The sequence below is a fragment of the Tolypothrix campylonemoides VB511288_2 genome (assembly GCF_045999855.1).
In the GTDB taxonomy this organism is placed as follows: domain Bacteria; phylum Cyanobacteriota; class Cyanobacteriia; order Cyanobacteriales; family Nostocaceae; genus Scytonema; species Scytonema bouteillei_A.
Map to the genome: position 1 here is coordinate 576,714 of NZ_JBFPMW010000001.1, position 115,343 is coordinate 692,056.

At 44.4% G+C, this 115,343-nt stretch carries 97 protein-coding genes, 9 pseudogenes and 2 CRISPR repeat arrays (2 of these 108 cut by a window edge); of the genes and pseudogenes, 64 read left to right on the forward strand and 42 right to left on the reverse strand.

Annotated features, from left to right (window positions below):
• Window positions 1-1,238: direct repeats of the CRISPR family, unit length 37 nt; unit sequence GTTTCAATCCCTAATAGGGATTCGTATAAATTGCCAC (it extends 106 nt beyond the left edge of the window).
• A 581-nt stretch (window positions 1,239-1,819) separates the two neighbouring features.
• Window positions 1,820-2,614, forward strand: a complete 795-nt coding sequence (locus AB0756_RS02485; RefSeq protein WP_038081778.1) for a peroxiredoxin-like family protein — start codon at window positions 1,820-1,822, stop codon at window positions 2,612-2,614.
• Window positions 2,615-2,715: 101 nt separating this feature from the next.
• Here AB0756_RS02485 and AB0756_RS02490 read toward each other — a convergent pair whose 3' ends face one another.
• The 4 genes from AB0756_RS02490 to AB0756_RS02505 form a co-directional block, all read right to left on the reverse strand.
• Window positions 2,716-3,231, reverse strand: a complete 516-nt coding sequence (locus tag AB0756_RS02490) for a hypothetical protein (protein WP_038081775.1) — start codon at window positions 3,229-3,231, stop codon at window positions 2,716-2,718.
• A 99-nt stretch (window positions 3,232-3,330) separates the two neighbouring features.
• Window positions 3,331-3,807 (reverse strand): lectin OAA family protein, encoded by a 477-nt coding sequence (locus tag AB0756_RS02495; protein WP_162002196.1) that lies wholly within the window; start codon window positions 3,805-3,807, stop codon window positions 3,331-3,333.
• Window positions 3,788-4,594 (reverse strand): effector-associated domain EAD1-containing protein, encoded by an 807-nt coding sequence (locus tag AB0756_RS02500; protein WP_082051847.1) that lies wholly within the window; start codon window positions 4,592-4,594, stop codon window positions 3,788-3,790. The genes AB0756_RS02495 and AB0756_RS02500 overlap by 20 nt, the downstream gene beginning before the upstream one ends.
• 67 nt (window positions 4,595-4,661) lie before the next feature.
• Window positions 4,662-4,829, reverse strand: coding sequence for a plasmid partition protein ParG (locus AB0756_RS02505; protein ID WP_137986535.1), 168 nt, complete (start codon window positions 4,827-4,829; stop codon window positions 4,662-4,664).
• A gap of 273 nt (window positions 4,830-5,102) precedes the next feature.
• Between AB0756_RS02505 and AB0756_RS02510 the strand changes: the two genes are divergently transcribed.
• Together AB0756_RS02510 and AB0756_RS02515 are read left to right on the forward strand one after the other, a co-directional pair.
• Complete coding sequence (locus tag AB0756_RS02510) at window positions 5,103-5,234, forward strand: hypothetical protein (protein WP_272900096.1); 132 nt, start codon at window positions 5,103-5,105, stop codon at window positions 5,232-5,234.
• A 209-nt stretch (window positions 5,235-5,443) separates the two neighbouring features.
• Window positions 5,444-5,818, forward strand: coding sequence for a hypothetical protein (locus AB0756_RS02515; RefSeq protein ID WP_038081773.1), 375 nt, complete (start codon window positions 5,444-5,446; stop codon window positions 5,816-5,818).
• Between the two features lie 113 nt (window positions 5,819-5,931).
• Here AB0756_RS02515 and AB0756_RS02520 read toward each other — a convergent pair.
• The 8 genes and pseudogenes from AB0756_RS02520 to AB0756_RS02555 all read right to left on the reverse strand — a co-directional run.
• Window positions 5,932-6,354, reverse strand: a pseudogene (locus AB0756_RS02520) (4-Cys prefix domain-containing protein); the annotation flags it as partial.
• 1,111 nt (window positions 6,355-7,465) lie between these two features.
• A complete protein-coding gene (locus AB0756_RS02525; protein WP_038081770.1) occupies window positions 7,466-8,272 on the reverse strand; it encodes a class I SAM-dependent methyltransferase in 807 nt (268 codons plus the stop codon).
• A gap of 481 nt (window positions 8,273-8,753) precedes the next feature.
• A pseudogene (locus AB0756_RS02530) lies at window positions 8,754-9,442 on the reverse strand (alcohol dehydrogenase catalytic domain-containing protein).
• Window positions 9,443-9,592: 150 nt separating this feature from the next.
• Window positions 9,593-10,195, reverse strand: coding sequence for a TrkA C-terminal domain-containing protein (locus AB0756_RS02535; protein ID WP_237266017.1), 603 nt, complete (start codon window positions 10,193-10,195; stop codon window positions 9,593-9,595).
• 195 nt (window positions 10,196-10,390) lie between these two features.
• Complete coding sequence (locus AB0756_RS02540) at window positions 10,391-10,651, reverse strand: UBP-type zinc finger domain-containing protein (RefSeq protein WP_071589172.1); 261 nt, start codon at window positions 10,649-10,651, stop codon at window positions 10,391-10,393.
• Between the two features lie 36 nt (window positions 10,652-10,687).
• On the reverse strand, window positions 10,688-12,325 hold the full coding sequence (locus AB0756_RS02545) for a cyclic nucleotide-binding domain-containing thioredoxin-disulfide reductase (RefSeq protein ID WP_038081766.1): 1,638 nt from the start codon (window positions 12,323-12,325) through the stop codon (window positions 10,688-10,690).
• A 112-nt stretch (window positions 12,326-12,437) separates the two neighbouring features.
• The gene (locus AB0756_RS02550; RefSeq protein WP_237266016.1) at window positions 12,438-13,367 is read right to left on the reverse strand and encodes an alcohol dehydrogenase catalytic domain-containing protein; all 930 of its coding nucleotides are present in this window, start codon (window positions 13,365-13,367) and stop codon (window positions 12,438-12,440) included.
• Window positions 13,368-13,445: 78 nt separating this feature from the next.
• Window positions 13,446-14,036 carry a helix-turn-helix domain-containing protein gene (locus AB0756_RS02555; RefSeq protein ID WP_050046480.1) on the reverse strand — a complete coding sequence of 197 codons (591 nt, stop codon included), beginning with the start codon at window positions 14,034-14,036 and terminating at the stop codon, window positions 13,446-13,448.
• Window positions 14,037-14,400: 364 nt separating this feature from the next.
• On the opposite strand from AB0756_RS02555, the gene AB0756_RS02560 reads away from it, so the two are divergent.
• On the forward strand, window positions 14,401-14,829 hold the full coding sequence (locus AB0756_RS02560) for a response regulator (RefSeq protein WP_137986537.1): 429 nt from the start codon (window positions 14,401-14,403) through the stop codon (window positions 14,827-14,829).
• Between the two features lie 200 nt (window positions 14,830-15,029).
• On the opposite strand, the pseudogene AB0756_RS02565 reads toward AB0756_RS02560, so the two are convergent.
• Window positions 15,030-15,602: pseudogene (locus tag AB0756_RS02565) on the reverse strand (zinc-binding dehydrogenase); the annotation flags it as partial.
• A gap of 12 nt (window positions 15,603-15,614) precedes the next feature.
• Between AB0756_RS02565 and AB0756_RS02570 the strand changes: the two are divergent.
• Window positions 15,615-16,292 (forward strand): annotated as a pseudogene (locus tag AB0756_RS02570) (IS701 family transposase); the annotation flags it as partial.
• 57 nt (window positions 16,293-16,349) lie between these two features.
• Here the strand turns inward: AB0756_RS02570 and AB0756_RS02575 are convergent.
• Window positions 16,350-17,249 (reverse strand): hypothetical protein, encoded by a 900-nt coding sequence (locus AB0756_RS02575; RefSeq protein ID WP_038081762.1) that lies wholly within the window; start codon window positions 17,247-17,249, stop codon window positions 16,350-16,352.
• Between the two features lie 296 nt (window positions 17,250-17,545).
• Between AB0756_RS02575 and AB0756_RS02580 the strand changes: the two genes are divergently transcribed.
• The 23 genes and pseudogenes from AB0756_RS02580 to AB0756_RS02690 all read left to right on the forward strand — a co-directional run bounded on the left by AB0756_RS02580 (window position 17,546) and on the right by AB0756_RS02690 (window position 40,790).
• Window positions 17,546-18,037 (forward strand): hypothetical protein, encoded by a 492-nt coding sequence (locus AB0756_RS02580; protein WP_038081761.1) that lies wholly within the window; start codon window positions 17,546-17,548, stop codon window positions 18,035-18,037.
• A 14-nt stretch (window positions 18,038-18,051) separates the two neighbouring features.
• Complete coding sequence (locus tag AB0756_RS02585; protein ID WP_408103977.1) at window positions 18,052-18,354, forward strand: NAD(P)-binding domain-containing protein; 303 nt, start codon at window positions 18,052-18,054, stop codon at window positions 18,352-18,354.
• A 2-nt stretch (window positions 18,355-18,356) separates the two neighbouring features.
• Entirely contained in the window at window positions 18,357-19,139 is a 783-nt protein-coding gene (gnd, locus tag AB0756_RS02590; RefSeq protein WP_237266014.1) for a phosphogluconate dehydrogenase (NAD(+)-dependent, decarboxylating), read from the forward strand.
• A 112-nt stretch (window positions 19,140-19,251) separates the two neighbouring features.
• Window positions 19,252-20,628 carry a glucose-6-phosphate dehydrogenase gene (gene zwf / locus AB0756_RS02595; RefSeq protein ID WP_050046481.1) on the forward strand — a complete coding sequence of 459 codons (1,377 nt, stop codon included), beginning with the start codon at window positions 19,252-19,254 and terminating at the stop codon, window positions 20,626-20,628.
• Window positions 20,629-21,001: 373 nt separating this feature from the next.
• Window positions 21,002-21,472: an Hsp20/alpha crystallin family protein gene (locus AB0756_RS02600; RefSeq protein ID WP_038092487.1), complete on the forward strand. Its 471-nt coding sequence runs from the start codon at window positions 21,002-21,004 to the stop codon at window positions 21,470-21,472.
• A gap of 45 nt (window positions 21,473-21,517) precedes the next feature.
• Complete coding sequence (locus tag AB0756_RS02605) at window positions 21,518-22,084, forward strand: DsbA family protein (protein ID WP_038092484.1); 567 nt, start codon at window positions 21,518-21,520, stop codon at window positions 22,082-22,084.
• 243 nt (window positions 22,085-22,327) lie between these two features.
• Window positions 22,328-24,217, forward strand: coding sequence for a molecular chaperone DnaK (dnaK, locus tag AB0756_RS02610; RefSeq protein WP_038092481.1), 1,890 nt, complete (start codon window positions 22,328-22,330; stop codon window positions 24,215-24,217).
• 185 nt (window positions 24,218-24,402) lie between these two features.
• Window positions 24,403-25,176 (forward strand): ChaB family protein, encoded by a 774-nt coding sequence (locus tag AB0756_RS02615; RefSeq protein WP_038092479.1) that lies wholly within the window; start codon window positions 24,403-24,405, stop codon window positions 25,174-25,176.
• A gap of 277 nt (window positions 25,177-25,453) precedes the next feature.
• Window positions 25,454-26,653, forward strand: a complete 1,200-nt coding sequence (locus tag AB0756_RS02620) for an alcohol dehydrogenase catalytic domain-containing protein (protein ID WP_038092476.1) — start codon at window positions 25,454-25,456, stop codon at window positions 26,651-26,653.
• 74 nt (window positions 26,654-26,727) lie between these two features.
• Window positions 26,728-27,399: a BON domain-containing protein gene (locus AB0756_RS02625; protein ID WP_038092468.1), complete on the forward strand. Its 672-nt coding sequence runs from the start codon at window positions 26,728-26,730 to the stop codon at window positions 27,397-27,399.
• A gap of 149 nt (window positions 27,400-27,548) precedes the next feature.
• The gene (locus AB0756_RS02630) at window positions 27,549-27,896 is read left to right on the forward strand and encodes an aldo/keto reductase (protein ID WP_038092461.1); all 348 of its coding nucleotides are present in this window, start codon (window positions 27,549-27,551) and stop codon (window positions 27,894-27,896) included.
• Window positions 27,857-27,973: pseudogene (locus AB0756_RS02635) on the forward strand (YbhB/YbcL family Raf kinase inhibitor-like protein); the annotation flags it as partial. The gene AB0756_RS02630 and the pseudogene AB0756_RS02635, both read left to right, overlap by 40 nt.
• 39 nt (window positions 27,974-28,012) lie before the next feature.
• Window positions 28,013-29,521: an aldehyde dehydrogenase family protein gene (locus tag AB0756_RS02640; protein ID WP_038092458.1), complete on the forward strand. Its 1,509-nt coding sequence runs from the start codon at window positions 28,013-28,015 to the stop codon at window positions 29,519-29,521.
• A 10-nt stretch (window positions 29,522-29,531) separates the two neighbouring features.
• A complete protein-coding gene (locus AB0756_RS02645) occupies window positions 29,532-30,422 on the forward strand; it encodes an NAD(P)-dependent oxidoreductase (RefSeq protein ID WP_038092455.1) in 891 nt (296 codons plus the stop codon).
• Between the two features lie 71 nt (window positions 30,423-30,493).
• Window positions 30,494-31,567: an NAD(P)-dependent alcohol dehydrogenase gene (locus AB0756_RS02650; RefSeq protein ID WP_038092450.1), complete on the forward strand. Its 1,074-nt coding sequence runs from the start codon at window positions 30,494-30,496 to the stop codon at window positions 31,565-31,567.
• 233 nt (window positions 31,568-31,800) lie between these two features.
• Window positions 31,801-32,604: an SDR family NAD(P)-dependent oxidoreductase gene (locus tag AB0756_RS02655; RefSeq protein ID WP_038092448.1), complete on the forward strand. Its 804-nt coding sequence runs from the start codon at window positions 31,801-31,803 to the stop codon at window positions 32,602-32,604.
• Window positions 32,605-32,826: 222 nt separating this feature from the next.
• Entirely contained in the window at window positions 32,827-33,666 is an 840-nt protein-coding gene (locus tag AB0756_RS02660) for an aldo/keto reductase (RefSeq protein WP_038092503.1), read from the forward strand.
• Window positions 33,667-33,854: 188 nt separating this feature from the next.
• Window positions 33,855-34,760 carry a YfdX family protein gene (locus tag AB0756_RS02665; RefSeq protein ID WP_038092445.1) on the forward strand — a complete coding sequence of 302 codons (906 nt, stop codon included), beginning with the start codon at window positions 33,855-33,857 and terminating at the stop codon, window positions 34,758-34,760.
• A gap of 277 nt (window positions 34,761-35,037) precedes the next feature.
• Window positions 35,038-36,012: a YfdX family protein gene (locus tag AB0756_RS02670; RefSeq protein WP_038092500.1), complete on the forward strand. Its 975-nt coding sequence runs from the start codon at window positions 35,038-35,040 to the stop codon at window positions 36,010-36,012.
• Window positions 36,013-36,136: 124 nt separating this feature from the next.
• A complete protein-coding gene (locus AB0756_RS02675) occupies window positions 36,137-37,144 on the forward strand; it encodes a DnaJ C-terminal domain-containing protein (protein WP_038092436.1) in 1,008 nt (335 codons plus the stop codon).
• Window positions 37,141-37,458: a chaperone modulator CbpM gene (locus AB0756_RS02680; protein WP_038092429.1), complete on the forward strand. Its 318-nt coding sequence runs from the start codon at window positions 37,141-37,143 to the stop codon at window positions 37,456-37,458. Before AB0756_RS02675 ends, AB0756_RS02680 begins: the two co-directional genes overlap by 4 nt.
• 44 nt (window positions 37,459-37,502) lie before the next feature.
• A complete protein-coding gene (clpB, locus tag AB0756_RS02685; protein WP_038092426.1) occupies window positions 37,503-40,124 on the forward strand; it encodes an ATP-dependent chaperone ClpB in 2,622 nt (873 codons plus the stop codon).
• Between the two features lie 105 nt (window positions 40,125-40,229).
• The gene (locus AB0756_RS02690; protein WP_038092423.1) at window positions 40,230-40,790 is read left to right on the forward strand and encodes an HdeD family acid-resistance protein; all 561 of its coding nucleotides are present in this window, start codon (window positions 40,230-40,232) and stop codon (window positions 40,788-40,790) included.
• 519 nt (window positions 40,791-41,309) lie between these two features.
• On the opposite strand, the gene AB0756_RS02695 is transcribed toward AB0756_RS02690, so the two are convergent.
• Window positions 41,310-41,549 carry an AI-2E family transporter gene (locus AB0756_RS02695; RefSeq protein WP_050046483.1) on the reverse strand — a complete coding sequence of 80 codons (240 nt, stop codon included), beginning with the start codon at window positions 41,547-41,549 and terminating at the stop codon, window positions 41,310-41,312.
• A 461-nt stretch (window positions 41,550-42,010) separates the two neighbouring features.
• Here AB0756_RS02695 and AB0756_RS02700 point away from each other — a divergent pair, with 461 nt between their 5' ends.
• From AB0756_RS02700 to AB0756_RS02720, 5 genes and pseudogenes are all read left to right on the forward strand, one after another.
• Window positions 42,011-44,068, forward strand: coding sequence for a response regulator (locus AB0756_RS02700; RefSeq protein ID WP_050046484.1), 2,058 nt, complete (start codon window positions 42,011-42,013; stop codon window positions 44,066-44,068).
• Window positions 44,065-49,104, forward strand: a complete 5,040-nt coding sequence (locus AB0756_RS02705; RefSeq protein ID WP_408019769.1) for a PAS domain S-box protein — start codon at window positions 44,065-44,067, stop codon at window positions 49,102-49,104. The genes AB0756_RS02700 and AB0756_RS02705 overlap by 4 nt, the downstream gene beginning before the upstream one ends.
• Window positions 49,105-49,153: 49 nt before the next feature.
• Window positions 49,154-49,537, forward strand: coding sequence for a response regulator (locus tag AB0756_RS02710; protein ID WP_038114552.1), 384 nt, complete (start codon window positions 49,154-49,156; stop codon window positions 49,535-49,537).
• Between the two features lie 363 nt (window positions 49,538-49,900).
• Window positions 49,901-50,044, forward strand: a pseudogene (locus AB0756_RS02715) (transposase family protein); the annotation flags it as partial.
• Window positions 50,045-50,748: 704 nt separating this feature from the next.
• A CRISPR array of direct repeats spans window positions 50,749-51,726; the repeat unit is 37 nt; unit sequence GTTGCAATTGATACGAATCCCTATTAGGGATTGAAAC.
• Window positions 51,727-51,981: 255 nt separating this feature from the next.
• Window positions 51,982-52,455 carry an MFS transporter gene (locus AB0756_RS02720; RefSeq protein ID WP_038092817.1) on the forward strand — a complete coding sequence of 158 codons (474 nt, stop codon included), beginning with the start codon at window positions 51,982-51,984 and terminating at the stop codon, window positions 52,453-52,455.
• 75 nt (window positions 52,456-52,530) lie between these two features.
• Here AB0756_RS02720 and AB0756_RS02725 read toward each other — a convergent pair whose 3' ends face one another.
• Window positions 52,531-53,778 (reverse strand): PP2C family protein-serine/threonine phosphatase, encoded by a 1,248-nt coding sequence (locus AB0756_RS02725; protein ID WP_038092815.1) that lies wholly within the window; start codon window positions 53,776-53,778, stop codon window positions 52,531-52,533.
• Window positions 53,779-53,914: 136 nt separating this feature from the next.
• Between AB0756_RS02725 and AB0756_RS02730 the strand changes: the two genes are divergently transcribed.
• A complete protein-coding gene (locus tag AB0756_RS02730) occupies window positions 53,915-54,331 on the forward strand; it encodes an ATP-binding protein (RefSeq protein ID WP_038092812.1) in 417 nt (138 codons plus the stop codon).
• A gap of 11 nt (window positions 54,332-54,342) precedes the next feature.
• Here the strand turns inward: AB0756_RS02730 and AB0756_RS02735 are convergent, their stop codons facing one another.
• Window positions 54,343-58,467: a response regulator gene (locus AB0756_RS02735; protein ID WP_038092810.1), complete on the reverse strand. Its 4,125-nt coding sequence runs from the start codon at window positions 58,465-58,467 to the stop codon at window positions 54,343-54,345.
• 605 nt (window positions 58,468-59,072) lie between these two features.
• Between AB0756_RS02735 and AB0756_RS02740 the strand changes: the two genes are divergently transcribed.
• From AB0756_RS02740 to AB0756_RS02780, 9 genes are all read left to right on the forward strand, one after another.
• Window positions 59,073-60,224, forward strand: coding sequence for a hypothetical protein (locus tag AB0756_RS02740; RefSeq protein WP_038092808.1), 1,152 nt, complete (start codon window positions 59,073-59,075; stop codon window positions 60,222-60,224).
• Between the two features lie 198 nt (window positions 60,225-60,422).
• Entirely contained in the window at window positions 60,423-61,892 is a 1,470-nt protein-coding gene (locus tag AB0756_RS02745) for a DUF3131 domain-containing protein (protein ID WP_202048687.1), read from the forward strand.
• Window positions 61,893-61,899: 7 nt separating this feature from the next.
• Window positions 61,900-64,701 (forward strand): DUF3131 domain-containing protein, encoded by a 2,802-nt coding sequence (locus AB0756_RS02750; RefSeq protein WP_038092806.1) that lies wholly within the window; start codon window positions 61,900-61,902, stop codon window positions 64,699-64,701.
• Between the two features lie 110 nt (window positions 64,702-64,811).
• Window positions 64,812-66,383 (forward strand): DUF3131 domain-containing protein, encoded by a 1,572-nt coding sequence (locus AB0756_RS02755; RefSeq protein ID WP_202048686.1) that lies wholly within the window; start codon window positions 64,812-64,814, stop codon window positions 66,381-66,383.
• A gap of 19 nt (window positions 66,384-66,402) precedes the next feature.
• Window positions 66,403-68,400 (forward strand): glycosyltransferase family 2 protein, encoded by a 1,998-nt coding sequence (locus AB0756_RS02760; RefSeq protein ID WP_038092804.1) that lies wholly within the window; start codon window positions 66,403-66,405, stop codon window positions 68,398-68,400.
• Between the two features lie 107 nt (window positions 68,401-68,507).
• Window positions 68,508-68,831 (forward strand): STAS domain-containing protein, encoded by a 324-nt coding sequence (locus AB0756_RS02765; protein ID WP_038092821.1) that lies wholly within the window; start codon window positions 68,508-68,510, stop codon window positions 68,829-68,831.
• Window positions 68,779-69,366 (forward strand): hypothetical protein, encoded by a 588-nt coding sequence (locus tag AB0756_RS02770; protein WP_202048685.1) that lies wholly within the window; start codon window positions 68,779-68,781, stop codon window positions 69,364-69,366. Before AB0756_RS02765 ends, AB0756_RS02770 begins: the two co-directional genes overlap by 53 nt.
• A 426-nt stretch (window positions 69,367-69,792) precedes the next feature.
• Window positions 69,793-70,260 (forward strand): VOC family protein, encoded by a 468-nt coding sequence (locus AB0756_RS02775; protein WP_038090993.1) that lies wholly within the window; start codon window positions 69,793-69,795, stop codon window positions 70,258-70,260.
• Window positions 70,261-70,504: 244 nt separating this feature from the next.
• Entirely contained in the window at window positions 70,505-70,705 is a 201-nt protein-coding gene (locus tag AB0756_RS02780) for a hypothetical protein (RefSeq protein ID WP_038092799.1), read from the forward strand.
• A 72-nt stretch (window positions 70,706-70,777) separates the two neighbouring features.
• Here AB0756_RS02780 and AB0756_RS02785 read toward each other — a convergent pair.
• The 10 genes and pseudogenes from AB0756_RS02785 to AB0756_RS02830 form a co-directional block, all read right to left on the reverse strand.
• Window positions 70,778-70,999: pseudogene (locus tag AB0756_RS02785) on the reverse strand (hypothetical protein); the annotation flags it as partial.
• 18 nt (window positions 71,000-71,017) lie between these two features.
• Entirely contained in the window at window positions 71,018-71,440 is a 423-nt protein-coding gene (locus AB0756_RS02790; protein ID WP_038092793.1) for a pepsin/retropepsin-like aspartic protease family protein, read from the reverse strand.
• Window positions 71,433-71,651, reverse strand: a complete 219-nt coding sequence (locus tag AB0756_RS02795) for a hypothetical protein (protein WP_038092790.1) — start codon at window positions 71,649-71,651, stop codon at window positions 71,433-71,435. The genes AB0756_RS02790 and AB0756_RS02795 overlap by 8 nt, the downstream gene beginning before the upstream one ends.
• 241 nt (window positions 71,652-71,892) lie before the next feature.
• Window positions 71,893-72,093, reverse strand: coding sequence for a hypothetical protein (locus tag AB0756_RS02800; RefSeq protein ID WP_038092787.1), 201 nt, complete (start codon window positions 72,091-72,093; stop codon window positions 71,893-71,895).
• Between the two features lie 12 nt (window positions 72,094-72,105).
• On the reverse strand, window positions 72,106-73,752 hold the full coding sequence (gene ltrA, locus AB0756_RS02805; protein ID WP_038082281.1) for a group II intron reverse transcriptase/maturase: 1,647 nt from the start codon (window positions 73,750-73,752) through the stop codon (window positions 72,106-72,108).
• 685 nt (window positions 73,753-74,437) lie between these two features.
• The gene (locus tag AB0756_RS02810) at window positions 74,438-75,184 is read right to left on the reverse strand and encodes a tetratricopeptide repeat protein (RefSeq protein WP_167844820.1); all 747 of its coding nucleotides are present in this window, start codon (window positions 75,182-75,184) and stop codon (window positions 74,438-74,440) included.
• A gap of 33 nt (window positions 75,185-75,217) precedes the next feature.
• Window positions 75,218-75,385, reverse strand: a pseudogene (locus AB0756_RS02815) (hypothetical protein); the annotation flags it as partial.
• A gap of 16 nt (window positions 75,386-75,401) precedes the next feature.
• A complete protein-coding gene (locus AB0756_RS02820; protein WP_038093302.1) occupies window positions 75,402-75,872 on the reverse strand; it encodes a DUF1643 domain-containing protein in 471 nt (156 codons plus the stop codon).
• Window positions 75,850-77,217 (reverse strand): cytochrome P450, encoded by a 1,368-nt coding sequence (locus tag AB0756_RS02825; protein WP_038093305.1) that lies wholly within the window; start codon window positions 77,215-77,217, stop codon window positions 75,850-75,852. The genes AB0756_RS02820 and AB0756_RS02825 overlap by 23 nt, the downstream gene beginning before the upstream one ends.
• Before the next feature lie 231 nt (window positions 77,218-77,448).
• Window positions 77,449-77,613, reverse strand: coding sequence for a hypothetical protein (locus AB0756_RS02830; RefSeq protein ID WP_167844819.1), 165 nt, complete (start codon window positions 77,611-77,613; stop codon window positions 77,449-77,451).
• Window positions 77,614-77,673: 60 nt separating this feature from the next.
• On the opposite strand from AB0756_RS02830, the gene AB0756_RS02835 reads away from it, so the two are divergent.
• On the forward strand, window positions 77,674-78,057 hold the full coding sequence (locus AB0756_RS02835) for a nuclear transport factor 2 family protein (protein WP_038093308.1): 384 nt from the start codon (window positions 77,674-77,676) through the stop codon (window positions 78,055-78,057).
• 37 nt (window positions 78,058-78,094) lie between these two features.
• Here the strand turns inward: AB0756_RS02835 and AB0756_RS02840 are convergent, their stop codons facing one another.
• A complete protein-coding gene (locus tag AB0756_RS02840; RefSeq protein WP_167844818.1) occupies window positions 78,095-78,238 on the reverse strand; it encodes a hypothetical protein in 144 nt (47 codons plus the stop codon).
• A gap of 314 nt (window positions 78,239-78,552) precedes the next feature.
• On the opposite strand from AB0756_RS02840, the gene AB0756_RS02845 reads away from it, so the two are divergent.
• Window positions 78,553-78,987, forward strand: coding sequence for an ester cyclase (locus AB0756_RS02845; RefSeq protein WP_038093311.1), 435 nt, complete (start codon window positions 78,553-78,555; stop codon window positions 78,985-78,987).
• Window positions 78,988-79,352: 365 nt separating this feature from the next.
• Complete coding sequence (locus AB0756_RS02850) at window positions 79,353-79,652, forward strand: hypothetical protein (protein ID WP_038093314.1); 300 nt, start codon at window positions 79,353-79,355, stop codon at window positions 79,650-79,652.
• Window positions 79,653-79,726: 74 nt separating this feature from the next.
• On the opposite strand, the gene AB0756_RS02855 is transcribed toward AB0756_RS02850, so the two are convergent.
• Window positions 79,727-80,137, reverse strand: a complete 411-nt coding sequence (locus AB0756_RS02855) for a nuclear transport factor 2 family protein (protein WP_038093317.1) — start codon at window positions 80,135-80,137, stop codon at window positions 79,727-79,729.
• 171 nt (window positions 80,138-80,308) lie between these two features.
• On the opposite strand from AB0756_RS02855, the gene AB0756_RS02860 reads away from it, so the two are divergent.
• The gene (locus AB0756_RS02860; protein ID WP_038093319.1) at window positions 80,309-81,106 is read left to right on the forward strand and encodes a DUF3891 family protein; all 798 of its coding nucleotides are present in this window, start codon (window positions 80,309-80,311) and stop codon (window positions 81,104-81,106) included.
• 132 nt (window positions 81,107-81,238) lie between these two features.
• Here AB0756_RS02860 and AB0756_RS02865 read toward each other — a convergent pair whose 3' ends face one another.
• Both AB0756_RS02865 and AB0756_RS02870 read right to left on the reverse strand, forming a co-directional pair.
• A complete protein-coding gene (locus AB0756_RS02865; protein ID WP_153021411.1) occupies window positions 81,239-81,415 on the reverse strand; it encodes a hypothetical protein in 177 nt (58 codons plus the stop codon).
• 474 nt (window positions 81,416-81,889) lie between these two features.
• Window positions 81,890-82,339 carry a winged helix-turn-helix transcriptional regulator gene (locus AB0756_RS02870; protein ID WP_038093325.1) on the reverse strand — a complete coding sequence of 150 codons (450 nt, stop codon included), beginning with the start codon at window positions 82,337-82,339 and terminating at the stop codon, window positions 81,890-81,892.
• A gap of 98 nt (window positions 82,340-82,437) precedes the next feature.
• On the opposite strand from AB0756_RS02870, the gene AB0756_RS02875 reads away from it, so the two are divergent.
• From AB0756_RS02875 to AB0756_RS02910, 8 genes are all read left to right on the forward strand, one after another.
• A complete protein-coding gene (locus tag AB0756_RS02875) occupies window positions 82,438-83,427 on the forward strand; it encodes a zinc-dependent alcohol dehydrogenase family protein (protein WP_038093372.1) in 990 nt (329 codons plus the stop codon).
• Window positions 83,428-83,758: 331 nt separating this feature from the next.
• Window positions 83,759-84,988 carry an RNA-guided endonuclease InsQ/TnpB family protein gene (locus AB0756_RS02880; RefSeq protein WP_038093328.1) on the forward strand — a complete coding sequence of 410 codons (1,230 nt, stop codon included), beginning with the start codon at window positions 83,759-83,761 and terminating at the stop codon, window positions 84,986-84,988.
• A gap of 47 nt (window positions 84,989-85,035) precedes the next feature.
• Window positions 85,036-85,353, forward strand: a complete 318-nt coding sequence (locus AB0756_RS02885; RefSeq protein WP_202048684.1) for a hypothetical protein — start codon at window positions 85,036-85,038, stop codon at window positions 85,351-85,353.
• A 145-nt stretch (window positions 85,354-85,498) separates the two neighbouring features.
• Window positions 85,499-85,900, forward strand: coding sequence for an energy transducer TonB (locus tag AB0756_RS02890; protein WP_038082880.1), 402 nt, complete (start codon window positions 85,499-85,501; stop codon window positions 85,898-85,900).
• A 346-nt stretch (window positions 85,901-86,246) separates the two neighbouring features.
• Window positions 86,247-87,272 carry an ABC transporter ATP-binding protein gene (locus AB0756_RS02895; RefSeq protein ID WP_038082881.1) on the forward strand — a complete coding sequence of 342 codons (1,026 nt, stop codon included), beginning with the start codon at window positions 86,247-86,249 and terminating at the stop codon, window positions 87,270-87,272.
• On the forward strand, window positions 87,273-88,085 hold the full coding sequence (locus AB0756_RS02900) for an ABC transporter permease (protein WP_038082882.1): 813 nt from the start codon (window positions 87,273-87,275) through the stop codon (window positions 88,083-88,085).
• A 99-nt stretch (window positions 88,086-88,184) separates the two neighbouring features.
• Window positions 88,185-90,077: a Gldg family protein gene (locus tag AB0756_RS02905; RefSeq protein ID WP_050046491.1), complete on the forward strand. Its 1,893-nt coding sequence runs from the start codon at window positions 88,185-88,187 to the stop codon at window positions 90,075-90,077.
• A gap of 136 nt (window positions 90,078-90,213) precedes the next feature.
• The gene (locus AB0756_RS02910) at window positions 90,214-90,837 is read left to right on the forward strand and encodes a DUF4340 domain-containing protein (protein ID WP_038080459.1); all 624 of its coding nucleotides are present in this window, start codon (window positions 90,214-90,216) and stop codon (window positions 90,835-90,837) included.
• A 161-nt stretch (window positions 90,838-90,998) separates the two neighbouring features.
• Here the strand turns inward: AB0756_RS02910 and AB0756_RS02915 are convergent.
• Both AB0756_RS02915 and AB0756_RS02920 read right to left on the reverse strand, forming a co-directional pair.
• Window positions 90,999-91,160: pseudogene (locus AB0756_RS02915) on the reverse strand (IS630 family transposase); the annotation flags it as partial.
• 260 nt (window positions 91,161-91,420) lie between these two features.
• Complete coding sequence (locus tag AB0756_RS02920) at window positions 91,421-91,552, reverse strand: hypothetical protein (protein WP_408019768.1); 132 nt, start codon at window positions 91,550-91,552, stop codon at window positions 91,421-91,423.
• Here AB0756_RS02920 and AB0756_RS02925 point away from each other — a divergent pair.
• Together AB0756_RS02925 and AB0756_RS02930 are read left to right on the forward strand one after the other, a co-directional pair.
• The gene (locus AB0756_RS02925) at window positions 91,538-94,051 is read left to right on the forward strand and encodes a two-partner secretion domain-containing protein (RefSeq protein WP_050046492.1); all 2,514 of its coding nucleotides are present in this window, start codon (window positions 91,538-91,540) and stop codon (window positions 94,049-94,051) included. The genes AB0756_RS02920 and AB0756_RS02925 overlap by 15 nt on opposite strands.
• 70 nt (window positions 94,052-94,121) lie before the next feature.
• Entirely contained in the window at window positions 94,122-94,292 is a 171-nt protein-coding gene (locus tag AB0756_RS02930) for a hypothetical protein (RefSeq protein ID WP_153021412.1), read from the forward strand.
• Here the strand turns inward: AB0756_RS02930 and AB0756_RS02935 are convergent.
• Genes AB0756_RS02935 through kdpA form a run of 5 tightly spaced genes read right to left on the reverse strand, consistent with a single transcriptional unit; the run spans window position 94,287 to window position 99,416 of the window.
• A complete protein-coding gene (locus tag AB0756_RS02935; RefSeq protein WP_050046493.1) occupies window positions 94,287-94,499 on the reverse strand; it encodes a glycine-rich domain-containing protein in 213 nt (70 codons plus the stop codon). The genes AB0756_RS02930 and AB0756_RS02935 overlap by 6 nt on opposite strands.
• A gap of 15 nt (window positions 94,500-94,514) precedes the next feature.
• A complete protein-coding gene (gene kdpC, locus AB0756_RS02940) occupies window positions 94,515-95,159 on the reverse strand; it encodes a K(+)-transporting ATPase subunit C (RefSeq protein ID WP_038080458.1) in 645 nt (214 codons plus the stop codon).
• A gap of 2 nt (window positions 95,160-95,161) precedes the next feature.
• Window positions 95,162-95,443, reverse strand: coding sequence for a potassium-transporting ATPase subunit F (locus AB0756_RS02945; RefSeq protein WP_038080457.1), 282 nt, complete (start codon window positions 95,441-95,443; stop codon window positions 95,162-95,164).
• Between the two features lie 22 nt (window positions 95,444-95,465).
• Window positions 95,466-97,619: a potassium-transporting ATPase subunit KdpB gene (kdpB, locus tag AB0756_RS02950; RefSeq protein WP_202048683.1), complete on the reverse strand. Its 2,154-nt coding sequence runs from the start codon at window positions 97,617-97,619 to the stop codon at window positions 95,466-95,468.
• Window positions 97,620-97,670: 51 nt separating this feature from the next.
• Window positions 97,671-99,416 (reverse strand): potassium-transporting ATPase subunit KdpA, encoded by a 1,746-nt coding sequence (gene kdpA, locus AB0756_RS02955; protein ID WP_038082577.1) that lies wholly within the window; start codon window positions 99,414-99,416, stop codon window positions 97,671-97,673.
• Between the two features lie 600 nt (window positions 99,417-100,016).
• Here kdpA and AB0756_RS02960 point away from each other — a divergent pair.
• The 5 genes from AB0756_RS02960 to AB0756_RS02980 all read left to right on the forward strand — a co-directional run bounded on the left by AB0756_RS02960 (window position 100,017) and on the right by AB0756_RS02980 (window position 106,290).
• Window positions 100,017-101,117 carry a sensor histidine kinase gene (locus tag AB0756_RS02960; RefSeq protein WP_038082578.1) on the forward strand — a complete coding sequence of 367 codons (1,101 nt, stop codon included), beginning with the start codon at window positions 100,017-100,019 and terminating at the stop codon, window positions 101,115-101,117.
• A gap of 1 nt (window position 101,118) precedes the next feature.
• Entirely contained in the window at window positions 101,119-101,790 is a 672-nt protein-coding gene (locus tag AB0756_RS02965) for a response regulator transcription factor (RefSeq protein ID WP_038082579.1), read from the forward strand.
• A 221-nt stretch (window positions 101,791-102,011) separates the two neighbouring features.
• Window positions 102,012-103,739, forward strand: coding sequence for a diflavin flavoprotein (locus AB0756_RS02970; protein WP_038082580.1), 1,728 nt, complete (start codon window positions 102,012-102,014; stop codon window positions 103,737-103,739).
• Between the two features lie 86 nt (window positions 103,740-103,825).
• Complete coding sequence (locus AB0756_RS02975; RefSeq protein WP_038082581.1) at window positions 103,826-105,538, forward strand: diflavin flavoprotein; 1,713 nt, start codon at window positions 103,826-103,828, stop codon at window positions 105,536-105,538.
• 245 nt (window positions 105,539-105,783) lie between these two features.
• The gene (locus tag AB0756_RS02980; protein WP_050046494.1) at window positions 105,784-106,290 is read left to right on the forward strand and encodes a phosphate-starvation-inducible PsiE family protein; all 507 of its coding nucleotides are present in this window, start codon (window positions 105,784-105,786) and stop codon (window positions 106,288-106,290) included.
• A gap of 133 nt (window positions 106,291-106,423) precedes the next feature.
• Here AB0756_RS02980 and AB0756_RS02985 read toward each other — a convergent pair whose 3' ends face one another.
• The 3 genes from AB0756_RS02985 to AB0756_RS02995 form a co-directional block, all read right to left on the reverse strand.
• Window positions 106,424-107,791, reverse strand: coding sequence for a pentapeptide repeat-containing protein (locus AB0756_RS02985; RefSeq protein ID WP_050046495.1), 1,368 nt, complete (start codon window positions 107,789-107,791; stop codon window positions 106,424-106,426).
• A gap of 103 nt (window positions 107,792-107,894) precedes the next feature.
• Window positions 107,895-109,208 (reverse strand): fumarylacetoacetase, encoded by a 1,314-nt coding sequence (gene fahA / locus AB0756_RS02990; RefSeq protein ID WP_038082582.1) that lies wholly within the window; start codon window positions 109,206-109,208, stop codon window positions 107,895-107,897.
• A gap of 60 nt (window positions 109,209-109,268) precedes the next feature.
• A complete protein-coding gene (locus AB0756_RS02995) occupies window positions 109,269-110,042 on the reverse strand; it encodes a phytochelatin synthase family protein (RefSeq protein WP_237266012.1) in 774 nt (257 codons plus the stop codon).
• Window positions 110,043-111,107: 1,065 nt separating this feature from the next.
• Here AB0756_RS02995 and AB0756_RS03000 point away from each other — a divergent pair.
• Together AB0756_RS03000 and AB0756_RS03005 are read left to right on the forward strand one after the other, a co-directional pair.
• Complete coding sequence (locus AB0756_RS03000; protein ID WP_167844580.1) at window positions 111,108-111,260, forward strand: hypothetical protein; 153 nt, start codon at window positions 111,108-111,110, stop codon at window positions 111,258-111,260.
• 502 nt (window positions 111,261-111,762) lie between these two features.
• On the forward strand, window positions 111,763-112,005 hold the full coding sequence (locus AB0756_RS03005) for an effector-associated domain EAD1-containing protein (RefSeq protein ID WP_038082583.1): 243 nt from the start codon (window positions 111,763-111,765) through the stop codon (window positions 112,003-112,005).
• 308 nt (window positions 112,006-112,313) lie between these two features.
• On the opposite strand, the gene AB0756_RS03010 is transcribed toward AB0756_RS03005, so the two are convergent.
• Window positions 112,314-115,343, reverse strand: partial view of an Hsp70 family protein gene (locus AB0756_RS03010; protein ID WP_038082607.1) — the 3' portion only. It continues 1,644 nt past the right edge of the window; only the last 3,030 of its 4,674 coding nucleotides appear in the window; the start codon falls outside the window, past its right edge; its stop codon occupies window positions 112,314-112,316.

Sequence of the window (115,343 nt, forward strand, 5' to 3'; positions counted from 1 at the left end):
CACACAATGATGTGGGGAATGAACAAAAGAAGAATCTGTGAGTTTCAATCCCTAATAGGGATTCGTATAAATTGCCACCTTCACGCAATTATCTGATTCCCACAACTTACTTTTTGTTTCAATCCCTAATAGGGATTCGTATAAATTGCCACTTGTCTTGCCCAGCGCAAATTTTATTCCTGAGTCAGTTTCAATCCCTAATAGGGATTCGTATAAATTGCCACTAATGAGGTTAAGGAGGAAGAACGCCAATCTTCAAGTTTCAATCCCTAATAGGGATTCGTATAAATTGCCACCCAGCACACGGTCAGTTGTATGCGATCGCTCGTTTCAATCCCTAATAGGGATTCGTATAAATTGCCACTTCGGGCAACCCTACACCAAAACTTTCATTATCACTGGTTTCAATCCCTAATAGGGATTCGTATAAATTGCCACACTAGTTTATAAAAGTTTAATTGACACAAGCAACGTTTCAATCCCTAATAGGGATTCGTATAAATTGCCACCCCTCCCGCCAATGGAATCAATACCAATGGAAGCCTGTTTCAATCCCTAATAGGGATTCGTATAAATTGCCACTACACCGCTTCATTCACACTCTTTTGCGTGTAAACCCGTTTCAATCCCTAATAGGGATTCGTATAAATTGCCACTGCGTTGATTGATGATTGGGTCAACAACTTTTCTGTTTCAATCCCTAATAGGGATTCGTATAAATTGCCACTAGACATCGATCTAGACATAAAAGAAGTTCCTTATGTTTCAATCCCTAATAGGGATTCGTATAAATTGCCACAACTAGTTAAAGTTATAATGCGATCTGATGTCCCGTTTCAATCCCTAATAGGGATTCGTATAAATTGCCACACGCGCTCGTTACACCCTGTGCGTTGAAGTAGTCGGTTTCAATCCCTAATAGGGATTCGTATAAATTGCCACATCCTGAGATGCTTGGGGTTGGGTTGGTTTGTCGTTTAAGTTTCAATCCCTAATAGGGATTCGTATAAATTGCCACGAGTATCTAGCACATCTTGCACCAACGCTTCTACAGGTTTCAATCCCTAATAGGGATTCGTATAAATTGCCACTTGGGGTTCTACTCGCAAGCTTGATGGTTCGCCATTTAGTTTCAATCCCTAATAGGGATTCGTATAAATTGCCACTCTTCTTTCTCAGAGAAACTGCCTTGGTAAGTGCGGTTTCAATCCCTAATAGGGATTCGTATAAATTGCCACTGCTGGCTTTTGAAAGGGTTTTTCTATTTATTTTTCAAGGTGCGGTAGCGCGGATGGGTTTATCGTAACACGATTGAGACTGGTAGTGTCAAGAGAAAATGGCTGAAACCTATACCTAGTAGGGAGCGCGGATGGTTGGAAAGAAAAATTTAGCTGAAACCCTGACGTACTCTGGCATGGAAGGTCTTTTTTGAGTTAAGCGTTTTTGAACACCTACCCATCCGCGCTTTATAAAACATATGTACTATATGCTTTATCTTACTTTTTCAGTTTACTCAACACCAAAGGATGATGAACGCTGTTTTTCTTGACCTTGGTGTATTCCACACTTTATCTCATTAGCTTTTCAAGCTAAGTTTATCCCCTTATTTCGTAAGTCAGTCCTTCTAGTGTCTAACGGTAAGTGCAATCTTTTGCATTAGAAAGACAAATCAACTTATGCACTATGTATTTAGGGCCGATCGCATTCTTGGTATAGGAGTACGGCATAACCAAAGGGTGCGATGCTCAAACTACCTTGCAAGCGCGATTTGCCTTTACAAAGATTTACGATAAATGTAGAGTTAACCTCTTAGTAGCTGATGAGTACATATAGCATTTTGAGCCAAACCCAACGCCAACGAGTGAGTGATGGAGCAATTGTATCTATCTTGAGTGGTTGCGAATCCTCACTTTTGCAGCTGGTGCTAATATTACCACAATTAGGAGATTTCGACAGCCTTGAGTACGCCTGGTGGTTGCGACGAGAAGCCAAACGCCTTCAAGATCGAGGGATAGCCATCCGAGCCGTGGGAATTGGCGATCGCACTTCCGGTGAGCGATTCTGTAGTTATACTGGATTTCCAGCAGATTGTTTGTTTGTCGATCCCACTGCCCAACTACATCAAGCACTCAATCTGTATGAAGGTCTATCCCTCAAAATACCTGGCTTATCACCAGGAGTGAATGCTTGGCTCAACCTAATGTTGATGTGTGCTGGAATTGGTAGCCCCGGTACTCTGGCAGAAGTATTTCGCGGATATAAGGGCGATGCAAGAGCACCTCAGTTAATTGGCGACTTTGAAACCGTTCAAGCTCCCCCATTGCCCCCATTAAAAGGTTCATTCTTCAAATGGGCAGGTGGCAAAGGTTTTCAACGCCCGTTTGAGTTAGCAACTTTACGATTGCGGAATATGGGAGAAGTGCTGTCTAACTGGAAGAAATATGTTCCCAATTCTGCCTATCTTACCCAACGGGGAGCAACTTTTCTGTTTAATGCTCGAGGAGAATTGCTTTACGAACACCGAGACCGCGCTATCCTGGGTTTTGCTGCTGATATGAGCCATCCCCTCTCTTTTCTCCAGAGTCTGCCGGTGAAAGCTGAAGAAAAACTGTAGCAAAAGATTGGTATATTGAGCCAATTTTCCAGTGCGATCGCTCAATGAGTTTTCAAGATGCACTGCGTATTCTGGAAGTCTTGTGAGCGTACTGCTAAAAACTAAAACGGTTGGAGTGCATATTCCTTCAATTTCTCCCACCCCAACCTTTCAGCGGTAGAAAGGGACATGGTTTTTCCATTGCGGAATAATATGTATTCAAATCCAGTCTCATCTGAATTTACATCCGCAATCATTTGATTCCTCAAATCGGCTCCCCAATTTTTCTTTGCTGACTCCCAAAAAAGTTCGCAAGGGCTTTTAAAGTTAGGATTGTTCAAGTACTCATCTTTCCAGTAACGAGAATCCCACCGCTCGCGTATTGCTTGAATAATGCAAGCGTTAGGGTAAAAAGGTTTTTTGTTTTCTTCTAGCCAATGCCAATAGGCAATTGTGGCACGAAGAGCATCCTCAAAACCATCAACACAAGTAAGCAAGGCTTCTTGAACTTCTTCTTGAGAAAAATCCACGCCAATATGTGCCAAAGCATACTTATACTTACTGAAGATTTCGTCTAGAGCTTCGAGTTCAAGAGCATCAAATTTATCAGATCCATCAAATGACTTCAAGCAGATCATTTATACACAGATAGGCACGCGCATATGTAATTATACACCTTTTGGGGCACTTCAAACCTAGTTGAGTGCGCTCAAGGGATTGACTTGACATTACAACCGCTAGATACGCTCCCTCTGACCCTTAAAACTAATTGGTCCCTCACCAGAGTAAGTTATAGTGCCATTAAGAGTTTGTCCGCCATCGTTAGACTGGACATCAATCGCGACGACGTGCTGGTCGGTACGGGAACCAATTACCCATGTACCCCCATCATTCCAAGGAGCTGCATCTCCTCCCCACTGGGTTTCGACTTTATAATCATTATTACTACCAAACTGGGTAGCCCAAAAGCCAATCGGTCCCTCACCAGAGTAAGTTATGGTGCCATTGAGGGTTTGTCCGCCATCGTTAGACTTGATATCAATCGCGACGACGTGCTGGTCAGTACGGGAACCAATCACCCATGTACCCCCATCTTGCCACGGGGCAAACGAACCACCCCATTGATGTGTCACTTGATACCGATTCCCATTGCTCAAGTGAAATACTTGGCTTACAGGTTGAGCAGGCGGATCGTTAGGCGGGTTGAAATACATCTCTATCGCTTGAAATTTTATAACCCAGTCCATCATAAAAACCTTTAGCAAACTCAATCGCTGCACCGTCTTGAATTGGGTTATTCATCCCAATCGCATAATCAATGTATTGGCTGATAGCAACAGCAGGTTTTTCTGAATGACAAGCGTTTAGCAGCACGCATTTCACATAATCCGAGTGCAATTTAAATAAAGATGCCAAACCAGATGGTGCAACTGGCTTATCATTACCCCCATCATCCTCTAAAAGCAAACTGCCATCTTCCAAGCCATGTCCGCAAAAATACACGATAGATGGCTCCTCTTCTGCGATCGCACGGCGAATATCGGCTGCGCGTACAGCTGTTCTTATCTTAATTTCAAATAAATCTCGATTGGTGGCTCGTCGTATCGCTTCTTCTATTGAGCGAATCTCTTCATCCAAACGCAAGCCGTGGGGAATTGCTGCTAGGATTAAGATTTTTTGTGGCTGATGACTTGCTTTTTGGGGAATGTTAGGAAGTGCTTCTATAGGGCGATTTGGAAGTCCTTCAGCAATAGCCCTCAATCTTTCGTTTCCTGGATTTGAATTACGTGCAGCGTGAATTAAATGTTCAACCCAGCCCTGAGCATTTGCTGCTTGTATTAATTTAAAGACAATATTTTGTAAACTTCCTTCCCCTGCAATGGCTCTAAGATTTTTACCATTTAATTCATATGCCAACATTTGCTCTAAAGATGCTGTATCGGGAAAAGCATCAATTAAAGCGTCTTGTAATTCTCTACGTTGTGGACCGGATAAAGCCATATTTATGAATTCCTTATATTTTTTTGTTTAAAGTCCAATAATTCATAGTTGTACTTTTAATTACGAATTACCGAGTGCCTTTATCTGTTTTCATGGATTCACCAAATTCAGGTACATTGTTGGTTTTTAACCATTGCTCGATTAACTCCACTACAACTTGGCTCATTTTCAACCCACGAATTGCACAGGCTGCATGGAATTGTTTCTTGATGTTATCTGGAATACTAATGTGCATAAGCGTCACATGATAATGAATATAAATATTATTGGACAAAATGACAAATGTACAAACCTATATTCTCATAGGTGCAAGCAGAACCAGCTTATGCACTTGACGTATAGTAAGTACTTATCCAATCCTACAAATGTACAAACAATTATTCAAGATAAGTGTTATCAATTCCATGACGATTGCTGTGTAACGCCGCACGGGTGATCGGAACGAGTGTCATCGAGGGCAAGGCAAGACGCTCCTCAACCGCATTGAACGACAAAAGCGAGGTACATCATGCAAAACTCCTTGCTTGTTCTACAGAAGAAAGATGATACCGAGAGCCATCGCAAATATACGATCGTAGGAGGCATGGGAGTGCTCATCTCTCATCTTTGCGATCGCGAATGTGGAATCCGAGTTGACTGATGCAGGAATGAAATTAACGAGTTAGTAAGAACAAAGCGTGTTTTTATGTCAGATCTCTTGGAAAGTTGGGCAATTCACAACAAAGTTCACTACTTGTGTGTTTCTACTACAGCTGCACATCCGCAACTAAATAGATAATAAAAGAGTCAAGATTTCTGAAATTTTTGAAGAGTTAGCGGTGAAAACCCGATACAACCCACAATCGTAAAATGCAGAAAAAATTGTTTTACACGCTCATCTTCCTGGGAATGGGAGCTAACGGTTTTTGTTACCTAGCTTGGTTTTTGTCACCCCCCAATCCCGATAGGATAGGATACTGGTTTTTCATCTATTTCTTAATATTTCCTTATCTTGGCATTTTGGGAATTGCTGCTTTAGTGTTAAAAGACGTACTTAATATCCCTTTAGGTATTGGTATTGCATTGCTGTTATACGTCTCAATTCTCACGATTGTCGCGAATTTTTTTCCGTTAGGGTTAAGCTGGGTGCTGGCTTGGTTGCCCGGTGGGAGCTATGAATTTCTGCACTTCATTCTATTTGCCTTGGTATCGATCTGGTTGATTATCCTTATGCAACAGCAGTAACTGAGAAGAAAAGTAAATTTTCGCACAAAGATTTATAGTATTTTTTGATACAGTTTATGGAGTAACAACTCAAATAGCGATACGATTGTACTCTACGCTCGGCGAGCTTCAGCTTGCTGTTCTGTATAAGTGCCGTTGAGCGTCACTTCCTCTGCTAAATTTTGCCCGTCAATAAACTCTTGCACCAAATACTGTTGATTATCTTGAGTGAAATAAGCTAGCAGTTCTGGAATTTGAGGATGGTCGTGACCTAATTCATCCAAACGCTCTGCTTCGAGTTTAAATAACTCAAATGCTTTGCTAAGAGTCTTAATCCCTTGTGCTTGAGGGCACAATTGCTTAATAACGCACCGCGATCGAGAAGGTTTGTATTCATCGACAGCCAAAAAAGTTTTGCCAAATCCACCTTGCCCAAAGGGTTTGATAGCTCGATATCGTTCTGCCAACAAAAGTTTAGAACCGCAAGTTACGCAAAAGTTAATGTCAGAACGGTTTTTGGTTGGGTCAGGGCAAGTAGGGTTGAGGCAGTAACTCATATGATGTAAATAATGCGATTACTTGTGGTAAAAGTGACTGGAAGCTTGCAAGGCAGTACTCTATAGATAAAATGTATGCACTCATTTTATGAATTCTCAACTCTAAATGCCTAGACCGTATTTGTAACTATTTAGATAGCCTTTTTGATACATATTAAATTCTATGATGGTGCGCCCGCAACTTAATGTGATGGCTGATGGTAAGAGAAGCGATAAGCGAAGCTTAACGACTTAAGCCGTATCGCCTTTACAGGTTAAGCATAAAAAAGCTAGGAATTTTCTGAAGTGTTGGATGATACTCATTATAGGTAAGCAGGAGAAGCAGTATGGATGCATATCTGTAGTTAGCGATAAGCACTCTTTCGGCTTGCGCCTTCATGCGCTCGCATCATTCTCCCAATACTGCCTCAGTATTATGTGCGATCGAAGGAGCTTGAGGTAGATGCAGTATGAAGAGCGATCGCAACAGCAATACCCCAATGGTGCTGTTGCCCGAGAAAGCGTTTGACGATTTTTGGAGCGATCGCTTGAACTGGTTCCGTGCAGGTGTTTGAGTCGAAAGGTTAAAAATGCACTGCCTGCCAAAAGAGCGGAACTAACCTAGCTTTCTCCAAATGCTTCCAACTTCTAGTCTTTTGCGAAGTTCATCGTTTGTGTACGTCACATCAACACCACTTTGAGTTTGGAACGTCCAAACTCCAATGTCATATTTCATAGCGGTTGCTTGTTAAAAAAACAATATGTCAAACAATGACACCCTTAATCACGGACATTAACATGATGTCATTTCTGCATTTCTACAAAGAAAATTAATGAGTTGTTTGCAGCAATGACAAAGCATTTTTATTCTCTCTTATATAGAAAAACAAATCGCACCCCATTTCCCGCAGTTGTCTGCGGTATGCGTATCTGTTTGGCTTCGATTCTGGTATACCGTGCAATTGCAATCAGAATGCAACTGCAATAATTAAGAAGATGCACGCAGATCGATTGCCCTTAGTGCGGTTCTGCGTCTTTTGCGATCGTCAAGATTAATTTTCTGCAAAAGGTTTGTTAACTGATGATGCTGGGACTCACCAAAACGTTTTTATTTGGTGTTATTCAGTAAATATTAATTTTTCTTAACAGCCTTTACAAAGAAGATATGGGGGGCATCAGGAAGATTCCGTAAGGGAAATTGATAAGTAAATCTTCCAAAAGAAGCCCCCTCTTCTCCTGGTTGGATGGCTGATGCATTCCAGCCATAAGCAGCAAAAAAAGATTCAGGATTGTCACAACTAGATAGCCAATATTTAGCCCAATCATCAGAGCCATTGCAAATAGCTGTATTGATGACATCAACACCTAAATAACTTCCAGCTACAGATAAATTTTGGATGTTTGTTAGGAGATTTTCCACTTCTGTTGGGTTGAGATAATAAAGAAACCCTTCTAATACCCAGATAGACGGTTCTGAAGGTCGATAGCCTTCCTCAAGCAGCATTTGTACCCAAAGTGACTCCTTTAAATCAGCGCAAATTGAGTGGCGATTGCAATTAGGAATAATCCCGCTTAAAACCGATTCTTTATAGAGCAGTACATCTGGTTTATCGATTTCATAGACATGAGTTTCGCTTTGCCAATTCAAACGAAATGCTCTTGTATCCATTCCCGCACCCAAAAAAACGATTTGTTGGATATGTTTCGAGTAGTTATTCAGAAAATCATCAAAAAAACGAGTCCGAACTGACGTAAATGGTCTCCCTTGTTTTTCATATTCTTCTAAGCGGGGAATGGCAGCTTCAATGGCTTCTTGACCTGCTAACTGTGCAGCTATTGGGTCGATAAATAAAGCATCGGGTCTTTGGCTTTCGATCGCCCGACCTGCAGCGATGACTTTAGCGGTAAAACTTACGTTCCCAACTGTTTCTTCAGACATTTTATTTCTAAGACTGGTTAGTTTTCTCAGGCATTCTAGCGTATTTGCGGTCAGCCAGTACGATTTGTGTTAAATACATTGACGTTAAAAAACGTAAAATTTAGTTCTTGTGATTGCAATGAACCTTTAGCACCCAAGCGAATCGCTCATTACCTCAAGGAGCGCTCCTGAGGTGCGGCTTCGTGCCAAAGCGAGCGAAGACTCTCTCCCAACAAAAATCCCCTAGCAGTAGTAGGACTAGGGGAATCATCATACTTGTCTATCTGACCTATTTTAAAGCTCTTGGCAGATTTTGGTGATGTATTGAAGGTTAAGCCCTTTAAGGCAGAGGACATTTATGAGGGAGAAGGAAGAAGGTATATAAAAACCCTGCGTTGTAAATCCTGGGTATGTGGAACCCAACTACGTAACCAATCTGGTGCGACAGTGGTGACCGCGTTTAATGCAGCACGTAAGATTTCGGCTACGTTTTCAAGGCGATTCAAATTCCGAAATGATAATCAAGTGGGAGGGGGAGAGGCAAGCGATGCGTCAACACAGCCGAGGGGTCAACATCGCCGTTCAAAATATGCTCCACCAACTTGGGAATATACTTTAGACCAAACATCTGACCCATCCTGAAGGTCAAGGCTTTGTTCATGGCTGCGCCCATCGGCAATTTATCCACAAAGCCGCCATAAACTCCCATGATGGCTAAGGTAACACCTTTGCGACACGCCATCATTTGCCTTAGTGCATGCGGGCGATCGGTTTCTAACCGTACAACTTGTTTCGCTTTGTCATAAAATCCCTCTAGACCCAAACCGTGAGATTCCATGCCCACGGCATCCATGACTGAATCGGGACCGCGTCCGCCCGTCATTTCTTTGAGGGCTTCACCCACATTGACTTTTTCAAAGTTGAGCGTTTCTGCCCCACCCTTTTCTGCCATCTCCAGGCGATCGGGAATGGATTGACGACGCGATCGCCCACCTTAATCCCCTTGACTTCACTACCGACTTCAACAACTTCTCCCATAAACTCATGTCTGAGAATGTCGCCCTGCTCCATTGTGGGAATGAATCCATCATAGAGGTGTAAATCAGAGCCACAAATTGCGGTTGACGTAATTTTGATCGCGGCATCGCGTGGGTTAATAATTTTGGGATCGGGGGCTGTGTCAACTCCCACTTTATTAGCCCCTTACCAGCAAACTGCTCTCACAGTTTTTTCCTCTCTTGCTTAATTTGCCTATGTTCTATGGCACTTTATTGAAACTCTAGAGGGAAAATCTAAGGATTTTCTGAGGAAATCATGGCGAATTTGCGAAAGTTACGTTCCTTACTTGGCTGCATCTTGGCGAGCGCGTTCTAAAAGGAGTTGTTGATGATCGGCGATCGCATCCTGGTGAGCCTGTTCACCTGTACTTCCCGCCTGACGCGAATCCAATTCACTGAAGGCATCCAGGCGACCATACAAGAGCACCACATCGTTGGGACGGATAAAGGTTGTTCCTCTCGGTGCGCCAAGGTATGCTCCATCAGGGCGGAGAATCCCCAACACTATAATCCCCTCTTGACGGAGGTTGGTTTCCCGCAGCGGTCTGTCAGCAATCCAATCTCCTGCATCCACTTGCAGTTCCATCACCGCATAGCCATCCGATAGGTGCAGCAGGCTGGCATAATCTCGCACATCCAGGCGAGTCCAGCGGCGCAACGCCCATTGCATCCAATGGGAGAGGAAATGCTTGATCCAACGGTTAATTGCTACGATCCAAAGAATTGCTATTCCTAGCACCAGCAGCACGAGACGAGGCAGCCAATTGCTGAGCTTAGCTGCGCTGATGAATGTAAGGACTAAGGAGGAAATCACCGTAATCAATCCGGCATTCGCCAGCAACATCAACCACATGAGGATACGTCGCCGCACGGGATGGGTAACCACCTGTTCTGATTCGCTGGTGGTAAAGCCCGAACCCGTAATCGCTGAATGTGCCTGAAATTCAGCCGTCTCACGAGATAGCCCAGTCAGGATCAGGGCTTCGGCAGCAATACGCATGATTAACAACGACAGGGTAACGGCAAGTAGAAGTGACACAAGTGCTTTCAACCCTAATACCTCCGATTTCGGTTAACGCTGTTAGTCCATGAACACCTCATCGACATAGCACCACATCCAATCCTCCCCTGGTTCAAACGACTGAATGATGGGATGATGCGTCGCAAGAAAATGCCGTGTGGCATGTTTGTTCTTAGATTCATCGCAGCAACCAACATGACCACAGGTTAAGCACACACGCAGGTGTACCCAAGGGTCTCCCAGCATCAGACACTCTCTACACCCTCTTGTGCTGGGTGTCACTCTCCGAATTTGATTGAGATGTGTGCATTGTATTACCATGTCATCCTCCTATCGATTCTGTAATCCCCAGTTCATTTAACTGGAAGCCAGGTACTCATGAACGAACTGCACTGCCATTGCCCCTTCTCCGACGGCAGAAGCCACCCGCTTGATGGAACCCAGCCGCACGTCTCCCGCTGCAAAAATGCCGGGAAGACTGGTCTCCAGCAGAAAGGGTTGGCGACGCAGCGTCCACTCGCCTGACTCCATCACTCGCAGACCTGTCTTGACAAACCCGTTGCGATCGCACTGAATGGCTTCTGGCAACCATTTCGTATGCGGCACAGCACCGATAAAGACAAAGATTGCCAAACATTTAATCGTGTCAGCTTGTCCGGTTTGACTGCAAAACACCTCAACGGCTTCGAGCCACTTGTTGCCGTACATTTTGCAGATTTCGGTGTAGCATTGCACTTCGATGTTGGGCGTTTGCTCAATCCGCTGCACCAGGTAATGAGACATGGTTTTTCCCAGATCACCGCCCCGAATTAGCAAAAAGACTTTTTGAGTCTGTTCGGAGAGGAAAACTGCCGCCTGACCCGCAGAATTGCCGCCACCCACGACGACCACCTGGGCATCCTGGCACAGCAGAGCTTCCACCGTTGTCGCTGCGTAGTAAATGCCGGAGCCTTCAAAGCGATCGTAGCCCTCAACGGCAAGTTTGCGATAGGACGCACCCGCGCAGATTAGAATGCATTTAGCAGAGATTTCTTCGCCGCTCTCTAGTCGCAGCGCGTAGTACCCAGTTTCACGGCTCAGTTGAACTACTTCCGCTGGTGCCGTTAATATAGCCCCAAATTTCTCAGCCTGGATCGCGGCTCGATTTGCCAGATCGCTACCGGAAAGACCCGTTGGAAAGCCCATGTAATTCTCGATTTTGGAACTGCTGCCCGCCTGCCCACCCGGACCCATTTTGTCCAATACGAGGGTTTTCAAGCCCTCCGATGCGCCGTAAATCGCTGCCGCCAACCCCGCCGGACCCGCGCCCACGACTACCAAATCATAGATGGTGTGTTCGATCGGTTTTTTAATGCCGAGGCAGTCAGCCAACTCAGCCATCGAAGGATTTTTCAGTAGCTTATCGTTGCCGCAAATCACAACTGGGGTTTCATCTTCACTGATCCTGAACTGTGTCAGCAGTGTGTCAACTTGAGGATCGTTTTCCAGATCGATCCAGGTAAAGGGAACCTTATTTTTCGCCAGAAACTCGCGAATTCGATGAGTTTCAGGGGAATAGCGTGAACCGACCACCCTGACGGCTACAAAGCCGGATTCCTCAAGCAACTGACAGCGCATCAGAAATGCCCGGAGTAAGACATCACTCAGTCGTGGCATTTCATTCAAAATCCGTCGTAGATCGTCTGCTGCAATCTCATACACCTTACAGTTGGAGTGGGCGATCGCCCTAACAACAGCCGGTCTACCTGTCAAAATATCCACATCCCCCGTAAACTCCCCCGGCTCGTGGATTGTGACGATCCGATCGTGACCAGAGGAACGATCGACGATCGCAACTTCACCACGCTTGATCGCGAAGAATTGGTAATTTGGTGTGCCTTCCGCAAACAGTGTCTCGCCTGCCTGAAATGCTTTAAGTTTGGCGAATTTGCCCAATGCCACGATCTGTTCATCGTCGAGTTTGGGAAACGCGATCGGGTGATGCTCTAATGCCATGATTGAAATCCTCGTTCTTGATCGCGATACAATTGACGACACCTTTCCCCACTTGCCGCCAAACACAAACTTCCGCTGCGGCTTACGCTGTCTTGGTGTCAGATCTTGCTCTCTAAGCGACTCCGGCAACTGAGTTGCATCTCCCAAATACCCAATCGCCAGCGCGAGTGACTTCCATCATGGTGTTTAATACGATCGCGGGTACACCTTTCTTCGGATCATAGTCTTTGCCGTGCCCGTGCGCCTCAAAGCCGACGCAATCGACTGCACAATCGACCTCCGGCACACCGAGAATTTGTTCGATTTGTTCGACGATCAAGGCATCTTTGGAGATATCAACCGTTTCACAGCCGATACTTCTAGCATGAGCTAAGCGAGCTGGGTTGCCTGCTCCAACAATCACGACAGCCGCTCCCAATAGCTGTGCTGATGCGGCGGCTGCCAGACCAACCGGACCTGCACCAGCAATGTATACCGTTGAGCCACTTGTGACTCCTGCGGTCACACAACCGTGATAACCCGTGGGCAAGATGTCAGTCAGGCAGGTCAGATCCGGGATCTTTTCCATTGCTTGAGCCTTGTTTGGGAATTTCAGGAGATTGAAATCGGCGTAGGGAACCATGACATACTCTGCTTGACCGCCAATCCATCTACCCATATTAACATATCCATAGGCACCACCGGGGCGATCCGGGTTCACGTTCAGGCACACATCGGTATGACGTTCCTCGCAGTTGCGGCAGCGTCCACACGCCACGTTAAATGGCACAGAAACTAGATCCCCGTGCTGAATAAATTGAACATCGCTCCCACATTCGATCACCTCACCCGTGATCTCATGACCCAGCACCATGCCAATCGGCGCTGTAGTACGTCCTCTTACCATATGCTGGTCGCTGCCACAAATATTGGTGGAAACAATCTTGAGAATGACGCCGTGATTGCATTTGTTGCCGCGCGGATCAACGAGTTTGGGAAAGTCGATAGTTTGCACCTCGACCTTCCCAGAACCCATATAAACCACTCCACGATTGCTTGACATGATTTGTTTCTCCTGATTTCAGACAATGCAAAATTAAAAATGGGAACCCCAGGCTGGCAGCCACTTTTAATTTTTAATTCATTCTTGTTTGTTAGTGGACAAGACCCGCACGCAGTGCTCGAATTGCTGCCGAGTGCGGTTATGAACGCAGAGTTTCTTCAAAATATTGCGAACATGACTTTTCACCGTACCCGTAGTAATGTGAAGCTTCTGGGCGATCGCCAGGTTGTTGAGACCGTCAATAATCAGTTGCAACACCTCTCGCTCCCGTTCAGTTAACGGCTCAACGTTAATGATTTGCTTGTACTCTGGCTCGATCGCTCGAATGGCGATCGTCTTAGCAGAATGGTTGATGATGCCCTCACAATGAAAGGGTTGAGATTGCTGAAGTAGCCTAGCAACTTCTTGAGCAACATCAATGAACGCACCGTTCAAAGCAAAGTTGCAGTCTGATTGAGGCAGTCTAGAAAACGACCGATCGTGACGTTTATATTTTGTTGTGTTGTTCAGGAGATGTTTTTCATCGGTGGTTTCAAGCAACCTATCTGGTTGGTTTTGCAATGCAATTGCAACGACCTTCCAGATGAAGAGAGAGCCAAAATCAATTGGAGCCGCAGATTTTAACTGCTCGAAATCATCTTGTTGGCTTAATAATAAAGGTAATGTCATAGAAGTATCCTCAGTGATGATTGACACCCTAGAGGGAAAATCTAAGGGCTTTCTGAGGAAATTATAGTGAATTCGCAGGAGTTGTTGAGTCGCGATCGCATCTTAATGAGCCTGTTCAACTACACTCCTCATCTATCTCACAAAAAATTCCGAGTTTATTTAAAATGAAAGCCGTGTAGCTTTCGCATTTTGGATTTTATAAGCACTTAACCAGACACGATATTGGTAGTAACCTATCTTTAGAACCAAGAGTAGAACAGAGTTGTAGCCTGGTGATGCTAATCGCTCAGAATCGCCTCACAATTTCCTTAAATTATTGATCTTTTATAGGTAGTTACTTCAATGGTTTATAGTCTTTTCTTTTATGAGAGGCGGTACAGTGCTGTTACAGACGATGATGGTGACCTCTGCATCAAAGCGCATCTTGTTAATTGACGACGAACCTGATGTGCAATGGGTAGTGCAAACCTGCTTGGAAAAAATAGCCCAATGGACTGTCATTACCGCGACATCGGCAGAAGAAGCGTTACTCAAGGCGAGCGCTGAACAACCAGATGCGATCCTGCTGGACATTATGATGCCAAAAATGGATGGCTATATGTTTCTGGATGCACTGTGGGCTAAGCCGGAAATGCAGTTTATACCTGTGGTGTTTTTGACTGCACAGGCTGGATTACTCGAACCCCATCATTATGAAACACTAGGAGTTAAAGGAATCATAGCCAAACCCTTTGACCCGCTGACATTGCACCGGGCGATCGCATCTGCTTTGAATTGGGAGCTAGACACCTAGTAAATAGGGTTGTGTCACAAGTACGACACAACCCCCATTGTTTATTCTTAACACCAGTTCGATCGCCCAGCTTTCTGTGGGCGAAGGACAGGGAAAACTGAGCTATTAAGGACGCTGTGCGTCGCGCGGCACCCCTTTATCGAATTCACGTATTCTTAAGTGAGATGAGCCTAGTCCGGCTGCAACATCACTTTGATGCATTAGTCTTTCTTGTGCTTGAACATCTCAAAGCCCTGTTTTGTTTCAGTTAGAGGCAAGCGATGCGTCAACACAGCCGAGGGGTCAACATCGCCGTTCAAAATATGCTCCACCAACTTGGGAATATACTTTAGACCAAACATCTGACCCATCCTGAAGGTCAAGGCTTTGTTCATGGCTGCGCCCATCGGCAATTTATCCACAAAGCCGCCATAAACTCCCATGATGGCTAAGGTAACACCTTTGCGACACGCCATCATTTGCCTTAGCACATGTGGGCGATCGGTTTCTAAACATATGGCTTGTTTGGCTTTGTCATACAGCCCCTCTGGACCTTTGCCGTGGGCTTCCATGCCGACTGCATCAATACAGGCATCCGGACCTATTCCTCCCGTCATTTCCTTGAGCGCTTCGAGGACATCCACTTCTTCGTAGTTGACGATCTCGGCTTTGGCGAAGTCCTTTGCCAGTTGCAGGCGTTCCGGGAAGCGAGCGATACCAATGACACGCTCTGCGCCCAGTAGGTAGGCACTTTTCATTGCAAATTGTCCCACTGGACCACAGCCCCAAACCGCGTACTTGTATGAGATGAACTGGGGCTAAATTATTTAGTAGCAATACGCTCAAACCGTTCTGTAGACTTGCTCAAAGGGCAGTACACCCAATATTTAAAGTGGCAAAGATTTCAAAGAGTATTCTCTGACTTATGCAGTGAAAATCGGTTTATTCGTGAAATCATATATAGGAAACGTAAAGAACACAGGTATTAGCAAATTACCACAGACTGTGAAAATTTACCTGGTAACTCTACTTGGTATGTTATGAGTAAATACCCAGACATTACTCCCAGAGAAGTTGGGAATTTTTACGGTTTAAGAACCTGGGTGGAATATGGCTTAAAGCAAAGTAAAAATGAATTAGGTTGGGCAGATTATCGTTTTACTCGCTATGAAGATATTGAACGATGGTGGGAGATTGTATGTAGTGCCTACCTGATGGTTAGTCTTCATTCAGAACAAATGCGTCCTTCTCCCCCAGAACCTCAATCAGAGTTCGCTTCTCATCCTGGGTGGGATAATGGTAAAGGTTGGAAGAATATTCTCAATAATCTCCGTCTCATCCTTCAACCTTTTACCCTATTTAATTTAATTCAGCCTTGGCTTTCAGTTTTTCCTATTCCTCATTTATCTTTAGGATTTGCTAAACTACAATCCATCGTTTATAGACTAACTTCTCCAGTTTTTATATTTCTATCTCACCCTTAATTCTATTTTTCCTCCGCCTAAAGTGACATAACAGGGTTAAGGATGGGAAACTTTCCTTTAACTTGAGGTAGGAGCCAGCCAGAGGGCTAAGTTTCGCACATAGGCTTTAATATGTTCAAGGGCTTGTGGGTTTTGCTTCATCCCATCTCCAGGGGGTTCGGTTACAAAGCTAGGTGCGCCCATATCAACATCCCAATTGTAGTCGGCGAAATGGTGGAAGCTTGATTCAGCGATCGCACGTCCTAAAATATTTCCTTGTTCATCCTGGGTACTTTCAAAAGCAATTACTAAGTTAAAGTCCCGACCGGAGACTGAGCTTGTACCCAAGGCAATTACTCGTGCATTCTTCTCGTTTGCAGGCACACCTACGGCTCCTTCATGGGGATGAGCCGGAAAGAATTCAATCTCCTCAGAAGGTGATGTAGGATTCTTGAGTAAGTCATGAATAGGTTCTATAGGAGTAATTTTCTCGTAGTCACCATTTAACCCAGAATGGAAGTTGGGCCAGGAAATATACTGAGTGTAGCTGTCATCAGGGTAGTGGTGCGAGGGATCGGGATCGGGATTCTTACTGTGAAAGTAATGCGCTGCGCCGACACCACCAAGATTGCAAACCGAACAACCTACATCCTGATGGTCACGGCTGACCAATAAACCGCCGCCGCGCTGACGGAAGGCACTAATGCTCTGACACTCCTGTGGAGTTATGCCATCCCCTACATCCACAGCAAACAGCCACAGTTCATCAAAATCTGAATTATCTAGCGTACTTAAAACTGGATCGTTTTTTTCAGCAGTATTTTCTCGATCCCTTGCTGTTACTTGGTACAGGGGTTCCCCAGTGTCACTTTTTAACGAAGCTAAATAGTCCTTTAGCAAAGAGAATCGCCCAATATACCAATCATCTTCATTGGTGGGAATTGTTGTCTGTAACAGAATTTGAATCGGTTTAGTCATGATCTCACTCTCCAGGGTTCTTCTTGCAGCATGAGCTAATTACTAGATCAACGTGGGAATTGTAGCGAGATAATCTAAGCAAAAAATGAGGACATTTAAAGAGCAATGCTTTTGTGAAAGCAGAGATAAGTGTTTCTAAACATAATTTAGTATCAGTATCTGCTCAGATTTTCCTTAGATTTGCCAACTAACGTTAGGGCAGATTCGTTAAGAAGATAAGGAAATGGGAAAAATTGGACAAATCCTAGATTCAGGCTTGATTAACTGATTCGTCTTTGTAGAAAGGTATAAGACCTATGGTTAACAAAATTGTAACTACATTTGAACAAGACCATAACCGACCAGAAACAAAAGATTTTTATTGGAAATATTTTTTCTATAGTCTAGTTTGGCTGACGGTGCTAATGCTGGGATATGGAGGATTGGGATGGACTCTCTGGCTCAATCGCCATTTTTCGACGATTGCAATACCAATGTTCATTTTGGCAATTGCCGCAGTCCGTGCATGCATACTCACTGGCTTTCCCGTCTGGGCGGGATTGTTATCTCTCACATTCGGTTCTGCATGGATTCTAACTGGAGCATCGATATCAAGCGGATTCCTCGGCTGGGCAATAGCGATCGCTCTATCCTGGATTGGCATTTTTACCCTGGATATGGCATTAGACCAGTCCGTCGAAAATTTGCTGGAAATAGAGTTTAGCCGAACTGAGGTTTTCCTGATTCTAACAGCTATCTGCGCTATTGGTGCTATTGCGGGATGGATACTCCCAATTTTTCTCACTTGAATACAGGGGATGTTATGGAACTGGGAATGATAGGACTAGGACGAATGGGAGCTAACATGGCACACCGTCTAACCCAGGCTGGACATACCATCATTGGCTACACTCGTCAGCCACAAAAAGCAGAGGTGCTGGTTCAGGAAGGAGCGATCGCCCGTGGTGTAACATTATTCGTTGAACTCATCGAAGCACTCACGCCACCCCGCACCGTCTGGCTGATGCTACCCGCCGCGACAGTAGATGCTACCCTACAGACTCTCATGCCGTTTCTAGACGCTGACGACATTATCATCGGGGATGGCATACCTGAGACTTACTAAAAATGGAAACTCTCATGCCGTTTCTAGACGCTGACGACATTATCATTGATGGTGGCAATTCTCACTACATTGATGACATTCGTCGTGCAGATCAATTAAAAGTCAAAGGAATTGAATACATTGATTGTGGAACTAGCGGTGGCATTTGGGGGGCAGAACGCGGCTACTGTCTCATGATTGGTGGTGCATTGGCGGTGGTGAAATATCTTGACCCCATTTTTGCAGCGCTAGCTCCTAGTGTATCAGCTGCACCGCACACCCCTGGTCGTGAGTTAATGGGGGGAACGGCTGAACAGGGCTATTTGCATTGTGGCTCTCACGGTGCAGGGCACTTTGTCAAAATGGTTCACAACGGCATTGAATACGGCATCATGGCAGCTTATGCCGAAGGGTTGAACATTCTTCACCATGCTAATATTGGGAAACAATTGCATCAAGTCGATGCAGAAACGGCTCCCTTGCGAAATCCGGAATTCTACCAATACGACTTTAATCTCGCAGATATAGCAGAGGTGTGGCGCAGGGGGAGCGTGATTAGTTCTTGGTTACTTGATTTAATCGCGATCGCCCTTCTCAAAGACCCCGACTTAGCCAATTTCGAGGGGCGCGTACCTGACTCTGGAGAAGGTCGATGGACACTAATGGCAGCCATTGAAGAAGGAGTTCCTGTTCCCGTCCTTAGTACAGCCCTCTACACACGATTTAGCTCTCGCGGTCAATCAGACTTTGCCAATAAACTCATTTCTGCGTTGCGCTACGAGTTCGGTGGGCATCTGGAACAATGACGCGGGGATTTTAATCAGCTTTCTTCCCCTCTGCTCCCCTTTCCCCCCTATCCCCAGAGGGGGCCCCGAGTCCCCCCTGCTTCCCCTCTCCGCGTCGATATGGAGGTTAATCATGGCAGCTTTACTCTCCGATGCCCTGGTATTTTTTGGGATCACAAGTGATTTAGCCTACAAAAAAATCTTTCCTGCCTTACAGGCGATGATTCAGCGCGGTCATTTTGACATTCCAATTATTGGAGTGGGTAGGCGAGATTGGAGCATCGAACAATTACAATCTTATGTGCGTAAGAGCCTAGAGGAACAGGCCAGAGTTGATGAGGTAGCTTTCCAGAAACTATGTTCATTACTTTACTATATTTGTGGTGATTATAGCGATCGCGCCACCTATGATAAATTATGCCAGGTACTCCAAATAGCTGAAGCTCCTCTGTATTACTTAGCCATTCCTCCCAGTTTGTTTGCGACGGTTGTCGAAGGGTTAGGTCAATCAAGTTGTGTAAAGAATGGTCGTGTTATGGTAGAAAAACCCTTTGGACGCGATCTAAAATCGGCTAAAATACTGAACTGCATTCTGCACTCTATCTTTCCCGAAAGTCATATTTTTCGGATTGACCATTACTTGGGAAAAGAACCAGTCCAAAACCTTCTCTACACTCGCTTCGCCAATTCATTACTCGAACCGATTTGGCATCGCGTCAGTATTGCCAGCATCCAAATCACGATGGCTGAAAAATTTGGCATCGATGGACGGGGACAGTTTTATGAAGAGACAGGCGCTATTCGGGATGTGGTGCAAAATCATCTACTTCAGGTGACGGCGTGTTTAATGATTGATCCGCCCATCAACGAGCAGCATGAAGCCATCCGAGATGAAAGAGCGCGATTGCTCAAATCCATAGATCCAATCGAACCCTCAAATGTAGTGCGCGGGCAGTACAAGGGCTATCGCCAGGAACCTGGTGTAGCTCCTGATTCCAAGGTCGAAACCTTCGCAGCGGTTAAGCTCAACATTGATACTTGGCGCTGGGCTAGCGTTCCGATTTATATTCGTGCAGGCAAATGTTTACCGAGTACAACTACTGAAGTTGTGGTCAGGCTCAAGCGTCCGCCGCAGGATGTTTTTGGCGAGCGTGCCTTTGGATTAGCAAATTATTTTTACTTTCGTCTTAGTCCAAATGTGCTGACTGCGATCGGCATTCGCTCTAAAACCCCAGGCGACGGAATGGTGGGTAGCGAAGTCGGACTAGTCGCTCAAGTCGAGCATGGCAATGAAATGAATCCCTACGAGCGGCTTTTTGAAGATGCCATGAAAGGCGACTCCATGTTGTTTGCTCGCCAAGATGAGGTAGAAGCACAGTGGCAAATTGTCGCTCCTATTCTAGATCAAGCAACCCCTGTTTACGAATACGCACCCCATAGCTGGGGGCCTCCTTTGGCGGATCATATGATTCCCCCAGATGGCGGTTGGCATAATCTTAATGAGACGTGATACCATTGTACCGCGTTTTACTGTACGACGATGGTTTAATCGGAAATATCCAAGAGAGCCAACCAAATCTTATTAGCTATGTCGAGTAAACTTCCTCACCAAGTGGGGCAACTTCGGAGGGTTTCCCCCGTTGAGCGAACTGGCGTAACTGAGAAAGGTTAAAGGGAAGTTATTTGTTTTTCCCCTTACAATTTTGCCTTGTCCCAATCCCCAATCATCATAATTTCCTCAGAAAGTTCTTAGATTTCTTCTTTATAGTGTGAACAGAATTCAGCACTGGCAATGATAGCAACGCTGTTTCAGCGACTGACAAAACCCAGTCTAATGCAAAATTCTAAACACCCAAGTATAGATCATCAGGAGACTTAAAATTATGACACTCGTTCGTTGGGAACCTTTCCGAGAAGTTGAAAGTTTGCAGCGGCAGTTAAACCGCTTGTTTGATGAGATAGCACCGACAGGTCGTAGAGAAGAAGAAGGCATTGCCTTTATTCCCTCTGCAGAGATTCAAGAAACCCCCGATGCGGTTCATCTCAAGGTAGAAATTCCCGGTGTAGACCCCAAAGACCTAGATGTGCAGGTATCGCCAGAGGCAGTGTCTATTTCCGGTGAGCGGAAATCAGAAATCAAAACGGAAGAAAGAGGCATCACCCGCACCGAATTCCGCTATGGCAGGTTTCAGCGCGTAATTCCGTTGCCTACCCGTGTCCAGCACGATCGGGTGCAAGCAGAATACAAAGATGGCATTCTCAAGCTGAGGCTGCCCAAGGCTGAAGAAGATAGGAACAAGGTTGTGAAAGTAAACTTAGGTGACGGGCACAGAGGCAACGGGCAAGGGCAGTGACGCAATGTTTTCCAAAGCACTCCCTTAAGAGCAGGAGGTGACAACATGATTACAACAGCAACAGGCGAACTTAGCCTCCCAGTTAGCGATGCCTTCGGCACACCTGAAGGTGAACGCGACCATATCCGAGGGCCAAAAAACGCACCCGTCACCCTCGTGGAATACGGCGACTATGAGTGCCCCTATTGCGGTCGTGCCCATTTCATCGTCAAAGAACTCCAGCAGTTGACCGGGGATCTCATGCGCTTTGTCTACCGACACTTCCCGTTAACTAGCATACATCCCCACGCCGAGCAGGCAGCAGAAGCAGCAGAGGCAGCTGGGGCGCAAGGTAAGTTCTGGGAGATGCACAACCATCTCTTTGAACATCAACAGGCGCTCGATCGCAAACATCTAATAGAATATGCCGCTAACCTCGGTCTTGATGTGCCTCGGTTGAGTCACGAACTCGCCGAGCACGCCCACGTAGCCAAGATACGCGAAGACTTACTCAGCGGAATCCAGAGCGGGGTCAACGGCACGCCGACTTTTTTCATCAACGGTGTGCGCCACGATGGCTCTTACGACCTCCGCGCATTGTTAGCCGCAATTGAAAACGCAGCTGAATCCTGAGTGCTAAGGAGCCAGAGAGCAGAAGGTTCAAGGATAGATTCTTCCCTCTGACAAAAGGTCACAAGCCCACGCCAGTTTGCTCAAGTCGGGAAATCCTTACTTTCAGAAGCCGTTGTTAAATCCCCTAAATTTATTTATGGGGTTTCCCCTTCTGCCCTCTGCCTTCTTAATACCATTTATTCAACTTGTCCTAAATCCAGACTCTTAATTTTTTATCTTAATCTTTGAAGGAGGTTGCTGACGATGGCAAAAATCGTTGGTATTGATTTAGGAACTACCAACTCCTGTATAGCTGTAATAGAGGGCGGACAACCCGTCGTTATTCCGAACACAGAAGGTGGTCGCACAACTCCGTCTGTGGTTGCCTACACCAAGAAGGGCGAAAAACTTGTCGGGCAAATTGCCAAGCGCCAGGGTGTAATGAACCCAGAAAACACTTTTTATTCTGTGAAGCGGTTCATCGGGCGCAGGTATGATGAAGTCACCCAAGAGGCAAAACAAGTTACTTACAAAGTAGTACGTGACAGTAATGGCAATGTCAAGCTACACTGTCCCGCTCTGAACAAGGAATTTTCACCCGAAGAAATCGCGGCTGAGGTAGTCCGCAAGCTAATAGATGATGCCAGCACATATCTGGGGGAACCAGTGAGGCAAGCGGTAATTACCACCCCTGCCTATTTCAATGACTCTCAACGGCAGGCTACCAAAGATGCCGGTAGAATTGCCGGGATTGAAGTTCTGCGAATTATCAACGAGCCAACGGCGGCTGCCCTCGCCTACGGACTTGACAAAAAAACCAATGAAACCATCCTAGTCTTTGACTTAGGTGGTGGAACGTTTGACGTGTCTATCCTAGAAGTGGGTGATGGTGTGTTTGAAGTGAAAGCTACCAGTGGCGACACCCACTTGGGCGGTGATGACTTTGATAAGAGAATTGTAGACTGGCTAGCAACCGAATTCCAGCGTAACGAAGGCATCGACCTCCGTAAAGACAAACAAGCCCTGCAACGCCTCACCGAAGCAGCAGAAAAAGCCAAAATTGAACTGTCAGGCGCAACACAGACGAACATTAACTTACCTTTTATTACCGCAACCCCGGAAGGCCCGAAACATCTAGATATGACCTTAACGCGGGTACAGTTCGAGCAAATGTGCGCCGACTTGTTCGATCGCAGCCGCATTCCTGTCGAACAAGCTCTGCGCGATGCTAAACTGAGTCCCGCAAATATTGACGAAGTCATCCTAGTGGGTGGTGCAACTCGAATGCCAGCTGTCCAGCAACTGGTACGGCAGATAATAGGCAAAGACCCACACCAGGGTGTCAACCCGGATGAAGTCGTAGCAGTGGGTGCAGCAATTCAGGCGGGTGTGCTTGGGGGTGAGGTAAAAGACGTACTGCTCCTAGATGTCACGCCGTTGTCGCTGGGTGTTGAAACTCTAGGTGGTGTGACGACCAAGATTATTCCGCGCAATACCACTGTCCCAGTGAAGAAGTCTGAGGTGTTCTCAACGGCGGCTGACGCACAAACAAACGTAGAAATCCATGTTCTGCAAGGTGAACGCGAAATGGCATCCGACAACAAGAGCCTGGGAACCTTCCGACTAGATGGGATTCCTCCAGCTCCCAGAGGTATGCCACAGATCGAAGTTACTTTTGACATTGATGCTAACGGGATTCTGTCAGCAACTGCCAGAGAAAAAGCCACAGGTAAAGAACAGTCTATTAGCATCACAGGTGCGTCCACCCTGGACAAATCTGAAGTAGAACGGATGGTGAAAGAAGCCGAGCGCAATGCGGAAGAAGACCGTAGGCGGCGCGAACAAATTGATACCAAAAACATGGCAGATTCTGTTGCCTATCAAGCCGAGAAACAACTTCAGGATTTGGGCGACAAAGTGCCACCAGCAGACAAGTCCCGCGTGGAAGGCTTAATTCGAGACTTGCGTCAGGCAATTGAGCAGAACAACATCGATCGCATGAAGTCTCTCACCAACGAAATTCAACAAGCCCTGATGCAAATCGGCACTGCGGTTTACTCACAAGCAGGTGCATCTCCAAACGGTGGTACTTCTACAGACCGTCAAGGCGGCGGTGAAGATGTCATCGATGCAGACTTTGTGGAACAAAAGTAACAAGACGCAGCGAGCAGTCCGTTGCTTTGGTTCCCAGAGTTAAAGGAACTGCTTTAACGAGCCTGCGTGCGTCACCCAGAGGGTGACGCAGTGAAATTATCAAATACTCTCTTCCTATCCCCGCTTCCTTAAATCTGCGTCACATTTCGTGATATTATCTAGCTTTTTAATTTGGAGTAATTTTTATGATTTCTACATCTGAAAAAACCGCCCTCAAAAGTGTCTCTGCTATCATCAAAGATGAGAAGAAGATGCAAGAAGTGGTTGAGCGTCTAATCGATCGCAGCGTTCCCAAAGATAACATTTCGATTATTGGTCGCGACTTCCACACCGAAACTCGTATCTCCGGATTTGTGACTAAACAAGATGTGATCTTGGATGGACTCGCCACCGGAGCGATTTTTGGATCGCTATTTGGTTCTATCTTGGCTTTACTTACGGGTGTGGGCGTGTTGTTCATTCCCTTTTTAGGAACCGTAGTAGCAGCAGGCCCTTTGGGAGCAGCATTATTAGGAGCGGCAGGCGGTGCTTTATATGGTTCCTTGGGAGCAGGCATTGGATCTGCCTTAATCGCAATGGGTATGCCGGAGGACAAAGCTGCTGTTTACGAAACACGCCTGAAAACAGGTGAGTTTTTACTGGTCGCGGAAGTGCCACAAGAACAAGCAGACGAAGTTGTCTCACTGTTAGAAAGTGCGGGTGCGGAAGAAGTCGCTATCACTGACATGAAGATTCCCCGTCAACCAGAAGGTGAACTGGCAGATAATGAGCAGATTTCACCAGAAATTAGAGCAAATCTGTCGGACGACGCGCAAAAAACTTTTGTTGATACCTACAATCGGTCGTTCCGAGAAGCCAATGGAAAAGATAATGTCTTGACGAAGGCTTGGGATCGGGTCAAACAGGTGTTCGATCGCGACGAACAAGGCACTTATTCCAAGTCTAAAGTCATATCGTAAATTTCCAGAGTTGCGATCACCTACGGTGGGGCGTAGCCCATCGCGATGAACAAGGCACTTATTCCAGTCACAAAACAACTTAAAAAACTAGAAGAACCATCATGAACTGAGATCGCTGACTCCTTAAAGGGCTGCAAGTTTTGATCGTGGGCTTTCTTTTTTCCTCCCTTGAGTACTTGTGGCAGCCAATGCGATGTTGTTGCGCCCCGTGAAACTAGCTGAGGGAACCTGAAATGAAATTTAGTAGTTCAAATCATAAAAAGAGGATGAACAAGCTATGGTAAGCAATCGTGGAGTAGTCTATATGGGTCCTTGGAAAGTCGAGGTTAAAAATCTTGATTTCCCAAAACTCATCGATCCTCGTGGCAACAAAGCCGATCACGGAGCGATTCTCAAGATCGTAACAACAAACATCTGCGGCAGCGATCAGCACATCTATCACGGTCGGTTTGCGGCTCCTGTAGGAATGCAATTGGGACATGAGATGACTGGCGAGGTGATCGAAGTGGGTCGGGACGTGCAGTTTATTCATGTTGGCGATCTTTGTTCTGTTCCATTTAACGTCTCCTGTGGACGCTGCCGCAACTGCAAGGAGCGTCACACCGACGTCTGCATGAACGTCAACCCCGAAGTAGACTGCGGAGCTTACGGCTTCAACCTCGGCGACTGGCAGGGCGGGCAATCCGAATACCTCATGGTTCCCTACGCCGACTGGAACCTCTTAAAGTTCCCCGACAAAGACCAAGCAATGTCAAAGATCAGGGATCTGACGCTGCTCTCAGACATCTTGCCGACCGGCTTTCACGGCTGCATAGAAGCAAGGGTCGGGTCGGGATCGACGGTCTACATCGCTGGCGCAGGTCCAGTGGGTCGCTGTGCCGCTGCCAGTGCTCGCTTCTTGGGCGCGTCCTGCATCATTGTGGGCGACAGAAACCAGGAGCGGTTAGACCTGGTGAAAAAAGCGGGCTACGAAACCGTAGACACGAGGAAAGATACGCCAGTTGCCGACCAGATTGAAGCAATCTTGGGAGAGAGGGAAGTCGATTCCGGAGTGGACTGCGTGGGTCTTGAGGCGCATGGCTACGGACGGGAAGACGGAGAAGAGCATTCAGAAGCGATACTTAACACCCTGTTTGAAGTGGTCCGGGCGGGGGGCGCGATGGGCATCCCCGGCATCTACACCGATGCCGATCCTGGAGCCAAGACCGACATGGCCAAGCAAGGTCTGCTCCCCCTTACCTTCAGCAAGGCGTGGATCAAGTCGCCGTCGCTGACGGCAGGACAAGCTCCGATCATGAAATACAACCGCCAACTGATGATGGCGATCCTGTGGGACCGGATGCCTTACTTGAGCGAAGTCGTGAACACCGAGATCATCTCGCTCGACCAAGCACCGGAGGCTTACCGGATATTTAGCGATGGCTCGCCGAAGAAGTTCGTCATCGACCCGCACGGCAGCACGAAGAAAGCCGCATAGAGCAGGATGAGGCGTAACCAAAGAAGCAGTCACCGCAGCCATTCAATGAAATTTGACCGTAAGGAGAAACAACCATGACAACTGCAACCGCAACCCAAACTGACGAGGAAATCCAAAAGGATGTGCTGAATGAGTTGAAGTGGGATTCCCGCGTCCAGTCTACCGAAATCGGCGTGGCCGTCAAAGACGGTGTTGTTACGCTCACAGGCTGGGTCGATTCCTTTTACAAGCGCTGGGCTGCCGAAGAAGCTGCCCACCGCGTCCGTGGCGTACTGGCCGTGGCCAACGACATCGAGGTTCGGCTGCCGGTCTCTGCCGAGCGCACTGACGCCGACATTGCCGCAGCCGCCATTCATGCGCTGGAGTGGGATGCCGGCGTGTCCATCGATAATCTCGACGTCACGGTCTCCAAGGGCTGGGTCACGCTCAGGGGTGTGGTCGAGTGGGAGTACCAGAAGCACGATGCCGAGCGAGTTGTCCGCCGCCTGAAAGGCGTCAAGGGGGTGACCAACTTGCTCACCATCAAGCCCCGCGTGTCGCCGTCGGAACTCAAGCAGAAAATTGAGCAGGCGCTGGTGCGCAGCGCGGAGACCGACGCGCTGCGGATCGCGGTCGAGGTGGAGGGGAGCAAGGTCATCCTGAGGGGGGCGGTGCGCTCTTGGGCTGAGAGGCAAGAGGCGGAGCGGGCAGCGTGGTCGGCACCAGGAATCACCTCGGTGGAAAACCGGATCGCGATCTCGCCCTAAGCCTGACCGACATCAGGAACGAGCCTGAGGATGGAGAGTGAGGATCGCATCGACGCGTTCGCGCAGCGTACACAGAGTGTAATCGCGCAGTGTACACGAAGTGTAATTGCTAACTTGCAAAAGAAAAGAATCTAATCAGGAGAACAAGCATGGAACAGCGTCGGTTTGGTTCCACAAAGCGTGAGGTGGCAGCGATCGGTCAAGGGACTTGGTACATTGATCGCTGCGCTCGCGCCTCCGCAATCGCCGCTTTGCGCCAAGGACTCGATCTCGGCATGACCCACATCGACACGGCACAGATGTACGGCAGCGCCGAGGAGGTGGTCGCCGAGGCGATCGCATTGCAAAAGCGAGTGGTAGCAAGTTCACAGAAGGCATCAAGAGTACGAATTAGCCTGGATACACGGAACTTTCCCCACCTCCGAGACACGGGTTACACCACTACTATTTCTGGCTTTATGCCCTGGATACCACCCTCGATCTCAAGCCGAATCTGAATCGCGAACAACTATTAGCTGCGATCGAAACCCACGTCATCGAGCAAACGCGGCTCGTGGGCGTGTATGAGCGATAGTCGCAACGATCAAGACCTCATTCTCAAGGAGATTTTCTCATGACAGCAATCGCTCCTAGAAAAACGCCTCAGTCTCCTGACAGCCCACCTGCTTATGCAGGACTCGATCGCTTATTCATTGGCGGAAGATGGGTGCAAGGTCATTCTGAGCACAAAATTACATCTGTTGATCCTTACCATCAAGCTCCGATTGCAGAATATCAAGCAGCGAGTGAGCAAGACATTGATGAGGCTTATCAAACGGCTAAGAAAGCTCAGATCGAATGGGCAAAAGCTCTGCCGAGTGAGCGATCGCAGGTGATGCAGCGGGCGGCTGAAATCATGAACGCTCGTCAAGAAGAAATTGTGTCCTGGCTGATTCGGGAAGCAGGCAGTCCACGGAGTAAAGCGATGTTGGAATGGCAGTCTGCCTATGCACTGATGCAACAAGTGATAGCGGCTCCCTATCAGGCGGACAGTCAGATCCTGCCTTCTGATCTACCTGGAAAAGAAAGCCGAGTGTATCGCCAACCTGTCGGAGTGGTAGGAGTGGTGAGCCCCTGGGATTTTGCGCTACATCTTGCTAATCGCTCGATCGCGCCTGCGTTGGCAGTTGGCAATGCCGTGGTACAAAAAACACCGTCCATGACCCCGATCTCTGGTGGCTTCATTCTTGCCAAAATCTATGAGGAAGCTGGACTTCCTGAAGGTGTGTTTAGTGTGATTGCTGGAAAAGCCAGTGAGATTGGCGACGCATTTATCGCGCACCCCATTCCGCGTGTGATTACCTTTACCGGATCAACAAAAGCAGGGCGACATATCGGACAACTTGCCATGAGTAGCCCCTTGATGAAACGAGTCTCACTCGAACTCGGTGGCAGTAGTCCATTTGTGGTGCTCGATGATGCGGATTTGGAGCTTGCCGTCAATGCTGCGGTGTTTGGCAAGTTCTTGAATGCGGGTCAGATTTGTATGAGCATCAATCGTTTCATTATCGATCAGCGGGTGCATGATGAATTTGTCGATCGCTTTGTCGATCGCGTTCGCCAACTCAAAGTAGGCGACCCCAATGATCCCGATACCGCCATTGGTCCAATCATTGATCAAGCGCAGTTAGATTCTCTGATGAAGCATATCCAATCCGCCCATCAAGAAGGTGCGCGTCAACTGTTGGGCGGCGATCCAGAGGGATTAGTGCTACCTCCTCATGTGTTTGTTGGTGTGACCAATCAAATGACGGTTGCGCGGGAGGAGTTGTTTGGACCTGTTGCTCCACTGATTAAAGTTCGAGATGAAGCCGAGGCATTACAGGTAGCTAACAGTACAGAGTACGGATTGTCGAGCGCTGTCTTTACCCGCGATGAGCAACGGGGATTGCAGTTCGCGCTGCAAGTCGAAGCAGGCATGACTCATATTAACGATCAGACCGTGAACGATCTGCCCAACGCTCCGTTTGGTGGCGAGAAGAACAGTGGAATTGGGCGATTTGGGGGAAGTTGGGCGATCGAAGAATTTACCACTGACCATTGGATCACGGTGCAGCGGACTCCGCGTGTTTATCCTTTCTAAGCAAATCACTATGGCAACCGACAAACCTAAGATCGGCTTTATTGGACTCGGCAGCTTGGGGAGTTGTATGGCGCTGCAACTGCTCAAAGCGAACTATCTCTTGACGGTCTACGATCGCAGTTCTGAAAAAACTCAGTCTTTCACTCAACAAGGGGCAGCGATCGCAGATTCACCGAAAACGCTGGCATCTCGTTGTGATGTCATTATCTCTTGTGTTGCGAATGATGCCGCCGTTGAGGCAGTGATGCTCGGCGAAAATGGTGCAATTTCGGGAGCGAACGCCAATACCATTCTGATTGATATGAGTACGGTTGCGCCCCAAACGTCCCAACGAATTCACCAAGCGGCCCAACAGAGAAATCTAGCCATGATTGATGCCGCCGTATCCGGCAGTGTCCCACAAGCCAAAGAAGGGAGTTTATTGATTTTAGTGGGCGGAGATGAAGCGATTTATCAGCAGTGCAAACCGATTTTTGAGGTGTTGGGAAAGGCGAGCTTCCACATGGGAGCGGTCGGCATGGGAGCAACAATGAAGCTTGTGGTGAATACGTTACTAGGTGTAGGAATGCAAGCACTGGCAGAAGCGATTGTGTTAGGAGAAAAGAGCGGATTAGAACGATCAAAGCTGCTAGATGTCCTTGAACAGATGGCAGTGGTAGCTCCAGCCCACAGAGGCAAGCTTGAAAATGCTAAACAAAACGAGTATCCGGTCAATTTTGCGCTGCGATTGATGGTCAAGGATTTTGATCTCGTTCGACAGCAGGCAGCCCAATGTTCGGTGCCCATGCCTGCAACTGCGGTTGCTCAACAAGTGTATGCGATCGCCCAAGCCAAAAACATCGAGGAAGATTTTTCCGCAGTGATTCGATTGATGGAAAACCTTGCATCCGCGAATTTGTAGCCAGAAGCTCTTACCACTTTTTTGCACTGGGATTGAAGCTTAAGCTGTTTTATTCTCAAGGAAGGACATTTATGCTCAAGAGCATTGGATACGCGGCTCAGAACGAGAAAACTCCCCTTGCTCCCCTCGCATTCGAGCGCCAAGAACCAGAGGAAAAGGACGTACAGATCGAAATTTTGTACTGTGGTGTTTGTCATTCTGATGTGCATCAGGTTCGCAATGAATGGCAGAACACAGTTTATCCTTGTCTCCCTGGACATGAAATTGTTGGGAGAGTGGTCAAAGTGGGATCAGCGGTGACTAAATTCAAAGCAGGCGATTTGGCAGGCGTGGGGTGCATGATCGACTCATGTCAGTCTTGTACCCCGTGTAAAGAGGGATTAGAACAATACTGCGAAGGACCGAAAGGCTGGACAGCGACTTACAATGGACCGCAAAAACCAGACGGCACGAACACCTTCGGTGGTTACTCCAACAACCTTGTTGTAACTGAAAAATTCGTTCTAAAAGTGCCTGAGAATCTAGACTTAAAAGCTGTTGCACCATTACTATGTGCAGGCGTTACTACCTATTCTCCTCTACGCCACTGGAAGGTTAGTTCTGGTCAAAAAGTCGGGATTGTTGGGCTAGGGGGACTGGGACACATAGCAATTAAGCTAGCAAAAGCAATGGGTGCCAATGTCACGGTGTTTACTACTTCGCCAGAAAAAGAAGTGGATGCTCGTCGCTTAGGTGCAGATGATGTCGTACTCTCGACCGATCGAGACGCAATGAGTCAACACCAACTCAGTTTTGACTACATTCTCAGTACGATTCCGACCTCGCACGACATCAATCCTTACATCAATCTGCTCAAGCGCGATGCTACGCTCACTCTAGTCGGCGCACTAGAACCATTAGAGCCAGGATTGAACAATAGCCAAGTCGCGTTTCACCGTCGCAGCGTGGCTGGATCATTGATTGGTGGTATTGCTGAAACTCAGGAAGTCCTCGATTTTTGTCGAGAACATGGCATTGTCTCGGATGTTGAAGTTATTCCGATTCAGCAAATTAATGAAGCCTATGAGCGAATGTTGAAAGGAGATGTTCGATACCGCTTTGTGATTGATATAGCTTTGCTTCAGCAGGAGTTCGATCGCGGCTGATCGTAGCTTCATCGGGTCATATCGACGTGTACCACCACTAAAAGCTAGACCTTCAGCCCCAAGAATCTAGCTCAGCAAGTTTATTCAATCTCGGAAGGCCTGAAAACTAAATTTGCCAACCTAAAGGCGGCGATTAGGGCAATTGTTTGGGGTCAACTGATTCCGCTCAGCATTCTAATTTGTATCAACTTCATCGATCTCGTTTTGCACGTTTGATTATCCAGGAGAACTGAATGGAACTGGGACTTAAAGATAAAGTTGCGATCGTGACCGGGGCGAGCCAAGGATTAGGCAAAGCAGTTGCGATCGCGCTTGCTCAAGAAGGGTGTCGGGTTGTACTCAGCGCTAGAAGTGAAGCTCACCTTGAGCAAGTTGCTGACTCGATTCGTCAGAGGGGCGGAATTGCGGAATCGATCGCCGAAGATGCCACGCAGTCTCAAGCAATGCAATCACTTGTCGATCGCACGATTGACAAATTTAGCGTAGTTCACATCCTAGTAAATATCACCGGAACCCTGGGTCAAACGCAGGTGTTTGAGCAAATTTCTGACGAGGAGTGGCTTGAGGTCTTCAAAATTAACTTATTCTCGACCGTACAACTCATTCGTGCTGCCTTACCGCACATGCAGCAGCAGAAATGGGGACGGATTATTAACTTAGCCTCAGAGTCTGGAATTCAACCTGATCCGACTATGCCTCACTACAACGCCTCGAAAGCCGCTTTGATTAATTTGACGAAAAGCTTGTCAAAGGCTTATGCCAAAGATGGGATTTTAGTGAATGCTGTTTCGCCTGCGTTTATCGAAACCCCAATGGTTGACAAAATGCTGGAACAACAAGCTAAAAGTAAAGGCATTTCCCAACAACAAGCAGAAGTCGAGTTTTTACACCAAAATCGACCGAATCTGGTGCTTGAACGTGCGGGAAAACCCGAAGAGGTTGCGGCAGTTGTGGTTTTTCTAGCGTCTGAAGCGACTTCTTTTGTGACTGGATCAAACTATCGAGTAGATGGCGGCTCAGTCGCCAGCATCAACTAATTTAACACTAAGAAGAACCGTGATATGAATCCAATTCTTCGGACTGCGGCAGCAGGTTTGTTTCAAAATCACGCTTGTGCAGAAGCAGCACTACAGCAGCTTAGGCGAACTGGCTTTCCCATGAATCGAGTTTCGCTAATTACGCAGCACAAAAGTCAAGCCGATCGCTCAGAAGACCCTCGTCAACTTGTAAAAGCAACGAATTTAGCCAGGAGGACAAATATGGAACAGCGTCGATTCGGTTCCATTCAGCGCGCGGTCGCAGCGATCGGTCAAGGAACCTGGTACATCGACAATGGTGACCGCGCCTCTGCGATCGCCGCTTTGCGCCAAGGACTCGATCTCGGCATGACCCACATCGACACGGCACAGATGTACGGCAGCGCCGAGGAGGTGGTCGCCGAGGCGATCGCTGGACGACGCGATCGGGTTTTCCTGGTTTCCAAGGTTCTTCCTGGAAATGCTTCTCGCAGAGGGACGATCGTAGCTTGCGAGAAATCGCTCGCTCGACTTCATACCGATCGGCTGGACTCTTATCTGTTGCACTGGCGCGGTCAACACCCACTGGAGGAGACGATCGCTGCCTTCGAGCAGCTTCAGCACGAGGGGAAGATTCTCTCCTGGGGAGTGAGCAACTTCGATCTGCCCGACCTTGAAGATGCCCGGGCGATCGCTGGCGAGGGTCGTTTCGTCTGCAACCAGGTTCTTTACCATTTGAAAGAGCGCGCGATCGAGCATGCCGTGATTCCTTGGTGTGAGAAGCATGGCGTCGCCGTGGTCGCCTACAGCCCGTTCGGTCACGGGCACTTCCCAGATCCGCACACGACCGGAGGCCGCGTGCTGCAGGAAATCGCCGCCGCACACAACGCGACCCCTCGCCAGGTTGCGCTTCGGTTCCTAGTGCGGCGGCCCTTGCTCTTTGCAATCCCCAAGGCCTCTAGCCCCGAGCACGCAGCCGAAAACGCCGGGGCTGGGGATCTCCAGTTGACCGAAGCCGAGCTCGATCGGATCGATAAAGCTTTCCCGCCCGGTCCCCGTCCCCACGTGCTTCCAATGCTGTAGCTCGCCTGCAACCAACAAAGGGGCAAGGGAGCAGTCCGAGTGGAGCAGGGGAGAAGCCTCTGGTACAAGACCAAAGGAAAAACTAATGGGCTAGTGAAGGCTTAGAAGTAGATCGAACAATTGTTCGATCGCGATGAAAAAAACACCTATTCTAAACCCAAAACAAATTAACAAACAAGGAGAAGATTATGAACTCTACGACATTGAATCAGCCCAATCCTCAATCTCAGCAGGAGATTGAACAGGAGAGGCAAAAGGCAACGAATGAGGCTCAAAGTTCCTTAGATCGGGACGCAATCGCCGCGCTCGAAGAAACTCGCAATGCAATCAACGCCATCGATCGGGAAAACACTCAGGAAACCATTCAAGCTCTGGAACGGGCAACTGGAAAACTTGATATTCTCCTAGCACGCTACTCTGAACTGGCTCTGGTTCCTGTGTCAACTCAGATAACCATTATCGATCTTGCCCCTCGGGATTTTGATTTGATTGAGCCAATTCGCGATGAAGCTAAGATGGCTGTGAATGAGGAAGATTTTCCGACTGGGCGTGCATTGTTGCACAACCTAGTGAGTGAGATTCGCACATCAACCGTCAATCTGCCACTTGAGACGTATCCTGATGCCATGAAGGAGGCCGCCCGATTGTTGCATCAAGGGAGAACCGATGAAGCCAGAGCGGTAATGCAACTGGCACTCTCAACTCTGGTGGTGACAGAACAATCTCGACCCATTCCACTGATTAATGCCCTTACTGAACTAGCTGCTGCAATGGCTTTAGCTGCTCAGGGACAGGACCAGCAAAATCAGGACCAGCAAAATCGGGACCAAGTACTGCGGTTGCTGGAAGATGCTCGCACCCAACTCAAGCTGGCGAGAGAACTGGGCTATGCTAGACGCGATCCCGAGTACAAAGAACTTGACCGGGCAATCAGAGACATTGAGCGGCAAATCAGGGCAAAGGAGAAAACAGAAAGTCCATTTGCCAAACTCCGGGAAAAGTTCTTTAGTTTCTTCAACCGGGTGTCCAGAGTCAACAGACCATCTCATGAAAGTCAGCAAACCCAAAGTCAGCTCTCTACAGCACGCTTGTGACCAAAGAAAGGGTATAAGGGTATGGGGGTGTGGGGGAGCCACTGCGGTGGTGAGGCAGTCCGTTCTTGGGGGTTTCTCCCAGAAGGAACTGCCGAAAGGGTTTCCCGGCATAAAGCACTTAGCGTCGGGTTAAGCGCGTTGTAGCGACTGGCGTCAAGTGGCGTTGTAGCGGAAAACCTGAATAATCCTTAGACCCAAAAAGGTACAGATGTTCGATCGCGGCGAAAAAGGTATCTATCCCAGGCGCAAAGCAAGTTTACAAATCAGGAGAATAATCATGAACCGATATCACAGATTCTTTAGAAGGCTGCAAGTCCTGTTAGTGGGTATTCTTTTCTCCTCGCTTTTATTCATCGCTCCCGTTCATGCAGTTAGCTCTGCTGCGGTATCTCCTGAAACATTAAATCAGCTTGATACTAGTCTTCAGCAGGAGCTTGAAAAGGAGAGGCAACAGGCAACAGCTGAGGCTGAAAGTAAACTGGATCGAGAAGCGATCGCCGCAATCGAAGAAACTAAAAAAGCGATCGCTGCCATTGAGCGGGGAAAGACTCAAGAAGCAATTGCTGCCCTAGAACGAGCAACTGGAAAAATTGACATACTGGTGGCACAATACCCTAAACTAGCTCTAATTCCGGTGGCGGCTGAGGTAGCGATCCTCGATTTTGCCCCTCAGGATTTTAATTTGGTTGACCGAATTCGCAAACAAGTTAAGTCTGCTGTAAATGCAGAAGATTTTCCGGCGGCTCGCGAACTGTTGAACAACTTGATGAGCGAGATTCGCACAGCAATCGTCAATCTGCCATTAGAGAGATATCCAGATGCTACCAAGCAGGCAGCTCGGTTGTTGAACGAAGGCAAAATTGATGAAGCCAAAGGCGTGCTGCAACTTGCGCTCTCAACTTTAGTGGTCACAGAACAAGCTCGACCCCTGCCGCTAGTCAAAGCCCATACCGATCTAGTGACTGCGGTTACTTTAGCAGAGAAGGATCGCGACGCAGCACAGAGGTTGCTAGAAGATGCTCGTGCCCAACTTAAGTTAGCTCAAGAACTAGGATATGCCAGAGGCGATCGCGAGTATGCAGAATTTGACAAAGCAATTAGAAATCTAGAGCGGCAAGTTAAGGCACGTGAGAACACAACAGTTGCATTTGCCAAGCTTCAGGAACAATTCTTTAGTTTCTTCAACCGAGTATCCGAAGTCGTTAAACCAGATGATTCCTCGAAAAGGGCAGAAGCCAGGAGACGCGATTAATCGCGTCTGTACAAGAATTAGAAGTAGAGACGCGATGAACCCTTGCCTGTATAAGAGTGAGGAATTTTATCTCCCTCTGCTCCTCTGCCCACCCGTCCCATCGCGTTAATCTCAAGAGGTGCTGATGGTTGCAGCAACTGATTTCAAAGATTATTACGAAATTCTGGGTGTCAGTAAGAACGCCACTCCGGAGGATATCAAAAAAGCCTACCGGAAATTGGCACGGAAATATCACCCGGACTTAAATCCTAACGATAAGCAAGCCGAAGCGCGGTTCAAAGAAATTAACGAAGCTAATGAAGTGCTGTCCGACCCGGAAAAACGCCAGAAGTATGACCAGTATGGTCAGTACTGGCAACAGGCTGCGGCGGGTGCACCTCCACCCAGAGGGGCGGGTACACAAGGTTATGACTTTAGCCAGTATGGCAACTTTAATGATTTCATTGATGAATTGCTGGGAGGGTTAGGTCGCAGTGGCGGTCGTACAAAACAGCGCACAGCTAATTATCGCACTACAAGAAGACCAGAAGGATTCCGGGAATACGCCGACTTTGGCTATGGAGAAGACCCTTTCGGCCGCTTCACTGATGTTCCCGCACAGGATACAGAAGCGGCGATCGCTCTCACTTTTTCTGAAGCGTTTCACGGTACACAGAAGCGGCTACAAATTGATGGAGAAACCATCACTGTTCGTATTCCGCCCGGTGTGAAACCGGGAAGCCGCATTCGGGTAAAAGGCAAAGGACAGATAAGTCCTTTTAACCAGCAACGCGGCGATCTTTATCTGTCGATTGAATTATTGCCTCATCCTTTCTTCAAATTTGAGGGCGACAATCTTGCCTGTGAAGTACCTGTCAGCCCAGAAGAAGCAGTGCTTGGCGCACAAATAGATGTTCCTACGCCTGATGGCAAGGTAACGATGACGATTCCAGCCGGTGTGGATTCCGGCCAAGCACTCCGGCTACGTGGCAAGGGCTGGCGCGATCCAAAAGGTAATCGTACCGCTTTGATCGTGCGTTTAAAAATTGTGACACCCAAAGATTTGAGTCCTAAGGAAAGAGAGTGCTATGAAAAATTGCGGCAGGTCAGTAGTTTTAATTCCCGTCAGGGCTTAACGGAGGTGCAGTTATGAGTTCTAACCTGAGTTTGTCTTGCTTGGTGTGGACAGAAGCAGGCGATCGCCTCTATAGTTTCGAGCAAGCCGCCTACCTCACCCAAACCTCGGTTTTATTGCTAGAACGATTTGCCCGCCTGGGATTAATTGAACCTGTAGGAATCATGCTGCGCCGACAGGATATATTTCGCGTTGTGCAGATTCAAAGGTTGCACCGCGATCTGAACTTGAATTGGGTCGGAGCAGCAATGGTGCTAGATATGGTAACTGAAATTGCCCAACTCAAGGCGCAACTGCGCGCCTACCGTGCTGAATTACAAATTCGTAATTAAGAGCGTTAACAAAATAATTTATTTCTCAGCTAAGGGGCACGATTATGCAACCAACCAATCCCGAGCAATTTACCGAAAAAGCCTGGGAAGCCCTTGTTCGGACTCCCGAAATTGCCAAGCAGTTTCAGCATCAGCAGATTGAGAGCGAACATTTGATGCCAGCGCTATTAAAACAGGAAGGACTCGCCAGTTCTATTTTCAACAAAGCCGGGGTAAATGTTCAAAAACTACACGAGCGCACTATCGACTTCATCAACCGTCAGCCCAAAGTATCGGGGGCTAGCAGTGGTTCGGTATACATCGGACACAGTTTAGAGACGCTGCTCGATCGCGCTGAACAATACCGCAAAGAGTTTGGTGATGAATATATTTCTATTGAACATTTAATACTAGCTTTTGCCAAAGACGATCGCTTTGGTAAAGGGTTGTTTCAAGAATTTGGACTGGATGAAAAAAAACTCCGCAACATCATTCAACAGATTCGAGGGAGTCAAAAAGTGACAGATCAAAACCCGGAAGTTAAATATGAAGCGCTAGAAAAATACGGACGCGATTTAACCCAATTGGCACATGAGGGCATACTCGACCCAGTGATTGGACGAGATGAAGAAATTCGTCGCACGATTCAAATCCTTTCTCGTCGGACTAAAAATAACCCCGTGCTGATTGGTGAACCTGGTGTCGGTAAAACGGCAATTGTAGAAGGATTAGCGCAGCGCATTGTCAGTGGTGATGTCCCGGAATCATTGCGCGATCGCAAACTAATAGCTTTAGACATGGGTGCGTTAATTGCCGGAGCCAAATACCGGGGAGAATTTGAAGAACGCCTGAAAGCTGTCTTAAAAGAAATCCAAGAAGCACAGGGACAAATCGTCTTGTTCATTGACGAAATTCACACTGTAGTTGGTGCGGGTGCAACGCAAGGATCGATGGATGCTAGCAACTTGCTCAAGCCAATGCTTGCTCGCGGCGAACTGCGCTGTATTGGTGCCACCACGCTAGATGAATACCGCAAGTATATTGAAAAAGATGCGGCTTTGGAACGTCGTTTTCAGCAGGTGTATGTCGATCAGCCCAGTGTGGAAGATACCATCTCAATTCTGCGCGGTTTGAAAGAGCGCTACGAGTTACACCATGGCGTGAAGGTTTCTGATAGTGCGTTAGTTGCGGCAGCTACTCTGTCTGCGAGATATATTAGCGATCGCTTCCTACCCGACAAAGCTATTGATTTGGTGGATGAAGCTGCGGCTAAACTAAAAATGGAAATTACTTCCAAACCAGAAGAATTAGACGAAATCGATCGCAAAATTCTGCAACTGGAAATGGAGCGGCTGTCACTGCAAAAAGAAACAGACAGTGCTTCCAGAGAGCGGTTAGAACGGCTGGAGAGAGAACTTGCAGAGTTAAAAGAACGCCAAGATGCCCTCAATGCTCAATGGCAAGCAGAGAAGCAAATCATCGATCGCATTCGCCAAATTAGACAAGAGATTGAGCGTGTCAATGTAGAAATTCAGCAAGCCGAACGCGATTACGACCTCAACCGGGCAGCAGAACTGAAATACAGCAAACTCACTGAGCTGCAACGACAACTAAAAGAAGCCGAAGCGCGACTAGCTCAAATCCAGACTAGCGGTAAATCTCTGTTGCGCGAAGAAGTCACCGAAGCTGACATTGCCGAAATTATCTCCAAATGGACGGGTATTCTGGTAAGCAGACTGGTTGAATCGGAAATGCAAAAACTCTTGCATCTGGAAGAAGAGCTACATAAACGTGTGATTGGTCAGGACGAAGCTGTAAGAGCTGTTGCTGATGCAATTCAACGTTCCCGTGCTGGGTTAGCAGACCCGAATCGTCCCATTGCTAGCTTTATTTTCTTAGGCCCGACCGGGGTGGGAAAAACAGAACTGGCAAAAGCTTTAGCGGAATATCTGTTTGATACTGAAGATGCACTGGTGCGGATCGATATGTCCGAATACATGGAGAAACACGCTGTTGCCCGTCTCATCGGTGCACCTCCAGGTTACGTGGGCTATGAAGAAGGTGGACAACTCACCGAAGCGATTCGCCGCCGACCTTATTCTGTAATTCTGTTTGACGAAATTGAGAAAGCTCATCCTGATGTATTCAACGTCCTGCTGCAAATCCTGGATGATGGTCGCCTAACTGATTCTCAGGGACGCACAGTAGATTTTAAAAATACGATCGCGATTATGACAAGCAATATTGGTTCAATATACATTTTGGATGTGGCAGGAGATGATAGCAAGTACGAACAAATGCGCGATCGCGTCATGGAAGCAGTTCGAGAAAGTTTCCGCCCCGAATTCCTCAACCGCATTGATGAAATCATTATCTTCCATAGCTTGCGGAAGGACGAGTTGCGCGAAATTGTCAAACTACAAGTGCAGCATTTAGAGGAGCGACTGCGCGAGCGTAAACTCTTGCTTAAAATCTCCGACGAGGCTCTCGATTGGATTGTTCAGGTCGGTTATGACCCAGTTTACGGTGCTCGTCCCCTGAAGCGGGCGATTCAGCGAGAACTAGAAACTCCGATTGCCAAAGCGATTCTACGCGGCGAGTTCCACGAAGGCGACACAATCTACGTCCATGTGGAACATGAACGACTGGTGTTGAAGTGCTTATCACCTGAACTGGTCAACGCTTAGAGAGGGCAGAGGAGCACAAGGGAGAGATAACTCTTGTACAGACAAGGGTTAATCGCGTCTCTCTTTCAAGATTTAACAACATATCAAAACATTTTTTGAAAAGCTATGACTTCTGAAGATTTTAGAGAAACCAGAAAAAATTCAGCATTGGCAATTGTCTTAGGTGTTTTGATGATTCTGCTGGGAATTGCAGCGATCGCAGAACCATTTATTGCCACTATTGCCATCACAATCGTATTCTCCTGGACTTTAATTATTGCTGGCATCGTCCGAATTGTTCATGCATTTCAATCACGTCACAAACGAGGCTTCTGGACAACACTAGTAGTTGGTATTCTATACGTAATTGGTGGAATTTTGTTGATTAGCAACATCTTTGGTGCTGCGCTCTCTCTCACTTTAGCTTTTGGATTTATCATTTTTATGGAGGGTGTATTGGAGGTGATTGCAGCATTTCAAATGCGTCGAGATCCAAACTGGGGTTGGGTACTATTTAGCGGTATCATGGCTATTATTCTAGGGATTTTGATTCTGTATCAATGGCCGATCAGCACAGTTTGGGTATTGGGAGTATTTGTAGGGATTAATTTTTTGTTGACGGGCCTTTGGATGATCCTGCTTTCATTAGCTTCTCGTAGTCTTCTTGACCATAGGGCAAGAGTTTAAAGCAGTTATCAGTTATCAAAGTTTGAGTTGGGGTCTAAATCTCCAACTCAAACGTAGCACGCAATAGTGGTGGGGAACTTTGACTCCCAACTGAAAACAGTTTACTGTTAACTATTGACTAATTTGTTGAAATAACTTTCGGTTTTATTGGTGAGCTAGAACACCGATTCAGTAACAGGCGATCGTAAGGTAAGTCAATAAGCCCGGTCAAAAAAGTTGGTAAGTAATAGTTATATCCCCCATTCCGCACCCTAACTGTCACAAACGGGAATTACTCAATGAAATCTCTAAAATAAGAATAAAATTATACTTTTTTTCTCTAAAAAAACGATAAGAAAGCGTCAAAACTCGGATCTAAGACATCTTCGCTATTCTCAATTATTAGCAATAAGATGGGAACAGATTTTTTGTCATAATTGATAGATCAAGTTCTATAAATACTTGAATTAAGTTATGATTTTACTAATATATCAGTCTCACAAACAAAATTTTAGACATAATAATTTAACCCATCAGGATCTATAAGGTAAGGAGAAAGACGACAACCGCTGCAATACTGTGTCTGTTACCATGCTGCTGAAGAAATTGAACGGGATAGTTCAGGATGAATGCTAGAAGTGCTGCCAGAATCACGATCGCCACCAGAGGTTGAAAGTACTGGAGCGTTTCGATCGCTAACCATGTATCCAAAATGAGGATGGGAAATATCAGCACCATCAACCATCCTGGGCTGATGTGTTTTTGTAGGGTGTTAAACACGGGTTTGGAAACTGGTTTTGCTGCGATCGTTCATTCACCCATCTACTCCCTTTAACCTAGAATTTTATTTGTACGCTGTTCCCTTATGTGTTAGATGCAACAGTTATTTGTTACATCTAAAGAAGTTATCTAAAGAAGTTGTTTGTTACATCTAAAAAAGAAGGATATTGTTACTTAGCATCCACCAAGTAGCTCGATGAGTTGCTGAAACAATTCCACACTGCTTGAAGATGGATGCTTCTACACCTTAAAAAGAGAACATAAGGGCTTTCTGAGGAAATCATAGTCATTTGCTAATGAAATTATTTATAAAAATTTACATATTTTGAGCCTTTGGGAGGATAAGGAATTGATAGCAACCAGATTAAGATGGCAGGTGCCTCAGTTCACTCTGAAATCTCTAACCTGGCGTATTCCTTCAGCTTAGGGATTTGCAAGATGCAATCTGCAAGGTTCGTTGTATGAGACTTCTGATTGTTGAAGATGATCGAGATACAGTAGCCGCCCTCGTCAGCTTTTTGTCAGCCCAACTGTTTACGATCGATGCGGCTCATAATGCCAAATCAGCACTGGCATTAGTTGAGACGAGCCAGTATGACCTGATTGTGCTGGATGTAATGCTGCCAGGATTGGATGGCATTAGCTTCTGTCGGCAACTGAGAACGCAGAATCAGCGTGTCCCCATTTTGCTACTGACCGCGAAGGATGATCCGGCAGACCGCGTGGCAGGCTTTGAGGCAGGAGCCGATGATTATGTCACCAAACCCTACGAGCGATGGGAGCTACTTGCCCGAATTCGCGCGTTGTTACGACGAGGCGACACTGAGTTAACGGAGGTACTCTGCTGGGGCGAGTTGCAGCTTGACCCAAATCATTGTCAGGTAACTTGCCAGAGTAAACCTCTGCACCTCACGCCCAAGGAATACAAACTGTTGGAGTTATTCTTACGGCACCCACGTCGAATTTTCGATCGACAAACGCTGCTCGATCGCATTTGGTCGATTGATGAATGTCCGGGCGAAGAGGCAGTCACCACCCAGATTCGTGGATTGCGGCGAAAGCTCCAAATGGCAGGGCTAACGTCTAATCCGATCGAAACCTTATATGGTTTGGGATATCGATTGAGATCATTGCCTGAGGAGCGGCAGGACGATGAAGAGATGAGAAAAGAAGGGAATGGCACTCTTCATTCCCAGTCTGACCATTCCCAGTGTGATAGTACTAGCGGTATGGATGCTGACTATACCGCTGCAGTAGCAACGATTCAGCAGATGTGGCAAGGGTTTCAGGAGCGATTGCAGGAACAACTCGCAACGCTGGAGCAGGCGATCGCCCACCTTACAACAAACTCTCTCGACCCCAACCAGCGGCAGCATGCCCAAACCATTGCTCATCGGCTCATTGGCTCTTTGGGAGCATTTGGCATTCCACACGCAGCAGAGCTTGCCCGTCAGATCGAACGTGTTTTAAACTCCTCAACGGCTGTGTTGCAATCCGAGTCAGCGGTTCAACTCGAAACGGTGCTTCAGCAACTCCGGTGCATTACCCAACGATCGCCTATGTTTGCTGTGCCAAGTAGCGAAGGCGCGGGGACACGGAGACACGGAGATATGGAGATAGAAGAGGACACGGAGACACGGGGGTACGGGGATACGGGGAATCGAGAAGTACTCGCCGCGTCCTCTATAGTCTTTACGATCGGCGACGACCCAACCATGCTTGAGCCAATGCAGGCAGAGGCTCCTAACTGGGCTGTTCATCTGGAAACGGCTAGCGACCCGATCGGTGCCCGTGAGCGGCTACAATCCTGTATGCCGAATGCGATCGTGCTGGATCTTACCTTTTCTAACACCACGGAAAGCGGGTTAACCCTACTGGCACAGCTTAAGCGTCAGTTCCCGACGATTCCGGTAGTGGTGCTGAGCGGGCAGGGTGATTTGAGCAAGCGCGTGGAAGTGGCTCGTCTGGGAGCGAATGCCTTTTTGCAAAAACCCGCGATGCCCTCTGAAGTGTTCCAGGTTGTCACTCAGCTTCTCAACCCGATGGAGGCGATCGCTGCTAAACTGCTGATTGTGGATGACGATTCAGTCTTATTAACACGGCTGCAAGCCAACCTGGAACCGAGAGGGTTTCAAGTAACGGCTTTAGCAGACCCAACTCTGTTCTGGCAATTCCTGGAAGTGACCTGCCCGGATCTACTGCTGCTGGATGTCTCGATGCCAGGATTCAATGGTATTGAATTATGCCAGGTGGTCAAGAGCGATCCGCACTGGAGCCAGTTACCTGTGTTGTTCCTTTCCGCGCATTCCGATGCTAATACCCTACATCAGGCATTAGCCGTAGGAGCAGATGATTATGTCTTGAAGCCAATTGTAGAAGCCGATTTGATTCAGCGCATTTTGAAACGACTGGGACAACTAGACAATTATCTGATTCATTCACCGTTGAAAAGATCTGACCCTGAGGAGAAAACAAGTGAACTGAGAAGGGCTGTATTCACAATAGGAGCCATGCCATGACCAATGAACAGGCTGTGTTAGACCAACTGTTTGCAGGTGGCGGTGAAATGGGTGCGCTGATGCGAGCACGCTTCGCGTGTACCGAAGGTAATGCCGACTGGTTGCAAACCTCGTTAGGTTTACCAGAGCATTGGTCACAAAGCTTAAAGACCGCTCTTCGCATTGTGCTGACATCGCGCCAACCTATGTTTATCTGGTGGGGCGAAGACTTGATTAACCTCTACAATGACGCCTACAGTTTTTTCCTCCAAAACAAACATCCGGCAGCCCTGGGGCTTCCCGCTTCCCGCGTCTGGCATGAGGTTTGGGATCAACTTGAACCTCGGATAGAATCGGCGATCCGCAAAAATGAGGGAACGTTTGACGAAGCGTCGTTGTTCATCATGTTGCGGAAAGGCTATCTAGAGGAAACCTATGTGACGTTCTCCTACAGCCCCATCCCCGACGATCGTGGCGGCACAGGCGGTATCTTTTGCGCCTGTACGGACGATACCCAGCGCATTGTCGGTGAGCGTCAGTTAGCGCTGTTGCAGGAACTGGCAGCCAGAACGGCAGATGCCCGTACTTTCGATGAAGTCTGCACTCTCAGTGCAAGCTGCCTGGAAACTAATCCTTACGATCTTCCCTTTGCGATGATTTATCTCATCGAGCCGGAGCAACAACAGATTGTTCTGGCAGGGACATCTAGTATTGATCGAGACCACCCTGCCGTTCCTCAAGCCGTTGCGTTTGACGATGATTTGGTTTGGCAGCTTGCAGAGGTTGTCAGAACCCCAAAAGCCTGCTTGATTACAGATTTGGAAGCATCGTTTGACAACTTACCCACGGGTGCCTGGCAGCAAATACCGCATCAAGCAGTTTCCATACCCATTGCTGCATCAGGTCAGACCGGAAAAGCGGGCATTTTGGTGGTTGGGTTAAATCCGTTCAGGCTGTTTGACGGCAACTATCGAGGATTCATCGATTTGGTGGCAGGGCAAATCTCAGCCAGTATTGCCAATGCGGAGGCTTACGAAGCAGAACGGAAACGGGCAGAAGCATTGGCGGAGCTAGACCGCGCTAAAACCGTTTTCTTCAGTAATGTCAGTCATGAATTTCGCACACCCCTGACACTCATGCTCGGTCCCTTGGAAGATGCACTGGCGAGTTTAGAGGAGCAGGGGAGTGGGGCAGGGGAGGAGCAGGGGAGTGGGAGGATAGATGAGACTCCATCGCTCTACCTACCCGCCGACTCACCAACTCTAAAACACCAACTCCAGGTTGCCCATCGTAACGCCCAACGCTTGCTGAAACTGGTCAATACACTGCTAGATTTCGCGCGGATTGAGGCAGGGCGGATTGAAGCAGTATACGAGCCAACAGACCTGGCGATGTTAACAACCGATTTGGCAGGGGTATTCCGCTCTGCGATCGAGCGTGCAGATTTACGGTTACGGGTAAACTGTCCCCCACTGCCTCAGCTTGTGTATGTCGATCGCGAAATGTGGGAAAAGATTGTCCTCAACTTGCTTTCCAACGCCTTCAAATTCACCTTTGAGGGTGAAATTGTCGTCAGTCTGCAATGGGAAGAGAGGAGAATGCTTCAAACGTCGAGTCATGTCATTCTAGAAGTGCGAGATACGGGTACGGGCATTCCCGCTGAAGAACTGCCTCATATCTTTCAGCGATTCCATCGGGTAAAAGGGGCAGCAGGACGGAGCTATGAAGGGTCAGGAATTGGATTGTCCTTAGTGCAGGAGTTGGTGAAGCTGCATGGTGGCAGCATTTGGGTCAGTAGCGTGGTGGGTCAGGGAACCTGTTTCACGATATCAATTCCCACGGGATACAGTCATTTGCCAGGCGATCGTCTACAGTTACAACACGGCGAAGCCCAACTTATTAATGCAGAGCGTTCATTTGCCTCAATAGAAACAAGAGCTACCCCTTATATCGCGGAAGTGTTGCGCTGGCTACCAGACGAAAGGAGTGAACGGGTAGATGAGTGGATGAGTGAAGCAGAACACCACCCATCTTCCACCCACTCACCCGCCCTCCCTGCTCGCATCCTCCTCGCTGACGATAATGCCGATATGCGCCACTATATGAGGCGTTTATTGAATCAACAGTATGAGGTAGAAGTCGTGTCTGATGGAGTCGCCGCATTAGCCGCCATTCGGCAGCAGATGCCCGATTTGGTCTTAACCGATGTGATGATGCCTCGCCTCGATGGCTTTGGATTGTTACAAGCGCTCCGGGCGAACCCAGACACTCAACAAATTCCAATCATTCTGCTGTCTGCCCGAGCTGGAGAAGAATCGCGGATTGAAGGACTGGCAGCCGGAGCGGATGATTACCTAATCAAGCCCTTTTCGGCGCGGGAACTGTCGGCGCGAGTTGAGACAACGCTCAAGATGGCTCGGATGCGTCAAGAAGCGGCGCAGAAAGAGCGGGAACTGCGGCTGATGAGTGAGGCGGCTCAACAGCAGGCTGAGGATGCCTACAACCGCATTAATCGGTTGCTGGAAAGCATGACGGATGCGTTTACTGCTTTAGATCGCGACTGGCGAATTATCCACCAAAACGCGGCAGCGCAACGAATCAACAGCAAACCACTTACAGAAGTGCTGGGAAAAACACACTGGGAGGAATGGCCCGCATCCGTCGGTAGCCAACTAGAGCATCAGTACCGACGGGCAATGGCGGAGCAGATTCCGGTTCACTTTGAGCATCACTACTACTTGCCGCCCAGCTTTGATATCTGGCTGGAGATTCACGCCTACCCTTCTGAGGAGGGGCTTGGCATTTTCTATCGAGATATCACGGCTCGCAAGCAGTCTGAGGAGGCACTGCGTGTCGCTCACCAATGCCTGACGTATCACGTCATGAACTCTCCACTCGCTGTGATGGAGTTTGATTCTGAATCGCGTGTCGTGCAATGGTCACCGCAGGCGGAAAACGTTTTTGGGTGGAAAAGCCAGGAGGTGCTTGGCAAACGCCCGATCGATATGGGATTTGTCTATGCTGAAGATGAAGCAACCGCTCGCCGAGAGGTCATTGAACCCCTGGTGAATGGGGATAAACAATCCAAAACGATGTACAACCGCAACTATACCAAAGATGGCTCAATTGTTTACTGCGAGTGGTATAACTCCGTCTTGAGGAATGAGGCAGGTGAGTTAATATCTATCCTGTCACTTGCCTTGGATGTCACCGATCGCAAAAAAGCAGAGGAAGCACTGTGCGAGAGCGAAGAGCGGTTCCGTGCGATCGTCAATCAGGCAACCGCAGGCATTGCCCAATGCAATATGTCGGGTCAATTCATCCTGGTCAACCAGAAATATTGCGAGATCGCTGGATATTCCAGGGAAGAGCTATTACACAAGCGGATACAGAATATTACCCATCCTGATGATTTACCCCACAACCTTGATTTATACCAGCGTCTTGTCACCCAGAAAACTGACTTTGCCGTCGAAAAGCGTTACATCCGCAGTGATGGCTCTGAAGTTTGGGTCAACAACAGTGTGTCACCCGTTCGTGATGCCTTCGGACACATTCAATCCATAGTTGCGATTGTGCTGGATATTAGCGATCGCAAACGAGCGGAAATTGCCCTCCAGGAAAGCGAAGCCAAATTCCGAGCTGTTTTCGACCAAATGTACCAGTTTCTCGGCTTGCTCACTCCCGATGGAATGTTGCTGGAAACCAATCAAAATCCACTCACCTTCGCGGACGTTGAGCATGAGGCTGTCATTGGTAAACCGTTTTGGGAATTCCCCTCCTGGAATGCCACCGCCGAACTTCAGGAAATTGCCAAAACGTTAGTCGATCAGGCTGCCGCCGGACAGCTTTTCCATCAAGAAGTCAACCTTTTCGATGCCAGTAACAACCTCCACACCTTTGATGTATCCGCAAAACCCATCTACACGATCGAGACCCATCAAATCCTCTGGGTGATCGTTGAGGGGCGTGACATTTCTGCCCAGGTGCGGTTGCAAAATGCCCTGCGCCAAGAACAGGAGCGATCGCTCCAGCTAATCACCAGCAGCGTAGACGGCATTGTTGCCTTTGATGCTGACGGCTGTTGCACCCTCTGGAACCCCGCAATGGAACAGATGACCGGACTGCGGCAGGAAGACGTTATGGGCAGACGTGGAGTAGACGTGTTTGCTGTTCTCCTGGACGCTAAAATATTGCAAGGCTTTCATCCCGGCATAGAAAAAACCGTCACGACCTTCGACTTTCACTTTACCCACTCTAAAACCAGACAGCGCCAGTGGATCGAAGCCCGCTATTCGCCGCTCCACGGCGGCAGTGAGACGCATAACGGCGGGCTGCTGATAGTGCGGGATGTCACTCAACAGCGTGAGCTAGAACGGATGAAGCGTGAATTTATTTCCATCATCAGCCACGAAATTCGCACACCGCTTTCCTCAATCCGGGGGGCGCTGGGACTCGTGGCAACCGGAGTTTTGGATGACGATCCCCAAACGGCGAAAGAGATGCTGGGCATTGCCAACAACAATATCGAGCGATTGGTGCGACTGGTTAATGATGTTCTAGCACTGAGCCGACTGGAGTCAGGACAGGTGGAACTGAAAAAGCAATGGTGTGAGGCGGCGACTCTCGTGCAACAGACATTCTCCAGTGTGCAAAACCTGGCAGAAGCGAATCAGGTTGATTTGCGATCGTCCACTGGAAACATTCAAATTTGGGCAGACCCGGATTGGCTAGTGCAAGTACTGGTGAATTTAATTAACAATGCCGTCAAATTTTCTCCTGCTGAAACCACCGTCTCCGTTAATGTAGAACCACAACCTCAACAGGTTTTATTTCAAGTGACCGACCAGGGACGGGGCATTCCAAGTCAGAAGCTAGAAACCATCTTTGGGCAGTTTCAACAGGTTAATATGTCTGATTCTCGCCAAAAGGGGGGGACAGGATTAGGGCTGTCAATCTGTCGTCTGATTGTGCAACTGCATGGCGGACGCATCTGGGCAGAGAGTGAATTAGAGAGGGGCAGCAAATTTTACTTCACGCTGCCAATACCAGACTAAATTTCCATGATAAAACGTGTTCCAACTAGATGGAGTAACCCTAAATATAATGCCCTCTTCTTATGGCGATCGATGCATTCTTGTTGTTGACGACGAACCTGAACTAAGCCGCATTGTTAAAGTTACGCTAGAACGACTAAAGGGTTGGACGGTTCTAACATCTGAGTCTGTAGAAGCGGGACTAGAGCAAGCAAAAGGGCAGCATCCTGACGTGATTTTGCTGGATCTCAATCTGGATGGGGAGGGGCTGGCTCTGCTGCAAACTTTAAAGACCAACCCAATCACGCAGTCGATCCCAGTGATTTTGTTCACTGCAACCGACCTATCAGACGATCGGCTAGAATTGTGCCCTTTCAACATTGCTGGAGTCATCTTCAAGCCGTTCAATGTTTTGTATCTTGCCGATGAAATCATTAAGCAGTTGGGGTGGTAATTCCCTTATTTAAAGAGGAATTAAGCTGGTAGCCTTCAAGGTTTGTAAAATAAGTAGCAGGGTAAACGCACTTTATTTTGTATAAATTGTACTTGACAAAAAGACATAAAAAAGGGGAAAAAGTGTGGCTCTCCCAGACTTCGGTTGATAAATTAACACTAAAAAACAGCTAAAACAGTTGATATAACAAGGTTTTCTTCAAATTAAATCTTTGATTTAATAAAAATATGCTTTGTTCCTCTTGAATCCCTTACTAGGTAAGGATTTAACCCGATATCAACTATTAATTTTTTATACCTAGTCTAGGAGAGCCAAAAGTGTTTCTGCCAACACAAGAGCGGTATTGACCTAATAATTAATGTTATGAAACTAAAACCTAAGATGACAATAGCTGAACATTTTAGCAGCATTGATGATCCCAGAATAGAACGAAGAAAATTGCATAAATTGATTGATATAATCACAATTTCTATCTGTGCTGTTATTTGTACAGTGGATTTTTACATGATATTACCCTACGCGATCGCGTTCAATAACTGCTTAATTTTCAAAAAAACAGTACCAAAATCAATTTTTTATTAATTAGCACAGTTGGGAAAATAGAATGATATATCAATTATTTGCTATTTTTTTTGAGAGTTGTGCAACAAATACTGTTTGCTCTAGTACAACGCGACAGAAATAATCCATCAGTAGAGATGTTACACATAACGCCTCTACAGGTATCCAAAACTGTCGAAAAACTTTCGTCGTGTAGTATACTAGTGTTTTAGAGATTCTTTGAAGATGTACCGCCGCAGAGCTAACGAAGTGTTCAAATTTGAAGACTTCGTCGCTGAAGTGCGATCGCTCTTAGCGCAAGCTGAAAGAGCGCTTATCGCATGAAGGCGCAAGCCTTAGATGTGCTTATCGCGGTCGCGCCCATCTAATGTTGAGTACAATTGAGAAGTCAGATGAATTTATGATAGTACAAATGTTTTAAAAAACGCGGGTGGGTAGGTGTTCAAAAACGCTTAACTCAAAAAAGACCTTCCATGCCAGAGTACGTCAGGGTTACAGCCAAATTTTTCTGACTACCCATCCGCGCTCTCCACTAGGTAAAGGTTACAGCCATTTTCTCTTGACACTACCAGTCTCAATCGTGTTACCATAAACACATCCGCGCTACCGTACCTTGAAAACCAAATACACAAACCCTTTCAAAAGCCAGCGTTGCAATTGATACGAATCCCTATTAGGGATTGAAACTTTTCCCTGAGCTTTGAACTTTCTGCGGCAAGCATGTTGCAATTGATACGAATCCCTATTAGGGATTGAAACGGGCAGGTGCTATTTTGATTAAACCCAACTCTTCAATGTTGCAATTGATACGAATCCCTATTAGGGATTGAAACGCCATGTAAAGGATGCCAAAGTTTACTCGCTTGGCATGTTGCAATTGATACGAATCCCTATTAGGGATTGAAACCTCACTGCCTAACTCAATTCAATCCCAAGCACAACAGGTTGCAATTGATACGAATCCCTATTAGGGATTGAAACAAATTGAAGCCTGCGAGGACATGGATTGATGCAAGTTGCAATTGATACGAATCCCTATTAGGGATTGAAACTCTTCTTCCTCTACCTGACAATCCCATAGATTCCGTTGCAATTGATACGAATCCCTATTAGGGATTGAAACTTCTTTTTAGAGCTTAGAGTGCGATCACAATCCGCGTTGCAATTGATACGAATCCCTATTAGGGATTGAAACCTCAGCCCCAGCAAAGGCGCAAAATTAATAAGTGGTGGTTGCAATTGATACGAATCCCTATTAGGGATTGAAACTTATTGCAGTTATCACGACAAACAGAAAGGTTTGAGTTGCAATTGATACGAATCCCTATTAGGGATTGAAACATATTTCCCCTTCCCAATAGCGATAAAATAATTCAAGGTTGCAATTGATACGAATCCCTATTAGGGATTGAAACTGTTCAACCACTTCATAAACTTTGAACGCTCGAAGGTTGCAATTGATACGAATCCCTATTAGGGATTGAAACGAACTAGCAAGATGGAACGAGAGAGAAGTGCAAAGGTTGCAATTGATACGAATCCCTATTAGGGATTGAAACATGGGCAAATCTAAGTATCCGCTAACAAATATGTTGCAATTGATACGAATCCTTATTAGGGATTGAAACGTCACTGGGATATACCAAGACATCATTTGTATGTCCATAATTGAAATCAGAAGGCTCATGATGATGAAACTGGGGATTTTTTAAAAGACGGACGTGCCAGGGTTTGCATACCCTACGTTAATTATCTGGGTTGAGTACATTGACACAAATAGTACTTTTATACTAAAGTACGGTAAATTGATTGGCTTTTAGTAAAATTCCAGATATTAAAGTTTGACAAAAAATCGGTATCAACATGAGAGGCAGCTAGTCAACATGAGCGTGACCCAGAGTTTGCAATCTTTTAAGTCTAGAAATTACCGTCTATTTTTTAGTGGTCATAGTTTATCTATGATTGGTAGTTTTATAACAGAAACTACCTGTGCATGGCTAGTTTATTCTCAGACAGAATCAGTAGCTTTACTAGGCTTAATTCGTTTTCTAAGTCAGGTTCCTAATTTAATAGTTAGCCCTTTAGCTGGTATTTGGATAGAGCAGTTTCATCGACGTAATATTCTTATTACTGCACAATTTCTCATGATGATTCTCTCATTAACTTTAGCAATTCTTACTTTAACAGGAACAATCAGTATTTGGCTCCTAATTTGTGCAAGTGTATTGCAAGGTTTACTCAATAGTATTGAGACACCTACTCGTTATGCCTTCATGATGGACATAATTGAAAAAAAAGAAGGCTATATACATTACACAACCTGTTGCATATTTTTACAGCCATTTTCAGGTAAATAGACAACAGCTGTAGGGGCGCAGCAGCCTTGCTCCCTTACAAGGGATGTAGTTCATTTAGGTGAAAACTGTTGTAAATCAAAAATTAACTTTTAATAAAGATAAATCATCATCCAAGGTTGACTTGGTATTGACAGACATAATTTCTGCCAAGATTTGCTTGAGATGGTGAGTGTTTGTTTGAGTACAGTTCATTAAGACATCAATGAAAGCATTTAAACCCCAAATTTTTTCGTTTGCTTGTAGAATTTCATAGGCACCATCACTAAATAAATATAAAGTACTATTTTTCGGAATTTCTATAGTGATATCTTCATAGTCTGCATCTGATAAAAAACCTATGGGGAATCCAAAAGCATCTAGCTTTCTCACCTGAATGTCTGTTCCAGATAACAATATTGCAGGTGGATGTCCTGCATTCGCATAAACAAGTTGACGTTGAGAGCGGTTGTATACTCCGTACCAAATTGTAAAGTACTTCTCACTGTGGTTGCTCATTTGAAAAGCTTGATTGAGTGTACTCAGAACTTGACTGGGTTGAAACAAATTCGTTTTTGGTAGGGACTGTGATGTGCTTAAATGAAAAGCAGATTCACTACACAAGGTAACTGATTTTAGTGTTGGAGTATATATGGAAGAACGTATGACATTGAGCACTGACACAGATAACAGGGCTGAACCTACACCATGTCCCGACACGTCCAGTAAATAAATGGCAAGGTTCTCATCGTCAATCCAATAATAGTCAAAGCAATCACCACCTAGCTGTACTGAAGGCAGAAACAGCGATTCTATAGAAACTTTACCAACAAGAGGGGAAGGAAGAAGCGATCGCACATAATCAGCCGCTTGCGCCAGCTCTGTTTCTAAAATTTGCTTTTGGGTATGCAAATTTTGATTGAGTATCTCTAAAGCTTTCTTTTGGTTGTGTAAATCTTGATAGAGTTGGTGTATCCTCAGTCCTGCGCGTACCCGTGCTTTTAATTCATTCATCTCAATGGGTTTAGACACAAACTCGTCTGCACCAGCATCCAGTCCCTGCACTCGATCGCTCTCTTCGCCCGGAGAAGCTCCCTTTGCAGTCAATAGAATAAAAAAAGTTGTTGTCAGTTCTGGATTTGCTTTAATTTGACGACAAACTTCCAATCCATCCAGTCCTGACATTATCCAATCACAAATAATCAATGCGGGAAGTTCTTGTTGTGCTAGTACAATGCCTTCCTTTCCACTGCTAGCTACAGTCACATCATAACCTTGATTGTAGAGTGCTTTTTTCAGCACCATCCGTACAATAGGGTCATCATCTATTATGAGTATTTTAAACATAGTTTTTTCAAAAAATTATCAATATTCAGTATTTTTTCTGATGACAATTCAAAGTTTTTATTAGTTAGACACAAGAAGAATATCCATATTATTTTAGAAATTTTGATATATTTAAGGATATTTTATTGGTAAAAGTGTGAATAGTAAATTTTTTCTAAAAACTTATACAGGTATAACCGATTACGCCCAAGTCTTATCATGGTTTGATACGATAAACCAACCATCTTTTCTCGATACCCGAATCTGGTGGCAGTGCCAAACTCTTTTGATAGAGGGATTGATTAATATTGTGGAGCACGCCCATAAAAATTTATCCCCGGAAACTCCCATTGAGATAGAGGTTGTGCGCTCAGAAAAAAATATTGAGATTCGTATTGTGTCATATGGTCAACCTTTTGATTTGGAGCAGAAATTGCAAGAAACAACCGAATTAGAAGAAAATGACGAAGAACGCGGACGAGGTTTAAGAATTATGGCAGCGCTGGCAGATGAATTAAGATATGAACCTACAGCAGATAATCGTTACTGTTTATTAATGCGTAAGTATTATTAAGTTTTCTCTGTTCACTGATTTAAAAACTCTTGAATAAGGCAAACACACTTTTCTAATTCATCAACTACCTGGCTCGCTTCTGCAAACTCTTGAAAACGGGCACATTCCTCTAATTTCTCTGCGGCTTGCTGCATAGCGAGCGCACCCACATTGCCACTACCACCTTTTAAATGATGGGCTTCTCTAGCAATTTGTTGACAATCACGATCTGCAATAGCTACTTTAGTAGTCTCTAAATGAGTTCGGCTATCTTCAATAAACATCTGTAATAGTTCTAATTCAAACTCTGGGTCATTTTCCGATAACTGATGTAAGTGTTTCCAATCAATCAATTGGTTATGTAAATCTCTATCTGTAGTAGCAGCTTTATCTTCAGATGTAATGATTTTTTGTGTGTGTATAATTTCATGCCATTTATGTAACATAGCTGCCAATTGTTCTTTTTTCACTGGTTTGCTTAAATAGTCATCCATACCTGCATCAAGACACATTTTTTGGTCTTCTTTCATAGCATTCGCTGTCATAGCAATCACGACAGGGCGACGACCATTTGTAAATATACTTTCTTGCCATCTATGAATTTCTCTTGTAGCTTCCAAACCATCAAGAACTGGCATTTGGCAATCCATAAGAATTAAATCATAAGGAATAGTTCTCAATAGCTCTAAAACTTCTTGTCCATTTGCGGCTACATCGGCAATATAACCTAAGTTCTTGAGTTGTGTCAGGGCTACTTTTTGATTGACTAGATTATCCTCTGCAAGGAGAATTCTTAAATCGAATTTTTGAGCGCAAGCGATATGTTGAAGGTTTTGAGAAACAGGTGGATTTTTAATATCATTTGTGATTGAACAATTTAGCTCAGTCGTGGTTCCTAGAATGGTCATCATAGTATCAAGCAATCGGGAAGACTTAACAGGTTTCACCAGATAAGCAGCAAAACCTATTTTGAGCGCCCGTTGTACCTCTTCCCGTTGATTTGTAGAAGTCAGCATAATCAAAGGTATATCAGCGATCGCAGAATCTGCTTTAATTTGTTTACCCAAAGACATCCCGTCTATTTCGGGCATTTGCATATCAATAAAAGCAATATCATAGGATTTGTTTTCCAAAGAAGCTTTCCGTAAAGCTTTAAGGGCATCAGTTGCACAAGCCGCTTCATCAACCTGCATTCCCCAACGAAGGGCTTGATGGTGGATAATTTTGCGATTGGTTGCGTTGTCATCCACCACTAAGGCGCGACGATAAGTTAAAACGTTGTAATCTTGTTTGGAACAAACAGGTTGGATTTGCTTGACAAAAGGAATCTTAAACCAAAACTTAGACCCTACTCCTAGTTGGCTTTCTACCCCAATTTCTCCTCCCATCAAATCAACCAACTGCTTGCATATGGCTAGTCCCAAACCCGTACCACCATATTTGCGAGTCGTGGAAGCATCTACTTGAGAAAATGGTGCAAACAATCTGTGTTGGTCTTCTGGTAAAATTCCAATACCAGTATCTCTGATGCTAAATAAAAGAGTTGCTGTAGTTGAAGATTCAGCTTGCAATTCAGCTTGCACTACAACTTCCCCAATACTAGTAAACTTGATAGCGTTTCCTATCAAATTCATGAGAATTTGGCGCAAACGACTGGCGTCTCCTTGAAGAAAAGTGGGGACATTGCGATAAATTAACGCTGCAATTTCTAATCCCTTATGATGTGCTTGAGGGGCAAGTAATTCCAACACTTCTTCTATACAAGTAGATAAATCGAAGTTTAGAGTTTCTAAAGTCATCTCCCCTGCCTCTAGTTTTGATAAATCCAAAATCTCGTTAATTAACGTTAATAATGCGTCTCCACTGATACGAATTGTTTCAACAAAATCCTGTTGTTCTCTGGTCAAAGGTGTTTCTAACAGTAATCCGGTCATTCCCAGCACAGCATTCATGGGAGTGCGGATTTCATGACTCATGTTTGCTAAAAAAGAACTTTTGGCAAGAGATGCTAACTCGGCTTGATGACGGGCAATTTCAAGTTCTTGTCGCTGGTGAGTTTCTGCTTCTAGCAATTGGGCTTGAGCTAAAGCTATACCAACTTGGTCAGCTATTTCACGCAGCAGTCGGGTTTCAAAGCTTGACCACTGGCGGGAACTCGTACATTGATGGACAATGAGTAATCCACTAAGTTCTTCTTTGACAAGAATAGGAACAACAAAATTTGCTTTAACCCCAAACTGTTGCAGTAATTCTATATGACTTTGTTGGTGTTCAAGCAATTCTACATTTGGAATAGTAGAAATTCTGCTATGACGGTATTGCTGTAGGCAATACTGTAGTTGGTATTCCACTTGAAAATAAATTTCCGCAACTTTTTGCCCTTTGATTGGCAAACAGCTAGAAACTAATGCTTCGGTAACTGAGTGTTCCAGTGAATCGACAAAAGGTTGGTAGATGAGGACGCGATCGCTATTCAGGATTTTTTGCACCTCACAAACTGTGGTTTTGAGAATGTCTTCGATTTGTAGGGATTGGCGAATTTTAAGAGTGATTTCGGTAAATAGTTGCGATCGCAAGTTCTGGCGTTTGAGCTTTTCTTCAGCTTGCTTGCGATCGGTGATATCAATACCAGTGGCAATAATATATTCTATCTCACCCTGTTTGTCTTTCAGTACAGTGTTAGCCCAAGAAATTAGCCGTTTTTCACCAGTTTTAGTTATCCAATGATTTTCGCAATTTGTAACACCTTGACCGGATAGGAGATGTTTAATATATTCTTGTATTCTTTCTTCCTCTTCAGGAAGAATAAATAGATTTTGGAAATATCTACCTCTAACTTCACTAAAAGAATAACCTGTAATTTGTTCGCATGCTTGGTTGAAGCGAATAATTCGACCTTGGATGTCTAAAACTAAGACTAAAGCACTGGCTGTATCTAGGACTGCGGAGATAAAATTCCGTTCTGTATGCAATGATTCTTCTGTCCTCTTTCTCTCCATTATCTCGCAGTAGATATGGTAGTAAAGCACCGCAAGAATGATAACAGTCAAACTAATAGCAAGCGTCAGTGTTAGAAGTGTTCTGTGTGCAGTGTGTCTCACTACTTCTGACTGTTGTTCAAGCTGCTTCTTTTTCTCATTTTTTATCTCTAGGACAACTTTACGGAGTTCATCCATAAGATTTTTGCCTATATCTGTCCGAACAATCTGTAATGCTGAGTCAACCCCCTTTTGTTGCCGCAAGTCAATTGTTTGCTGTAATTCGGCTAGTTTTGCTGATATCAAAGATTCAAGTATTTTTAACTGCTTCTGTTGCTGGGGATTTTCTAAACTGGAATTTTTCAACTTCTCTATTTTTTCATTGACTGTTCCTAATGCTGATTCATAAGGTTTTAAATAAGTTGTTTTTCCCGTCAGAAGATAACCCCGTTGTCCAGTTTCAGCATCCTTGAGTGCAGAAAATAATTCTTCCAAGATATTAATTTTGTCTTGAATCTTGATAACCTGATGACTAGTTTTAATAAAGATTTGCGTTTCTTGATATGAGACTACGCCAATCAGGACTAAAATGACTGAAGCTAACCCAAACCCTCCTGCAATCCTTTTGAAAAATTGTCGGCGTCCCTTCTGTTCCTTATTGTGTTCGCGAGTAGCAAGTGCTAAGCTAGTCAAATTGCGGCGCAGTTCCAGTAACTTAATAACGTGGCGACCTAAAATTCTGAGTGCTTCTATTTGTTCAGGAGAAAGGTTCCTTGGGACTCGGTCAATCACACACAATGTTCCTAGCGCTTGTCTTTCAGGATTAATGAGAGAAACACCAGCATAAAAGCGAATATTAGGATCAGAGGTAACCAATGGGTTGTCAGCGAAGCGTTGGTCAAGTGTAGCATCAGGAACAACAAAAACATCAGGTTGTAAAATGCTGTGACCGCAGAATGCAATGTCACGGGGTGTTTGTAGTGCTTCTAGACCAACTTTTGATTTAAACCATTGACGGTTAGTGTCAATTAAGCTGATTAAGGCAATAGGAGTTCCACAGATATAGGACGCCAAATTAGTAAGGTCATCAAAAGCAGCTTCAGCTGGAGTATCAAGGATTTTATACTGTAAAAGTGCCTCAATTCTTTGTGCCTCGTTGTCAGGTAATGGTGCTTTCATCTTCAATCTTTGTCCTTAGTTACAGTTTTACTAAATAGTTAGAGGATGTTTGAAAAGTCCTTTCATCAGTAGCAATCATATTCAATATTTCCCTAAATCCCCCTTAAAAAGGGTGGTTTTGGTTGAATTAAGTAATCATTATTTGTTTGTAGTTGCGCTTTAGCGCTAAAGCGCAATTACGAACGGAATCTAATACTGTTTGGTTAAGCGATGCAAGAGAAACCCGGTATCTTGGAGATACCGGGTTTATGGCACCTCGACTATTATTAATCGATAAGTATTGAAACGGAATCTAGATGTTTTACATCTTTTATTTTTACCTACTATCAATATTTAGATAAATTTAATTTATGGCATTTTTACTATAAATTGTTAGCGTATTTTTACGGTTAAAATCGAGAATCAAATCTGGTTCGATCTTGTAATACCGTAAATATACGTTTGAATAATTATGCGTTTTTGAAAAATCCGATTTTTTTAAGAAACTAGGTTTTTTACAAGCCCTATTTTTCATTTCATTATATTCTTCTAGATACTTATGCCAATATGTTGGGCATTATAAGACAAAGTACCTTATATCTTGCACCTAGTAGTACTTATAACTAATGAAAAGAACTATAAAACGTAATATTGCTATTTTTTCACATGATTTGTTTGTTAGGGTCACTGTCGGATGTTTGCAACTTCAATTGCTAGCTATTGGGAGTGTAGGTATTTTGACTTTATGCAGTAGTTCTAGAGTACTAGCTGCACCTGAAAATTTTAATCCTGGTTTGCAATTACCACCTCCACCTCCACCACCTATACCCAAACCCCCAAAGAGAACAAGCCCACCAGCAACATCTACACAACCCACCAAACCAATTGCTGTTTTAAAAAGCATCCAAACCGACTTTCGTCGTCATACCGATAACTTTGGTCAAGAAAACTTATTTATCGAACCAACAGCACAATTTCAATTGCGTGATGGAAATAAAATATGGTTTAAGACAGGTATTAATTACTTTGAAAATGCCAAAGTAGAATCAATTACTAATGTTCCCTTCCAAATTGGATGGGAGGGAAAAGTTGGAGATTTAACACTCCAAACAGCAGCAGGTGTAGATTGGTTTAACCGTTTATCCCTAGCTCCAAATTTTAAGGCTAAAGTGGAGGCTCCCATTGGGATGAAAGTCTCTTCTTCAGGCAAACTGCTATCCGGTGTGTCCATTTCTGGTGATGTAGAATATGCTCCTTATAAGTTTAACGCCATAACGTTAGATAATCATATTACTGCTTTACGTTTCGGTCCCAGCATATATTGGCAAATTAACCGTAACACCAGTTTTTTCTCTACATTGCATTTAGGAACCTACAATGATAACAACTTTGAAGTACAGTCTTTTAGTAGGCTAGAACGCAAAATTGGCCAATTCTCTGTTGCTGCTAACTTGTTCACTTGGAATTACACAAACGATTTAGAAAGCACAAGTGGTTACTTTTCTCCTCCAGATTTTTTAGTGTACAACGCTGAGGTCGCTTGGGAAGGAGATATTTTTGAATTCCTGCGCTGTCGGCTGGCTGCGAGTTTAGGACAACAAAGACTGAAAGGAGAGTTTGACATCGCTAATAATTATCAAGCTCGTTGTACAGCAAAACTATCGAAAAATATAGAGGCTGACCTAGGTTATGACTTTAGCAATGTCCGAAGTCGAGATACGGGGGAAAATTCCTACAGTGGTAACTCCTTGACAGGACAGGTGCGGTTTAAATTTTAAGTAGGTCGGCACAAATAAAGTTAACTTATAGCGATCGTCCTTTGTCAATTGTCCTTTGTCATTGGTAAAGGTCTGAGAAACCGGGTTTTTAATCTTCGCTTATCCGAGTAGTATTGCCCACTTACTTAGTGTTAGTTTCATTCTAAATTTGGGAAGAATATTTATAACAAAAATATATATGATGAGACTTGACTATATATGAACTCTGATTTTGAACCGCCACCAAAGGGTTGGTCAATGCTATCTTTAGTGGGTGGAGTTGTCACGGCTGTTATTGCGATCGCTGGGCTCAATGCTTTGTCTAAACATTTTTCTACAACTGCTTCCATACAGCAACCTGAAAGCCTAACATCTAAAACAACGTCCCCCACGAATCGGGCTGTAACAGTCGCCGAACTAGATGCAAAGTCGGTAGTTTTGCCCGGTCAAGCTATTAGTTCTAACCAATTAATAACGAACAAAATATATGTGGCTTCTAGCGGTGGAAAATTGACTCAGGAAGAGGAGGTCATTGCCCGTCAAGCTTGGGTGTACTTTCAGCGCAACTGGAATGAGAAAACTGGTTTGGTAAATTCCGTCGATAGCTTTCCTTCAGTTACCATGTGGGATCAAGCTGCAGCAATAGCGGCTGTGGTTAGTGCTAGAGAGCTTAACATTATCTCTACAAAAGAATTTGAAGCCAAGATGAGCACAATGTTAAAAACTCTAGCAACGATGCCTTTGTATAATAAAGAATTTCCTAATAAAGTTTATAACGCAAAAACACTTATACCCGTTAATTACGGTCAACTGGAAAAACGGGAAGAAATTGGTTGGTCAGCCCTAGACTTGGGGCGGATGGCAATATGGCTTAAGATTGTTGGGACAAAATATCCACAATTGCGATCGCAAACAGAAGCTGTCTGGAGGTATTGGCAAGTCAAACGCCTCACTAAAAACGGTCAAATGTACGGCACTTCGATTCTTCAAGGTAAAGAGCAATACAACCAAGAAGGTCGTTTGGGCTACGAGAATTATGCAGCTTACGGTCTAAAATTATGGGGCTTAAATGTCAAAAAAGCTTTGGATTATCAGTCCCATACTGCCTTTGTTAATCTTTACGGACAAGGAGTTCCCTACGACCAACGGGACTATAAAACCTCAGGCGCGAATAACTACGTTCTTAGCGAACCATATATATTAGATGGTATTGAAACCGGATTTCAAGCTTTGCCAAAAGCCTATGCTGACAGAATTTTAGCTGCTCAAGAAGCTCGCTATCAAGCTACAAAACAGCTAACTGCTGTTACAGAAGACAATTTGGATCGTCCTCCCTACTTTGTTTATAGTGGTTTGTTTGTCAACGGAGAACCTTGGGCGACTATCACAGATACCCGGCAAAAGCACAACGATTTGCGCTTCCTTAGTACTAAAGCAGCTATAGGCTGGCACATACTTTACAACACTACTTATACACAACAGTTATTTGATTTTGTTCAAGCAAATCTCAAGTCCAAAGATGGTTGGTACAACGGTTTTTATGAGTCTCTAAATCAACCGAATAAAGCCCTAACTGCTAATAATAATGGTGTAATTCTTGAAAGCTTACTTTATAAAAAAGTAGGGCAGCCATTGACTGTTTGGGCTGGAGTAGAACCGCTGCATTTATCTTCCAATTCAACCCCTTAATTGCACAATGTTACTCAATATATTTAGCAAGTTTCACAAACAAAAACTGTTGAGATGGATTGCGCTATTCCTGATTGGAGTTTTGACGCAATGTTGGTTCTATTTCCCGACTCCAACTTTTAGCCAAAATCCAATGGTTCCTGGGAATTCCAACAGCTGTAGCATCATAACAGCACCTCTTACACCAGAAGAACAAACCTACGCTCGTGCTGCTTGGCAATATTTTGTCACCAACTACCAGCCAACAACAGGATTTACCAATTCGACTGGCGGTTATCCCTCAGGTACACTTTGGGATATAGGGAATTACTTAATGGCGCTTAATGCGGCACGATGGTTAAATTTAACTGACCAAAAAGACTTTGACACCCGCTTGAATAAGTTTTTAACCACCATCGGCAATTTAAAGCTATTTGACGATGCTTTACCAAATAAAGTCTATAACGTAGCTACTGGACAGTTGGTTGATTATGGCAACAATCCTATTGAAAGGGGTATTGGTTGGTCAGCGTTAGATATTGGTCGCATACTGGCAGCATTTGATGTGATTCGCACTTGTCACCCTCAATATGGAGATTGGATCGAGGGAATTTTAGCTAAGTGGCAATTAGGAAAAGCAATCAAAGACGAACGAATGCAGGGAGCCTTAGTGCTTCCCGATAATAGTACACTTTTAGTACAAGAGGGAAGATTGGGCTATGAGGAGTATGCTGCTAGAGGTTTTGAACTATGGGGCTTTAAAGTACCTAAGGCGATCGATTTAAAACCTTTTAAGTTAGTAGAAATTAACGGTATCCAAATTCCAGTTGATACTCGTGACTTTCAGACTACTAACGCTAATAATTACATTGTTAGTGAGTCATATATATTAGATGGAATTGAGTTTGGCTTACAAGGAGAGTTAGCTGATTATGCGGCTAGGGTGTTAGAGGTGCAAAAGCGGCGCTATGAAGCCATCGGTCAGCTGACGGCTGTGACAGAAGACAATATTGACCGGGAGCCTTATTTTCTCTATAACACGGTTTATGCCAATGGTGTATCTTGGGCAACTATTACAGATACAAATCAACCGTATCCTCAATTACGCAGCATTAGCACCAAGGCGGCTTTCGGTTGGCGCTATCTTTTCCCAGATAATGCCTATGCTCAAAAAGTTTTTGATGCTCTAAAAGACCTCCGCAGTCCAGATAACAATGGTTACTATGCAGGTATTTATGAAGAAACAAAGCAACCAAATAAAGCTTTGACTGGTAATACTAATGGGCTTATTTTGGAAATTTTGTACTACAAAGCCAGGGGAAACCGTCCTTTAATTGGTTCTAGTTCTACTAACGTAGCAGCTCCACAGCCCAGTGGTAATACTTCCTCTGTTACTAGCGCCCCATCTCAAACAACAACGCCAACAAGCAGTGCTGCGACCACTCCAAAAATTGTAGAGGTTACTGTTGCGCCTATTCCACCTGTCAGCCGTAAAGCGCCATCCTCCAAAATCAAACTTGTTCGACCTCTGACTCTTGTTGAACGGCGCTACGCAGAAGCTGCATGGCATTACTTTCAAGCCAATTATCACTCAAAGAGTGGGTTAGTAGACGATCGCAGCGATTTTAAAGGCATAACTTTATGGGGTTTGGGAGATTATCTTACAGCACTCCATGCAGCGCGAACCCTGGACATCATTTCTGCTCAAGAATTCGATCGGCGTACCAGGCATCTTTTGGGTGCTTTGACCAAGTTGTCTCTTTTTGCAGGAGAGTTACCAAATCGCGGTTATGATACTCGCACTTTAGAACCAGTTGATTATGGTGGAAATCCTGTTCCACAAGGAACGGGCTGGTCTTCTTTAGATGTAGGACGGATTTTAGCAGCACTGTATAACTTAAAAAGTTATTACCCGGAGTATACAGAAGTTGTAGATAGAATTGTTTTGGATTGGTCGTACTTGCGAGTGGTGCGGGATGGTGTTCTCTCTAGTGCTACAACTACGAAAGATAACAATGGACGAGTACTGACAAGAGTCAATCCAGAAACCCGCTTGGGTTACGAGGAATATGCCGCTCGTGCTTTTCAATTATGGGGCTTTAATGTAGGTCAGTCTGCTGTTGGGGGTGAATATCAAACCGCTTTGGTGGAAGGAGTAAAAGTGCCTATTCAGCGCAAGCGATCGAATACAAATTCCAACGCAAACCAATATACTGTGAGCAATCCGTTCTTACTTTATGGTTTAGAGTTTGGTATAGATCCGCAAATGCAAGCACTCTTGCAGCCAATTCTCAAAGCTCAAGCCGAACGCTACCGTCGCACTAACACCCTTACCGCAGCAGGTACCACTCTCATTGACCGTAAGCCCTACACTGTTCACAGCACCATTGTTGGGAAGGGAAATGCTTGGGTAGCTTTGGGGGATGACGGTCAACCTGTTGCAAAGGGACGAGTGGTAAGTACAGCTCTGGCTTTTGCTTACTACGCGTTATTCCCACAAGATAGTTATGCTCAAGAATTATTGCGAGGAGTCACTGACTTATATAACCCCCTTACAGGTTTTTATGAAGGCTTTTATGAAGCCACAGGTAAAACAGCTGTTGGTTTTACGGGTAGTACCAATAGTATGGTTCTCGAATCTTTACTATATGCAGTTACAAATCGACAGCCTCTTATCCGTCCTTTGACATCTATAAACTCTCCTTGGTGGCAAGCTGTTGTTAAGGGAAATTCTGGTCGGGGTTTACCAAGTAGCGCTACGCAAAAAGCGAAATGGATTTCTAATGGTTCTGAAAGTTATTGGGTTTCAGAAGTTGGTTTAGGTTCGTAGTTCTCTACAAACAAACCTGAGTTTAGATTGATATTTAGACCTTTATCTTGGGAATACTGAGTTTGTAGGACAGGGGGATTATACAAGTGCTCATGGTAGGGGTAATCAATGTGATTCTGCAATCAACGCTGTATGTAACAACAGGAGTGGGGCAAGATGCTGCGATCGGATCTCACTCTACTATCCCCTCTTTTTACGCTCGTTCTGACTCCAAAATGCTTGATTTCAGGAACCACACTTCCGTAGGGTACCGCAGGCAAGGCGCTAAAGACACAAAAGAAGAAGAGAAGAAGATGAGTGATGTTGTGAAGGAGAAGAAGTTTATTATTGCTGCTCCTGATAATTTTAACCCTGGCTCTAACTCATCATCGTCTTCTGAACCCCCTACACCCCTAATTCCACCAACACGACCACAACCAGCGGTTTCTGAACCCCTTACACCCCTACACCCCTACACCCCTACACCCCTAAGATCGCAACCATCGGTTGCTGAACCTATTCCGTTGTCTTCTCAAAAAAAGTTACCTCTAAAACTTACTCATGCAGCTGATATTGAAGCTGCCCGACAAGCTTGGAAGTATTTTGAGAGAAATTGGAATCCTCAAACGGGTTTGGTGAATTCTGTGGACAACTTACCCTGGACGACTTGGTGGGATCAAGGTAGCGCTATCTTGGGAATTCATGCGGCTAGACAGTTGGGGTTAGTGCCGCAAGACGTGTTTCAACAGCGCGTCAATACTTTGCTGCGGACATTAGAAAATTTACCACTTCCTACAACTGGGTTGCCTAATAAAGCGTACAGTACCCATACTGCTCAAATGCGTCAACTTAATGACAAACCAGACCCTAAGGGTAGAAGTGGTTGGTCAGTGTTGGATATGGCAAGATTTTTGTTGGGATTGCACGTTTTACGGACTCATTACCCTGAATATCGCGATCGCATAAACCGAATTGTTGCTAGTTGGAATCTGTTTAAACTTGTCAAGGATGGTTGGTTAAATGGTGCCATTACAGGAACAGGCGAACAAATTTTGGAGGTGCAAGAAGGACGCTTTGGTTATGAACAATATGCTGCTTTGAGTTTAAAGCTATGGAATATTAACGCCCCAAATGCTATCTACAATCCACCAGTTAAGACGGTTGAAATAGATGGAATTTCCTTACAAGTAGACCAACGCAATTTTAAAAATTCTGGGGCTACAAACTACTTGACAAATGACCCTTATTTACTTTGGGGGTTAGAATTGGGCTGGTCAGATACTATTCAGCCTCAAGTCCGGAATCTCTTGCAAGTGCAAGTACAAAGGTTTAAACGTACTGGGATCTTAACGGCTGTTAATGAAGATTCTTTAGATCGTCCACCCTACTTTCTCTATTACAGTGTTTACGCTAACGACCAAGCTTGGAATGTTGCAAACACTAGGGGTAAAGTTTATTCTCAATTGCGGTTTCTTAGCACTAAAGCCGCCTTTTCTTGGTTTGCTTTAATGCCAAAAGACCCCTACACAAAAATATTACGAGATTTTGTTCAGAATTTAACCGACAAAAAACGTGGCTACTTTTCGGGACAATACGAAAATAAAACTCTTGGGGTGAATGCCTCTGTTAATGTTAATACAAATGCGGTTGTTCTAGAAAGTTTGCTCTACCAAGCAAGAGGCGAACGTCCTCTAGTTTTTTAATTTTATTTCAGGTGCAATAATGGCTTCAGTTTCTTCTTTTGACAATTCATTCTCCTTCTCTGGAAACAGCCGCTCAAAGTTGAGAAAAAGAACCCTGCTATTTCGTTATTTAGCAGAAATTAATCTCATTTTAGGTGCTTGGTATTTGCAATGGCGCATCACCCATTCCATTAACTTTGATGCGCTGTGGCTTTCTGTTCCTTTGTTGTTAGCAGAAATTTATAGCTATTTCGGTGGAGTGATGTTTGTGATTGGGCTGTGGCGTCCTATAGTTCGAGAGGTTAAGTCTCTTGAGCGCATGAAACCACTCATCCCCACTTCTCATTTGCCAAATGTAGATGTATTCATAACGTGTTACAACGAGCCTCCGGAAATTGTTGAAAAGACAGCTAAGGCGGCTTTAGCAATAGATTACCTACCAACAAAACTACGGGTTTACGTACTGGATGATGGAAACTCACCAGCGATGCGGGCTATGGCGGAAAGGCTCTGCTTAGAGGATTTGCAATCGCCACTCTTACAGCAGGAGGCGGAACGGATTGATACAGAACTCTCTTGTTTGTTAAATCGTCTTAAACAACTCGAAGACCTTACACCCAATGTTCAAGCAGCTGAACATTGGCTACAAGATTTATCAGCAGAACAGGCTCAAAGTGCCGATCGAACAACCACTACGTTTTTAGAGAATCTGCGACAGTTTATTCTATGGTTAAATTCGAGCGATCGCACAAAAACCTTAAACGAACATCTCATCACCGAACATCAAATCCTAGAACAAAACATTCATCAAAAAGAATTGGAGTTAGTTGAACTTACTCGTTTTCGCTACATTGCTCGCCCTAAACCAGAAGGAGTACCTCATCATGCTAAAGCCGGAAACTTAAATTACGCCATTTTTTCTGGAGAAACTACAGGCGAATTTATTTTGACCCTTGATGCTGACCATATTCCTAAACCTCAATTTCTAAAACGGGTTTTGCCATATTTTTATACCTACAATGTTTTTACAGGAAAATACGAACAAAATCGAATTGCTTTTGTGCAGACTCGCCAAGATTTTTATAACCTTCCTCCAGGCGATCCATTTGGACATCAAGCCAATTTATTTTATGGACCAATCCAACAAGGTAAAGATGGTATGAATTCTGCTTTTTACACAGGAACAAATGCAGTATTGAGGCGTGAAGCACTGATTAGTGTTGGGCTCCAAAATTTTGCTGATGAGTTTGCCAAAGATGAAAAACGTTTAAATGAATTTGAATTAGTTGGAGGTTTATCTAGTAACAGTATTACAGAAGATATGAATACCGCCATGCGCCTTCATGCGGCTGGTTGGAAATCAGTTTATCATAATGAACTATTGGCAGAAGGTTTGGCACCAGATGATTTAAGTTCTACGCTAAAACAACGTCTACGTTGGGCTCAAGGTACTATTCAAGTACTTTTGAGAGAAAACCCACTTACAAAACCAGGACTAACATTTTGGCAACGGTTACACTATTTTAAAACTATGTACAGCTACTTTTCTGGTTTTGCTACTCTTGTTTTTATTTCTTGCCCAATTATTTATTTCTTCACAGAAGTTGTTCCAGTTAAAACTTATGGTATTGATTTCTCCCTTCACTTTTTTCCTGCTTTTGTTGTCAATCGTTTAACATTATTGGCTGCTACTTGGGGTATTTCAGCTAGTGAAGTCTGGCGTTCAGAACAGTACGCAATAGCACTGTTTCCTCTATTGATTCAAGCTGTATGGAGTGTATTTTCAGGAAGACCTATTAAATTCCAAGTCACGCCAAAACAAAGACAATCAGGAATTTATTTAAGTCTTGTTTTACCTCAATTGATTATCTTTTCTCTCACTATACTAGGAATATTTTGGTGTCTTGCTCGCTTTGCTACAGGTCATCTCAATCATCCTTGGCTTTATCTACTAAATAGTGTTTGGGCTGTTTATAATTTATCACTTTTATGGTCTGTTATACGTGCATCTTTCTGGCAACCAAAATCAGAAACATAACTGATAAATATTGCAGAATTTACTAAAATAATGCCAAAATATAATCTCAAATTTTAGTGATTCAAAAATGAATCTTGCTACACAAAACATAAATGAGTAATAAGAGTATGAATTCTATTGTTAAAGTCCTTCAACCTTACGGTATTTTAAACCGTAGTAGCAGTAATGAACTACGCCGTGAAGTCCAAGATATTATGACTGATAAAACTGATATTGTATTGCTCGATCTATCAAATGTGAGCTTTATAGATAGCTCGGGTTTAGGTGCTTTAATATCAGTTATGAAAGTTGTCCGAAGTGGTAACGCCAAATTTTATATATGCTCCATGAACGATCAAGTCAGAATGTTGTTTGAACTGACTAAGATGGATCGTATTTTTGAACACTTTACTGATAGGGAAGAGTTTACTCGTCAAGTACTTACAACTTAAAGCTGATAAAAAAGGTTGCAATGCTGCTCAGTTAATGATACCTGCCTGGGGTGTCAGAAACGACAACATCACCGAGACAAATGAATATCGCAGTGGCGTTGGAGCCCACTGGCCCTTCCTCTCCGACGCGGGACGCAAAATCCAAAAAGACCTCGATATTGCTGAATACAGCGATCCTCTCCACAATCCCACGATCCCCTACACGATTGTCCTCGAACCGGGTCTGGTCATTTATAAGATCTACATGGGCTACTGGTTCTTCGGGCGACCCACTCTCGAAGAGCTGCGCCAGGACCTGCGTGCGCTTCTCAGGAAATGCCGACCGGACTGGGACATTACAACAGCTGAACTAAAAACGGCGTATCAAGAGGATTTTAGAAGAAGCTTGAAAGAAAAATTCCTTAGAGCCGTGCTGTTTGTCTGGAAAGAGTGCATATTGCGCCCCTGTCTTCCGCTTCTTCGAGTGCGATCGCCGCGCTACTTACTGTACGAGCGCACAGATCGCACTCTGCAACATCCATGCCATAAATTATAAGACCGCACCACTTTTTAAGCAGTGCGGTCTGGATTAGTATAAAAAGTTCATTTAAATATAAATCAATTGAAGTTTCACTGTCTTTGCTGGTATTTACCTGCCTTCAGTTGACCGAGGTTTTGTTTATCTATTAGGAACTACAACATCAAATTCCACCATTCCAGATTTGGCCAAAAAATTTTTGAACCGACGCGGCATAGTTCACCGTATTTCTTCCGCGAGCGTACAAAAATTGTAGAAGGCACAGTAAAGCGAGATCCCAATCGCCACTGTCCCACTGGCACACGAGTGGTGGCGTTCCTCAAGTAAATAACAATTAAATCGCATTTTAACTCAAAGAACTTGAGTGGTCTAAATTGAGTGCTCGCGGAAGAATGAAGTTAATCGAGGTGAGCAACACTTTTCACCAATTTCAAGGAGAACAAGATGAACAGCAATCAAGTAAACACTCAAAACATGAAACTCGAAGTTATAGTATTGCCCGTTGCTGATGTGGATCGCTCCAAGCACTTCTATGAAACGTTAGGATGGCGACTCGATGCTGACTTTGTCACCAGTGAGGACTTCCGGGTGGTGCAGTTGACCCCGAGCGGTTCGGAAGCCTCAATCATCTTCGGTAAAGGAATTACCTTCGCCGCGCCCGGTTCAGTTCAAGGTTTGTACCTCATAGTTTACGACATCTCCGCAGCCCGTGCCGAATTGGTGGATCGGGGTGTCGAGGTGAGTGAGGTGTTCCACGACATCGGAGGGATATTCCACCATGCCGGAACTGAAGGACGCTTAAGTGGTCCCGATCCGAAACGTCGCGACTATGCCTCCTATGCCTCATTCAGCGATCCAGACGGCAACGGTTGGGTGCTCCAAGAGGTGAAGGTGCGGCTTCCCGGACGGTAACGGGACATGACATCATGTCCAGTTGCATACCCATAGTTGCACAGACCCGGAGACACGGGGACAAGGGAGAAAGTTTGATTATGGGCATTTAGCCGGACCTGATATCAATCGCTTAAGGATCAAAAATAGCCAAAAGTAACAGATTTTTCGCTCATGAAGCGACTCGCCATCAGTGCCGCAGTCATGCACTCACCGAAAGAGCTAAAGCCAACAATTTACACAACACCTAAAACAAGGACACAAGATGAAAACGCAGAAAGTATGGTTTATTACCGGAGCCTCGGCGCTACACGGGCATCAACCCGGAGATCCGAAAAAGTTTGCCTCTGTGATGATTCAACTCGCCAATACAGAACATCCGCCGGTGCATTTGCCCGTCGGTCAGGACACGATCGCCATGTATCGGAGCAATGCGGCAAAAATGGCACGGGAAATTGAAGCATGATTGCCAGTCGCTACCAGCACCGACCACGACCACTCTGTAACAGCTTCGACCGTAGCCTAAAGAGCAATATTACTATATGATTTCCAAAGGAGTTTTACTATGAGTACCGAACAAAAAGTTGTTGATAGCAGGAGCGCCGAGCGCAACAGGAGCTACTTCAGCAGAAGCTAAGCCGAGAGGGAAGTTGTGAGCGTTGCACTCGTGCATCACTTCCATACCAAGGTTAGCGCGGTTGAGGATGTCTGCCCTGGTGCCAATTGCACGACCTTGGGAGTCAATCACAGAGAGGCGATAAGCCATTAAGCATAAAGGCTATACTGCCGTTTTTGGACGCAATTCAAATATCATTTGGGAGCGATAAAAGCAGACATCAAATTCCAAGAAAAAATTCATGCGCCCTAGTAATAACGGTACATCATCCGTTCGGCTCCATGCAAACACCAATCTGACTGGTGCAAAAGTCCCAACTCTAGCTAACAAAAGCAACCCCCTTGCTTCGACGGGTGCTAAATTTCCGGCTAGTTGTACTGTGGTTGTTAACTCTTCCCAAACGGCTCCTAACTGAATACCAAGGTTATATGGTAAAACATTGACGCTAGCTCCTGTGTCTAGCAAAGCTGATACTTCTACGGTTGAATTTCGATAACCTAGTATCAAAGGTAATTGTGGGACGAAATCGGCGTCCCCAAACATATCACGACCTTCAACAAAGGGGAACCTTTGGGAATTAAGCATCGCTTGTTTGTTTGTCTGACTCTAGCAGTGTTGCTAATTTTTGAGCAGCCTCATGAGAGTTGTATGGCGACCATACATGATAAGTTTCACCTGGTTGCAGCGATAATATTTCTTCTTCAGTAGCCATTTCTTGCACTAAAAACTGCATCACTTTCAGTTTGTCTGCACGAGACAGCTTTTTCAAGGTCGATAACAAGTCGGCGATGCTCATATTCATTTAAAGTTAAGAACTGGATACTTTACTATCTTCTCATGAATACTATCTTTATGAAAGGGTACATCAACGGAGTTGTTGGTCTTAAGTGCTAAAGATAACATTCCTAAATCATTCCATTTAATTCTTAAAATCTATCTTTTGTGAACATTTACCAATTTGCTGCACAAGTGATTTAGTAAAAGTGAACAATCATTTTCTCCTCAAAAATCCTCAAAACTTTCACGCTTGACAATCTCTAATTCACGTTATCCGCGATACCCGCTAAAGCAAGTAACGGCTTAAGCCGTATCGCTATCCAACCAATTGTAAAGTTTTTTAATAAAAGAGAATACGAACAACTGGCAATTACCATCGCACCAGGTAATCTGTCGGGTAAGGTTTGAGCGTTACCGCTCTCCCCTCCCCTAAGAACCGTACATGAGACTTTCGCACTCATACGGCTCAAGCCTTACTTCAAACGAGTTTTCACTGGGGTTTTGTGTACCTGTTTATGGCACGCTTTGTGCAGGTGCTGGAGGTTTCCCACGTCGTCTGTTCCACCTTCTGCAACAGGTACTATGTGATGGGTTTCGATTTCCTCTCCATTGAATAATGGTTCGCCACATTCTGGACAAATCCAGTTTTGGTTTTCTGCTATCTTATATAATTTGGAACCCTTCTCAAAGCGAGATTTCCCAAATTTTTGGTGGCGTTTTCTCCAGTACTCTTTTAAGGAGGGGTCATCGGGACTAGCGTCGCCTTTGACTTTTATGTGGCGTTCGATAGGCGTATACGCGATTTGATATAGGACAAGTTCTTTATCCTTACCTTGTCGGTCACTTGTTGTACAAGCAAATACCCACTTGTTACCTTTAATGGTCTTAAAGTAACGCCAGCGTACCCATTTTGAGTTTTTATTGGGGTGTCTACGCTTTGCCCAACGCCAAAGGTATTGCCATACTCGGTGTGAGATATAGCCAAAAGTTTCCTTGCTGACTACCGCTTTGTAATAGTTAGCAAAACCTCTGAGAATTGGATTAAGCTTGTAAATAAGAACTTCCTGTTCTACACCATTCAGGTTTTTGATTTCCTTACCAATCCGCTTGCAGAAGGTTAACACCTTCTTTTTTGACGGCTTAATCAGGAGTTTTCCATCGTAGTGCCGGGAGTTGAACCCCAGGAAATCGAAGCCCTCTTCCATTGACGTGATTACCGTCTTCTCAGCGCTCAATTCAAGACCTCTCTTCGACATCCATGCTTGAATCAGGTTTTGGGCAGTTTCGAGACTTTCCTTGTCTTTTGCCGTGACGATGAAATCGTCGGCATATCGCACCACGCCAAATTTTGGGTTGGTGGCTTTTATATAGGTTTCTAAGCCATGCAGCCCAATATTGGCAAGTAAGGGTGAGATGACTCCTCCCTGTGGTGTGCCTTGTTCTGTGAGGTGAAGATGTCCTTGGAACACAAAACCCGCTTTTAACCATCCTTTGATGAGTTCCCGTTTTGGGAAGTTGCTCACCATGTTCAGAATGGACTCATGGGCAATGTTGTCGAAGAATCCCTTGATGTCAGCTTCTAGAACCCAATTGTGCCATCTTGAAAGCAAGTTGAAGCTTTGTTCTATTGCGTCTTGACAGCTTCTTCCCGGTCGGAAGCCATAACTGTTTTGTTCAAATACGGCTTCCCATTCGGGTTCGAGTGCGTTCAAAACCATTGCCTGTTCGATTCTGTCGCGCACGGTCGGGATGCCGAGCGGTCGAAACTTGCCGTTAGGCTTAGGTATTTCTACCCTTCGTGTTGGTTTAAGGTTTCCCCCTTGCCAATTGTTTACCAGAATCACCCGTTGCTCTGGGGTGTTGACGATTTCCTTGTCAATTCCTGCCGTTGCTTTTCCAAGATTTGTCTGGGTGATGCGTCGAACAGATAATAGTAAGTTGGCGTAGCTTCTTTGCATCAACTTCTGTAAGTTTCTCAGCTTACGGAAGTCCCCAAGCTGACTCGCACGAAAGATTCTTTGCCGTAGGTTTCTGACAGCTTTATTAACTTTTTTCCAATTAATATGGTTCCAGTTTACTAGCTGTTTCTTCAGTCCGTTTGAAGTCAGTTCTGACATCATCTAACTTGTCCTTAGATTAGATTCCTTTGTTTAGTTTCCTTCGTATAAGACCCAGAAGAAGTCTGCTTTTCCTTTCGGTCAGGAGTGATGTTTCAGCCCCTATCTGGTTTGCTACAAACCAGCATTCGCTTTTTCTTCCATCCTTTACCCTCCAGAGAGTTCCGTCTTTGTTACCTCAGACCTACTAAGAGTAATCGACCTCTCTTAGACTCTGTAGGGCTTACCCTGTTGTACCGTTTAGTTTTCTATCCTCTTTTAGGTGCTATCTATTCTGCGATGGAAGTTATGTTCATACGATTTATAGATGGACAAGCTATAAATCCGATCCATTTACCTTTTGGTCAGAGCTTATCAGCCCGATTTAGCTCCTTTTCGTATAACGCAGTTTATCTAATAGTTCACTCGCGTTCACCTTTAAAGGATTCCCCTTTGCCCCTGACCGCCTTAGGGCTGGCAGCTTCGGTTACTTTCGTGGTCTGCATTCCACCTCGTTCATTACTTACTTGAGGCGTGACCGGACTCTTATGAGCCTTTTACGCCGGGGTAGCGGGTATGAATCCGCTAGGGAAGTAGGCTTCCCGTACTAAACGACCTTTTCAGGTCGCGCAGCCCAATACGAATCGCACTGGCACGGATCTCGGCTGTTACCTATATTGCATGGGAGCATTCGTTTGAAAAAGCTGAGTTAGCTTACCACTATTTTAAACTCCAAATCTTCTGGATTTAAGCTGATGGAGGAAGCTTTCTCCATATCTTCAAACGCTTGTGTAAGCTCACCAAGTTGTTTGTAAGCGAGACTTCGATAGTGATATGCCTGAGCAGAATCAGGATTAATCTGGATAGCTTGGGTGAAGTTTTTAATAGCGTCTTCGTAATTTTTTTGCTTATAGAAAACCAGTCCCAGACCAAAGTATGCTGCATCATCATTGGGGTTCATCTGAATAACAGCCGAAAAATCTTGGATAGCTTTTTGGCATTCATCAAGTTCTCTATAAGCACAAGCTCGATAAAAGTAGGGTTCGGAATCTCGTTCCGAGCTAATTTCAATGGCTTTGGAGAAATCTTTAATAGCTTCTTCAAAACTTTTTAAGTTTAGGTAAGCAACACCACGAGTTATGTAAAATTTTTCTTCTTTTGGTTGACAACGAATAGCTAGGGTAAAATCTTTAACAGCTTTCTCAAGGTCTTTGGATTTCAGAAATACTAATCCTCGGTTGTAGTAAGTACCAGAAGAATCAGGCTCGATATCGATAACCTGAGAGAACTGTTGCATAGCTTGCAGGGAATTTCCAAGCTCAGCATGGGCAATCCCTAATAAATTATGGACCTCAGGCGCAAAACGCCATTTTGGATTAAGAAGAATGACCTTAGACAAATCTTCAATAGCTTCTTGATATTTCTCTTGTTGAAAGAAAGCTTCTCCTCTCATCATGTACAGTTCTTCACTATCTGACTTAAGATAAATAGCTTCAGAAAAATCATTGATAGCTTCTTGAAGAAGTTCAGATTCTAAGTAAGCAAGACCTCGATAAAAATGAGCTTTTCCAGGTTTGTAACCAAGTTGAATAGTTTTAGTAAAATTATCTATTGCTTTACCAAAATCATGTAAATAAAATGAATAAACTATTCCGATATTTCAAACATTTCAGTCATAACGACAATTGCATGGGACATACACTGTTTTTTACATAAAGTGGATGACGCGGATACCCAGCTTTGGTTTGACCCAAGCAGTGGAGAGGTTGATGAGCGGAAATTAAAGAAAGGACTGCTCGATCTCGATTGAGAAAACTGCCATGTACACCCCAGGCAACAATCACTAATGCAGCACGCTCCGTTGCCGATTGAAGGTAAGAGTTATTTTTTGAACCAATCGGGTCAGCTACCTTAAATAAATCGCGAGGTTTTGTTGCACGATAAGCAAACAAATTGACGACTTCAACAGAACCATAACCCCAGAACCGAGCAAAATGAATACACCTGCAGAGCGTGCGATCGTCTCGAACAGCATCGGCGGTGCTTGGGTTAAGCATGACAAAAGTTGTTTGCCCTGCATTGATATCCCATTCACGCCTGAGTAAATAGCGATAATTCCCTTCAATGATGGCAGATTTTATCATGCATCTCTAAGGCTTTTGTAAGGCTCATTTTTACACCACCTTGAGGGCCTATTAAAAAACCCCGACGTGCTGGCTTAACAGGAGCCTTCTCCTCTAATTTCAACTGACAATTTAAAAGAATAGTTGCTAAAATTAATTTCATTTCAAACAAAGCAAATACTTGACCTAAGCATTGACGAGAACCACCTCCAAAAGGCCAAAATTCATAAGGTGAGTACTTCCGATTAATAAACCTTTCTGGTTGAAATTTGTCAGGTTGAGGATACAGATCTGCTCGATGATGAGTTAAGTAAATAGAAGGTATTACATACGTCCCAGAGGCAACTTGATACCCCCTTAAATTGACAGAGCGTAAAGTCATTCTAGGAAAAGTGGAAGGAACTACAGGGTAAATCCGTAAAGTTTCTTGACAAACTGCTGTCAGGTAAGGAAGTTGAGCCATTGCGATCGCGTCGGGAGTATTTAAACTTCGCAACTCATGCAAGAGTTTCTTATAGACTTCTGGTTGTTGATGAATCCAGTACAAAGCCCAAGCGATAGCAGTAGCCGTGGTTTCGTGACCCGCAACGAGTAAAGTCAAAAGGTTATCTCTTAATTCGGCATCACTCATGCCTTCTCCATTTTCATATTTTGCTTCAATTAGCAAACTCAAAATATCAAAATGTGTGACTTGTGCTTGGCGACGCTCCTGTATTTGCGTCATGAGTAACTCATCAATCTGTTGCCGCAAGCGCAGATATCTCCCCCAAGGACTCCAAGAACCCAAATCTTTTCTTAGAGGTGGAAATAATAAAACACTGGCGCTGAGTGGTGAATTAGTTAAATCCAACCAAGTTGTCATTAAATCTTCCAGTTTTTCAAACCGCAATCCCTCATCAATACCAAAGACTATTTTTAAGATAATTTTTATTGTGATGTCTTCACTTATATGACGAGCAATAAAAGTTTGTCCTGGTTTGAGGTGTTGTATCACTTGTTGAGTGATTTCACAAATTTGCTGCCCGTAATTGACCATTCGTTCCCCATGAAAGGGTGGCATCATTAACTTTCGCTGTTTTTGATGGCGTTCCCCCTCTTGTACAATTAATGAGTTTTCTCCAACTTGAGGTTTGAAGATTTCATTGGCAGCAGCCGGAGCCGCAAGAATTTTATTTATGGGATTAAATAATTCTTGAAGATCTTGAGGATGACTGACAACTAAGGTTTCTAAATTCCCAAAGGGATTGGTGAAAAAAAGGTCTCCGTAATTTTTGGCACAACGCTCCAAGAACTCCAATGGTTTTAGGGTTGATTCAATCTGTTGGATAAGTTTGGGAGTTTTAATTTTCTCAATTTGTTTACTCATACTTTGTGGATACCAATAATTATTTTCTTTAAGAATTATTGTGAAAAGCGTCCTTGTCAGAAGTCGCACCTAATTAATTACTAACTAACAGACGATTAATTTTGAGAACAAAGGCGAGTGCCTTCAACAATAGCCACTTTTTTCCAACTAATTTATAAGCAACTACACCGCTAACTCTCCAGTCATGCTACCACAGATAACAATACATAGCCTGCTGTAAACTGCCTGCTCCTAAGCAGTACTGATAGTTGGTTCTGCAATCCCCGATTTTTGCCTTGCTGTCAGAGCAGTAAAGCCGTGACCTTTATCCTGAAACCCATTGCAAACGATCGATTCCCAAACCATTAATTCCAGAAATTCTACTACCACCGATCGCATATTGAGAACTCGAACCACTGATAAACTCTGTACAATACATTATTAGTCCCTGCTGCATCTCCTTCACCACACCAATCTATGTTAGATCGAAGAGCACCAGAAATCGAACTGCTCCGTGCGGCATACGTAGCCTTTAACAGGCGAGACATTGACGCTGCCCTTGCCCTCATGACTCCGGATGTGGTTTGGCCGAGAGCGTTCAAAGGCGGTTTTGTCCGTGGACCTGAAAAAGTTCGCGCTTACTGGACGGAGCAATGGAGCGAGATCGATGGGCACGTCGAGCCGCAAACCTTTTACTTGGAGGAGGACGGGCGCATTTTGGTCTCGGTGCATCAGGTCGTGCGTGACTTGGCTGGAGCAGTTCTTGCCGATGAACACGTAGGCCATAGATTCACCTTTGAACACGGCTTGATTCAAGCTATGGAAGTCTGTCCACCTCCATCGTCCACCCCAAAGGCCTAACCACGCGCTCCTTGCGAATGGGTTAAGGCGGGCGTCCTTAAGGGCTCTCGAATTTTTGTACGTTGGGCAAACCCAACAAATTGTTGTCAAAGTGCGATCGCTCTTCCTCAAATCCCCCTGGTAATCCACTCCCCGCTTTTTGGGCAGCTTCAGCCGTGTAATATATTTTTTCTCCGTACACCTCGATAACACGGCTTGTTCTAATGGATGCTTGATAATTGTATCTTCAACAAGAAGCTACTTTTTCTGACAAAATCTGACTATTTAAAGATATCCTTAGCTGCAAATGGTTTGGCTACTAAAGACTTTTTCTAACTGTGGTTTTCAAAAGAGAAGCTTAAGATGAAGTCACTGCGATTGCAGAAATTTCTGTCTGAAATTCTAGGTTTTGTACCAAATTGAGTCATATAGTACGGTATCTTACTTGGCAAGCAAAAACAGCACTTAATCAGTTAGTCAATCAATCTATAAATTCTATTAAAGGAGAGATTTGCCATGTCTTCTACAGAAAAAAACAAAATAATTGCTCGACGGTGGTTTGAACTCATTAGCGAGCAATTGAGCGAAGAGATCTGCGAGATGACCGCTTCTACCTGGAAGATGCACGGTGGTCCGCTAGGGCTTCCCCCAGGACCGGACGGAGTCCGCGAGCTTTTTCGTTTAATTGGTCCTATCGATCAAAAATGGACGATAGAAGATGTAATTGCTGAAGGTGATAAAGTTGTTGTACGTGCGACAAACACATGCGTTCAGGAGAGTTTTCTTGGGATACCAGGTCGCGGTCAAAGGCAGACGTTCGCCGCTACTTTCATTCACAGGATTGCTGACTCTAAAATAATTGAAACTTGGCGAAATGCTGACGATCTCGGACGCGTTCTTCAACTCGGAGCGCAAATTGAGCCGAGAACGTCCGAGCAGTATCCCATGTAGACGGATGATATTGGCATGATATGAATTGGGGAGGAACGTAAGTCACCCAAATAGTTGAAGACTGGATTAACCAACTTCCTAATACAAAAATTAGCAATCCACTTGCGTGGCTTTAACTCCCCCTAGTAATCCACTCCCGCCCTGCACTCTCCGCAGCTTTAGCAGTGTAGTATAGCGTTTCCCAAACACCACTCTATTAGAACCAATGACTCGAAACTGCCAACAATTGCCTAAGCCGTAAGGAGTACACTTTACCGCTTCTTATCTCACCATAATGATGGTTGTAAGAGAGAGCCCTAAATATTTTAATAAGAATTGTATTTTTTGTAGTTAATAACTGTTGGTACCTGTTGAAATTTAAAGTCATGAACAATACATTTTTTGATAAATTTTTCCGCGACAGTAATGGTGAAATTGTTATAGCTCAGATGCCAAACCTACCACTTATTGTTTGGATATCAGCTAGCTTGCTTAAACTAATTTTTCCAACAGGCGGGATTAATATAGGATTAGACTTGGTGGCTTTTGGCTCTTTATTTACTTGGGCATGGCTGGAATTATTTCAAGGTGTTAATTATTTTCGGAGAACGCTAGGTTTTGTTGTGCTTATGGGTGTTATCGCGTCAAGAACTGTGGGTCTTGATGCACTTGGCTACAATATTTAACGCAAGGGGCGATTGCTTCCCAATCTTCCGCTCGGGTACATTAACAGTTATCTGTATATCTTTGAGAGCGCATATTAGTCAATTGCTAACCCGACTTGCCTAAACCAAGTAAGCTTGTCCCAATAACCACGTTGAAAGCGGATTTTTCCATCTACGACATGGAAGAAACCGCAACCTTTTAAAGTGTACTTTTTCCCCACAGAGTTTGCGTCGTGCTCATTCCCAACAAACGTTCCACCACCAGACCACTCTAGAATCGCCCACTCTCCATCCTCAAATAAGTTTTCGATGTGAGTGTAGGTGTCTGGCGTTGAACGAAAAAAGTTGACAAAATCATTATAAATCGCGCTTTTTCCTTCAAGAGGAGTTCCAATGGCAACCTGAATGTTCACGGCGTCTTCGTGATAAAGTGCTGCGGCTGCATCTGCATCGTGGGTGTTCAAGGCATCGACCCAAGTACTAATAACCTGCTTTGGTGTTACCATATGCAGTCTTCACCATGTGCTACAGTACTCTTTATCTTCCCCCAAGTTGATAAGAATTGCACCAAAAAATTCTCATTTATTCAACGCTGGCTTGACAAGCCTCATCGGCGATGTACTGAAAATAAAGCTCTGCGATCGCATCCAACTAAGAATGTGTCCAACTTTTAACTTATGCTGCACCGTTTCACAGAACAAGGGCTCATTTGCATTACCCAACCCCATCACGCTTGGCTTGCGGGTCAACTAGCGTGCGCTTGGGGTAATGAAAAATTCGGTACATTGGCTCCAAGAGTTGAAGTTTGTCTCGCCGCAGAAATTCACGATATCGGCTGGCTTGAGTGGGAACAATCGCCAACCTTAAACCAAGAAACTGGCTATCCCCATAACTTTACCGAACTAACAACACAAGAACATATCAATATTTGGTCAAGTGCCAAAAAGCTTGCGCTACCAATGGGAAGGTATGCAGCATTACTTGTTTCAATGCACGGTACGGGTCTGTATGAAAGGTTTACAAGCTGGCAAAATTCCGCCAATTCAATTCAAATTGTGCGGGATTTTTTAAAAGGCGAATATGAATTTCAAGAAAAGCTTATTGCTATCTTGAATCATGATGAATACTACACAAAATACGCAACACGAGAGGCGATCGAACGCAATCAAAAGCTAGTTGCAACGTGGGATGCGCTTTCAATTCTTTTGTGTCAGGGATTTACTGGTAAACAAGAAGTCACTCAAGTACCAGCGCTTGATAGCACGAACGCGCTTCAATTAACCCTGGTAGAAAACAAAAACAATCACCATCAAATTACAGTATCTCCTTGGCCATTTAGGGAGAGCGAGGTTAATTTGGTGTATGAAGGACGGCTTTTACCATCGACTTTTAAGGATGAAAAAAGAATGCGAGACACTCTTATGGAAGATTGCTGGGTAACTTTAAGCACTATATTAAAGCCAGGTAGGGATTAAAAAGTTCAATGGTATACCCACTTGCTTTCTAGTTAAGGACTACAGGTATCCTTGTAGGAATTGGATTCCAATTTAGCAGTCAGTTGTAGAGGTTTTTCCTCTACAACTTGGGTTAAGAAATTCCAGAAGTGCCTAGGACTTCAAGACTTTTACAAAAGCAGTTAACGAGCGAAACAACAGCACTAAAACCAGAAGAGTTGTAATTGCAACCCCTCCAGTCTCCCATAACTGCGTTTCAGCAATGCTGCATAAACTTGTTGGTACAGCTATCTCTGTCCCACCAAAGCTAATAGGAAATCCTTGTAACATCTGGTTTACCTCTTGTAAAGAATGGCTTTTTTCGGAATCAGGCTCACGAATGCAAGATAAACCAGTAGTTTCGCGACAAACTATTAGGCTCTCCTCACACCATGAAAAACCCGAACCTCGCACTTACGTACTTAGAGGTATTTATAACAAATTATTTTCTCAGAAGCAATCTTTATTTCAGGATGATATCCCTGCTGTGAGCATTTTTCGCAGCAGGGAACCTAATAGTTTGTCGCAATGTCTATATTACACCCTCATGTTTAAATTTCGCATAAAGAAATTAATTGATTTAATGAAGAAAGCATAAAGAATAAGTCATAAAGCCTGGTAGAATTACTTAGTTGCGGGTGAGTTGACAAGCGATATTTAGTTGCGATCGCGTAACACTGTCAGCCAATCATCGAATTGCCCGATCGCCTCAGATATGGAAATACGCTCGGGTAATTGTCCCATGCCATCTGCACGCCCAAATGGTTACTTAGGTTCCCAGTAGTCATCTTTTGGACTGTTGTCATATTGTTCCATTGCAGCTTTCACATCTGGGATATGATGGTATGCCCACTCCCCCAGGACTGCTAATGGCTCGACTAACGATTTTCCCAACGGTGTAAGGGAATAGTCTACTCTTGGAGGAACCGTAGGATAAATTTCTCGCTCAATTAATCCACACCGCTCCAGATTGCGAAGATTTTGAATAAGCATCTTGGGCGATACACCAACAATTTGCTGCTTGAGTTCGCTATAGCGCTTCTTCCCTTGTGTCAGGGCATACACAATCAGCACTGTCCACTTGTTGGCAATGTGTTCGAGCATTTGATGACCCGCACAATTTGTATCAAAGAGATTCATCTGCGATATGCGCTCGAGCGCAGGCTGGGGGAGGTAGTTGAGTTGGGGTTCGTTAGAATCCAGATTGAGCGCCATGTTTACTAAAAAGTAACTAATACACTTTGCCGTTAATCCTTTCGGGCAGCAATACCTCAATGGTACTCATGAAATATCAGTTTTATGAGGTAACGATTATGCAAGCGCAGACTATAACTCAGTTTGGTAGCCCCAGCGTATTTGAAACGGCAGACATCCCTGTACCCCAAGTTCTGCCAAACCACGTGCTGATTCGGGTAGCAGCAACTAGTGTCAATCCAGTGGATTGTAAGATCCGACAGGGCGCAGTCGCAGATATTGCCCCCGATCTGCCTGCTGTTTTGCATGGAGATGTTGCTGGCGTGGTTGAAGAGGTTGGCGAAGGCGTTACCGCTTTTCAGCCTGGAGATGAAGTTTATGCTTGTGCAGGTGGAGTGAAAGGATTGGGGGGTGCATTAACAGAGTATATGCTGGCAGATATGAACCTGGTTGCTCGCAAACCAAAGTCCCTTACAATGGCAGAAGCAGCAGCCCTTCCCCTCGTCTCTATTACAGCATGGGAAGGACTCATCGATCGCGCTAAAGTTCAACCGGGGCAAAGTGTTTTGGTTTACGGCGCAACCGGAGGAGTGGGGCATATAGGTGTGCAATTAGCAAAATGGGTAGGAGCAACAGTATATGCTCTGGTGTCCGATGAAGAGAAAGCCGCGATCGCCCGCAAGCTTGGAGCCGACTTTACCATCAACTATCGCTCACAACCTGTGGAAGAGTTTGTAGCAGAACACACGGATGGTCAGGGATTTGATGTGGTGTTTGACACGGTTGGTAACGATAATTTACAAAATGCCTTCAAAGCGGCAAAGCTTAATGGCACAGTCGTTTCGCTCGTCTCTTTATCTCAGCAGGACTTAACGCTTCTCCACGCTAAAGGACTCACCGTGCATTTGGTGTATATGCTGATTCCACTGCTGTACGGAATGGGTCGGGTGCGTCACGGAGAAATCCTAACGCAACTAGCTCAACTAGTATATGAGGGAAAAGTACGACCGTTACTCGATTCTAAAATATTTCATTTCTCTGAAGTGACACAGGCTCATCAACGAGCTGAGTCGGGTCAGGCGATCGGTAAAGTGGTACTGCAACGGTAAAGCGCTGCTTAAAACAATTTAAGGATAAAGTATAAAGTAAATCCCTCAATTTATTGAGGGTGCTCAACCTATTTTTCTTCCTTTATCCTTTTGGATTCAATATCCCAAGTTTTTTTGGTTAACTAATTCGCCGTAAGTCCCCCCACGCTCATTCGGTACTCCGAATCAGTGGCGGGATATAAGGCGGGCTGCGACGATTACATCTTTGACCAATTCTTACGCCCTGGTAAGAGAGGAAAAAGATGTATGAGGAGTAGCCAAATATTTCCGGAATAGCTTTACTGCAAATAGGATATTATAGTAAGGAAATCAATCAAGGAGGTGAAGACTAGTGTTAAGACGAGCTGTAAAAGTACGCTTATACCCAACGGATGAACAAAAACAAATACTTGCACAACATTTTGGCTGTGCGCGTTGGTGGTGGAACTATGGACTGAATAAGTGCATTGAAACTTACAAAGCGACTGGTAAAGGTTTGTCTCAATCTGGTCTAAACTCCATGTTGCCATCGCTCAAAAAAGAGTTTGAATGGCTGGGAGAATGTTATTCACAGGTGTTACAATCTGTAAGTCTTAATTTGTCCCGTGCATATCAAAACTTTTTTGAAGGTAGAGCAAAGTATCCTAAGTTTAAGTCTAAACATCACCGTCAATCTATCCAGTATCCGCAAAAAGTCCAGCCAATTGGAAAATTCTTGAAGTTCCCAGGAAGACTTGGTGTAATTGAAGCTAAAGTACATAGATTGTTGGACGGAACAATTAAAACTGTTACAGTCAGTCTGTGTCCATCTGGCAAGTATTATGCTTCTGTGTTGATGGAATATAAAGGTGAAAACCCGACACCTAGCACTGACGGCAAGGTGATTGGAATTGACTTGGGTATCAAAGACTTTGCTATTACTCATGATGGTGAAAAAACGTCTAAATATGCTAATCCCAAGCATCTTGCTAAACACGAAAAGAACTTAGCTAGGAAACAGAGGAAGTTAGCAAGAAAACAAAAAGGAAGTCAGCGGAGAAAAAAAGCGTTAAAACTAGTAGCTAGGGTATACGAACGAGTTAGCAATGTCCGTCACGATTTTCTACATAAGTTGTCGCGAAAAGTTGTAGACGACAATCAGGTTGTAGTAGTCGAAAACTTAAACGTCAAGGGCATGGTTCGTAATCACAAATTAGCTAAAGCAATATCTGATGTAGGATGGGGGACTTTTACTAACTTCTTGGCATACAAGCTAGAAAAAGAAGGCAAAGTGTTAGTAGAAATAGACCGATGGTTCCCTAGCTCCAAGCTTTGCTCTAATTGTCATTACCAAGTTGATGAGATGCGGTTGGATGTCCGTACATGGGCGTGTCCTAGTTGTGGTACTCATCACGATAGAGATGAGAATGCTGCTAAAAATATTAGAGCAGAGGGTATCAGAATGCTAATCTCCTCTGGGACGGGGGAGTCTGCCAGTGGAGGGGATGTAAGACCAAATCGCGGACGCAAGTCCAAGACGCGGCAATCCCCTGTGAAACTGGAAGCCCACACTGTACTTGGTACTCCAACTCAGTGTGGGTAGTTCACCATCTATAACATTTGAAAAAGGCAAGGAGAGCATGATTTTATATGTCAATTCAAAAAATTTGGCAAAACTATAGTACTGGGATGGCAACCTACGATCGCTGCCATCCACCCACTGTTACTTCCCAGTGGGAGGCATTTAAAAGTGAAGTATTAGAGTTTACTGAGAATCCAAGCACTAAGGAAGCGTGGGATATTTTGCATTCAGGGGGACGATTATTCTGGAAGTTGACAGGTATACCTCTACAGTTAATAGCTTGGCCCACTGTTTGTAAACATAGCGAGCGTTATGCTAGCCACGGTTGTATTCGCAGTTCACGCAATTGTGAAGGTAGATGCCGTTATCAAGCCAATTCCCATTGACAAGCAAGGAGTAACAAAAATATAGACGCAAATTCAAACAATAAAAAGATCGGGCTGAGCTTGAAGAATCCGCCAACGAACAAGGGAGGTAGTGGGAAAATACACTCATGTAGGATAATGTTTGAAGAATTCCATATCCTGGATTATGAACGGTATCAATCCAAAAACCACCAGAATCTTTTTAACAAAGTTGATTGCATTGGGTGCGATCGCGCTGATTTTTGGTATTGGTGAAACAATCCATCGCGGATGTGCTACAGAGCCAGAACCAAACCCGGAAAATGCGCCATTTGATTCAAGAGACTGTATTAAATGTTACGTTGCTTATCCAAAAATAGCAAAGCAACAGGGTATTGAAGGCACAGTAGAAGTTGCTTTTGATGTTAACAACAATGGCAATCCCATCAACATCCGGCTAGTTCGTTCAAGTGGGTCACGGGAATTAGATGACGCGTTAATACAGCAAGTCCCGAACTTCCAATTAGATCCCAAATCTGCGGGAAGAAAAAATATACGATTAACAGTGAATTTTTCTATTAAAAAATAAAAACAAAATAGCAAAATTACTCATTTCTTCTGTTCGTATTAGCGCTTCTGTCTGAGAACGACGCATTGTTTTGTTGTACTAGGGCTGTTTTTACTGGTGGGTATAGTAGAGGTATCTTTAACCCGCCTGGATATCTTCCATGAGATTGCGATCGCATCTACAGTAGAAACACAGTTCTCTTAACCGCTAAATTTTTAACATATTTCGAGCTTTAAAATACTGGTTGAAACTTTTAACTTTTGACTTCCTTAATGGGGTTAGCTCATCCTCTATGCATGGCTCTCTAGAAGCTCGCACCACAAGATATTATGGTTGGAAACCCTATCCCTCATACTCGGCACCACGAATGATCGAAGTTGAAAAGTTAACTAAAAGATACGGTTCTACCCCAGCCATCGCTGATGTCACGTTTAATGTCGAACAAGGAGAGATTTTAGGCTTTCTCGGTCCAAATGGCGCTGGCAAAACAACAACCATGCGTATTTTAGCTGGTTATTTACCAGCGACAAGTGGAACGGCTCGGATTGCTGGCTTTGACGTCCACGATAACTCCTTAGCTGTGCGCCAACGCATTGGTTATCTCCCTGAGACACCTCCTTTGTACCCGGAAATGACCGTTGAAGGATTTTTGTATTTTGTATCGCGGATTAAAGGAATTCCCGCAGGCGATCGCACGGCAAAAGTCAAAGCAGCATTAGAAAAGTGTAACCTCGAAGATAAGCGCCACACCATCATTCGCAAGCTTTCCAAAGGGTACCGCCAAAGAGTAGGCATAGCCCAAGCCATTGTCCACGATCCACCAGCGATTATTCTTGATGAACCCACTGTTGGACTCGACCCCAGGCAAATTATTGAAGTCCGAAATTTAATTAAGAGTTTGGCAGGTAGCCATACAATTATTCTTTCGACTCACATTTTGCCAGAAGTAAATATGACTTGCAGTCGCGTAGCAATTATTAATCGAGGTAACATTGTAGCAACTAATACTATAGATAATTTGATGTCACAGTTGACGAGAGGCTCGGGATATGAAATAGAAATAAAGGGAGAAGCCAGCCTCGCCAAACAAATGTTACAAAAAATACCAGGTGTGGGTTTGGTAGAATCAGTTCCCACAGTGGCAATACAAGGTCATAACGATCTAAAAGATAACCGATCTCACCTGCGAGTGCTATCACAACCGGGAACTGAACCTGGTGAGGAAATTGCAACAGCGTTAGTGCGTGCGGGATTTAGTTTATGCGAAATGCGACGTGTTAGCGCTACTCTGGAAGATGTCTTTTTACAACTGACAACAGCAGAAAAGAGTTTGGAGATGGAGACAGAAACAGCAGAAGCCAAGGAAGGAGAAAAGGAAGGAGAAGCCGCTTAGATGGGTATAGTACTGGGTAATATTATTGCCATTTATCGCCGAGAGCTACAAAGCTATTTTGTATCGCCTTTAGCGTATGCTGTCGCAGGTGTATTTTGGTTTTTATCTGGATTGTTCTTTGTGCTTATTTTGATGGGACCGGAGGGTATTTTGTCAACAGTTGCTGCCTATGATTTACAAGGACAACAACTAGGAGTATCAGTTCCGCCAATAGATGTTCCTTATGAATTTGTACGTGCTTTTTTAGACAGAATGGGATGGCTGTTGTTATTTGTGCTGCCTATTCTTTCAATGGGTCTTTATGCTGAAGAACGCAAGCGAGGCACTTTGGAACTTTTATCCACATCCCCCATTACAAACTGGGCAGTCGCTGTCGGGAAATTGCTAGGAGTGCTGACATTTTTTACAACAATGGTGATGCCCATGCTAGTGTTGGAAGCGATCGCGTTAAGTGCATCCAATCCACCAATACCAGCAACAATTCCCCTGCTCGGTCATTTAGCGCTCATTTTACTAGCAGCAGCTATTTTATCCTTGGGAATGTTTATTTCCTCCCTAACAGACAGCACAATATTATCTGCAGTTCTCACATTCGCATTAATTTTATTACTCTTATTCCTGGATTTAATTGCCAAAAATATAGGTGGTTCTCTAGGAGAAGCAATAGGGCATCTATCATTGCTGAAACATTACAACACACTGGTACAAGGTATTTTTGATACCAGCAGCTTGCTTTTATTCTCCAGTTACATTATTCTGGGAGTTTTTCTCACAGCACAATCAATTGATACACTACGATTCCAACGTTCATAGTTTGTTGTTCGTTGTTAGTTGTTCGTTGTTAGTTGTTTTACCTACTACTAACAACTAACTACTGACCACTAACCACCAACTACTAACCACTAACAAAAAATGAAGACGATTGCTAAAAAGAAAATTTGGAAATATTTAGTTTGGTTGGGTTCTTTTCTTATAGCGGCGGGCGTGACTGCAGGGTTGGTATCAGAAAATTGGGGACTCATACCATTAGTACTTATAATTACAGGTACTGTTGTCATTGGATTGTGGCTGATATGGCAAAACCAACAAAATAATTGGTGGGCAAGACGTTCCACTCAAGCCAGTACCAATGCCCTATTTGCAACTTTGGCAGTTTTGGCAATTCTGGGGTTAGTTAACTTTTTAGGAACTCGCTACAACTGGAGAACTGACTTAACAGAAACCAAATTGTTTACCCTTTCTCCCCAGTCACGAGAATTGGTACGTTCTTTAGAAACTCCTGTTAAGGTGTGGGTATTTGATGCCAATCAAAATCCATTAGACCGGGATTTGCTAGAAGATTACCGACGGCAAAACCCAAAATTTAAATTTGAGTATGTCGATCCGCGTGGCAGACCGGGACTAACACGCAAGTTTGGTGTTAAAGAAGATGGAGAAGTCTATCTAGAATCTGGAGATAAAAGACAATTAGTACAGGTAGTGAGTCAGCAAGAACCTTTATCTGAAATAAAGGTTACTAATAGCTTGCAACAAGTCACTAACTTAGGTTCAGCTAAAGTTTACTTCCTTCAAGGTCACGGGGAACATCCAATTTCAGGCAATGAAGAAGGAATATCGCAAGCCATCAAAGCATTAAGTGATAGAACTTACACCACATTACCACTTAATCTTGCAGAAAATAAGGGCGTTCCTCAAGATGCTACTGTTGTTGCGCTTGTAGGTCCAAAACGAGCACTGTTTGAAAGCGAAGTGAACGCTTTACGGCAATTCCTCAATCGGGGTGGCAATTTACTGATCGCGATCGACCCCAGTATCGACCCAAAACTTAACAGTTTATTTGCTGAATGGGGTATTAGGTTAGATAATCGTTTGGTAGTGGATGTTTCTGGAAGTGTAGGGCTCGGTCCTGCAACACCTTTGGTGAGAGAATATGGAAAACACCCCATCACAAAGGATTTTGGGAACGGCATTTCTTTTTATCCGCTAGCACGAGCAATCGATATAACACCAGTAGCTGGTGTAGAAGCCACTCCTCTTCTCCTGACAAAGCCATATCCAGATAGTTGGGCTGAAAGCGATCTAGAAAGTGAGGATTTGAAGTTTAACCCAGAAAGCGATCGCAAAGGACCTTTGACATTAGGTGTTGCATTAAGGAAGAAACTAGCAGCTACACCTCCAACCCAACCCAACTCCATCCCTACACCCACAGCATCCCCAACACCAACCACTCAAGCCAGCCCTGCGGCTACCACCAAAGCGACTTCTAAACCAACTTCTTCACCAACAACTCAAGCCAAAGCTAACCCCAGTCCCAGTGCAAAACCCACAGCCACTGCATCACCAACACCAACAACTCAGGCTAGTGCAAAACCCACAGCCACTGCATCACCAACACCAACAACTCAGGCTAGCCCGACTCCTACAGCCACTGCGTCACCAACACCAACAACTCAGGCTAGCCCGACTCCCACAGCCACTGCATCACCAACAACTCAAGCACAAGGTAGCTCCCCCCCTCCTACTTCCCCTACCGCTACAGAATCGCGGATGGTCGTGATAGGAAATTCAGGCTTTATTGTGAATAACTTATTTGAACAACAGCTGAATAAAGATGTCTTTTTGAACTCAGTCACATGGCTCAGCCAACAGGACAGACAACCTCTATCAATTAGCCCCAAAGAAGTTAGAAACCGTCGCATTAACTTAACATCGGCTCAAGCCAATCTTTTAGAGATATCATCTCTGTTTGTTTTACCACTTATAGGGTTATTAGCAGCAGGTCTTCTTTGGTGGATCAGAAGGTAATTTTTTGTTAGTTGTTAGTAGGAGCGGATTGACTTACGCTCTTACCTACCCTTTATTCATTAGAAGTTAAGGCACTTATAAATCAACTTTATTTGATGTAAAGAGTCACTAACAACCACTAACCACTAACTCATTTATGAAACTCCAACGAACAACTTTAATTTTGTTACTGATAGCATTAGGTTTAGGAGGATTTGTTTATTTCTATGAAATTAGAGGTTCATCTCAACGCGAGGAAGTTAAGGACAACAAGCAGCCAATTTTCTCTTTTCAAGAAGATGATGTGCAGTCTTTAACAATTAAAACTCAAAATCAAACTATAAATTTAGAACGCAGTGGGAAGCCTGAAGGAACGAAGTGGTTGATGAAATCTCCTTCAGTTGTCCCAGCAAGTGACCCAATTGTCGGTTATTTGATGAATTTGCTCGTGGAAGGAAAAAGCGATCGCACTATACCCATTTCAAACAATCAGCTATCAGAATTTGGCTTAGATCGACCTCAAGCCACTATTGATATAAAACTTAAAAACCAACAAAATCATCAGTTAATTTTGGGACAATCTGATTTTAACCGCCGTTTTCTCTACGCTCAAGCAGATCCTTCCGCTCAAGCAAAAGGCAATCTTAACGTGCTATTAGTTTCTACAGATTTTGAAAATGCTGTCAAGCGCGACCTTTCTGAGTGGAAACAAGAGGCAGAAGACAATACCAGCAAACAATCAACACCCAGCGCTCAGCCTAGCCCGACAAGTAGAAAATAGACATTTGTTTTTTAATTATTTTTCGCTAGGAATAAGAAGCCAGTACACTTTTGCAACGTTCTTGGGAGCTACGAAACCATCAAGAAATTACCTTCTAATTGAAATTAGCAGCTAGTAGTCCACCAAGAAAATTATGACAGGTGTAAATCAGGATATAATCGTTAGAATTTAACTCTGGCATCTGAAGCCGCAAAACGCCAATCAATTTTCACTTTTTGTTTATTACGTTGTTCTTCCCAAGCATTAATTTCTTGGCGTAAAGTCTCAAGCTCGGGAATGCGACGCTCTAAGCATTGGCGTAAGAGAACAGAGATTTCAATTTCTACACCTCCACATTAGCTTGTCAAAATAATTTTGGCTGACTACTAGTCAGTGAGGTGATTTTGATTGAAGAAACAGGAGAGATTAAGAAGCTAGGGTAAAATTTAATTAAACGCTATTGTACCTAACAAAAGCTCTATAATTCAGAAATGGCAAATCTTTTCGGAAAGTGACAGAAGCTGTTAAGTGGCGTTCGCGAAGCGTGGCGGAGGCAATCGCCCCTCATGGATGAAAGAAACCTTGCGATTTCTTAGGAGAGGGATTAGAGGTTGAGGCAAAGTATGGTTCCTGATGTTGGCGTGCGCTTGCTGTCAGCTAATTGTGTAAAACTGGAAATAATGTGACTCAAACGACGACGACAGAGATTGGCAGATGCAAGATGAGCAGGCGGCATCTAAAAACAGGGGTTTTGTTGAGCATTGCTGTGTGGCAACTCAGTTATGTTCAACCGCTCGCGGCTCAAGTGATTCCTGATAACACGCTTCCTGTAGGAGAGAGATCGCTTGTCACAGGCAATCCCAATTATCAGATTGATGGCGGAGCAAAACGGGGTAGCAATTTATTTCACAGTTTCCAATCGTTTTCTGTCCCCACTGGGGGTAGTGCCTACTTCAACAATGCAACTGATGTGCAAAACATCTTCACTCGTGTCACAGGCAGCTCGAGAACCAATATTGATGGTGTGATTCGAGCAAATGGAGTAGCCAACCTGTTTTTGCTCAACCCGAATGGCATTGTGTTTGGTGCAGGAGCGCGACTGAATATTGGTGGCTCGTTTGTTGCCAGTACAGCTAACAGCATCAATTTTGCTGATAGCTTTCAGTATAGTGCCACCAGTCCCCAAACGACACCGTTATTGACTGTTAGCGTTCCCGTTGGCTTACAGATGGGAGTAAATCCGGGGCGAATTGCAGTCCAGGGGAATGGATATAACTTATCAGGTACACTTCCTGTCATCACCGCTTTAGTTAGAGGCAATGCCTCAACAGGTCTTGTCGTGCCAGCAGGACAAACCTTGGCATTAATTGGGGGAGACATCGATATCCAAGGAGGTGTGCTGACGGCAGAGCAAGGACAGATTGAGTTAGGCAGTGTGCGGGATGGAATTGTGAATTTAGGGAAAAAGTTTACTTTAAACTATCCAGGAATTCAAACCTTTGGCAATATTCACCTCTCACAGCAAGCATTAATTGATACTAGTGGCTCACCAGGTGGCTCGATTCAAGTGCAGGGCAATCGAGTTTTGCTCTTGCATGGCTCACTCATGTTAATTCAAAATCAAGGCGAGCAAGCGGCAGGAAACCTGCGTGTTAATGCTGCTGATTCTTTGGAACTGAGTGGAATCAGTTCCAGCGGTCAGTTGAGGGGTGGGTTGAATACGGAAACCATTGGCAGTGGACGGGGAGCGGATGTTGCTGTTTCAACCCGACAATTTGCGATTCGAGATGGTGCAGGCATTGTTACTCCTTCCTATGGTGCAGGTCGTACAGGAGATGTGACGGTTTCTGCTGATGATTCTGCCCAATTGATTGGATACGTATCTACTTTGGTTAGCAATATCTCCGCTTTGGCTTACAGTTCTGGAAATGTTGGAAATATCACCCTATCTACTCGACGGTTAAGTCTGCTTAATGGAGCAATTATCGGAGCCACCGCTGGAGATGGCAGTGGCAATGCAGGAAATGTGAATATTGATGCAACTGAATCGGTAGAACTGATTGGAGTCGGATCGTTCACAGTCAGTAATGTGAGCTCCTCTTCTAGCTTAAGAAGCACTGGAAACGGCGGAAATGTCACGATTAACACCTCTAGGCTGGTGGGTCGGGACGGAGGAAGCGTCACGGCTTTAACCTTGGGGACGGGTAGAGCAGGTAGTGTCACCATCAATGCAACTGAATCTGTAGAACTTAGCGGTATCGGGCAAGTTCCTCTTACCGATCTTCTTGTTCCCAGCCAAGTGAGTTCTTCTGCCCAACTTTTTTCGGCAACTGTGTTTCCAGAACGACGCATCCCGAATCAAAACTCTGGAGACGTGACTATTAACACCGGACGATTGAGCGTGACTGACAGTGCAAAAGTTGATGTCAGTCATGAAGGCACTGCTAGTGCTGGAACTGTGCGAATCAATGCCAATTCAATTCTTTTAGACCGCAAAGGAACGATTAGTGCGGCGACCGCATCTGGTGAAGGTGGTAACATTAACTTGAGCGTGCGGGATGTTCTGTTGCTTAGCAATAACAGTCCGATTACAGCTTCTGCTGATGGCACTGGTAACGGTGGCAACATCAGAATTAAAACCTCTTCACTCGTTGCTGTCAAGAATGAGAATAGTGACATCCGTGCCAATTCTGTCAATGCTCGTGGCGGTAATGTCATAATTAATGCCTCTGGTATCTTTGGCACTCAGTTTCGCCGCCAAGACACTGCTAGTAGCGACATCACCGCTTCTGGAGTTAACTCAGCCTTAAGTGGTACTGTCCAACTCAACATCGAACAACCTGACCCCATATCTGGCTTAGTTGAACTGCCCGTGACCCTGGTTGATTCATCGAACTTGATTGCGACTGGCTGTCCCGCTACTGAAGGCAATTCCTTCGTCATCACTGGGCGGGGTGGTTTGCCTCCCACTCCCGAACAACAATTAGATGATGACGCTGAGTGGCTTGACCGTCGTCGGTTAACAGTGAGTGGCTCACCCCAAAATTCCTCCTTAGAGCATCCTTTACCTGCTTGGACTTCTCAATCTCATAGCGAAGGAAGTTCTCCAATGGTGCTGGTCGAAGCGACCCGATGGCGCACTACCCCCACAGGAGAGATCGTACTTTTCAGCGATCCACTCGCACCAATCAAGCAATCTCCATCAATTCAATTAAGAAATTGTCAACAAAGGTAATTAATACAGTATATTTCGGGTAAATGAAGTACACCAGTAGGGGCAAACGACCGTTCGCCCTTACACTTAGGTGTACCTCATTCAGATACAACGTATTCCTAATATTGAAACTTTACGTCGAGAAACTAATGCTTGGGAAGAACAACGCAATCAACAAAAATCTAAAATTGATTGGCGTTTTGCGGCTTCAGATGCCAGAGTTAAATTCCAACGATTATATCCTAATTTACACCTGTCATAATTTTCTTGGTGGACTACTAGAAGGTTGTTCTCTCCATTCATCAAAACGAATTTGACTTGGTTCGTAGGTTGGGAAAAGTGTACTATTGGGATAGAGGTAGATTAAATGCAGAAACATTTTGTAACGAGCGATCGCCCGTGATGTAAATAACATCCAACTAACAAAGTTAAAACAAACAAATGTTTGGACTTTTTTTGGCGCAATCATATCAATTTTTCTGATTTAACTAGCAGATTTTAATGCATCTAGAGCTAGATTTAATTTCAGAACATTGACCCCAGGTTCACCAAATATCCCAAGAAAGCGACCATCAGTATTTTGATTAATTAAAGTTTCTAACTGTTGGGGTTGGAGTCCTCGCGCCTTGGCGATACGAGCAACTTGCGCTCTGGCTGCTTCTGGGGTAATGTGGGGGTCAAGGCTGGAACCCGAAGTATAAACTAGATCGGCGGTAGGTCGCACGCCAACTGTTTTTAATCGGTTCAAATCGCCTTCAACCCGTTTGCTGGGATCTGGATCGTCTTTACCTTTGATACGTTCTAGTAATGCTGGATTGCTAGGAGCTAGGTTACTGGCACCAGAAACTCCTGTTTTGAGAACTCCCCCCTCATCTTTGTTGGGATCGGCAGTGCTGTAACTGGTGGTACTGGGGCGAGAGTTAAAATAGCGATCGCTTGTAAAGGGTTGACCGATTAAGGCAGAACCTACAACTTGACCTTGGGCATTTTGGATCGCACTACCATTGGCTTGAAATGGAAATACAATCTGTCCAAAAGCAATCATCGCAAACGGATAAATAACAGCGCTAATTACCCAAAGGACTATGGTAGAACGAATTGCTCTGCTAGCTTCTGTGGTAAAACTCATTCTTATTTCTCCGGTACAAACATGACAAAAAACAAATATGTAGAAAGACTTAACGTTACCAGCCCTAACAGTCCTAATGCCCAAGCTTGAAAGTGGGAAAACTGTTCCCCAGTAGCAGCACAGACAACAGGCGCAACTATGAGGTTAAAACACATTGCCAAGAAGAGATACAGAGGTAGTTTTTGTCTGCGCCACTGCAACCAAATTTCATTGACTTCTGTAAGTACCAGGGCAAATACTTGAGGGAAAAGAATAGGACGAATGTGTATGCGAGGGGGTTTCATAGTAATTTTGAGCGAGGAGAAATTAAGACAAAGGTAAAATGATATCAATAAGTTTGATGGCAATGAAAGGTGCAATAATACCGCCCAAACCGTAAATAAGGATGTTACGTCTTAAAAGCTCGTCTGCTGTCAAAGGACGGAATTTTACTCCTTTGAGTGCAAGAGGAATCAGTGCGGGAATAATCAAAGCGTTGTAAATTAGTGCCGAGACAATGGCAGATTGAGCGCTTTTTAGTCCCATAATATTCAGTGCGCCAATGCCAGCCGCCGCAAAAATAGTGGGAATAATGGCGAAATACTTGGCAATATCGTTGGCGATGGAGAAAGTTGTTAATGCCCCACGGGTAATAAGTAATTGTTTACCAATCGTCACTAAATCGATTAACTTAGTGGGGTCGGAATCCAAGTCCACCATGTTTGCAGCTTCTTTAGCAGCTTGTGTACCAGAGTTCATTGCTAAACCTACGTTAGCCTGAGCCAGTGCAGGTGCGTCGTTAGTACCATCGCCAGTCATTGCCACTAACTTACCTTGAGATTGTTCGGAGGAAATGACGCTAATTTTAGCTTCTGGTGTCGCTTCTGCTATAAAGTCATCAACTCCGGCTTCTTTTGCAATAACACTAGCAGTAATGCGGTTGTCACCTGTTAGCATAACAGTCTTAACACCCATGCGCCGCAATTGGTCAAAGCGTTCCCGCAAGCCCGGTTTGACAATATCTTTGAGGTAGATAACACCGAAAATTTGGTCGTCTTGACAAACGGCTAAAGGTGTACCTCCCAATCGGGAAACGCGCTCGTAGGCTACATCCACATCTTCAGGAATGCGACCGCTACGAGAACGGACGAAGCCCTTAATCGCATCGACTGCCCCTTTACGGACTTGCTTTCCATTGGGTAAGTTAGTACCGCTCATCCGGGTTTTAGCTGAGAATTCCACACCTTCTGCACGTTTTAGGTCGAAATCAACTCTGACACCAGAATTTTCTGCTAGTTTGACAATTGACCTACCTTCGGGTGTTTCATCAAATACACTGGCGGCTAGAGCAACTCTTGCCACATCGGCCACTGTGTAACTATTCACGGGGAGAAACTCATTAGCCATCCGATTTCCCAAGGTAATAGTACCTGTTTTATCTAATACAAGTGTATTTATGTCGCCACAGGCTTCTACTGCTCGTCCAGATGTTGCAATAACATTAAATTGGGCAACTCTATCCATACCAGCAATACCGATCGCACTGAGCAAACCACCGATAGTTGTAGGTATTAAAGCCACCAAAAGAGAAATCAAGATAGCAACGCTCGCACCTGCACGCAAACTATTTCCGGCTTCCGTTCCAAACACTGTGCTAATAAAGTTAGCGATGTAGCTAGTAAAGGGAGGCATGGTTGCCACGACAATTAGGAAGACTTGTGTCAGTACGGCTAACAATACTGTTAAGGCAATCTCATTAGGAGTTTTCGTCCGTTCTGCGCCTTCTACGAGGGAAATCATGCGATCGATAAAGCCCTGACCGGGATCGGCTGTAATGCGAATTATCAATTCGTCGGATAACAGCCGCGTACCACCTGTCACTGAACTTGCAATATCTGTACCTGGTTGCTTGAGTACGGGAGCAGATTCCCCAGTAATTGCTGACTCATCCACCGAACCAATGCCTTGAAGGACTTCACCATCAGCAGGAATCATATCATTGGCAATGACTTTCACCAAATCATTTCGGCGCAATTCTGTAGAATTAACTTGCTGAATCGAACCATCAGGCAGTATTTTGCGAGCCACAGTATCGGAACGTGTTGACTTTAAAGAATCTGCTTGTGCCTTACCACGTCCTTCAGCTACTGCTTCTGCAAAGTTAGCAAACAGAACTGTGAAAAACAGAATTAAGGTAATTAACCCATTTAACAGGCGTTGCCGATCGACATCCACCTGTAAAGTGCCAAATAAATTCGGGTCAAGAGTTACCAGAAAAGTGACAATTGTCCCTACCCAAACCACAAACATCACTGGATTTTTGACAGCAATTCTCGGATGGAGCTTGACAAATGACTCTTGAATGGCTCTTTGATAAAGTAAGCGCATATCTGCTTTAGGTATGTGTCGGCGCGAGTCACGAGTTCCGTAAGGAGAACGGGGGGGACGGGGTGAAGAGGATGGTTCTACGTTAGTTGTCATAAATTCTTAAAGACAAGGGAGACAAGGAGAACAAGACAGACCAATGACCGCTTATCCAATACCTTTAGCAATCCAAAAAGCTTCGCTGATGGGACCGAATGCCAAAACTGGGAAGAATGTTAGCGCACCAAGGATTAAAATTATACCTGCGGTTACACCTGTAAATAATCCAGTATCAGTTCGCAATGTTCCAGTAGTGAAAGGAACTTGTTGTTTGCGGGACATACTATCCGCTAGTAAGAGCAGTCCGATAATTGGGATGTAGCGTCCAGCAAGGAGACTGAAGCTAGCACTCAGGTTCCACCATAAAGCAGTTGCAGTAGTTTGCGTACCAGTTGCAAGAGCCAAAGGTGAGGGTTGAGAATCCCCTAAGCCTTCAAATCCCGAACCATTATTAGCTGCAGCAGAGGCGTATTCATAGATGACTTGAGCAAAGCCGTGAAAGCCGGGATTGCTGATTCCTGCTAGTTGGTCGGGAAATGCTAAAGCTATTCCAGCAGGAATCATAATGGCGATAGGGTGAACCAAGAGAATGAGAAAACTTGCCAGTACCACTTCACGCTTTTCTATTTTGCGTCCAAGGAATTCTGGTGTACGCCCTACCATTAAACCTGTAACAAACACTGTCAAAATTAGGTAGGCAAATAAGTAAGCTGTTCCCGTACCCTGACCTCCCCACACAATTTGCAGGAACATATTAGACAGGGTCACAAATCCCCCATTGGGCATGAATGAGTCATGCATACTATTAACTGCACCGCACATCGTACCCGTTGTACTGACAGCGAACAATGCAGATTGCGCCCAACCAAATCTGACTTCTTTTCCTTCTAGGTTCGGTTGCGTACTTCCTAGTAGTCCATTTACTGCTCGATTGCCATCATATTCACCAATGGCAGTCATGATGATAAAGGCGACATAAATCACACCTACCATACCGTAGACTAACCAACTTTGTTTGGTGTTATTAGCAAACAAACCATAGGTGTAAATTAGAGATGTAGGAATAGAAAGCATTGCTACAATCTCAATTAAGTTAGAAAACCCATTGGGATTTTCAAAAGGATGTGCTGAGTTGATAGCAAAAAAGCCGCCGCCATTTTCTCCTAACTGCTTGATAATTTCAAAATGAGCCACAGGACCGCGAGCGATCGCTTGACTAATGTTAGGGTCTTCTAAGGTGGGGAACACAATTGGTCCTGCTAAAGTTTCCGGTACTCCAGCAACCATCAAGGCAATCCCACCTAGGACACAAATAGGTAGTAAGACCCTTGTAATACTGCGGGTTAAGTCTACATAAAAGTTACCCAATGGTCTACCAGTCAACCCACGAATAAAGGCAATAGCTACAGCAATCCCCGTTGCTGCCGAAGTAAACATATGAAACCCCAGCCCAAACATTTGGCTGCCATAACTCATGTAGGTTTCACCTGAGTAATGCTGTTGATTGGTATTGGTAATAAAGGAAATGGCAGTGTGCAATGCTGTATCCCAAGTTGGCGCACCTAGATTTGTAGGATTGAGGGGCAACCATCCTTGATTGATAATTAGCAAAAACACAAAAAAACCCATAACAAAATTACTGTACAAGATGGCTCTTGCATACTGAACACCTGTCATATCCTCTTTAGTTTGAACGCCTATCCAAGAGTAAATTGCTCCCTCGACAGGGTTCAAAATAGGATCGAGCAAAGTGCGCTGTTCTTGGTATACAAAAGCCATGTATCGCCCAAAAAAGGGAGTTATTGCTACTACAATGAGTAACGTTAATCCTATTTGAATCCATCCTTGTAACATGAGTTATATCAGTTGGTAATTTTTAATTAAGAATGTCAAAACCTATTTCAAACAATAGATATTAGTTAAATTCAACATGGTTCAATGTTTCATAACAAATTCCAGGAATGGCTAGACTTATCAATCTGCTGTTTGTGTCAATTTATTTACATTATTTATTGATTTTGAAATAAAGACAAGGGACAGGAGATATAAAAATAATATAAATTTTTATATATTTAGCGTTTAGGTGTTTCTATATCTAGCGTTTAGTTAAATATCTCTCCTGTTTAGAACGGTTAGATATCTTCTAAACGTTATTTTAGATTGTTGCAAGTCACACAAATCATAAATGATTTGTGTGAAAATCCACCCTCCTAGCTAATGCCGTCTCCTTGATGTCTTGGGGAGACTACAGGTGGCAACCATAATTTCAAATTCTTATATTTCATTTAGGACTGCTAATGGCTAATAGCTAATTGCTTTTTGACCATTAGCTATTAGCCATTAGCCATTAGCAATCAAATTGTTTTACAATTGATTTAGGAGTACTATGTTAAGATAAGAATTTAAGTATTTGTTATAAAATCAATAACCTTTACGGTCGAGAATATATTCTAAATGCTTCTATTTCTGGCGAAATTCTTGCCTAAAAACTCAAAATCTAGCAAATTAACGATTGTATTAGGTCTGTTTCTCACTGTCATATTTATGGAGTTTGGAACACCTACCGAATACTTGTTTGGCTATCTTTATACAGGTCCAATATTATTGACCAACTTATGGTTTGAGGGAATTGCAACTTTTCAGGCAACAACTTTAGCTGTGTGCTTAACCATTTTAAATCTTTTTTTACCAGGGGGTGAAAAGATCGAGCTATATACAATTGCCAGTAGAGCGATCGCCTCAGTGGCTTTAATTGTTACTGGTGTACTAAGCGAACGGTTGCGTCGTTCCCAAGAAGCGATTACCCTTGCCCGTGCCAAGCTAGAATCTCAAGAGGAATTAATCAAAGTCAGAGAAGATTTTGCTTCTACACTCACCCACGATCTAAAAACACCACTGCTAGGAGCAATTGAAACAATCGCAGCATTTCAACAAGCAAAATTTGGTCCAGTCTTACCCACTCAGCAACAAGTCTTAGCAACAATGGCACGCAGTCACAAGACTTCCTTACAACTTTTAGAAACTTTACTAGATATCTATCGCAACGATATTGAAGGATTAAAGCTGAACTTAGCACCTGTAGACTTAACTAATTTAGCAGAAGATGTGGCTAATAGTTTGATTGAATTAGCCGCAAATCGTCGCGTTCATCTCTCGGTTAATTATTGTGAATCTGATTGGCGACGGGCATTGTGGGTTCGGGGTGATGCACTGCAACTGCAACGAGTTTTTAACAATCTTTTAGTGAATGCGATTAATCATTCGCGACGTGGTGCAAAGGTGGAAGTCGTCTTGGAAGGACAAGCTTCTTACCAAGTCGTGAAAATTTTGGACACAGGTGCAGGGATTCAACCAGCACAGATCCCTTATTTATTTGAACGATTTTATCAAGGGCATAGCGATCGCCAAGCCAAAGGTTCGGGATTGGGGCTTTACTTATCTCGTCAAATTATTGAAGCCCACGGAGGTATAATTTGGGCAGAGAACAGAGTCCCAAATGGTGCTATGTTTGCTTTTAAACTGCCTGTCTACCCCTTTCAATCTCTAACTGTGTGATATGTCCTCTATCCCAATTAAAATTCTGCTTGTTGAGGACGATGAACTCTTCCGCTTGGGCTTGCGCGTGCGATTGCAACAAGAACCAGGGTTAGAGATTGTCGCTGAAGCTGAAGATGGTGAAACAGCGATCGATTTAGTTAAGCAAACTTCTCTAGATGTGGTGCTGTTAGATGTGGGTTTGCCAGGAATTGGGGGAATTGAAGCTTGCAGACAGATTAAACAGCAAAATGCCCTACTGCCCGTTTTAGTTCTCACTTCCCATTCACAAAAACCCCTTATTACACGCTTAATTGAAGCAGGCGCACAAGGCTACTGTCTTAAAGGAATTGCTGCTGAAAAATTAGTTTTAGCACTGCGTTCTGTAGCGAGTGGTGCTTCTTGGTGGGATGCAACTGCAACCCAAGAAATTCGTTCTTTCTTGAGAGCCGAACTCACTCAATCTGAGCCAGAAAACATCACACCGCTTTCCAATCCACTGACTCAGCGCGAACAAGAAATTTTGTCACTGTTAGCTGTCGGAAAAACCAATCAAGAAATCGCTCATGCGTTGTACATTGCACCAGGAACAGTGCGCGTTCATATTCACGCGATTTTACAGAAATTAGAAGTGAGCGATCGCACTCAGGCTGTAATTGTTGCTTTACAAAAACGCTTGATTAAAACTAGCTAAACCCAAGCCCAATCTATTTACCGCAGACAGAAACACGTATTGTTTTTGCTTACAGTCACCATAGGAAAGCTACGCAGTTAAGCTATCTCTATCAGTCATAAAAAAAAATTATATTTAAATAGCATTGTAATTTCTTCAAGTTATAAATATAGTTCTTTACAGAAGCATATAAAAATTCATCTAACACACAACAACATATTAAGTTGCACCCGGAGGCTCTTATGGTAGCACTGACCGAGCGAGTTCAGCGCAGACTGACGATACATTCTATGGAAATTTCCCCCGATACAATCACAATCCGCAGCTTGGATTGGGATCGCGATCGCTTCGATATTGAGTTTGGTCTCCAAAACGGCACAACTTACAATTCTTTTTTGATCCAGGGCGAAAAAGTAGCTTTAATTGATACCTCTCATGAAAAGTTTCGCCAGTTATATCTGGATGCTTTAGCTGGGCTCGTTAACCTAAATTCACTCGACTATTTGATTGTCAGTCATACTGAGCCAGACCACAGCGGATTGATCCAAGACATACTAGCGCTAGCGCCTCAAGTCACTGTTGTCGGTTCAAAAGTCGCAATTCAGTTTCTAGAAAATTGGCTGCATCAGCCATTTAAACAACAAATTGTGAAGAATGGCGATCGCTTGGATTTGGGTAACGGACATATTTTGGAATTTGTCATTGCACCAAATCTGCATTGGCCTGATACAATATTCACTTACGATGCCAAAACACAAATTTTGTATACCTGTGATGCCTTTGGCATGCACTATTGCGATGACCACACCTTTGATGAAGACTTAGCCCTCATTGAAGAAGATTTCCAATACTACTACGACTGTCTGATGAGACCAAACGCTCGCTCGGTGTTATCTGCTCTCAAACGGATGAGCGAGTTACCTGCATTGACGACTATTGCTACAGGTCACGGTCCCCTACTCCATTACAACTTAACCGATCTTGTCAATCGCTACCGACAGTGGAGTCAAGAACAAGCCAAAGCAGAAACCACTGTTGCTGTCTTTTATGTCTCTGATTATGGGTTTAGCGATCGCCTTTCACAAGCTATTGCTCACGGTATTACAAAAACTGGCGTAGCAGTAGAAATGATGGATTTAAAATCAGCCGATCCTCAAGATGTCAAAGAATTAGTCAGTATTGCTAGTGGATTAGTCATTGGAACCCCACCAATTTCAGGTGCTTCTGCAGCTTCTGCTCAAACAGCCCTCAGCACTATTCTGGCTGTAGCGAAGTCCAAACAATGTATTGGCGTATTTGAATCTGGAGGTCAAGATGGTGAATCTGTCTATTTACTACTCAATAGGTTTCGAGATTTGGGCTTAAATCCAGCTTTTTCGCCAATTGTTCTTAAAGAAACACCAACAGAAACAACATATCATTTGTGCGAAGAAGCTGGAACCGATATGGGACAGTGGCTGTCTCGCGATCGTAGCATCAAACAACTCAAATCCTTAAATTCCGATCTAGAAAAAGCTTTGGGACGGCTCAGTAATGGGTTATATATTCTCACTGCTCAAAAAGGAAATGTTAGCAGTGCGATGTTAGCTTCTTGGGTTGCCCAAGCTAGCTTCAAACCCTTGGGAATAACAGTTATGGTAGCTAAAGACCGTGCTATTGAGTCTTTGCTACACGTAGGCGACCAGTTTGTTCTCAACATATTAGAAGAAGACAACTATCAGAAATTAATGAAGCATTTTTTGCAACGCTTCCATCCTGGTGCCGATCGCTTCGCAGGTATCAAAACTTATGCTGCGAACAATAATTGTCCGATATTAGCAGATGCCCTTGCTTATATAGAGTGTCAAGTCCAAAGCCGTTTGGATTGCGGCGATCATTGGGCTGTCTACAGCACTGTCTCTGTAGGTCGTGTTTCAAAACCCGATGCTCTCACTGCTGTTCACCACCGCAAGATTGGGAATCATTACTAAGTAGCTAATGGCTAATGGCTAATAGCTAATGGCTATTAGCTATTAGCTACTAACAACTAACAATTAATAAATAACAACTAACCACTATGAAATTACGTGATGTTCAAGTTGCTTCGATTGGCGATCGCACTACTATATTGAGATCTCGTACATGGGATCGACTTAAGTTTGAAGTAGAATACTCTTTACAAAAGGGTACAACGGCAAATTCCTATCTCATCCAAGCTGAAAAAACGGCGCTTATAGACCCTCCTGGAGAATCATTTACTAAGATTTACTTAGAGCAGTTACAGCAGCAGCTAGAATTTACACAACTGGATTATGTGATTTTGGGTCATGTGAATCCCAATCGCTGTGTAACCTTAAAGGAGTTGTTAGAACTAGCTCCTCAAATTACATTTATCTGTGCGAAAGCGGGCGCAGTTGCGTTGCGTGCGGCTTTTCCAGAAAAAGAGTTAAAAATTAGCGTTGCTAGGGAGGAAGAGGTTTTAGATTTAGGCTTGGGTCATAAATTGCAATTTATTCCCGTCCCAACTTCACGCTGGCCTGACGAGCTTTATACTTACGATTCTCTTACTCGCATTCTCTTTAGTGATAAACTTTTTGGTGCTCATGTTTGTGGTGATGAAATTTTTGATGAAGGTTGGAAACTTTTAGACGAAGACCGACGGCACTACTATGATTGTCTTCATGCTGCTCAGTCTCGGCAGGTGGAAATAGCACTCAATAAATTTACTTCTTTATCAGTCAGTTTCTACGCCCCCGGTCACGGTCCTCTTGTACGTTACAGCAAAAGCCGACTCAATCACGACTATCGGCTGTGGAGTCAACAGCAAAAGGAACGTGACTTGACAGTCGCTCTAATTTATGCATCTGCTTATGGAAATACAGGCACTATAGCACAAGCGATCGCCAAGGGTATTACAAAAGCAGGTGTTGCGGTAGAATCAATAAACTGTGAGTCAGCAGAGCCGTCTGAAATTCATGCTCTTGTGGAAAAATGTGATGGATTTATCATTGGTTCCCCTACATTGGGAGGACATATGCCCACGCAAGTGCAAACTGCTTTGGGTATAGTGCTTTCTGTTGCTGCCAAAAACAAGTTAGCGGGCGTATTTGGCTCTTATGGTTGGAGTGGAGAAGCTGTTGATGAGATTGAAAGCAAATTACAAGATGCAGGTTATCATTTTGGCTTTGACACCATTCGAGTCAAGTTTAAACCCAGCGATACCATTCTTCAGCAGTGTAAAGAAGCTGGTACCGATTTTGCCCAAGCCTTGAAAAAGGCAAAGAAAATTCGGGCTCCCCGCCAACCCATCAGTGATTCTCAAATTGACAGAACTGAGCAGGCGGTAGGACGAATTGTTGGCTCTTTATGTGTAGTATCTGCCAAGCGTGGAGAAGTCACGAGTGCAATGTTAGCTTCTTGGGTGACTCAGGCTAGCTTCAATCCTCCTGGTTTAACAGTTGCAGTTGCTAAAGACCGAGCCATTGAATCTATAGTGCATACGGGAGACGAATTTGTTCTGAACATCCTTAAAGAAGGTATGAACTTGAGGCGACACTTCCTTCAACCCTTTGCGCCAGGGGAAGATCGCTTTGTTGGTTTAGCAACCCAAGCTAGTGAAAATGGTTGTCCAATTCTCAGTGATGCGCTTGCTTATTTGGAATGTAGCGTTCACAGTCGTTTGGATTGTGGAGATCACTGGCTTGTTTATGCGATCGTCAATAATGGTCAAATGCTACAACCTACAGGAATGACTGCAATACACCATCGTAAATCAGGCAGTCAATACTAAATGGCTAATGGCTAATGGCTAATGGCTAATGGCTAATGGTGAGTCCAGTCCTGCAGGCGGGTTTCCCGCCGTAGGGAACTGGCGAACCCGAAGGGCTAATGGCTAATTGCTAATGGCTAATGGCTAATGGCTAATGGTGAGTCCAGTCCTGCAGGCGGGTTTCCCGCCGTAGGGAACTGGCGAACCCGAAGGGCTAATGGCTAATTGCTGCTAATGACTAACCACTAACAATTTAGGAGAAATCAATGCAAGGATTGTTAAAGAAATCATTCATCATAAAATATGAATGGTTAAATAGATCTCTAATTGTACGTTGTCTTGAAACGGTACAAGATTTAATTGTTATTTCTTTGTGCATTGGTTTATTTAGCTTGATGGCAATTCAGCTGCGAGCCATGTTCTATTCTTTACTGCCTCCCCTAAATTTCCAAGCGGTCACTTCAGATATTTTATTTCTATTAATTTTAGTCGAGTTATTTCGACTGCTGATTATTTACTTACAAGAACAACGGGTTTCTATTGGTGTAGCAGTAGAAGTTTCGATAGTATCTGTTTTGCGAGAAGTTATTGTTAGGGGAGTACTAGAGGCAGAATGGAATCAAATTTTAGCAGCTTGCGCCTTTCTACTAGTTATGGCAGTACTACTTATAGTTCGAGTGTGGTTACCACCGACTTTTAGTGGAATCGATCCAGAAAAACGGGTTTCTTTAAGAAATCAAATTCTCACCTCAGACAAAAGAAGTTTAGAGTAGAATTCATAACTTCTTCTCTACTTCTCTACTTCTCTTTTTTTCGCCATTCTGGTATATCCTCTGCGGTTTTAAAAATAAGATAAGAGTGGGAGGCTGTAAGATAGTCCATTCTTTAAGAAATCTGGTATTTTGACTAACGTAACCTCCCTTCGTCTATCTTCTGTTTTACCCAAAGGCTAAATTCTTCGGACACAAATTTTCTATATAAAGGATATCGTTTTAGCTGCTTTTGAGTGAGATAAACATAATCACAAATTGCTTCTTTCAGTTGAGTTGTTTTATCTATTTTCCATGCTTCCAAACATACACCTGTAAGCTTTGCCTGTCGAAAATCTGCTTTGATTGCTTTCGTTTTTGTTAGGTTTGCGCCTTCCAAATTGGCATATTCTAATGTTGCTTCACTGAGATCTGCTTCTGTAAAATCGGCATTGCGGAGATCTGCACCCAAAAGGTTAGCACCTTTGAGGTTACAACCAGCAAACGATTCTTTGGCAACTCTTTTTGTAACAACTACATTTCTCACGTGTGGATCGGACAAAATTGTATTATCAACTTTAGCGGTCTCAAGGTGTTGCGCCAAATGGAAGTGAGTGCGAGTCAGTGTAGCATTTGTAAAATCTGTATTTTTTAGAGTAGCATGAGCAAAATCAGCATGAGTTAAATCAGCTCCCTTAAAACTGGTTCCCCATCTCACCAGAACAGCGATCGCAATCTTCCGCATCCACCCAAATGTTTTATCCTCTGCCAAAATTTGCCGTACTATATATCTCACTATCATTGCACCAGCGGCAATTCCAAAAGTACTTGCTATAAGGGTTCCAGATAAAGCTTCAGCTTTTGGCAAGGATAAGATAGCATCGTTACGAAGAAACCGAACAACTGGGATACCGAGTATCACTCCCAGTACAGAACCTAAGATGGCGCTAGCTATAGTTGCACATACGATCGCAAACACGGCTATAACTCCGTACATCATCTCAGAAATTGTTGCGGCTATGATGGAAACCGCAATCGCAACTGTACACACTCCTACAGCTATCCCTGCTGCAACTATTCCAGCACTCACCCCAACAAAGTTACCTGTGGTCAAGCCAAATATTACCCCTAAGATTGCTCCAGTGGCTGCGATCGTTCCTAAAGCCGCCCGTAAGTTATGAGGAATATTAAAAAGTATATAGACAGCAAACAATTCTGAGACCAGTGTTGCTGACAAGATTTTTCTTGGAGTTACCGCTAGAGGAAAAAGTACACAGCCAAAAAAAACAATAGCAAATATGGCCGTCAATCCCAAGAGTGCTGACAAGACAATTGCTATAAATACCAAACGCATTGCCTGACTCGGCTGCAAGCCAGCTTTTGCCTGACAGAAATTTGCACCCGTCAGGGTAGCATTAGTAAAATCTGCGCCGCGAATATCCGAACGAAAAAAGTTAGCACCCGTAAGGTCAGCACCTCTAAAGGAACAACCTCGCAGGTCTCGATCTGAAAAGCCATGAGCCATGATGAATGGCAACTAAATGATAAACTTAGATTATCGCTTTTTTTTGGCGTTTAGAGTACCCAGAAGGAGAATTTTGGATTTTAGATTGAGCAAAGCTTCTGCCCTACTCAGGTAAGATCGCACCTCGACACTCTCCAAAACCTATCCTAGCAAAACCTGGTTTCTCACAGTAGCCGCGCAAAATCACTTCATCATCATTTAACAAAAAAGAGCGCATCTCGCCTGTCGGGAGTTCAACCGGATTGGCTCCACGCTGAGTTATCTCTAACAAACATCCTTGCGAACCAATTGCAGTACCTGAAACTGTTCCACTAGCTAACAAATCGCCAGAATGGAGGTTACAACCATTACTCGCGTGATGGGTGAGCATTTGTGCTATTGTCCAGTACATATCTTTAAAAGAGCCACGGCTCAGGCGGAAGGGTTCTATTCCCGCCTCCCGCATTTGCAGCGATCGCACTAAAGCTTCAACTGCGATATCAACACCCCCCATTGTAGTATCTGCTGGGGAAGACAGATAAGATAGCACTAAAGGATCGTCCGGAGCACGCTTAAAAGCAGGAGTTCGGAAAGGTGCGAGTGCTTCAAGAGTCACTACCCAAGGAGAGACAGTCGTTGCAAAGCTTTTAGCTAAAAAAGGACCGAGGGGCTGATATTCCCAAGCCTGAATATCCCTTGCTGACCAATCGTTGACCAAACACAACCCGAAGATATGTTCTTCGGCGGTATCTATGGGAATGGGTTGTCCTAACTCATTCCCAACACCTACAAAGAAACCAACTTCGAGTTCGTAATCGAGCATTTGAGTTGCTTCAAAACTAGGGGTGAGTGCTTCAGGGCTTTTTCTCTGACCCTTGGGGCGTGCAATAGCTCGATCGCTTGGTATAATCGAGGAGGCACGTCCGTGATAAGCAATGGGTATATGTTTGTAGTTAGGTAAGAGGGGGTTGTCCGGACGAAAAAGCTTGCCTACGTTAGTCGCATGAAAAATGGAAGCATAAAAATCAGTATAATTACCAATAGAGGCAGGTAGTAAAAGCTTAGCATGAGACATGGGAACGAGCATTTGTTGTGCTTCAGGCGATCGCTCGTTCCACTGTAGTAATTGGCTTAGGTGACGGCGTAACATGAGTGAAGCCCCACTTCCGAGTTCCATAAGTGGATTTAAGTGAGATTTCCCGCAAGCTGCTTGTAAATGTTCCGGAAGTTCTTGCAAAAGCCCTGTCTGCAAGCATAGGAACAAATCAAGAATTTGGTCGCCAATAGCAACACCGATGCGTGGGAGTTCAGCGCTGTCTGAAAGTTGAAATACACCAAAAGGTAAGTTTTGAATTGGAAAATCAGTGTTCTTGCAATTGGCAGATTCTACCCAACTATGCAAGTTCGGGTCATGGGTGGTATCAATGAGACGACTCATAACATTTTATAATTAGATTGGCGTAAAATTTAGCGATCGAGTAGTTGGCAATGGAAAGTCTTAAAAAGGCTGGGATATATTCATGTATGTTTCCAATATATTGAGTTGTTTATTAGCTAGAAAATCAGTACAAGTTGGAGAAGAATGCGATCGAAAATCGTCTTCTTTCGATAATAAAATGTAACCTCGGGGCTTTCCAGTTGCCGGATCGAGAGGAGCAAGAGCATCCCAGAGTAGTGATAAAGGAACCCAGTGTGACGGGTATTTAAAGCGAGCAACATCCATAATTAAAACTAAATCTCGTTTTCGATGATATCCTCCTATCGGGGAAAAATGCCCATCTCCAGTTTGTCCTAAAACTTCTCGTGAGTAAGAGACAACCATGTGAAACCCTTCTGGAGATCGAGCAGCTTGTTCGATCGCTTCTCGAAATGCTTCGATAGTTGTATTATCATAACGATAAGCCTCTACTTTCGCTCCATTACAACGTCCCAAACAGACAAATTGGTCAAATGTCATTCCCCGTTCTTTAATTGCTCGCAATTGCAAGCAGCAATCAAGTATTTCCTCACTGTACCATCGCCACAAACCTTTCCAGATTCGACCCGGATCGATGGACAGTGCGTTAAGGACAACAACGAGCGTACCAAGACCGCAATAAGCAGGTTCTGACTGGGTATGAAACTGCTCAGCCAGAGCAAAGTAACTGTCCATACCTCCTAGAGTTAATGCTTCTGTGAAAATTTGTCTGCCTTCTAAAGATGAAAAAGCAATAAGTTGTGACGGTAAAGGTCGGCGGTAAAATCCATGAGTGTCCATACATTGATAAATCATTCAATTTGTTTATTAATTTAGAGTTATTGAATTGCAATATAAATTGTGAAAGTAGGTAGGGCATGACTTACCAAATTACGAATGAGATCGGTCATGTCTTACCTAACGTCAAGTATTTTTCCCAATTTCCCAGCTATTTTTAACATCTTTCCATAAATTTGGATTTCTTTAGGTAATACTAATTTAGTGGTTTAGGGTTAACAAGCGTAATTACTTTGCAATTGCAATTGAGCGCCTGCATCATATCTGGAGGCCGAATTAATAAGATTTTACTTTTCGTTACAGAGGTTTGTGTTTTCGCAAAATCACCCAGAAAAAATTACTGAGTTTATCTTAAACCCTCCTATTAGCTGGAGAGTCAAGTGGCTTCAGTCCAATTTGCAATTATGGATTGCAGATTATTCTGTTACTGGTTGCCGTGAAAATTTCATCCTAATTTCATTTTTCTTTGAAATACTAAGTATTAAGTGTAGTTTTATAAAAAAACAAAATTTCTCTATAGCAATCCTAAATCATTTGTAAAAATTTGGATTGCTAATAGCTAATGGCTAATATCACATCCGGTAGTACAACCATAATAAAATGAACAAGTATGCATTCTTGAACAAGTATCTACCGTACCAATGCCAAAGCGTATTAGCATAGAGCTTCATCTATTGTTTAGATTTCAGGGGCGAGAAGTTATCCAGGACACACGGGTAGCTCTTTGGATGAGCCAGCTAAAACTTTATATATAATTATACCAAATACACGTAAAATCGCTTCAAGTAAGGCGGCCTTTCCAAAACCATTGGTTCCGTCAAATCCCGTGATACCATCTGATAACTCACAGTAGTTGGTGTATCACCAAAACAGCGGAAACCTTTAAGAGTTATAAAACATATTTTCATTTATCTAAGTACATTCTTTTAATATCATTCTCACATTTCTAGCAAAATAACTTCCTAGTGTCAAAGAATATTAGTAGTGATACCAACAAAAAAAAGGCTGGCTACAGCTAGCAGCCACAAATTTATCTTGCCTTCTACTAAAGTAGAAACGCCTTACTGTATAGGAGCAGTAATCGTGACCGTCCAGCTATCCCAGCTTGACTTCCAACGACTCACCCGCATTGTCCACAACTTACCCGACTTTGCCAACGTGCGCGATCGGACGCGTTGGCTTCCAATCAGCAACAACCGTCTTGTTGTTTCTAGCGTGAATCAAACCTACATATAGACGATTCAATCGTCTATATGTAGATTCAAAACAACAGGAGGATTTATGCAGCAAAAAACAAACAAAAGAGGAACTAACCCTAATAGAATCAAAGCGCTCAAGAAGTCGGTAGCGTCTAGAAAATGTAAGAAGTACGTAAAAGTGGGTTTGCTACCGCATACAATTTCCTTACTTGATTCCACTGGGTAATAGGTCTGGAGCTATTGACGAAGCAATTGCTTTGATTGAAAAACATGGTTTGATGAACGAATTTCTCAAGCAACTAAAAAACCCGGAATTGAACTGAGTTATGTTTGAAGGTCACCTGAAGGTCACCTCAAGTCCCGATTGTTTTTAGGAGATGACTCAATTTCCCAGTCCCGCCTGCTGTTGTATAATAGTTATCGCGTATTGGACGAGTGCGAGAATTAGGTCTTGCATTAGGTGTGAATCGCATTCACTAACGGTTATACAACTGTATTGCATTATTTTCTCGAATTATCTGCAATATAACTAACTTGTATTGAAAAATATACACTTATCTGGTAAACAGCATCAAAAATTACAAGAAGCTTTCATTGATGCTTTTCCTAATAAATTTTCGTTAGAGGAGATGTTATTAGTTAAATTAGAAAAAAATTTAAACGTAATTGTTGTAGGTAGTGATTTAAAAGAAATCGTTTTCAGATTAATACAAAAAGCCAAATCTGAAGGATGGCTTAAAGATTTAGTTGATGCAGCACATAAATCGAATCCTGGCATCTAAGCTTAAAAGCGATCGCAATTTGTTGTTGCGGGAACTGAAAGAGCAATTTGGACAGGAACGATTTGATAAACTGGGGGAGTTTGTACTAGATTATGTAGCGCAACGACTGATACTAAATCCGCCTCTTGTACCCCCTTTAATAATCTAGTCCGCGTAGGCGGACTTCGTTTGTACAGCCACGATTTCCAATCGTTAGGGTAAAAGGGGTTGGAGAAACGGATTTGGTATGACTGAGCGTAAGTCCTAGCTTCGTTACACAGTTCGGTTTTTTTGCGCCTCTCTACTTATCTCGACGAGCGCCCTAGTAGTTACCATTCATTATTAATTGCGGCTCGCAAGCGGCGTAAAAGTTCTACCGGAATGGCATAAAATGACCGATCGCTGTGAATCTGTCCGCTAGCCGACTCCTGTCTGCGCTCCAACGAGAAAGTTAACAGTCCAATTACTTCGCTCCATTGATTCAAGATAGGTGCGCCACTGATACCTCCTTGCAAAGGAATGCTCACCTCCAGCACTCGCTGAGAGCAAAGCGGGCTGGGACGGACACGATTAATTAACCCTATGTTGCAGTAGAGATTCTCGACAAATCCTCCACTTTCAGGAGAAGGAAAACCAACGGTTACAATCCGCTCTCCCACTTCTACTAGTTCCGAAAAGCCCAAGCGCAAGGGTGTCAGCGGATTAGATACTGGCTGCACCTCCAAAATTGCTACATCATCTGCACCCCAACTGGGCAAATGAATCGATACAACTTCCAAAGCCCCCTCGTTGGTAATCACCCGTACAGCTTGGGATGGAACACAGTTTCCTGTTTTCTCGTTTATGAGTACGTGGCGATTGGTAGCGATGTAGCGAGAGCCAATGACAAAACCACTGCCACTTGCAGCCCAACCATTCATATCAACATGTATCCAAACAACTGAGGCAGTGTAAATGCGGACAGCATGATTGAGGTTGGCAAAATCTGGTTGGTGAACTCCCAAGGGGGCTGCATGTTCGCGCAATAACGTTGTGTAAGCTTCGCGTTGTCGGAGACGAGCTAGAATTTCTAAACCAAGTTCTACTTGTTGGGAAGACAGAGGTGCAGCCAGTCGCTCAAACTGGGTCAAAGCTTCTGAGTAACGTTGCAGACGTAAAAAATGTTGTGCTAGCTCTTGAGGTTGACCTTCAAGGTTAATGGGCAAGTTCTCCAGCACGCTCAACCATCTTTGATAGTTGGCTGCGATATCAATGATAACCATTTTGGCATCTTCAGCGCGTTGCAGTAACTGCTCGCCATCTTCTAACAAACGCTGTACTCGATCGGTAATTTCTGTAGCACGCCAATCTAAAGATTTATAACCATCTAACCACAGGCGAATACTGCGGCTTAAGGTATTCCATTGATCTAGTGCTAATCTGGTGTTGTTCTCTAATTGAATGCGATCGCGATAAATATCAAAAAGTGTATTGTTATTCGCAGATGTGGGTGAATAGCGTTCCCGATGTCTTTCGTAAGTTTGAAAGCGATCTTGAAAGCGGGTTGACAAAGCAAGAACGTCTGCTGTTTCTACATCGTGCAAGGTCGCTTGCAACTTTGCCATCAGCTTTTCTAAACCAGATAGCGATTTTTGATAGAGTTGTGAGTCACGGAATCGACTTTGCAGCGAAGTCATTTGTGCGGGGGTGAGCAAATGAGAATCAGCGATCGTAATACTCTGTTCATTACCTGTCCCAACGTCCCGAGCCGTTACAGTGAGCAAACAATTAGCATCAATAGCAAACTTAACATCAATTTGCGGTACGCCGGCTGGGGCAATGGGAATGCCTTGTAAGATAAATTCGCCAATCTTGAAATTTTCTTCAGAAACAGATGATTCTCCCTGAAAAACCTCAATTCTAACCGCAGTTTGGTTATCTTCAGTGGTCGTGTATCGCTGGGTGTTGTCAGTGGGAATTGTGGTGTGTTTGGGAATGACACGACTAAACTGAAATTCCCCAGACTCAACCCGGCATTTAATCCCTAAACTAAAAGGTACAACATCAAGCAACAGCGTGTTATGGAAATCACCCGTGAGAATTGCCGCTTGCAAAGCCGCACCACGGGCAACAACTGTCAAGGGATCGTATGCAGAATCAGGCTCTAGATGAAATACATCGCCAATACATTGGCGAACTGCGGGCATTAGCCCACCCCCTCCAATCAGCAGGACACGAGTGGGTTTTTCTGTGACTTTTTGGCAGGTACTGCGAATCCGTTCCAGCCAGGGGGATGCCAATCGTTCTAGTTCTGCTCGTGTTAGGGTTAATTGGATTGTGCGATCGCCAATCAGATAAGGTAAATCGATTGTCCATTCGCTTTGTGTAGACAGTTCAATCTTGAGTTCTTCACAAGCTTGGCGCAAGCGAGTTGCAGCTTGACTGTTGCGCGGAATCTCTTGCCCTGTCTCAACCTTGACAAATTCATTAAAGTGCGTGTAGATGATTTCGTCTAAATCTGCACTTCCAAGAGTGTTATCACCCTCAATCTGATGTACTTCAAACACACCACTTCCAGTTTCAATAATGGAAAGGTCGAAAGTTCCCGCACCTAAGTCAGCGACTAAAATTGTTTCAGTTTTATGTTCGTAGATATGCTGGGCAAGACAAGCCGCTGTTGGCTCGTGGATCAACCGCAGCACGCGAATATCCGCGAGAAATCCAGCAGTTTTAGTTGCCCGTTTCTGCGCCTCATTAAAGTAAGCTGGTACAGTGATGACGATGTTGTTTAAAGAAATTACGGGTGGATATTGCGCTAGAAACTCATTCACCCAATCAGCAGGAGCAGCGGATCCCATCGTTCTTGCGGCAATTGTCGAAACTCGGGCGGTAATCTGTGTTCGCAGGTACTCCCTGGCAAACTCACGCGCACAGTTGATAATGCGGGCGGAAATTTCTTCGGCTCGATATTCCTGACCCGCTGCGCGAAATTTTAGGTCTGTTCCCATGTGCCGTTTAGCTTTGGTGATGATGGCGCGAGGGGACTTGCTCAACAACTCAGCAATGGGGGTTCCTACTATTTCCCGCCCCGATTGGTCGATCGCGAAAACCGAGGGGATCTGCCGTTGTCTTCGCCGTTCCACAACTTCTGGTCTTCTTTCTCGTTTGTTGTAAAGACACACTACACTGTTACTAGTGCCTAAATCCAAACCAATCGCATCAACATAATCTGCTAAAACTTGCTTAGTTGCATCTGTTACCCATCTTGTTGCCTGCTCCTCAAAATAGCGACGATCCTGCACTTCTATCTCAGGAAGCTCAATCGCTACCAAGTCCAGCCATTTTTGCCCCAACAGATCTTGCTGTGCCAAATCTTTGAT

Excerpts from the sequence above, each read along its gene's own strand:
- AB0756_RS02620 (WP_038092476.1), top strand. The coding sequence starts at position 25,454 with ATGGTAAGCAATCGTGGAGTAGTCTATATGGGTCCTTGGAAAGTCGAG.
- AB0756_RS02720 (WP_038092817.1), top strand. The coding sequence starts at position 51,982 with ATGAGCGTGACCCAGAGTTTGCAATCTTTTAAGTCTAGAAATTACCGT.
- AB0756_RS02740 (WP_038092808.1), top strand. The coding sequence starts at position 59,073 with ATGAAAAGAACTATAAAACGTAATATTGCTATTTTTTCACATGATTTG.
- AB0756_RS02800 (WP_038092787.1), bottom strand. The coding sequence starts at position 72,093 with ATGAGTGCGAAAGTCTCATGTACGGTTCTTAGGGGAGGGGAGAGCGGT.
- AB0756_RS02965 (WP_038082579.1), top strand. The coding sequence starts at position 101,119 with ATGTCCTCTATCCCAATTAAAATTCTGCTTGTTGAGGACGATGAACTC.
- AB0756_RS02640 (WP_038092458.1), top strand. The coding sequence starts at position 28,013 with ATGACAGCAATCGCTCCTAGAAAAACGCCTCAGTCTCCTGACAGCCCA.
- AB0756_RS02910 (WP_038080459.1), top strand. The coding sequence starts at position 90,214 with ATGAAACTCCAACGAACAACTTTAATTTTGTTACTGATAGCATTAGGT.
- AB0756_RS02525 (WP_038081770.1), bottom strand. The coding sequence starts at position 8,272 with ATGTCTGAAGAAACAGTTGGGAACGTAAGTTTTACCGCTAAAGTCATC.
- AB0756_RS02900 (WP_038082882.1), top strand. The coding sequence starts at position 87,273 with ATGGGTATAGTACTGGGTAATATTATTGCCATTTATCGCCGAGAGCTA.
- AB0756_RS02515 (WP_038081773.1), top strand. The coding sequence starts at position 5,444 with ATGCAGAAAAAATTGTTTTACACGCTCATCTTCCTGGGAATGGGAGCT.
- AB0756_RS02970 (WP_038082580.1), top strand. The coding sequence starts at position 102,012 with ATGGTAGCACTGACCGAGCGAGTTCAGCGCAGACTGACGATACATTCT.
- AB0756_RS02660 (WP_038092503.1), top strand. The coding sequence starts at position 32,827 with ATGGAACAGCGTCGATTCGGTTCCATTCAGCGCGCGGTCGCAGCGATC.
- AB0756_RS02835 (WP_038093308.1), top strand. The coding sequence starts at position 77,674 with ATGTTAGATCGAAGAGCACCAGAAATCGAACTGCTCCGTGCGGCATAC.
- AB0756_RS02665 (WP_038092445.1), top strand. The coding sequence starts at position 33,855 with ATGAACTCTACGACATTGAATCAGCCCAATCCTCAATCTCAGCAGGAG.
- AB0756_RS02550 (WP_237266016.1), bottom strand. The coding sequence starts at position 13,367 with ATGTCAAGCAATCGTGGAGTGGTTTATATGGGTTCTGGGAAGGTCGAG.
- AB0756_RS02825 (WP_038093305.1), bottom strand. The coding sequence starts at position 77,217 with ATGAGTAAACAAATTGAGAAAATTAAAACTCCCAAACTTATCCAACAG.
- AB0756_RS02790 (WP_038092793.1), bottom strand. The coding sequence starts at position 71,440 with ATGCTTAATTCCCAAAGGTTCCCCTTTGTTGAAGGTCGTGATATGTTT.
- kdpC (WP_038080458.1), bottom strand. The coding sequence starts at position 95,159 with ATGAGTTTTACCACAGAAGCTAGCAGAGCAATTCGTTCTACCATAGTC.
- AB0756_RS02500 (WP_082051847.1), bottom strand. The coding sequence starts at position 4,594 with ATGGCTTTATCCGGTCCACAACGTAGAGAATTACAAGACGCTTTAATT.
- AB0756_RS02775 (WP_038090993.1), top strand. The coding sequence starts at position 69,793 with ATGAACAGCAATCAAGTAAACACTCAAAACATGAAACTCGAAGTTATA.
- AB0756_RS02725 (WP_038092815.1), bottom strand. The coding sequence starts at position 53,778 with ATGTTTAAAATACTCATAATAGATGATGACCCTATTGTACGGATGGTG.
- AB0756_RS02750 (WP_038092806.1), top strand. The coding sequence starts at position 61,900 with ATGTTACTCAATATATTTAGCAAGTTTCACAAACAAAAACTGTTGAGA.
- AB0756_RS02700 (WP_050046484.1), top strand. The coding sequence starts at position 42,011 with ATGAGACTTCTGATTGTTGAAGATGATCGAGATACAGTAGCCGCCCTC.
- gnd (WP_237266014.1), top strand. The coding sequence starts at position 18,357 with ATGGAAACTCTCATGCCGTTTCTAGACGCTGACGACATTATCATTGAT.
- AB0756_RS02895 (WP_038082881.1), top strand. The coding sequence starts at position 86,247 with ATGATCGAAGTTGAAAAGTTAACTAAAAGATACGGTTCTACCCCAGCC.
- AB0756_RS02865 (WP_153021411.1), bottom strand. The coding sequence starts at position 81,415 with ATGTTACAAGGATTTCCTATTAGCTTTGGTGGGACAGAGATAGCTGTA.
- AB0756_RS02625 (WP_038092468.1), top strand. The coding sequence starts at position 26,728 with ATGACAACTGCAACCGCAACCCAAACTGACGAGGAAATCCAAAAGGAT.
- AB0756_RS02765 (WP_038092821.1), top strand. The coding sequence starts at position 68,508 with ATGAATTCTATTGTTAAAGTCCTTCAACCTTACGGTATTTTAAACCGT.
- AB0756_RS02645 (WP_038092455.1), top strand. The coding sequence starts at position 29,532 with ATGGCAACCGACAAACCTAAGATCGGCTTTATTGGACTCGGCAGCTTG.
- AB0756_RS02490 (WP_038081775.1), bottom strand. The coding sequence starts at position 3,231 with ATGATCTGCTTGAAGTCATTTGATGGATCTGATAAATTTGATGCTCTT.
- AB0756_RS02505 (WP_137986535.1), bottom strand. The coding sequence starts at position 4,829 with ATGCACATTAGTATTCCAGATAACATCAAGAAACAATTCCATGCAGCC.
- AB0756_RS02650 (WP_038092450.1), top strand. The coding sequence starts at position 30,494 with ATGCTCAAGAGCATTGGATACGCGGCTCAGAACGAGAAAACTCCCCTT.
- AB0756_RS02690 (WP_038092423.1), top strand. The coding sequence starts at position 40,230 with ATGACTTCTGAAGATTTTAGAGAAACCAGAAAAAATTCAGCATTGGCA.
- AB0756_RS02845 (WP_038093311.1), top strand. The coding sequence starts at position 78,553 with ATGTCTTCTACAGAAAAAAACAAAATAATTGCTCGACGGTGGTTTGAA.
- AB0756_RS02575 (WP_038081762.1), bottom strand. The coding sequence starts at position 17,249 with ATGACTAAACCGATTCAAATTCTGTTACAGACAACAATTCCCACCAAT.
- AB0756_RS02980 (WP_050046494.1), top strand. The coding sequence starts at position 105,784 with ATGCAAGGATTGTTAAAGAAATCATTCATCATAAAATATGAATGGTTA.
- AB0756_RS02860 (WP_038093319.1), top strand. The coding sequence starts at position 80,309 with ATGCTGCACCGTTTCACAGAACAAGGGCTCATTTGCATTACCCAACCC.
- AB0756_RS02705 (WP_408019769.1), top strand. The coding sequence starts at position 44,065 with ATGACCAATGAACAGGCTGTGTTAGACCAACTGTTTGCAGGTGGCGGT.
- AB0756_RS02960 (WP_038082578.1), top strand. The coding sequence starts at position 100,017 with ATGCTTCTATTTCTGGCGAAATTCTTGCCTAAAAACTCAAAATCTAGC.
- AB0756_RS02485 (WP_038081778.1), top strand. The coding sequence starts at position 1,820 with ATGAGTACATATAGCATTTTGAGCCAAACCCAACGCCAACGAGTGAGT.
- AB0756_RS02885 (WP_202048684.1), top strand. The coding sequence starts at position 85,036 with ATGTCAATTCAAAAAATTTGGCAAAACTATAGTACTGGGATGGCAACC.
- AB0756_RS02580 (WP_038081761.1), top strand. The coding sequence starts at position 17,546 with ATGGTTAACAAAATTGTAACTACATTTGAACAAGACCATAACCGACCA.
- AB0756_RS02710 (WP_038114552.1), top strand. The coding sequence starts at position 49,154 with ATGCCCTCTTCTTATGGCGATCGATGCATTCTTGTTGTTGACGACGAA.
- AB0756_RS02935 (WP_050046493.1), bottom strand. The coding sequence starts at position 94,499 with ATGATTGCGCCAAAAAAAGTCCAAACATTTGTTTGTTTTAACTTTGTT.
- AB0756_RS02780 (WP_038092799.1), top strand. The coding sequence starts at position 70,505 with ATGAAAACGCAGAAAGTATGGTTTATTACCGGAGCCTCGGCGCTACAC.
- AB0756_RS02745 (WP_202048687.1), top strand. The coding sequence starts at position 60,423 with ATGAACTCTGATTTTGAACCGCCACCAAAGGGTTGGTCAATGCTATCT.
- fahA (WP_038082582.1), bottom strand. The coding sequence starts at position 109,208 with ATGAGTCGTCTCATTGATACCACCCATGACCCGAACTTGCATAGTTGG.
- AB0756_RS02585 (WP_408103977.1), top strand. The coding sequence starts at position 18,052 with ATGGAACTGGGAATGATAGGACTAGGACGAATGGGAGCTAACATGGCA.
- AB0756_RS02760 (WP_038092804.1), top strand. The coding sequence starts at position 66,403 with ATGGCTTCAGTTTCTTCTTTTGACAATTCATTCTCCTTCTCTGGAAAC.
- AB0756_RS02510 (WP_272900096.1), top strand. The coding sequence starts at position 5,103 with ATGCAAAACTCCTTGCTTGTTCTACAGAAGAAAGATGATACCGAGAGC.
- AB0756_RS02630 (WP_038092461.1), top strand. The coding sequence starts at position 27,549 with ATGGAACAGCGTCGGTTTGGTTCCACAAAGCGTGAGGTGGCAGCGATC.
- AB0756_RS02655 (WP_038092448.1), top strand. The coding sequence starts at position 31,801 with ATGGAACTGGGACTTAAAGATAAAGTTGCGATCGTGACCGGGGCGAGC.
- AB0756_RS02615 (WP_038092479.1), top strand. The coding sequence starts at position 24,403 with ATGATTTCTACATCTGAAAAAACCGCCCTCAAAAGTGTCTCTGCTATC.
- kdpA (WP_038082577.1), bottom strand. The coding sequence starts at position 99,416 with ATGTTACAAGGATGGATTCAAATAGGATTAACGTTACTCATTGTAGTA.
- zwf (WP_050046481.1), top strand. The coding sequence starts at position 19,252 with ATGGCAGCTTTACTCTCCGATGCCCTGGTATTTTTTGGGATCACAAGT.
- AB0756_RS02675 (WP_038092436.1), top strand. The coding sequence starts at position 36,137 with ATGGTTGCAGCAACTGATTTCAAAGATTATTACGAAATTCTGGGTGTC.
- AB0756_RS02855 (WP_038093317.1), bottom strand. The coding sequence starts at position 80,137 with ATGGTAACACCAAAGCAGGTTATTAGTACTTGGGTCGATGCCTTGAAC.
- AB0756_RS02920 (WP_408019768.1), bottom strand. The coding sequence starts at position 91,552 with ATGCCGCCTGCTCATCTTGCATCTGCCAATCTCTGTCGTCGTCGTTTG.
- AB0756_RS02540 (WP_071589172.1), bottom strand. The coding sequence starts at position 10,651 with ATGGTAATACAATGCACACATCTCAATCAAATTCGGAGAGTGACACCC.
- AB0756_RS02560 (WP_137986537.1), top strand. The coding sequence starts at position 14,401 with ATGAGAGGCGGTACAGTGCTGTTACAGACGATGATGGTGACCTCTGCA.
- AB0756_RS02995 (WP_237266012.1), bottom strand. The coding sequence starts at position 110,042 with ATGATTTATCAATGTATGGACACTCATGGATTTTACCGCCGACCTTTA.
- AB0756_RS02975 (WP_038082581.1), top strand. The coding sequence starts at position 103,826 with ATGAAATTACGTGATGTTCAAGTTGCTTCGATTGGCGATCGCACTACT.
- AB0756_RS02820 (WP_038093302.1), bottom strand. The coding sequence starts at position 75,872 with ATGATAAAATCTGCCATCATTGAAGGGAATTATCGCTATTTACTCAGG.
- AB0756_RS02875 (WP_038093372.1), top strand. The coding sequence starts at position 82,438 with ATGCAAGCGCAGACTATAACTCAGTTTGGTAGCCCCAGCGTATTTGAA.
- dnaK (WP_038092481.1), top strand. The coding sequence starts at position 22,328 with ATGGCAAAAATCGTTGGTATTGATTTAGGAACTACCAACTCCTGTATA.
- ltrA (WP_038082281.1), bottom strand. The coding sequence starts at position 73,752 with ATGATGTCAGAACTGACTTCAAACGGACTGAAGAAACAGCTAGTAAAC.
- AB0756_RS02495 (WP_162002196.1), bottom strand. The coding sequence starts at position 3,807 with ATGTATTTCAACCCGCCTAACGATCCGCCTGCTCAACCTGTAAGCCAA.
- AB0756_RS02945 (WP_038080457.1), bottom strand. The coding sequence starts at position 95,443 with ATGAAACCCCCTCGCATACACATTCGTCCTATTCTTTTCCCTCAAGTA.
- AB0756_RS02905 (WP_050046491.1), top strand. The coding sequence starts at position 88,185 with ATGAAGACGATTGCTAAAAAGAAAATTTGGAAATATTTAGTTTGGTTG.
- AB0756_RS02545 (WP_038081766.1), bottom strand. The coding sequence starts at position 12,325 with ATGGCATTAGAGCATCACCCGATCGCGTTTCCCAAACTCGACGATGAA.
- AB0756_RS02870 (WP_038093325.1), bottom strand. The coding sequence starts at position 82,339 with ATGGCGCTCAATCTGGATTCTAACGAACCCCAACTCAACTACCTCCCC.
- AB0756_RS02735 (WP_038092810.1), bottom strand. The coding sequence starts at position 58,467 with ATGAAAGCACCATTACCTGACAACGAGGCACAAAGAATTGAGGCACTT.
- clpB (WP_038092426.1), top strand. The coding sequence starts at position 37,503 with ATGCAACCAACCAATCCCGAGCAATTTACCGAAAAAGCCTGGGAAGCC.
- AB0756_RS02600 (WP_038092487.1), top strand. The coding sequence starts at position 21,002 with ATGACACTCGTTCGTTGGGAACCTTTCCGAGAAGTTGAAAGTTTGCAG.
- AB0756_RS02555 (WP_050046480.1), bottom strand. The coding sequence starts at position 14,036 with ATGACATTACCTTTATTATTAAGCCAACAAGATGATTTCGAGCAGTTA.
- AB0756_RS02795 (WP_038092790.1), bottom strand. The coding sequence starts at position 71,651 with ATGAGCATCGCCGACTTGTTATCGACCTTGAAAAAGCTGTCTCGTGCA.
- AB0756_RS02925 (WP_050046492.1), top strand. The coding sequence starts at position 91,538 with ATGAGCAGGCGGCATCTAAAAACAGGGGTTTTGTTGAGCATTGCTGTG.
- AB0756_RS02850 (WP_038093314.1), top strand. The coding sequence starts at position 79,353 with ATGAACAATACATTTTTTGATAAATTTTTCCGCGACAGTAATGGTGAA.
- AB0756_RS02605 (WP_038092484.1), top strand. The coding sequence starts at position 21,518 with ATGATTACAACAGCAACAGGCGAACTTAGCCTCCCAGTTAGCGATGCC.
- kdpB (WP_202048683.1), bottom strand. The coding sequence starts at position 97,619 with ATGACAACTAACGTAGAACCATCCTCTTCACCCCGTCCCCCCCGTTCT.
- AB0756_RS02670 (WP_038092500.1), top strand. The coding sequence starts at position 35,038 with ATGAACCGATATCACAGATTCTTTAGAAGGCTGCAAGTCCTGTTAGTG.
- AB0756_RS02680 (WP_038092429.1), top strand. The coding sequence starts at position 37,141 with ATGAGTTCTAACCTGAGTTTGTCTTGCTTGGTGTGGACAGAAGCAGGC.
- AB0756_RS02985 (WP_050046495.1), bottom strand. The coding sequence starts at position 107,791 with ATGGCTCATGGCTTTTCAGATCGAGACCTGCGAGGTTGTTCCTTTAGA.
- AB0756_RS02810 (WP_167844820.1), bottom strand. The coding sequence starts at position 75,184 with ATGATGAGAGGAGAAGCTTTCTTTCAACAAGAGAAATATCAAGAAGCT.
- AB0756_RS02890 (WP_038082880.1), top strand. The coding sequence starts at position 85,499 with ATGAACGGTATCAATCCAAAAACCACCAGAATCTTTTTAACAAAGTTG.